This is a genomic window from Arthrobacter sp. ATA002, assembly GCF_026898095.1.
In the GTDB taxonomy this organism is placed as follows: domain Bacteria; phylum Actinomycetota; class Actinomycetes; order Actinomycetales; family Micrococcaceae; genus Arthrobacter_B.
Window position 1 is genome coordinate 227,953 of sequence record NZ_CP114015.1, and the last position, 114,152, is coordinate 342,104.

Below are 114,152 nucleotides of genomic sequence, written 5' to 3' on the forward strand. Positions count from 1 at the left end.
GGAGAGCACGACACGCTGACCCCGGGCACGGACGGTCCTGATGTCGGCGTCGATGTCGTTCATGCCCCACCCGATCCCCCCTGCGTCACCCGACCGGCCGGCGGCGAACAGGTAGAGCACGTTGTACGACTGCGGGACCTGTGTGAGTCGGATGTCAGCGTTCCAGCGCGTCCAGTAGACGGCGTTGACCTTGCTGGGCAGCTTGGTCACAAGAGATTCCTTCGCGTTCCGGTTCGGACGGGCACCGGGATCTCTTCAGCCGTACATCTCGAGCACGCCACCCGTAGTATCCTCGCGCATCTCCGTGGTGGCACACAGGCTCCTCTCGTTCATCGCATCCACGATGGGTTGGAGTGCGTCGACCGAGTTGAGCGTCGCCTGTCCTTGGCCGTCATGCATCGTGATGATCGAGTCGGCCCGCATCCTTTGGACCGTGGCATCGATGATCTCCTGGGTGGTCGCGCCCTCGTAGTCTTGGGTATCCACGATGTTGTCCTCTTCGTGGTACCCCCAGGGCATCACGAGACGCAGGTCGAGCTCTTGTGCCACCTCGTCCACCTGCTTGTTGATCGCACCGTAGGGCGGGCGGTAGAGCGTCGGGCGAGGGGCGCCAGCAGCGATCAGGGCCTCGTTCGTCCGCTCCAACTCACTACGCACCCACGCGGGACTCCAGGTCTGCTTGGTGCCGTCGGGCAATTCTCCGGTCATCATGTTGGCGTGGTCCCAGGAGTGGTTGCCGATGACATGGCCCTCGGCAAGGGCACGGGTAACAGTGTGCTCGCGCCCCTTGATTCTTTGACCGTTCCAGAAGAAGACGGCGTCGATGCGGAAGCCATCGAGCGCGTCGAGCACCCTCTCGGTGTTCTCGCGCGGGCCGTCATCGAAGGTGAAGGTGACGTGGCCGCCCGAGCAGTCGTTGTCCAGCGGGCGCTCCGTGATCGGATCGCTCCGGGTTGTGGCGGTGGTGGCGGCAAACGCTGAGCCGGAGTGATCCTGGATGACCACCTGGAACGTCCCGGCGAGGGCGACGGCAGCAGCCGCCGAAGCGGCTACTGCAGTTATCCCGCGGCGTGTCAGAGTCACTCTGCTCCCTTCTTGGTGAAGACGAGCCACATGTCAGCGTCTGAATGAGCACCGGCAGGCATGGTGGCGGTGAGCTCGTAGTATGCGCTGTCCCGGAGAGCTTGAAGCAGTACGGCCTGTCCTGCGTCCTGATCGGGTTCCCCGGTGCTGGCAGAGCGAAGGATGACGGACTGGAAGCTTTGATTCTCCACAGCCACCCTGATGGCTCCCTCGCCCTGGGGATAGAGGGAGAAGGTCGTCTCCCAGGTGATCTCGGGGCGATCGCGCAGATGGTACTTCAGGGAGTCCGACGCCGAGGAGATGTAGACACCCGGCCTGGCATCGTCCTCGATAACATCCACGACGGGCTGGACGCTGACCCAGGAGTTGTACATGGTATCCGAGCGGGAGACCCCGAACAGCAGCGTCGTAGATAGCAGCACCACCACCGGGAGCAGCTTCCATGTGCGCCTGGACAGCTTCGCCAGTGCGTAGCCGGCCAGGGGTGCCAGGAAGAGCGCGGCGTACGCCAGGTGCTTGTCGAAGGAGAAACCCTCGCCCAGGACCAGTTGCGCGGCGGGTAGCGCCAGGCCGCCGCCGAACAGCACCAGCGCCACCAGTGCGTGCCGCGGCCCTCGGCGGGCCAGCAGCAGTCCTCCCACCAGTGCGATGAGGATGAGGATGCCGATGTCGAGCACCAGCCATGCCACCAACTCGTCCGTCGAGTGTGGGCTGAACACGCTTCGATCGGTCAGGGATGTGACACCCGCGCCGATCTGATCCGACCAGGCGAGCCAGGCGGCACCAGGGACGGCCACGGCGATGACGCCCGCGAGCGCTGCGCGCCAGCGTGGCGAGGCCAAGAACACCACGACGAGCACGACCGGGATGAAGATCGCGCCCGAGTACTTCATGACAGGGACCAGGCCGAGGATGATTCCGGTGGCCACGGCTGACATCCAGCCCGTCTGGACGCCTGTCCAGACGGCGGCAGCGAGCATGGCGATGACCAGGGCGTCGAAGGTGGCCAGGGCACCCGCGAACACCACGGGACCCGTCAGCGCGAAGACGGTAGCCGCGAGTATGCCCTCACTCCGGTACCCCAGGTAGGCCAGCGTCCGGTAGACGAGGATGGTCGCCGCCAGCACGCAGAGCAGGCTGAAGCCCCGGACCAGCAGGAGCCCTCCGATGGTGTCCAGCACGGCAGCGAACACGGGGTAGACGAACGGCACGCCGGGAAACGAGTCGCCGTACGTCTCGACGCCGTCGCCCGTCAACCAGTGCTTGAGGTAGTCGTGCCCTGCGTTGATGTAGAGCGCTTCATCGATGAAGGCGGTGTTGGACAGCCGCAGGCTGAGTACGGACAACAGTGCCAGCAGCACGATCAGCGGGGTGCGGCCCACCCAGCGTCGTGTGCTCTCGACCTGCAGCTTGGGCGGCAGGGCCTGACTGACGGCCTCGTTCCACGTCGGCCGATGGTACCCGTCGGCCGGACGGTTGAGGGTGTCTGTCATGAGCGCTTCCTCCTCGGAGGCAGAGTGGCATCGTGTTCGTGCTTGGGCAGGATGCGGCGCACGGCGATGCCGAGGACCGCCAGTGTGAGAACCGTCAGCGCGGCCACGCCGGCCATGAAGCCGTTGTGGGTGACCTCCTCGAGGAGGCCCAGGAATGTGTCCATCAGGTCAACCACTCTTTCTCGCCGCCGCGCAGTGCAAGGCGAAGTGCCTTCCAGTACGCGATCGACTGGTAGGCCTCGTAGATCCACAGCGGGATGATGAGAGTGGCGTAGATTCGCGCCCTCCACCCTGCGTCCCAGGTGGCCACCAACTGGTCGAGCATGAACACCGGAATGATGAGCAGCCAGAACGGATGGAAAGCCACCTCCTCGAAGATCAGGGCATAGCTCCAGATCATCAGCATCAGCACCGGGATGATGGTGCGGAAGTAGGTCCATGCCTGTACCGCCCACGCCTTGCGGGTGTGTTCCACGAATCCATAGGTGAACAGGGTCTCCAGCGTCCCCCGCTGCCACCGCAGTCGTTGGATTCTCCAATCGCGCCACGTCGGCATCACGTCGGTGTCGACGATGCAATCTGCGGCGCACCGCGGGTCGTAGCCCACACGCTTCAGTGCCACGGTCAGCTCGTAATCCTCCGTGAGGGAGGACTCGTCATACACCAGTCCCTTCACTCCGGGAATGACGCTGCTGCCGCGCATCTGGGCCACCTTGCGCAGTGCTTCCACTGTGAAGATGGTGGCTGCGCCCGACAGCACGTGGATGCGCCCAGCACGGCGGTGCACCGAGCGCAGGCCCTGGGTGTATTCGATCTTCTGCAGCAGGGCCACGCGCGACGGGTGGTCGGCGGCCAGGTAGGAGCCGCTGATCCCACCCCGTAGCGGCCAGTGCTCGAAGTAGGCCATGCCGGCAGCGACGAAGTCGCGATTGAGACGGCTGTCCGCATCCATCATCAGCACGACATCATGAGGCTGGAGACCAGGGAGGACCATGGCGAGCCCCTGATTGAGCGCCCCCGCCTTCTTGGCGGTGTTGTCCCAGGTTTCCAGAACTTCCACCCCCATGGCTTTGGCGATGTCCACGGTGCCGTCGGTGCAGTTGTCTGCCGCCACGAGGATCTGGTCGGGGGCCTGAGTCTGGCGACGCAGGCTGTCGATCGTCTGTGCGATCCCGATCTCCTCGTTGTGGGCAGGGATGATCGCAATCACTCGTACAGGCGACCGGGGCTCCTCGACTGCCTGCGCGAGCGGCTTCCGGCGGAGGTCGTTGCTCAGTTTCACGACGGACCCCCGTGCTGGACTTCCGCGCAACGGCGACAGGTTCCCCTGGACAGCTCGTGCTCCGTCTGGGACTGCTCCTGCGGCTCGGGGGACGACAGGGCAGGGGGCGCCTCTGGTGGCAGTCATGACTGCTGCTCCTCCTGAAGTGGAGCCAGAAGCACGCGGCTGGTGGTGTGGTGGATGTGATGGATGATCAGCAGCGTTGGAAGCGCCATAGCTTTTGGCTCGTGCTCCTGCGGTGACAGCCCGTCGGTCGGTTCTGAACCGTTGACGAAGTTCGATGATAACGGCTACATCGAAGTCAAAATCGGCTTCTGCAATCGGTGCGGCTTGCGGACCGTCGCCGTGAACGGTCCCGGTGATTTCCCCGGCGGCTTCCAGCAGATGGAAACGCAATTCTTGCAGAGTCACGGCCGCACCCCCCTTGTCTGGTCAAAGAAAACTGGTCATCCTCCGTGTGGATGATCCGCACGAAGGCGTCGACCGGGGCCCTGCCGTGGGCAGGGCATATGCCGCTGGTTAACGCAGTGGCGGGAATTCGAACCTGCGGCCCGGAGCACTGCAGGTGATTGCTGCTCTGAATGCTCCGCAGCCTCTGGCTAGACTTTGGTGTCCGAATCGACCAGTTCAGGCTAGGAAAACGGTCGCCGCCCGGCACGCGTAACAGCTACTGGTTCCACTCCCGGTAACTCTCGGCAGGACACCTAGCGCCGGCGTCAGCGGCTTCTAAAGACAAGTAGTCCGGTGCCGTGACCGGATTCCGGATTGGTGTTCGGGGGAACAAATCACGCGCACGTGAAACAGCGGCGGCACCTCCCGTGGGAGATGCCGCCGCCGCTGCGTGTTCGGTGGGGCCTGGCCTAGAGTCCGGCTACGCGCCGTTCCTCCGGCTCCTCAGCGGGGTTGAACCGGATCACGTCGTCTAGGGCCAGTGTGCCGGTGGGCTGGTCTTCTTCCTCGAGCAGGTAGAGCCGCTGGATGCCGATCACGATGGCATCGGCCACCGTCTGGCGGAAAACGGGATCGGCGAGCCGTTCCGCATCGCCGCGGTTACTCAGGTACCCCAGGTCCAAGCCGACGGAGGGAATGCCGGACAGCTTCAGGGTGTCCCAGGTCCGTCCGTGGACGCCCAGGCTGTCCATTCCCGTGCGTGCTCCCAGCTCCTTCATCAGGAGGATGGCGGCCCGGTGGCCAATGGGGGAACGCGGCTCACCGGTTCCGGGCAGGCCCCAGTAGAAGGCGGCGATGCCGGAGGCGGCTTCCTGGTTCAGCCAGTCGCAGTGAAGGTCCAGGCTGAGGCTGGGCACCCGTTCGCCGTCGGGCTCGATCCCGGTGGCTGCGGACGTGCGGGTGACGACCCGGGCACCGAATTCCCGAAGGATGCGTTCCACCCGCCGGCAGATGTCCGCGGCGACCAGCGCCTCGGTCAGCGGCTCGGAGGTCAGCCGTTCGACGGCGTGGGGGGAGGCCAGCTCCGACGTGCCGCCGCTGAGCGCGATCAGCCGGCCGCGCAGGGCGGTGGTGGAGCGGTCCAGCCGCTCGTAGTCGCGCAGGGCAAACGCCTGGCTTGGCGTAATGGCACGGTTGACCCGAGCCATGGCCCGCATGGTGGCTTCGTCACAGACACCGCTGCCGGGGATGCCCAGGTTCTGCTGGAGCTCGGCGACGGCGTAGCGGGTGCGGACGTTGAACTCACCGTCAATGTGGCCGTAGTAGAACCCGAGGTGCGAAAGGTGGCGCTGGAGTTCGGCGACATCGTCGCCGCGGGCCGGCGGTTCACCTTCGACGAAAGCCAGGGTGCGGTCTCCGAACCGGAACTGTGCGTCGGCCAGGGCCCGCAGGGTGTCGGGGCCTGCGACGCCGTCGACAATCAGGCCGCGGCTCTGCTGGAAGGAGCGGACGGCGGCGTCGACGTGGTCGTCGAAAAGGGTGGGATTGGTGACGGAGTCCGGAGCCAGGTAGGACATGGAGATGCCGGCACGCAGCAACGCTTCACGAAGCGAGACTACGGGCCGGCCGGCGTCCGTTCTCCGCAGGGTTTCTCCTGCCGAGTGCATGGTCTTGTCTTTACTTCAGGAACGCCGCGAATTCCTGCTCCAGGACCTGCTTCGGCTTCGCGCCGATGGATGTGGCAGCCACCTCGCCGCCCTGGAAAACGTAAACGGCGGGGATGGACGTGATCCCGTACTTGGCTGCGATGGCCGGGTTGTCATCCACATTTACCTTCACGACGTCCACCTTGTCGGCATACTGTGCCGCGATGTCGTCGAGGATGGGGAGAGCATACGGCACGGGCCGCACCATTCAGCCCAAAAATCGACAATGACCGGCTTGTCTGCCGTGAGGACATCCGCTCCAAAGGAAGCGTCGGTTACATCTTTCGCGTTGCTCATATTGTTGCTCCTAAGAGGTTTTGGATCTTAAAGGGCTGCGTGTTCGGAGACAGCTTCGGCCGTCGGGGTCGGAACTTCCGCAGCCGTGTCGACGGCGTCGCCCAGATCGGCCAGGTAGTGTTCGACGTCGATGGCCGCCACGCACCCCGAACCTGAGGCGGTGATCGCCTGGCGGTAGGTGGGATCGATGACATCGCCGGCGGCGAAGACACCGGGCAGCGAGGTCTTGGACGTGCGGCCGGCGACCGCGATGGTGCCCTCCGTGGTCAGCTCCAGCTGGTCCTTGACCAGCTCGGTGCGCGGGTCATTGCCGATGGCCACAAAGACGCCGGTGACGGGAAGGTCCGACTCGGATCCGTCGACAGTGCTGCGCAGGCGCAGGCCGGTGACTTTATCCTCACCGTGGATTCCCGCGACCTCGGAATCCCAGATGAAGCGGATCTTCTCGTGGGACAGGGCCCGGTCCTGCATGATCTTGGAGGCACGCAGGGTGTTGCGGCGGTGGACTACGGTGACACTGGCGGCGAACTTGGTCAGGAACAGGGCCTCTTCGAGGGCGGAGTCGCCGCCGCCGATGACGGCGATGTCCTGGCCCTTGAAGAAGAAGCCGTCGCACGTGGCACACCAGCTGACGCCGCGGCCGGAGAGACGCTTTTCGTCCTCCAGGCCGAGCTCGCGGTAGGCGGAGCCGGTGGAGATGATCACTGAGCGCGCCAGGAATGTTTCGCCCGTTCCAATGGTGACCTTCTTGATGTCACCCTCAAGGTCGACACTGGTTACGTCTTCAAAGAGGATTTCGGTCCCGAAGCGCGCCGCCTGCTTTTCGAACTGGGCCATGAGGTCCGGCCCCATGACGCCTTCGGGGAAACCTGGGAAGTTCTCCACATCGGTGGTGTTCATCAGTTCGCCGCCGGCTGTGACGGAGCTGGCGATCAGCAGCGGCTTGAGGTTCGCGCGGGCGGTGTAAACGGCCGCGGTGTAACCGGACGGACCGGAACCGACAATAATGACGTCGCGTACGCCGTCGGCGGCTGCGGGGGTTTCGATGCTCACGGTTGGGTGTTCCTCTTCTCGGTTGAAAACTCTCTCGATCCGGCGTGATCCTGCTTGCTTGTGATGCCCTTTGCGTACTCCGGGATCACTGGGCACAACGGTTACAGCCTTCAGCTTATTCCGGGCAGGGCCCCGTGACACGGCAGTGCCCGGCTCGTGGGCCGCCCGTGCCCAATCCCTCCGGCTCCCCGGTGCCCTAGGAGACGCTGATCTCCGCGATCCTCAGGCCCCAGGGATAAGCGGCTTGGAGACCTCCGCTGAGGCGCGGCAGCTGGGTGAAGTTCACGATCACGTACTTGGCCGTGGCGGCCTCGCCGTCCACCCTGGGTACGGGGAAGCTGGTGCTCGGCCCGGTGAAGCCGCTCTCGGCCACCGGGGTGGCGCCGTCGAGGGTGGGGGTGTCATTGAGCAGTACAGAGAAGCTGCCGCCAGTGCCGTTGAGCTGGCTGATATCGATCTTGTTGACCGCCGACTCTTCCTCCAGTTCGACGACGAGCGCGAGGTTCGGTGCTAAACCGCCGAAGGTGTCGTTGGCGTAGACATAGCTGGACCAGTACGTGGCCGCATTGCCGTCCAGGATCTGCGGCAGCGCGCCGTCATTTTCTGCGTCGAGGCCGGGGTTCCCGGGCACCAGGCGGCTGATTCCCACGGGCACCGGTGCCGCGGCGGCCTGCTCCGGAGCGTCCGATGACGGAGTATCGGCGGGCGCGGGGGCCGTGGCCGTCGGCTCTGCCCCCGGACCTGCCTCCGGAGTGTTCTCGACCCTGCCCAGTGTGCTGACAGACAGCACGACGGCGGCAACCAGGACGAGCGTCAGGACGGCACCCACCAGCACCCGGCCCATGGTGCGGCGTCCGCTGGAGGAATCGTCATCTTCGCCGTCGTCATACTCCTCATAGTTTTCACCGCCGCCGGAACCGCCGGACACGGCACCGCCGGACACGGCACCGGAGGCAACAGCGGCTTTCGGGAAGCTGGCGGGGCGCCGCTCGCCGGTGTCGCCGGAAGAAGCATCACGGGCGGCAGAGGGGACAGTGCCGTTCCCGGCCGGGCTCTCGTCCGCCGCGTAATCGGTCTCCGTCCAGCGTGAAACTTTGGGGGTTTGGCCGGTGGCCGGCGCCTTTGCCTGGCCGGACACGGGCCGGGCGGCGGGGGAGGGGGCATGTTCGCCGCTCCGGTGGCTGCTTCGGCGGGTGCATCGTCGGCACCGCCGAACTCCAGGTCGCGGGCGGCGGCAGCCTCTTCGGCGGCGGTAAGGGCACTGCCCGTGCCTGCTGCCGCGCCGGCCCGGCCGAACTTGGGAAGTTTGGGGAGCGGGCGGCCGGAAATCAACGGTTTGCGGGGAGCGCGCTCCGCGGGTTCGTCAACGTACCGGTCCTCATCCTCAGTTTCCGGTTCCCGGGAGCGGGGCATTCCGAAAATCTCGGAACCGAGGGTGTCGGTGAAAAAGGGTTCGACATACGGAGCGTCGCGTTCAATGACCAGGTCCAGCAGGTCCGCCGCGTTGGCGTTGTTGGTGACCAGGTAGGTGCGGCCGTCGCTGACGCCAAGATCCAGGATCTGCACGTTGCTGGCCCGTTCGCCGGTGGCGATTTCCCTGGCGCTGGCACTGACCTGGGCGGTGTTCTCGGGTGCCGCCAGGAGGATGCTTACGGCACGGTTCAGCACCTGGTCCACGCCGTCGAGGACCAGGTCGTTCTCCGCTGAGGCCAGGACCTGGGCGGTGACCTTGTAGCGGCCTCCCAGAGTTGAGCCTGCATCTACCGGCTGTGGCACGTGTTCCTCCCATGGAAACGGCAATTACTGCATTCAATATGCTGCGGACAGATCTGCTGTTTGGTTGATGGCTGTTTAAACGACGAGACTCCATCGCATACCTTATTACCCATGCTACCCGCGCGCGTTGCCAAACCCTGAGTCGGCACACTGGGGCCGCCGGGCGGGGCCCCAGGGAGTAAAGCTCCGCAGCAGCCGCTGTTTAGCGGCGGATCTTTGCCATAACCGGGGCGAGGAAAGCATCCAGCTCCCGGACCTTGAGGACGCGGAGCATGAAGTAATAGGACACGGCCATGAGCGAACCGCAGACCAGCAGGGAGACCAGTGAGCCGGTCAGCGACTGCCAGGCGAACCCGTCGGCCGAGTAACCGCCAAACATGCTTAGGGCCGCCGAACCGAGGATCGCGCTGCCCAGGGCCGCCAGCGTCAAGCGGACATGGACATCGAAGATCCTGCCCGCACCGTAATGTCCCAGTTTCCGGGTGAGGAAGAAGTGGCTGATCACCACGCCCGCGACGTTTCCCAGTGAATAGGCAATGGCCAGCCCGAAGACAATCCGGTTGGCCGGCAGCGCCGCGGCCCCGACGGCCAGCAGGATGCCGAAAACGGACAGGAGGATCTGCATGACCATGGGCGTCTTGCCGTCTTCGTCGGCATAAAACGCGCGGTTCATCAGGAAAGTGGCGCTGAGGAACGGGGCGCTGATGGCCAGCAGGACCAGGACCTGCGCCTGGACGGCGGCGGAGGCCGTGGAGCCGCCGCTGAACCACACGCTGATGGGTCCGGCCAGCACCACCAGTACGGCGGAACAGAACACCGTTGCCACGCCGATGGCCCGCAGCCCGGAGGAGATGGTGCTCGGACCTCGGCCAGATTGCCCTCGGTAAACGCGTGGGACAGCTGGTTGAACAGCACGGTGGCCAGGGACAGCGTGATCACGGAGTGCGGAATCATGTAGAACATGGAGGCAATCTCGAGGTTCACGTGGCCGGCAATGACCTCCGGCGGGTTCATCGCCGCGTAGGCCGGACGTGCGGCCGTGGCGAGGGTGGCGACATTGTTGTACACGAGGTAGGCGCCGTTGCCCACCAGCATCGTGATGATGGTCCATTTAGCCACCCTGCCGGTTTGCCGCAGGCCCATGCCGCGCACACGGAAATTCGGGCGCAGCCCCAGTCCCAGCTTTTTGAGCGGGATGAGCAGCACCAGGGCCTGGACGGCGATGCCCAGGGTGGTGCTTCCAGCCAGTATCAGCGTCGCTGAGGAGGTCCAGTTTTCCGGTGAGAAGCTGTTGGTCTCCTGGTTGCCAATCAGTGCAATGAACAGCAGGATTCCCGCGATGGAAACCAAGTTGTTGACCACCGGAGCCCACATGTACGCTCCGAAGCGCCCGTTGGCGTTGAGTGTCTGTCCGATCACCGCGTAGGCGCCGTAGAAAAAGATCTGCGGAAACAGCCAGTAGGCGAAGGTGGTGGCCAGCGGGAGCTGCTCCCCGCTCAGCTGCGTCACCAACGGAAGGATCCAGGGTGCGGCAAGGGTCGCCGCCAGCGCCAGGACGCCAAGCGCGGCCAGGCTCAGGGTCATCATCGCGGAGACATACTCCCTGCCCCGGTCCGGGCGCTTGCTGGCTTTGATGATCTGCGGCACGAGCACGGCGTTGAATACGCCGCCGGCCAGCAGCAGGTAGATGAAGTTGGGCAGCACGTTCGCAGCGCTGAAGATGTCACTCACCAGGCCGGTGGTGCCAATGGCGACGGCCAGCAGCGCCGTCCGGACAAGGCCAAGGACACGGGACAACAGGGTTCCAGCTGCCATGACCGCACTGGAGCGCGCGGTACTGGGAGCAATATTCTTTTCGGCCATCGTGACCCTATGCTCTCACTTCACCGGGGCAGCACTTAAACCGGCACGGTGCCGGTAAGCCGGAGCGCGGCAGGACGAACGGTGAAATCAGAGGTAGCGGGGGAGGATCTCCCGGGCGAGGTCCGCGATGCGCCGCTCGTTCGGAAAGGACAGCCGCTTGCCGAGGTCTGCAAGCGGGACCCAGGCTACGTCCACGGCTTCGTGGTCCGGATCGTTGTCGATGGTCAGGTGTCCGCCGGTGGCTGCCAGCAGGAAGTGGTGCACCGTTTTGTGCACCCGGTGGCCGCTGACCGTAAACCAGTAGTCAATGCTGCCCAGGGCGGTCAGGATGCGCCCGTCAATTCCGGTTTCCTCGGCAATTTCCCGGACGGCTGCCTCACGGCTGTCTTCCTCGTTCTCGGGGTGGCCCTTCGGAAGGCACCATTCGAGCCTGCCGCCGCGGTTGAGCCGGGCAATGATTGCCACCGGCAGCTCCGGTGAGGAGGAGTCCACCACGATTCCGCCGGCGGAGACCTCTTCCACCGTGGGCAGCGCGGCGTGTACCGGATGCGCGCCGGCTCCGCCCATTGACGCCGTCAATGGGGTTCGCTTGGGTGCGCTGGGTACGGGATGGGCCATATGACCACTCTAACGATCTTTGTCCGGGGATGATGACTGTCACGGGGAGGCCCGGAGCGGACGCGGGAAGCTGCGGCGTGTCCGGGCCCCGGCGGGGGCCGTCTGTGCGTCCGCGGACCTTTTATCTGGCAGGCTTAAAGGACTATGGCGCACCTTTTTGATAGTTCGGCCCTGAAGACTCCCCTTCCGTCCGTTGTCGGCGAGCTCGGCACCCTGTTCCGGGACGCAGGCTTTGAGCTGTCGCTCGTCGGCGGACCCGTGCGTGACCTCTTTCTGGGACGGGTTTCTCCGGACCTGGATTTCACGACGAATGCTCGGCCGGACGACATCATCACCGTTATCCGCGGCTGGTGCGACACCTACTGGGAAATCGGACGCGCCTTCGGCACCATCGGCATGCGCAAGGCCGGCTTCCAGATAGAAATCACGACCTACCGCGCCGACGCCTACGACCCGGAGTCACGGAAGCCTGCAGTGGCGTTCGGCGACAGGCTCGAGGACGACCTGTTCCGCCGCGACTTCACCATGAATGCCATGGCGCTGCGGCTGCCCTCCCTGGAACTGGTGGACCCCTTCGGCGGGCTGGAGGACCTGCGGACGGGGTTCGTCCGCACCCCGGGTGCGCCGTCGACGTCGTTCTCCGACGACCCGCTGCGGATGATGCGCGCTGCCCGTTTTGCCTCCCAGCTCCAGGTGCAGGTGGCGCCCGATGTGTTCGCGGCCATGAAGGACATGGCCGGCCGGATCGCCATCATCTCCGCCGAGCGGGTCCGCGATGAGCTGGTGAAGCTGATCAACGGCAAAGCGCCCTGGGCCGGCGTCGATTTGCTGGTGGAAAGCGGCCTCGCCGATCAGGTGCTTCCGGAGGTGTCCGCGCTGAAGCTGGAAATCGACGAGCACCACCGGCATAAGGACGTCTACCAGCATTCGCTGACGGTGCTGCGCCAGGCCTGCGGCCACGAAACCGCAGCCGGCGGCGATGTGCCCGCCCCGGACTTCGTCCTGCGGTTCGCGGCGCTGATGCACGACGTCGGCAAGCCCGCCACCCGGCGCTTCGAGTCCAATGGGTCCGTGAGCTTCCTGCATCACGACGCCGTCGGAGCCAAGCTCACAGCCAAGCGGATGAAGGCGCTGCGCTTTGACAACGACACCGTCAAGGCGGTGTCGCGCCTGGTGGAACTGCACATGCGCTTCTACGGGTACGGGGACGCCGGCTGGACCGACTCCGCGGTCCGCCGCTACGTCAACGACGCCGGCCCCCTGCTGCAGCGGCTGCACCGGCTGACCCGGTCCGACGTCACCACGCGGAACCGGCGCAAGGCCGACCGCCTGGCGTTTGCGTACGACGACCTGGAAGCCCGGATCAGCGCGCTGGCCGAGCAGGAGGAACTGGCCGCCATCCGTCCGGACCTGGACGGGGAAGCCATCATGGCGCTGCTGGGCATTCGGCCCGGTCCGGTGGTGGGCCGCGCGTACCGGTTCCTGCTGGAAGAACGCATGGAGAACGGCCCTTCCTCCGAGGCGGAAGCAGCGGCACTGCTGCGCAGCTGGTGGGCCGGGCAGCCCGAAAGCGGCGAGAACCCCGGGCTCCCCGGCTCCGCCGTACCGTCCAGCGAACCCGCCCGTGGCGGCAGTGACAAAACAGGGACGGACGAGAACCCGTCCACACCAGCGGAAGGCAGTAAATGAGCGACACTGAGGACTTCGGTCCGGCGGTTCCGGACACGACCCCGGCGGGAACCCGGCTGCCGCGCCTGTGGCTGCTGCGCCACGGTGAAACGGAGTGGTCCCGCGAGGGGAACTACACCGGTCTGACGGACATTCCCCTGACCGCCGACGGTGAAGCGCAGGCAGCCGCCGCCAGGGAAAAGATCGGGGCGGTCGACTTTGACCTCGTGCTGTCCTCACCGCTGATCCGCGCCCGGCGAACCGCCGAACTGGTGGGCCACCCCAATCCGCGGATCCTGCCCCACGCGCATGAGTGGGACTACGGGGACAACGAGGGGCGCAAGAGCACTCAGGTCCGAGCGGAAAACCCCGGGTACATCATCTGGAACGACGGCGTTCCCAACGGTGAAACCCTGGACCAGGTGGCCGAACGGGCCGACCGGATCATCTCGCTGGTGCAGGCCGGCTGCGGAACGCCGATGGACCGCGACCCGGACGCAGAGCCGGTGGAGAAAGTCCTCCTCGTGGCGCACGGCCACTTCCTGCGGATTCTTGCTGCCCGCTGGCTCGGCCTTCCGGCGGAAAAGGGACGGCATTTCGTGCTCGGCACAGCTGCGGTCTGCACACTCGGCTGGGACAAGCACACACCGGCGATAGTGCGCTGGAACTATTAACAGGGAAAGAATTAAAAGAATTTGCGGAAAAGTCCTTGGCAGGGAACTGAAACCTGTTGTATGTTTCTAGGACGGCCGGGTTTCCCGCCCGCATATCCGCAAAGTCTACGCACTCAAGAAAGGGAGGTGGGGTAATGATCAATCATGTATCCGCCCCTGCCACGACGGTTTCCTGCCCGCAGGTCCGCGCGTCCATCCCTTCGACTGCACGGCCGGCACTCCGGCCAACCGGACGGCGGATGGCCGGGACGACGCATACGCCGGGCGAACCGGTGTGGCGGCCGGGCACCGTGCCTGCCTCCGGCGGCGGCGCCTAAACGCGCCACCCTCCCGGGCCGGCCGCATTCCGGCGGCCCTGCTTTCCGGTAAGCCTGCCGCTTGGCAGGCTTCCGTTTGGCTCTGCCCGTCCCCTCTGTTCATCCTCCGACGGCGTTAAAGCCCCCGGCATCAGTTAGCGATCCCCGGGGCGGACTTCGTGCACGGGTTCGGCACAGGGGCAGGCATGGGCATCGGGCCGTGCGGCATGGCGGGCCGGCCTTCGGCCGCCACCCGGCATTCTCTTCCCCAGACATGTACCGCAGAACCTGCACGCGAATTCCATGTGCTAATTGGCCTGCGCCGCGCTCCGGGGAAAAGAATTATGCAGCCGCGGTAGTTGCCGGCTGCCGCCCGCGGGACATTCCCATTTATTCCCCTTATTTTACTTTCGCGCACCCAAAAACAGGTGTGATTATCTTTTGGAGTTTATTGTGCCTTCTTTCAGCATGCCCGCATCCCCTGTCCGTGAAGCACCCAAGTTTCCGGAACCCACGGTTTCTCCGCGGCCGCCCGCCCCGGCGGACCACCCGCCGCCGGACGGCCCCGAAAACCGGGCCCCTGCCCGGACGAAAGTCCTTACCGCACTCATCCGCCTGCACGGCTCCTTCCTCCGCTCCGAAGCGGTCCACCAGGCCCGCCTGGACGCAGCTTGGGCAGGTCCGGAACGGCACTTGCTGGCCCGCTACACCGGTTAGGCCAAATAACTGCCGGGCTGTGGAACAAAACCGGGGAGTCCGCGCTGTACAGTGCGGACTCCCTTGTGTGCCGCAGCAGAAGTGATCAGGACGACCGCGCCCGGAAACCATGCTCTGCCCACCGGCGTTATAAAGTCTTAAGGGACCGAAGACTGCGGCCGGCCAGGAAGGGAGTGCTGTTGCTTCAGGTAAAGCGTGTGGCTATGCTCTCGCTGCATACGTCACCCCTGGAGCAGCCGGGCTCCGGCGACGCCGGCGGCATGAACGTCTATGTCCGTTCCGTGGCAGTCGAGCTGGCCCGGGCAGGTGTCGAGGTGGACATCTTCACCCGCGCCTCAGACCCCCTGCAGCAGCCCGCAGTGGAAGTCGTTCCCGGCGTCACGGTTCGCCACGTCACCGCGGGACCGCGCCGCGCGATCGCCAAGGAAGCACTGCCGGGCCTGGCCACGGACCTGGCCCGGGGGATCACCGGGCTCCGTCCGTTTTCCGCCGGCCGCCGCTTTGACGTTATCCACTCGCACTACTGGGTGTCCGGAACGGCGGGACTGGCCGTGGCCAGGGCCTGGAACGTGCCGCTGGTGCACACGATGCACACGATGGCGCGGGTCAAGAACCTCCGGCTCCAGCCGGGCGAGAAACCCGAACCCCGGGTGCGGATTGACGGGGAACAGGAGATCGTGGACGGTGCGACCCGGCTCATTGCCAATACGAGCACCGAGGCGGGGGAACTGGAAACGCTGTATGGAGCGGATCTGCGCGACGTTGACGTGGTGGCTCCGGGCGTTGACCTGCAGGTTTTCTCGAGTAGGAACCACGGGGCTTTCCGTGCCCGTCTGGGCGTGCCCGACGATGTCTTCCACGTAGTGTTCGCGGGCCGGATTCAGCGGATGAAGGGCCCCCAGGTGCTGGTCCGGGCGGCAGCGGAACTGCATGCCCGCCGGCCGGACATTCCGCTGAGGATCAGCATCCTCGGCGCCGGCAGCGGATCCGAGGTGCTCGACCTGCAGCCGCTGATCGATTCGGTGGGCCTGCACGCCCAGGTGTCGCTGCATCCGCCGGTGGATGCCCCCGAACTGGCGGAATGGTTCCGTGCAGCAGATGTCGTCGCGGTGCCATCCTTCAGCGAGTCCTTCGGGCTGGTTGCCCTGGAGGCGCAGGCATGCGGAACGCCCGTGCTGGCCGCCAACGTCGGCGGGCTGCCGAAGGCCGTGGAGCACGGCCGCACCGGGCTGCTGGTGGACGGACACGACGCCGGCCGGTGGTCCGCCGAACTGGAAAAACTGTACGACGACGCCGGGCTGCGGCGGGCGCTGGGTTACGGCGCCGCTGAGCACGCTGCGGCGTTCGGATGGAAGCGCACCGCTTCGCTTACCGCCCGCAGCTATCTGCAGGCCGCACGGGAGTTCTCCGCGCACTCCGTCCGCTGATAGCTTGGACCGTGTTCCACCAGTGCCGGTGGAGCGCCGGCAACGGGTACCGGAAGGATCGCATAGATGCGCTCTGCCGCTGACATGTCCAGTGATTTGGAAATCTCCCGCCGGGCGGTGATGCGGCCCGTGACTGACGTTGCACGTGCCGCCGGCATTCCCGAAGAGGCCCTGGAACTGTACGGGCGGTACAAAGCCAAGATTGACCCGCTGCTGGTGCCGCCGCGGAGCACCCGCGGGCAGGTGGTGCTCGTGACCGCCATGAGCCCCACTCCGGCCGGCGAGGGGAAATCCACCGTCACCGTGGGGCTGGGGGACGCGCTCGCGAAGGCGGGAGCCAGCACTGTCGTCGCCCTGCGCGAACCGTCCCTGGGGCCGGTGCTGGGACTGAAGGGCGGGGCAACCGGCGGCGGCTACTCCCAGGTGGTGCCGATGGAGGACATCAACCTGCACTTCACCGGAGACTTTCACGCCATCACCACGGCCAACAACGCACTGACCGCCCTGCTGGACAACCATATCCACCAGGGCAACGAGCTGGGCATCGACCCGCGCCGGATTATCTTCCGCCGGGTCATGGATATGAATGACCGCTCGCTGCGCAACATCGTGATTGGCCTGGGCGGACCCGCCGAGGGCACACCGCGCCAGGACGGCTTCGACATCACGGTGGCATCCGAAATCATGGCCGTGTTCTGCCTGGCCCGGGACCTGGATGACTTGAAGGAGCGGCTGGCCCGGATCACCGTGGGGTACACCTACGACCGGCATCCCGTGACGGTGCGCGACCTCGGCGTGGAGGGCGCCCTGACGCTGCTGCTGAAGGACGCCGTCAAGCCGAACCTTGTGCAGACCCTTGCCGGCACGCCCGCCCTGATCCACGGCGGCCCGTTTGCCAACATCGCGCACGGCTGCAACTCCGTCATCGCCACCGAACTGGCACGCACTGTTGCCGATGTGGTGGTGACCGAAGCAGGTTTTGGTGCTGACCTGGGCGCCGAAAAGTACATGGACATCACGTCCCGGGCAGCTGACGTGGCACCGGACGCCGTGGTGCTGGTCGCCACGATCCGTGCCCTCAAAATGCACGGCGGGGTGCCCGGAACGAGCTGGACCTGGCCAACCCGGCGGCGCTGGAGGCGGGAACCGCGAACCTGCGCCGGCACATCGCGAACATCCGCAAGTTCGGCCTGAATCCGGTGGTGGCCGTCAACGTGTTCAGCACTGACACACCGCAGGAAATCCAGTGGCTGCTGAACTGGTGTGGGGCCGAGGGCGTGGCGGCGGCTGCTGCCGACGTGTGGGCGCAGGGCGGCGGGGGACCGGGCGGCGATGCGCTGGCGGCCGCTGTCCTGGCTGCCCTGGAGAGCCCCGGAGACTTCAGGTTCCTGTATCCGCTGGAACTGCCGGTGGAGGAAAAAATCCGCACCGTGGTCCGGGAAATCTACGGTGCCGACGACGTCGAATTCTCCCTGCCGGCGCTGCGCCGGCTGGAGGAGATCAGGGCCGGCGGCTGGGACGGCCTGCCGGTGTGCATGGCCAAGACCCAGTACTCGTTCTCCGACAACGCGTCGCTGCTCGGCGCGCCGACGGGTTTCACGGTGCACGTGAGGGACCTGATTCTCAAAACCGGTGCAGGTTTCGTCGTCGCGCTCACCGGGACGGTGATGACCATGCCCGGGCTGCCGAAAGCTCCCGCGGCACTGCGCATGGATGTTGCGGCGGACGGCACTCCGCGGGGCCTGTCGTGAGGCCCCGCGGAGTGCGGCGGGGTGTTGTTAGCGCTCGACCACGCCGCGGATGAACTGCTCCACCTTTTCCTTGGCGATGTCGTCGTTGTACTGCTCGGGCGGGGACTTCATGAAGTAGCTCGACGCCGAGAGGATGGGCCCGCCGATACCGCGGTCCAGGGCGATCTTGGCGGCACGCACGGCGTCGATGATGACACCGGCGGAGTTGGGGGAGTCCCAGACTTCGAGCTTGTACTCCAGCGACACCGGGGCGTCACCGAAGTTGCGCCCCTCCAGCCGGACGAAGGCCCACTTGCGGTCGTCCAGCCAGGCGACGTAGTCCGAGGGGCCGATATGGACGTCGTCGGCCTGCAGATCAGCCGAAGTATTCGACGTGACAGCCTGGGTCTTGGAAATTTTCTTGGATTCCAGCCGCTCCCGCTCGAGCATGTTCTTGAAGTCCATGTTCCCGCCGACATTGAGCTGGTAGGTGCGGTCCAGGATGACGCCGCGGTCCTCGAACAGCTTGGCCATCACGCGGTGCGTGATGGTGGCGCCGATCTGGCTCTTGATGTCGTCGCCGATGATGGGAACTCCGGCGGCCGTGAACTTGTCGGCCCATTCCTTGGTGCCGGCAATAAAGACGGGCAGTGCGTTAACGAATGCCACACCCGCGTCAATCGCGCACTGGGCGTAGAACTTGGCAGCCTGCTCCGAGCCGACCGGCAGGTAGCAGACCATCACGTCAACCTTGCTGTCCCGGAGCGCAGCGACAATGTCCACCGGCTCGGCATCGGATTCCACGATGGTTTCCCGGTAGTACTTGCCCAGACCGTCCAGGGTGTGGCCCCGCTGGACCCTGACGCCGGTTTCCGGAACGTCGGCAATCTTGATGGTGTTGTTCTCGCTCGCTCCGATGGCCTCGGAAAGGTCGAGCCCGACCTTCTTGCCGTCGACGTCGAAGGCGGCCACGAACTGCACGTCATTGACGTGGTAATCGCCGAACTTCACGTGCATCAGGCCGGGAACGGTCAGGTCCGCGTCGGCGTCGCGGTAGTACTGGACGCCCTGCACCAGCGACGCTGCGCAGTTACCAACGCCAACGATTGCGACCCGAATGGGGTTCTTTGCCACGGTTCTCCTTTGAAGACAAACATCTTTCCATTGCCGCACCGGACGCGGCGGGACCGGCTCAGTCTACGGCCTGAACCTGCTGTCTTTCTGCGCGCGCGCACCGGCATCCCCCGCCGCCCGGCGAATACGGCCGCGCGGCGGGCTGCGGCGGCCCGCCGGATCCCGGGGTCATACTGGTAACCATGGAGTCCAAGCCCCGGCGCCGGCCACTGCGCATAGTGGTTCCCAGCCGCAATGATCCGCTGCTCAGGACCCTGACCGAAGGAATCGGCGGCCCGCTGGGCCGCCATACCGCCCCGGGGATCGTCACGCCGGGTTTCTTTACCGTGGAGCGGGTGCTGATCCTGTTAACCACGGCGGCGGCGCTGCTGGCCGTGCTGGTGAAGAATCCTTGCCGCAGCACCGGCTGGAGCACGCCGGGCCACTTCTACCAGGCATGCTATTCGGACTGGCCCGTGCTGTTTGAGGACCGCGGACTGGCCGATGGCGTGTTTCCCTTCCTGACCCCGGGGCACGGGTTCGAGTACCCGGTGCTGCTGGGGCTGCTTGCCGGAGCCGTGGCCCTGCTCGTTCCGGGTGACGGCGCGGCGCCGGAGCGTGCGCTGGCATACTTCGACATCAACGCCGCCCTCGCGGTGCTGGCCTGGATCGCGACCGTCGCCGCCACGCTGCGCATGACCAACCGGCGGCCGTGGGATGCGGCCATGGTGGCGCTGGCCCCGGCCATGATCCTCTCCGTGTTCATCAACTGGGACATTTGGGCCGTACTGCTCGCGGCGCTGGGCATGCTGGCCTTCGCCCGCAGCCGTCCCGTCCTGGCCGGAGTCCTCCTGGGACTGGGCACGGCGCTGAAGCTGTATCCGGTGCTGATCCTGGGTGCCGTGCTGGTCCTGGCACTGCGCACGCTGCGGCTGCGCCCGGCAGTCCAGGCGTTCGGCGGAGCCGCGGGCGCGTGGCTGGCGGTGAACCTTCCGTTCATGGTTTCCGACTTCACCGGATGGAAGTTCTTCCTGAGCTTCACCGAAGAGCGTCCGGCCGGTTATTCCTCGGTGTGGTTTGCCTGGAACCTCCTGGCCGCGCGGCTCGGACGCGCCGAAGCCGGACCGGAACTCATCAACTTCTGGGCGTACCTTCTCTTCGCCGCCGCGTGCGCCGGCATAGCCGTGCTGGCTCTGGCCGCGCCGCGCCGTCCCCGGCTGGCGCAGCTGGCCTTCCTGATCGTGGCGGCGTTTGTCCTCACCAACAAGGTCTATTCGCCCCAGTTTGTCCTGTGGCTGATCCCGCTGGCGGCCCTCGCCCGGCCCCGGTGGGCCGGCTTCCTGGTCTGGCAGTTTTTCGAGGTAATGCACTGGTGGGCGGTGTGGATGTACCTGGGGGCGCTGACCTCCGGGGAGACCCCCGGAACAACATCGACGCGGCATACTACGTCTGGGCGGTGGCCGGGCACGTGGCGGCCACAGCCTGGCTGATGATCCGGGTGATCACCGACATTATTTCCCCGCGGGGCGATCCGGTGCGCCGGCTCGACATCGATGACCCGCAGGGCGGGCCCTTCGACCATGCCCCGGACCGGTTCCGCCTGGGGCGCAGGACGCGGCGGCCGGCTACCGGCCCGCCCGCCGCACCTACCGTTCCGGAAACCGTTCCAGAAAGCAGGCATCCATGAGTGACGTTTCGGTGGTCGGAGCAGGACCCAACGGGCTGGCGGCCGCGGTCATTATGGCCCGTGCCGGATTGTCAGTCCGGGTCTTTGAGGCCGGGCCCACGGCCGGCGGGGGCAGCCGGACCAAGGAGCTGCTGGAACCGGGCTACCGCTACGACGTCTGCTCGGCCGTGCATCCCATGGCGCTCGCATCACCCTTTTTCCGGGAGTTTGGCCTGGCGGAGCGGATCCGGGTCCTGGCGCCGGACGTGTCCTACGCCCATCCCCTTGACGGCGGAGACGCCGGCCTGGCCTACCGGGAGCTCGAACGCACAGTCGAGGGACTGGGGCCCGACGGCGCGGCCTTCCGCCGCCTGATGCTGCCCCTGACGGAGCGCGGCGAAGCGGTCACGAAGCTGCTCATGTCGCCGCTGGTCCGCGGGTACCGCGAACCAGCGGCAGCCCTCGCGTTCGGACGGGCGGCCCTGGAACAGGGCACCCGGCTGTGGAACCGGCGGTTCACCGGTGAAAAAGCTCCGGCCCTCCTGACCGGCGTCGCCGCGCACCCGGTGGGGCGGATGCCGTCGCTGCCCTCGGCCGGCGGAGGCCTGCTGCTCTCACTGCTGGCGCATACCGTGGGCTGGCCCATCCCCGAGGGAGGATCCCAGGCCATCGCCGAGGCCATGGTCCGGGATTTGCAGGCCCACGGCGGCGAACTCATTACCGGACACCGGGTGGCATCCCTCAAGGAGCTGCGCGGCTCACGGACCGTACTGCTTGATGTTGCGCCGGCCACCCTGCTGGAGCTGGCCGGCGAGGAACTGCCGCGCCCGTATGCGAAGGCGCTGGAGCGCTTCCGCTACGGCAACGCCGCCTGCAAGGTGGATTTCATCCTGTCCGGGCCGGTGCCCTGGGCGAACGGGGAGGTGCACCGGGCCGGCACGGTCCATTTGGGCGGCACCCGTGCCGAGCTGGCGCGGGCCGCGGCCCGGGTGGCTGCCGGGCAGCACCCGGACCGGCCCTACGTCCTGCTGTCGCAGCCCAGCAGCTTTGACTCTTCCCGGGCGCCTGCGGGCCGTCACGTCCTCTGGACCTACTGCCATGTCCCCGCCGGCTCCACCGCAGACATGACCGGTGCCGTCACCGCGCAGATCGAACGTTTCGCTCCCGGCTTCCGGGACGTCGTCGTGCGCTCACAGGTTACGACGGCGGCGGACCTGGAGCGGTACAACGAAAACTACGTGGGCGGAGACTTCGGCGGCGGAGCCGTAACCCTGCGGCAAATGGCCGCCCGCCCCGTGCCCGCCGTGAACCCCTGGCGGACGCCGCTTCCCGGGGTTTACCTTTGTTCCGCGTCCACCCCGCCCGGGCCCGGCGTTCACGGCATGGGCGGCCGGCACGCGGCCGCGCTGGCGCTGCGCCGGGACTACGGGACCGGCGTGCCGGACCTTGGCCCGGAGGCCTGACGCACTGCCGGGCGGTTCAAGCGCTCCGTGCTTCCTCGCGGAGACGGGAGCCGGAACCTTGTATCTTTAAGTCCAGCGCACAGCAGCTTACGCTCTGCAGGGGGAATGGACACATGGAGAACCAGGACACAGGGATTCCGGCGAACCCGGGCACCCTTCCCCTGCCGGCCGGGCCTGAGCGCCGGCACCCGCAGTGGTGGCTGGCGGTGCAGTCGGCACTGATTGCCTACGGCCTGACGTTGGGAGCCGCGCTGGTGACAATGGCGCTGCTGGTTCTGGGCTTTTTCCTGGGCGGCACCGGCGCGCTGAACGGCATGAATGATTCCGCCGGAACCATGGGTGCCAGGCTCGACGGCCCGTCGGCGCTGCTGATCTATCCGTTTTTCCTGGCCGCAATGGCGCTGGGCGGAACCCCGGTCCTCACCGTATCCTCCGCCGGATTCGCAAGCCTTCCCGCCCCGCTCGTCAGCCTCTGGGCCGGTGCCATGCCCCTGCTCCTGACCGGGGTTGCGGGCGCTTCCCTGTGGCGGCTGGGCCGCCGGGCCGAGCGGCGCCGGCCGCTGGACTCCGAGTGGCACCGGTGGTTGTATTCGGCACTGACCGGCCTGGTCCTGGCCGCCGTGTCAGTCCTGTTGAGCCTGCTGGTCTCGCTGCGGGAGAACACCGAAGCCGGGGCCATGTTCCTGACCGCCGCTTCACCGGGCCTCGTGGCCGGGGCGGTACTGCTCGGCACCGCCGCCAGCTGGGCGGGCCGGAAACACGGAACCGGATCGGCTCCGCGCTGGGCGGCATGGACGGAACGGACCCTGCCCGGCGTCAGGGCGGCGCTGCGGGTGACCGGAAGCCACTACCTCGCCTACACGGCAGCGGCAGGAACAGTGCTGGTGGTCACGGCCCTGGTCAAGGGCGGGGCCGCCGTGGCGTTTGCGTCGCCACTGTGGTTGCCCACCGCTTCCGCCTGGGCCTACAGCCTGGGCCATCTCTCCGCCGTGACGGAACGGGGGCTGCCCGCAGCCGCCGGCCTTCCCGGGTCGATCGGCGATTTGCCCGTGTGGGCCAGTGCGGCAACGGGCGTGCTGAGCCTCCTGCTGGCCGCCGCGGCCTCCGTGGCCTGGTTCCTTGCACGGGACGGGGATCCGGACTGGCTCGGACGCCGCTCCTCGTGGCTGACCCTGCCGGTGGTTTTCGGGTTCGCCGGGGCGGCGGTATCCCTGCTCGCCGTCGTAGCGGCCGGGCAGACATCCGCCGGCGCCGGGGGAAGTTTCGGCACCGCCGGTCCCGCTCCGTGGACGTTCCTGGTGATGGCGGCGTGGGGGCTGCTGATCGAGGCCGGAGCGCGCATCATGGCCGGACACGTGGAACACCTGGTGCCGGCATGGGCCGCAGCGTTCTTCCGCAAGGCCGGCAACTGAGCGCTCCCGGAAGAGCGCAGCGCTCCGGTCCTCTGCGCTTACGAAGCCACCCCGGCCGGCCGGGACCTACTCGACGGTCAGCTCGCCCATCCGCGACCAGTCTTCACCATCGATTGTCGTGTTGATGATTTTCGGGGTTTCCACCAGGGCCTGCACCATGTCCTTCATGGCCTGCTGGAAGTGGCCGCTCTGGACGTGGGCGGCAGCGGCGTCGTCCTTGAAGGCCTCAACCAGGACAAACTCGTTGGGGTTCTCCAGGCTGCGGGACCAGTCGAACCACAGGTTGCCGGGCTCGGCACGGGTGGCGGCGGTGAAGCCGGCGGTCAGCTCCGGCCAGCGGTCTGTCCATTCCGGCTTGACGTTGAATTTCACGGTGATGAAGATCATTTGTGCTCCTGATGGTTGGATGCGCATTTGCGGATCTTCATCGTAGGCAGACGGGCGCGTCCCGTGTCCATGCGGACGAACGCAGCCGCAGCGCTGCGGATGGGAGGATGGGAGTGTGGCTCACCTCGACGTATCCAACATTGACTATTTCCTTTCCGACGGCCGGCAGCTGCTCAACGGCGTCAGCTTCAAGGTGGGGGAAGGGCACAAGACAGCCCTGATCGGTCCCAACGGCACCGGAAAAACCACGCTGCTGCGCATCATTGCCGAGGACATCAAGGCAGATGAGGGCACCGTCTCGAAATCGGGGTCCATGGGCATCATGCGCCAGTTCGTCGGCCAGGTCCGCGATGACAGCACCGTGCGGGACCTGCTAGTCTCGGCCGCCCCGCCCGCGCTCGCCGCCGCAGCCAAGGCCGTGGACGATGCGGAGCTGGCCATGATGGAGCACGACGACGAGCCCACCCAGATGCGCTACGCCACCGCGATTGCCGACTGGGGAGACGCGGGCGGCTATGAACAGGAAACCGTCTGGGACGAGGTCACCATGGCAGCGCTGGGGATGCCCTTTGACCGGGCGCAGTATCGGAAGGCGTCCACCCTGTCCGGCGGTGAGCAGAAGCGGCTGGTCCTGGAGGCCCTGTTCTCCGGCCCCGACGAACTGCTGCTGCTGGATGAGCCGGACAACTACTTGGACGTGCCCGGCAAACGCTGGCTGGAGGCCAAACTGGCCGAGTCCAGGAAGTCCGTCCTCTTTGTCAGCCACGACCGCGAGCTGCTGGACAACGCCGCCACCCGCATCGTCACCCTGGAACCGGGCATCAACGGCGCCTCGGCCTGGATCCACGGCGGCGGGTTCAGCAGCTACGTCACCGCGCGTGAAGACCGCAACGCCCGGTTCGAGGAACTTCGCCGGCGCTGGGACGAGGAGCACCTGAAGCTTAAGGAACTCGTGAACATGTACAAAAACAAGGCCGCGTTCCGCTCCGACATGGCTAACCGGTACCAGGCAGCCCAAACCCGGCTGGCCAAGTTCCTCGAAGCCGGCCCGCCCGAGGCCCTGCCGATCGAGCAAAACGTAAAAATGCGCCTGCGCGGCGGACGCACGGCCAAACGCGCCGTCGTCGCTCAGAAGCTGGAACTGACCGGGCTCATGAAACCCTTCAGCACGGAAATCTGGTTCGGGGACCGGGTGGGCGTGCTGGGATCCAACGGGTCCGGGAAATCCCACTTCCTGCGCCTGCTGGCCGCGGGCGGCACCGATCCGGAAAAGGAACACGAGCCCGTGTCCGAGGTGGAGATCGCCCCGGTTCCGCATGATGGCACGGTGAAACTGGGCGCCAGGATCCGCCCGGGCTTCTTCGCGCAGACCATGATGCGCCCGGACCTGCTCGGCAAGACCCTGCTGGACATCCTGCACCGCGGCGACGAGCACCGCTCCGGCCTGGGCCGGGAAGCAGCAGCCGGGGCCTTGGACCGCTACGGGCTGGCAGCGTCCTCGGAGCAGAAATACGATTCGCTCTCGGGCGGGCAGCAGGCCCGGCTGCAGATCCTGCTGCTCGAGCTCTCCGGCGCCACCCTGCTGCTGCTCGATGAACCGACGGACAACCTGGACCTGCACTCGGCCGAAGCCCTGGAAAAGGCCATCGACGCGTTCGAGGGGACCGTCCTGGCCGTCACCCACGACCGCTGGTTTGCCCGCAGCTTCGACAGGTTCCTGGTCTTCGGCGCGGACGGCAAAGTCTATGAATCCGAGACCCCGGTCTGGGACGAGAAACGGGTTGTCCGGGCCCGATAGGCGACAATGGTGCCGTGAACGAAACCAACGAAATCACCGAAACAGCCCTTCACCGGGCTCTCATCGCCGTCTTCGTGTGCTTCGGCCTTAACGGCCTGGTCTTCGCCAGCTGGGCGGCCCGAATCCCCGCCGCCGCCCAGGACCTCGGGATCGGCGCCGCCGGCGTGGGACTGCTGCTGCTGTTCTCCGCCGTTGGCTCGGTCATGGCCCTTCCGCTCGCCGGGTCGGTGGCGCAGCGCATCGGGACTGCCGGGACGGTGCGGGCGGGGGGCATCACGACGTCGGCCGCCTCCTGATAATTGCCGCCGGACTGTTCCTCGGCTCGATTCCGCTGACCGGCGCCGGCCTGCTGATTTTCGGCGTGGGCATCGCCGGCTGGGACGTCGCGATGAACCTGGAAGGCGCTGACGTGGAGCGGCGCCTGGGCCGGAACATCATGCCCCGGTTCCACGGGGCCTTCAGCGGCGGATCGTTCGTGGGAGCCCTGATCGGAGCCCTGCTGTCCTCGCTGGGTGTCTCGCTGTCGCTGCACCTGCTGGCCATCCTCACCGTTGTCTGCGTCATTGTCCTCATCGTGCCGCGGAACTTCCTGCCGCTTTCCGCGGTCGTCCACAACACCGGCGACGGCGGCCAGCCCGGCCCGGTATCGCGCTTCGGAGCCTGGAAGGAAGGGCGCACCCTGCTGATCGGCGTCGTCGTGCTGGGCGCCGCCCTGACCGAGGGGGCCGCGAACGACTGGGTGGCCAAGGCCACGGTGGACGGCCTGGGGGCAAGCGAGTCCGCCGGCGCGGTGATGTTTGCCGTCTTTGTCGCTGCGATGACCCTGACGCGCTGGTTCGGCGCGCGGCTGATCGACCGGATGGGCCGCGTTCCCGCGCTGCGGATCTGCATGAGCGCATCCCTGGTGGGACTGCTGCTCTTCGTCCTGGCACCCAATCTCGTGCTGGCAGCCCTGGGCGCCGTTCTGTGGGGCATCGGTGCGGCGCTGGGCTTCCCCATGGGAATGTCCGCCGCCGGCGAAGATCCCGCGCACGCTGCCGCCCGCGTTTCGGTGGTCTCCACCATCGGATACTCCGCGTTCTTCCTGGGCCCGCCGGTGCTCGGGTTCCTGGGTGAACACTGGGGCATCCGGAACTCACTGCTGGTGGTTGGCGCGGCCATGCTGGTTTCCATCATCTTTGCCCCGGCTGCTGCGGAGCGGGAGAAAGTGCCGGTCAAAGCACCCTAACAACGGCCGGGCAGACCAGCGGACCGCATCTGTCCGCAATGGGGGTACCGGAGCAGAACCGCCGGGTCTATCTTCGAGCAATGTTCAATTCCCCAACTCCTCCTGCCCGCAGCCGCGGTTCCGGCTCACCGCTGATTGAGGCACACGGAGTCAGCAAAGTCTACAAGTCAAAATCCGGGCCGGTACATGCACTGGACGGGCTGGACATCGGAGTTCCGGAAGGCACGGTCATGGCCCTGCTGGGACCGAACGGCGCCGGGAAAACCACTGCGGTCAAGGTCCTGACCACGCTGATCCGGCCCGATGCCGGCGTTCTGCGCATTGACGGCATCGACGTCCTGGACAACCCGAAGGAGGTTCGCCGGATTATTGGCGTGTCCGGCCAGTACGCGGCGGTGGACGAGAACCTGACCGGCACGGAAAACCTGCGGATGGTCGGCCGGCTGTACCATCTGCCGGACCGGCAGGCCCGGGAGCGGGCCGCCGAACTCATCGACATGTTCGAGCTGACCGAGGCCGGGAACCGTCCGGTCAAGGGCTACTCCGGCGGCATGCGGCGGCGCCTGGACCTGGCCGGGGCGCTGGTCAACAGCCCCCGGGTCCTGTTCCTGGACGAACCGACCACCGGGCTGGACCCGCGCAGCCGCCTGGCCCTGTGGCAGGTCATCAAGGACCTCGTCGCTGCCGGCACCACGCTGCTGCTGACCACGCAGTATCTGGAGGAGGCCGACCAGCTGGCGGACACCGTGGCTGTGATCGACCGCGGCACCGTGATCGCCGAGGGCACGTCGGACCAGCTCAAGTCCCTGATCGGCGGCCACAGTGTTGCCGTGGCACTGGTGGACGGAAACGACGCGGGGGCGGCGGGGACCATCCTGGCCCGCCACGGCGCGGGCCCGCCGCACACCGCCGCCGACGGCCGCACCTTGGAGGTGTCCGTCCAGAACGGGCCGGCGTCGCTGCAGTTCATCCTCGCGGATTTGCAGGCGCAGGACATCGCACTGCACGACGCCGGCATCCGCCGCCCCACGCTTGATGACGTCTTCCTGCAGATCACCGGCCGTCCGGCCGAAGAGGAGCCGGCATCCGGCGCCGCGGATGGCGCCGCTGACAGGGAAGGAGCCCGCCAATGAGTGCCGCAGCAACCCGGCTTCCCGCCGTCCGGACCGGCGGTAAGGCAGCCGCCGCCAACTGGGCCGCCGACGGATGGACCGTGACCTGGCGAAACCTGATCAAGATCAAGCGTTCCCCGGACATGATCATTTTCGCCGTGCTGCAGCCGATCATGTTTGTGCTGCTGTTCAGCCAGGTGTACGGGGGATCGATTTCGGTGGCCGGCACCGACTACACGCAGTACCTCATGGCCGGGATTTTCGCCCAGACCGTGGTGTTCGGTTCGACCTTCTCCGGCGCCGCCATGGCACAGGACCTCAAGGAAGGCATCGTGGACCGGTTCCGCACCCTGCCGATGAGCCCGTCTGCAGTGCTGATCGGGCGGACCAACTCGGACCTGGTGCTCAACGGCATTTCCATGCTCATCATGATGGCCACCGGGCTGCTGGTGGGCTGGCGGGTCAACACCTCCTTCGCGTCCTTCGCAGCGGCAGTGGGGCTGCTGCTGCTCTTCTCCTACGCCTTCAGCTGGGTCATGGCCCTGCTGGGAATGACCGTCCGGACACCGGAAACGATCAACAATGCCTCCTTCATGATCCTGTTTCCCCTCACCTTCATCTCCAACGCATTTGTGCAGAGCTCCACGCTGCCGGCGCCGCTGCGCGTCTTCGCCGAATGGAACCCCGTCTCTGCCCTCGTCCAGGCGGCGCGGGAACTGTTCGGCAACCTCGGCACCACCGCCGTTCCGGACACCTGGCCCATGCAGCACGCCGTGGCAACCGTGGTGATCGGATCCGCGGTGATGCTGCTCGTGTTCGTTCCGCTGGCCGTGCGGAAATTCGAGTCGGTGAGCTCGCGGTAATCCTCAGGATTTCCACCGGGAGGACTCCAGGCCCGCAAATTCCGCAAACCGCCCGTTCCACGGAAGGACCCACCATGATCGAGGCACATCAGCTGGCCAAGCGTTTCGGGAACAAACCGCCGTCGACGGCATCACGTTTACGGTCCGGCCCGGAAAGGTGACTGGCTTCCTCGGCCCCAACGGCGCGGGCAAGTCCACGACGATGCGCATGATCCTCGCCCTGGACAGTCCCACCGGCGGAAACGTCAAGGTCAACGGCCGCCCCTATGCAAGCCACAAGGCACCACTGCACGAGGTCGGCGCCCTGCTCGAGGCCAAGGCGGTGCACCCCAAACGCACCGCGTACAACCATCTGAGGGCCCTGGCCGCCACCCACGGGATTTCCTCCGCCCGGATCAACGACGTCATTGAACTCACCGGCCTCGGCCCCGTGGCCCGCCGGCGCGTGGGCGGCTTTTCCCTGGGCATGGGACAGCGGCTTGGCATCGCCGCGGCCCTGCTGGGAGACCCGCAAACCCTGATCTTCGACGAACCGGTCAACGGCCTGGACCCCGAGGGTGTGCAGTGGGTCCGCCACCTGGCCAGGGGGCTCGCGGCGGAGGGCCGCACCGTGTTCATATCCTCGCACCTGATGAGCGAGATGGCCGTGACCGCCGACCACCTGATCGTGATCGGCCGGGGCAGGATCCTCGCGGATGCGCCCATGGACGAGGTGCTTGCCGGCAGCAGCCGGCAGCGCACGTTCGTGCGCACCGACGACGCCGGGGCCCTGGCCTCCACCCTCACCGGCGCCGAGGTCCGCCGCACAGCTCCGGACCAGCTCGAAGTGCTCGACGTTCCCGCCCGCCGCATTGCCGAAGCCGCACTGGCCGCACGCATCCTGGTCACCGAACTGATCCCGCAGCAAACGTCCCTGGAGGATGCCTACATGGAGCTGACCCGCGGTGAGGCCGAGTATCAGTCGCGGGACATCGGACAGCCGCCGGCTGCCGGTCCCGGCGCAAGCGGGGTCCCGGCCGTGTGACCCGACATCCCGGTGCCCGGGACAAACCAGGGGAAACCCTGAGTCATCCCTAAGGGGGACCCCGGGTTCCCGCCGAATCATCCCTCGGAACGGTTCGTTTCCTCCCCGCTGTCGCCTACGGTTGAGGGAGCCCCCCCGCACCAGCACCCGTCCAACGTGAGGATCACCATGATCGAGGCATCCGGCCTCTCGAAACGCTACGGCCCCAAGACCGCCGTTAGCGACGTTTCCTTTACCGTCCATCCGGGCAAGGTCACGGGCTTCCTTGGCCCGAACGGCGCCGGTAAATCCACCACCATGCGCATGATCGTGGGTCTGGACAACCCGACGTCGGGCCGTGTCCTGGTCAACGGCAGGCCGTACGCGCAGCACAGGGCTCCGCTGCGCGAGGTGGGGGCACTGCTGGACGCCAAGGCCGTGCATACCAAGCGCAGCGCCTACAACCATTTGCGGGCAATGGCGGCCACTCACGGGATTCCCACGAAGCGGGTCAACGACGTCATAGAGCTGACCGGCCTGGCTCCGGTGGCGAAGAAGCGGGTGGGCGGCTTCTCCCTGGGCATGGGACAGCGCCTCGGCATTGCCGTGGCACTGCTGGGCGACCCGCACACCGTCATCCTGGACGAACCGGTCAACGGTCTTGACCCCGAGGGTGTCCTCTGGGTCCGCCACCTGGCCCGGGGGCTGGCTTCCGAGGGGCGCACGGTCTTCCTTTCCTCCCACCTGATGAGCGAAATGGCCCAGACCGCCGACCACCTGATCGTCATTGGACGCGGCCGGATCATCGCCGATGCTCCGATCACCGAGGTCATAGCCGGCCAGGACAAGGTCCGTACGCTCGTGCGGACCGACAGCCCGCGCGAACTGCTGCAGGCCCTGGCGGGACCGCAGGTCAGCGGCATTGAAAAGGAAGCCGGGCTGCTGGAAATCACCGGAGCCGAACCGCGCGTAATTGCCGAAGCGGCGCTGGAGCGCCGGATCCTGGTGTACGAGCTGACGCCGCAGCAGGTGTCCCTCGAGGACGCGTACATGGAGCTGACCCGGGACGACGTCGAATACCGGTCCCAGGACCTGCCGCAGGAACCGGTTGCTGCCGGATCCGCCTCCGGAGAGGGGAAATAGAACCGTGAGCACTGCTACAACATCCAAGCATTCCGCCGCATCCGGGCCGGGCGCCCCCGCCAAATCCGGGGTGAACTTCCTGCGCGTCCTGAGGTCCGAGTGGATCAAGGTCACCACCGTGCCCTCCACGGTGATCCTGCTGGCCATCACCGTGGCGGTCATGGTCGGTCTGGCTGCCCTGGGCGCCTGGCAGATCGTCGTCGTCCTGGACCAAATCGCTTCCGCCACCAATGCCGAAGAGGCCGTGATCTTCGGCGACCCGCAGATGTACCGCGACATCGTCCCTGAAATCCCGTCCAGCGGAATTTTCTTCGGACAGCTGCTGATCGCATCCCTCGCCGTGGTGCTTATTGCCTCGGAGTGGGGGACCGGAATGATCCGCTCCACCTTCAGTGCCGTCCCCAAGCGCATACCGGCACTGCTGGCCAAGAACCTCATTATGGCCCTGATTGCCTTTCTGGTCGGAGCGGCGGCCGCTTTCATCAGTCTGCTGGCCGCCCAGCCGATCCTGTCCGGAGGCGATTTGTCCCTGTCCGTGAACGACGACGGCGTCCTCGCCAGCATTCTTAACACCGGCACCTGCCTGGCCCTGATTGCCGTGTTCTCCATGGCCATTGGAACACTGCTGCGCAACACCGCCGGCGGCGTGGTGACCGCTATTGGCATCATCTTTGTCCTGCCCATGGTCGTGGGCCTGGTCGAGGGAATCGCCGACTGGATTCCCGACGCTGCCCGGTTCCTGCCAAGCAACGCCGGAACCCAGCTGGTCATGGCCGGCGCCACTGCCGAGGGGGACCTGACCCAGCTTCAGGGCGGTCTCGTCCTGGCGGCCTGGGCTGCGGTGCTGCTCCTCATCTCCCTGATCGTCACCAAGCGGCGCGACGTCTAGGGACCCCATTCTTCGGTGAAGGAGGCGGCGGAAGAACGGCCGCAGCCTCCTTTGCCGGACACCCGTTACGGGCCGGAAACTCCTCCACAGCGGGGAGTTTCCGCGTTTATAGCCGCCGTTGTCCCGGGTGCCGGTCCGCTATTACGCGCCCGGAGCAGGCTCTGGTTGAATCGGAGTATGTCTGATGCAACGGATCACATTCACGACCTCGGGGCTTTCGTCAGCGCCTCGCCCTCCAGTTTTCACGCGGCCCGCGAGGGTGCGCGCCGCCTCACCGCCGCGGGATTCACCGAGCTCGACGAACGCCGGGACTGGCCGGCAGCGCCCGGCAAGTACCACGTGGTGCGGGACGGAGCCCTCATCGCGTGGATCGTTCCGCCGGGCGCGGCACCCGGAACCGGTTTCTCAATTCTTGGCACGCACACCGATTCGCCGTCCTTCAAGCTCAAGCCGCGGCCCACCACCGGCCGGCTGGGCTGGCTGCAGGCCGGCGTCGAAGTCTACGGCGGGCCCCTGCTGAACTCCTGGCTGGACCGCGAGCTGCAGCTGGCAGGGCGCCTCGTCACGCTCGACGGTACCGAACACCTGGTGGAAACCGGCCCGCTGCTGCGCTTCCCGCAGCTTGCCATCCACCTGGACCGGGCCGTGAACGAGGGGCTGAAACTGGACAAGCAGCAGCACATGAACCCGGTATGGGGGCTCGGAGATCCCTCCGCCGCTGATCTGCTGGAGCTGCTGGCCGCACGCGCCGGATTGTCGGCGAAGGAAATCGGCGGGTACGACATCGTGGCCGCCGACACCCAGGAGCCGCGCACGTTCGGTGCCGACAACGAGTTCTTCGCCTCCGGACGGCTGGACAACCTGTCCTCGGTCCACGCCGGACTCGCTGCCCTGACCGCGGCGGCGGAAACCAAGACGGACGGCTCCATCGCCGTGCTGGCCGCCTTCGACCACGAGGAAGTTGGCAGCGCCAGCCGCTCCGGAGCCGCCGGACCCTTTCTGGAAGACGTGCTGCACCGGATCACCGGCGGGCTGGGCGGCTCCGAGGCGGACCGCCAGCGCGCGTTTGCGCGGTCGTTCTGCATTTCGGCTGATGCCGGCCACGCCGTGCATCCGAACTACGCCGAACGCCACGACCCGGCCAATCATCCGGTGCTCAACGGCGGACCCCTGCTGAAGATCAACGCCAACCAGCGGTACACCACCGACGCCCCCGGTGCGGCGCGCTGGGCCGGGCTGTGCCGCCGGGCCGGGATCCCGTACCAGGAGTTCGTCTCGCACAATTCCGTGCCGTGCGGCTCAACGATCGGGCCGCTGACGGCCACCAGGCTGGGCATCCGCACCGTCGACGTCGGGATCCCCCTGCTGTCGATGCATTCGGCCCGCGAAATGGCCGGTGTGCAGGATCCGTACCATCTGGCCAGGGTGAGCGAAGTGTTTTTTGCCGGGTAGCCCCGGTCCGAAGCACCTTCGTCCGTCCGGTAGACTAGCTAAGTCTGTGCCGTCGGCAATGCTGACGGCTTTCCCGCTCCCTGGTCACCCAGGTCCGGCGGGACGACAACGCAAAAGAACCTCCTGTTACGGAAATGCCGTGACCGTATAGCCCAAAGGAGGTGGGTTCACAAATGCGTGCTTATGAACTGATGGTTATCATCGACCCCGAGGTAGAAGAGCGTACAGTCGAGCCTTCGCTCGACAAGTTCCTCAATGTTGTCCGTAACGACGGCGGAACCGTCGATAAGGTCGACATCTGGGGCCGCCGCCGCCTCGCCTACGAAATCCAGAAGAAGGCTGAAGGCATCTACGCAGTGGTTAACTTCACCGCGACGCCTGCAGCTGCCGCTGAGCTTGACCGCCAGCTGAGCCTGAACGAAACCATCATGCGCACCAAGATCATCCGCCCGGAAGAGCAGAAGATCTCGAAGAAGGATGCCAAGAAGGCTGCAAAGGCTGACGCTGCAAAGGTTTCCGCAGAGTAATTTCTGCAAACCAAACCGAAATCAGGAGGCAACATGGCAGGCGAGACAACTATTACCGTCGTCGGCAACCTAACGAATGATCCGGAACTCCGGTTCACCCCGTCAGGTTCGGCAGTGGCGAACTTCACCATTGCCTCGACTCCGCGGACCTTCGACCGGCAGTCAAATGACTGGAAGGACGGCGAAACGCTGTTCCTCCGGGCCTCTGTCTGGCGCGAAGCTGCTGAGAACGTGGCCGAATCCCTGACCAAGGGGACGCGTGTTGTTTGCCAGGGCCGCCTGAAGTCGCGTTCGTACGAAACCAAAGAGGGCGAAAAGCGCACTGTTATGGAGCTTGAGGTCGATGAGATCGGCCCCTCGCTTCGGTACGCTTCCGCGAAGGTCACCCGCACCCAGCGCTCCGGCGGCGGTGGCGGCGGCTTTGGCGGCAACAGCGGAAACTCCGGAAACAGCGGCTTCGGCGGCAATTCCAACCCCGCATGGGGCGGAGGCCAGCAGCAGCCGCAGGCTGCGCCGGCCGATCCCTGGGGTGCACCGGCAGGCGGCGGCAACGCCGGCGGCTGGGGCAACGGACCGGATTCCAACGATCCGCCCTTCTAAATCTCGACCGGAGAGCGGCACCTCCCCCGGGGGAACGTCCTTCTCTTCACCCCTGCGCCTCCGGGCGCAACCTCGAGACGGCATTCGCCGTCGAGCCCATCCCGTGGAATGATCCACGGGCTCCACTAGACATAAGGAGCTCCACGATGGCTAAGGCTGAACTTCGCAAGCCCAAACCAAAGTCCAATCCCTTGAAGGCCGCTGACATCACTGTCATCGACTACAAGGACGTAGCATTGCTGCGCAAGTTCATTTCCGACCGCGGAAAGATCCGCGCCCGTCGCGTAACTGGCGTAACCGTGCAGGAACAGCGCAAAATTGCACAGGCGATCAAGAATGCCCGTGAAGTTGCTCTCCTGCCGTACTCCGGCGCTGGCCGCGGCTAAGGAAAGGAACCCTAACTCATGGCAAAGCTCATTCTGACCCACGAAGTAACCGGTCTCGGCGCTGCCGGCGACGTCATCGAGGTAAAGGACGGTTACGCACGTAACTTCCTGCTGCCCCGCGGCTTCGCTCTGACCTGGACCAAGGGTGGCGAGAAGCAGGTTGAGTCCATCAAGACTGCCCGCGCCGCCCGCGAGCACGCTTCCTCGAAGATGCTCAGAAGCAGGCTGCTGCGCTCTCCGCCAAGCCGGTCACGCTGACCGTCAAGGCAGGCGAGTCCGGACGCCTCTTCGGTACCGTCAAGCCCGCCGACGTTGCCGCTGCTGTCGAAGCTGCCGGTCTCGGCGCCATCGACAAGCGCAAGGTCGAATTGCCGACGCACATCAAGTCGGTTGGTTCCTTCCAGGCCAACGTTCGTCTGCACGACGACGTAGCTGCTGTCATCGACCTCAACGTCGTAGCCAGCTAGCACGGTCATTTGTGCGCCTCCGGGCGTGCACGAAGCGCCCTCCGCCTGTTGGCGGGGGCGCTTTTGCGTGCCTGCGGCACTATCCACAGCCGCCGTGCACCTGCTGTGGATATCGGCTGTGGAAATCGGGGATAACCGAGCCCCATAGGTGGGATTCCACCATCTGTCAACCTGCAGGTAGGGGGTGAACGTTGAGAAAAAATAGTCGCTATACACAGGTGTGTATCAACGTTTGCCCTAGTCAGAGCTATGTTCGGCCGGAAATTAATAGTTTATCCACACCCTTATGCCCAACCTGTGCACAAGACACGCCCAGTTATGAACATCTTGTCCACAAGGTCTGTGGATAACTCGTTTGGGGGCGGGGGATTTGACGGCTACGGTTGCGGGTGAATCCCATCTAATCAACTCTCTGCCCGTCACCGGGCCGGCACCGGACGTCCACGGCGGCCGCCGCACCCGAAAGTGTCACCGGGGCGGGATAGACCTGAATCAGCTGCCACCGGGCAGGGATCGCACCACAGCAGTACCTTGGGAAAGGGTTACACAGTGTCGCTCACGCATGCTGACGCACCGGCATCGAGCTCCGGCTCCGACTTCGCCCGCACACCGCCGCAGGATCTGGTTGCCGAACAGTCAGTCCTGGGCGGCATGATGCTCTCCAAGGACGCGATCGCAGACGTGGTCGAGGTTCTCCGCGGCGTGGACTTTTACCGCCCCGCGCATGAATCGATTTTCGAAGCAATCATCGACCTGTACGGCCGGGGGGAGCCGGCCGACGCCGTCACCATCTCGGACGAACTCACGAAGCGCGGCGAGATTGGCCGCATCGGCGGGCCCGCCTACCTCCATACCCTGATCCAGTCGGTCCCCACGGCAGCCAACGCCGGCTTCTACGCGGAGATCGTGCGTGAGCGGGCCGTGCTGCGCCGCCTGGTGGACGCGGGAACAAAGATTGTCCAGCTCGGGTACTCCGGCGACGGCATGGAGGTCGACGACATCGTCAACGCCGCCCAGGCCGAGGTGTTCGCTGTCGCGGAGCGGCGCACCGCCGAGGACTACGTTCCCCTGAAGGACATCATCGAAGGCACCGTCGATGAAATCGAAGCCGCCCAGCATAAGGGCGAGGGAATGACCGGTGTGCCCACCGGCTTCTACGAGCTCGATGAGCTGACCCAGGGACTCCATCCGGGGCAGATGATCGTGATTGCCGCCCGGCCGGCCGTGGGTAAGTCCACCTTTGCCCTCGACTTTGCCCGCTCCGCCGCGATCAAGAGCAACATGACCACGGTGTTTTTCTCGCTGGAAATGGGCCGCAACGAGATCGCGATGCGCCTGCTCTCGGCCGAGGCCACGATTGCCCTCCAGGACCTGCGCAAGGGAACCATCAAGGATGAGCAGTGGGGCAAGATCGCCACCACCATGGGACGGATGAACGAGGCGCCGCTGTTCATCGACGACAGCCCCAACATGTCGCTGATGGAAATCCGCGCCAAGTGCCGGCGGCTGAAGCAGCGGCATGACCTGAAGCTCGTGGTCCTTGACTACCTTCAGCTGATGTCCTCCGGCAAGAAAGTGGAATCACGCCAGCAGGAAGTGTCCGAGTTCTCCCGTGCCCTGAAGCTGCTGGCCAAGGAACTTGAAGTCCCCGTCATCGCCCTGTCCCAGCTGAACCGCGGTTCCGAACAGCGCACCGACAAGAAACCGATGATTTCGGACCTTCGTGAATCGGGGTCCATCGAGCAGGACGCCGACATGGTCATCCTGCTCCACCGCGAGGACATCTACGACAAGGAGTCCCCGCGTGCCGGCGAAGCCGACGTGATCGTCGCCAAGCACCGTAACGGCCCCACCAAGACCATCACCGTGGGCTTCCAGGGCCACTACTCCCGGTTCTCCAACATGGCAGTCGAAGGCGGCTCGGGCTTCTAGCCCAACAGGGGCCGCGGGGTCCCGCGGACTAGAATCGTTACTGCCGGCCGGCGGCTGTTCCCTGCCCGACTTTCCCCGTCCGGCTGTTTCCTGCCCCAACCGCTTCAAGGAGATTTCCGTGCCCAAGTCCAAACCCCGCAAGAAGGCCGCCGCCAAGAAGAAGCTGGCCCGCCGCACGGAGCACGAGACGAACCTGCTCTTTGGAAACACACCGGCCTTCGTCAGCGACGAAGGCGAAGCACTGCTCACGGCCCGCGGCTGGATCAGCGAACGAAGCCAGCCCGGCGGCGCCGACCAGGGCGACGCCTGGTACTGGATGCCTTCGCAGCTGCCCGCCTACCTGGAGGAGGGCGAGCCGGTGCCCACCTCCGTCTTCCCCCTGGAGACCGGATTCGTCAGCCAGCTTGCGACGCCGGACGGGTCGGTTCCGCCCGAGGCGCAGACCGAGTACGCCTCCCTCGAAGAGCTGGAAGCCGACCTTGGCCGGCTCGAGGCCTACCGTGTTCCCAGCGGCTCCTGGACCGTGCTGGGCGGAGGTCCGGGCCGGGACGAAACCCCCGGTGAGCTCATAGACACCATTGCCGAGGAATGGGAACTGGTGGCCGAGCTGATCCACTTCCCCTACAGCACCGGGCCCGGACCGCGCTCCTTTGACGCTGTCGGGCAGGCCCGCAGCGAAGGCCGCCTCACCGAGTACGCCTACCGCTCCGTCCTTGCCGGGCGCGGCTTGCCGGCTCCGGAATAGTCCGGGCCCCGGACCGGGCCCCCGGACCCGGACCACGGACCCGGACCGGCGGGATCAGAGGCCGGAGCCCGGTGTCGGGGCGGCGCCGCGGCCGCGGCTGGAAGCGAGCTGCCACGGCACACTGGCCACCATGATGCCGGGTTCGAAGTGCAGCCGGGCCTTAATGCGCAGCGCGGTTTGGTTGTGCACCAGCTGTTCCCACCAGCGTCCGACGACGTACTCGGGAATGTAGACCACGAAGAGTTCGCGCGGGGCGGCCCGCCGCGCCTCGCGCAGATAGTCCAGGACCGGGGAAATGGTTTCCCGGTAGGGCGAGGACAGGACGGTCAGCGGCACCGGGATCCGCATCCGCTCCCACTCCCCGAGGACGCGCTCGGTGTCCTCGGGATCAATGTCCACAATGATGGCGTTCAGGCTGGACGGCCGGGAAGCCCGGGCATAGGCCAGCGCGCGGAGGGCTGGTTTGTGGACCTTCGACACCAGGATCACGGCGTTTACCCGCGACGGGAGGGCCAGCCCCCCTGGGCTGTCCTCGACGGAGAGTTCCCGGCCACGGCGTCGTAATGCGCCCGAATACTGAACATCAGCAGGTACAGCCCGCCCATTGCCAGCAGGGCTATCCATGCTCCGTGCGTGAACTTGGTGACGAGGACGATCAGAAGCACCAGCGCGGTCATACCGAATCCGACGGCGTTGATGGCCCGGGAACGCTTCATCCGGTGTCTGGCCTCGCGGCTGCGTTCGGTCCGCAGCTTTGCGGTCCAGTGCCGGATCATGCCCAGCTGGCTGGCCGTGAATGACACGAAGACCCCGACGATGTAGAGCTGGATCAGGCGGGTCACGTCGGCGTCGAAGACGATAATCAAGGCCAGGGCTCCCAGCCCCAGGGCAATGATGCCGTTGCTGAACGCCAGGCGGTCTCCGCGGGTCCGCATTTGCCGGGGCAGGAAACCGTCCTTTGCCAGGATGGAGGCCAGCACCGGGAACCCGTTGAACGCGGTGTTGGATGCGAACACCAGGATCAGCCCGGTGGCGGCCACCACAATAAAGAAGGGAATGCTGCCGTCGCCGAAGACGGTTTCCGCGAGTTGGCTGATAACCGGGTGCTGCACGTATTCGGGCCCCACCGGGCTGCCGTTCAGCGTCAGCTGGGTTTCCGGGTCCTGGACCACCCGGACGTCGGTGGCGCTGGCCAGGGCCAGGATTCCAGCGAGCATGGAAGCTGACACCACACCCAGCAGCAGCAGCGTAGTGGCCGCGTTGGTGCTCTTCGGTTTGCGGAACGTGGGCACGCCGTTGCTGATGGCCTCCACGCCGGTCAGGGCTGCGGCGCCCGAGGAGAAGGCGCGCAGCAGCAGGAACGCTCCGGCCAGCCCCACCAGTCCGCTGTCCAGCCCGGACTCCGGAACAAGGTCAAACGCGGCGGACGGCGAAGCGTCCAGGGTTCCCGTGGCCGCCTGGAAGGCACCGAAAGCGCACATGCCGAGCACCGATGCCATGAACAAATAGGTGGGGACGGCAAAAGCGCGCCTGCCTCGCGGATGCCCCGCAGATTCACCAGGACCAGCACTGCCACCCCGGCGGCAGCGATGGGTGCCTGCAGGCCGTTAAGCCCCGGCACCGCCGTGACCAGGTAGTGGGAGGCCGAGGACATGGACACCGCAACCGTGAGGACATAGTCCACCAGCAGGGCGGATGCCACTGTCAGCCCCGCCGGCTTCCCCAGATTGGCGCTGGCGATTTCATAGTCTCCGCCGCCGGAAGGATACGCATACACATTCTGCCGGTAGGAGGCCACCACCGTCAGCAGGACCACCACGACTGCCAGCCCAACCCAGGGTGAAAGTGTCACGGCGGTCACGCCGGCCAGTGCGAGGGTCAGCAGGATTTCATCGGGCGCGTACGCCGCTGACGACAGGGCGTCGGACGCATATACGGGGAGGGCGATGCGCTTGGGCAAAAGAGTCCGTGAGAGCCGCTCGTTGCCGTACGGACGCCCGACAAGAATGCGCTTTAACGCATTGAAGAATGTGAGCACGTGGACAAACCCTAGACCCGGCACCCGCGGCTGTCCACAAGACGCCGGTGCTCGGAATATGAGCTTTCGCACAGCCTGTCCGCCGGCTTATAGCAGATCAGCGTATTCAAGCGGATCTCGGAAGGATAACGATTGAGTGTGACCGATACCAATTTGGACTCGGCCATGGGTTGTTTTAACGTGGTTAATGGTTCGGGAAAGCCCGGACCCCGAGCCGGGCCAGTAGATGTCCGGCGACCAGGCTGGCACCACTAGGGTGCAGCCGCACGCTCGGTGCCGCGAGCCACCAGATGCCGCCACTTCGTCAGGCACCGTAACCATGCCCTCTATTCGTCATGGGTTGGCGGCAGCGTAGGGAAGCCCTGGGAAGGGTGGAACGCCGGTGGGCCCTTGGAGCAGCCAACACTAATGACCAAGTCTAAGATCAGCCGAAACGTGCGCCGGGGACTCGCTGTTGCAGCCATCTCAGGTGCAGGCCTCGCCCTGACCGCGGTACCTTCCCAGGCTGCCGACACGAGTACGTGGGATGCACTGGCGCAGTGCGAAAGCGGCGGTAACTGGAGCATCAACACCGGCAACGGGTTCTCCGGCGGACTGCAGTTCCTCCCGAGCACCTGGGCCGCTTACGGCGGCACCGGCGATCCGTCCTCCGCTAGCCGGGAAGAGCAGATTGCCGTGGCCGAACGCGTTCTTGCCGGGCAGGGCTGGGGTGCCTGGCCCGCCTGCTCCGCCAAGCTGGGCCTGTCCGGCGGTGCCACCGGTTCGGTAAGCACCCAGAGCCAGACCGTGGCCCCGCAGGAGTCCGCCGTCCCGCAGACCACGCAGGAATATGTGGCACCGGAAACTCCGCAGCAGTATGTTGCCGAAGCACCGGTCCAGGAAACTGTTCCCGCCGAGACTTACACCGCACCTGAAACTCCGGTGGCACCGGAGGCCGTAGTGCCGCAGACCCCGGTGCAGGTCCTGCCCGAGGCCCAGGCCCCTGCGGCCGCCCCGGTTCAGACCCCGGCTCCGGCCCTGAGCGGTGAAACCTACACCATCCAGTCCGGTGACACGCTGTCCAGCATCGCCGAGCGGCTGGGGATCGAGGGTGGCTGGGAGGCGCTGTACAACGCCAACACCGGCACGATCATCCACCCGGACCTGATCTTCACCGGCCAGGTGCTGCAGCTGCCGGCCTAACACCGGCCCCGGAAACGGAACAACCCGGGAACGGGACAATTAGGAAGAGCCGCGAACCGCGGCTCTTCCAACCAGCAGGCGCCCCGCCAACAGGCGGGGTGCCTGCCCTGTTAATACTCCCCGGCAGTTCTCCGGGCAGCCGGAACCCGGCGTTACCCGCCGGCAACGGACTGCAGGATCAGGACCTCGGCTCCCGGCGGCACCGGGCTGGCCAGACCGTCGAGGGCCCGCAGCTCCTCACCGTCAATGTAGACGTTGACGTAGCGGCGGAGCCTGCCGGCCTCATCCCGGATCCGGCGCTCCAACCGGGGATAGTCCACGGCCAGCCCGTCGAGCAGCCGGGCTGCCGTAAGTCCCGCCCCGGCTGCGCATTCCAGCTCACGCCGCCCGCCGGCGGCGGCGGACAGGGCCGCCGGAAGGAGCAGGCGCACCGGTTCCGCAGTCATCAGCCCGGTTCCGCCGAAACCATCCCGGCGCGGACACAGAGCACGTCGGGCAGGTTTCCGGCCACCAGCGAGAAGGTGTCCCCCTCGTCGGCGCTCGCGAAGACCTGGCCGCCGCGGGTGCCGAAGTACACCCCCGCCGGTTCGGCAGTATCCACGGCGGCCGCATCGCGGAGTACGGCGTTATAGTCCGTTTCGGGCAGGCCACGGTCCAGCCGGGTCCAGCTGCCGCCGGCATCGGTGCTGCGGTACACGGCCGGATGGCCGTCCGGCGGAATCCGCTCGCCGTCCGCCTTCAGGGGAATGGTCCAGATGGTCCCGGGCCGGGTGGGATGGGCCAGCATGACAAAACCGAAATCCGCGGGCAGCCCGTCAGCGATCGAGATCCAGGAGTCACCGCCGTCGTCCGTCCGGTACACGCCGTGGTGGTTTTGCGCGTACAACCGGCGGGGGTCGCCGGCGTCGCGGGCAGCCTTGTGCACGCATTGGCCGAACTCCGGGTTCGGGTCGGGCAGGAAATAAGCGCTGATGCCGTGGTTGCGCGGGGTCCAGGAGCCGCCGCCGTCGTCGGTCCTGTACACCCCCGCCGCGCTGATCGCCACGAGCATGCTGTCGTCCGCCGGGCTGGGCAGGACCGTGTGCGCTGCCGCACCGCCGAAACCGGCACCCCACTCACTGCGGTGCGGGTGGTCCCAGAAGGGGCGGTTCAGTTCAAAGTGCCCGCCGCCGTCGGTGGACCTCCACACCGAGATGGGTTCGGCCCCGGCCCACACCACCCCCGGCCGTGCTTCGCTGTCCGGCTGCAGCTGCCAGACCCGGGCCAGCGCCTCGCCGGTGTCTTCCGGAAACCGGACGGCGCCGTCTGCAGGTTCGCTCCAGGTGGCACCGAGGTCGTCCGAGTGCACAACGCAGGGACCCCAGTGCCAGTTCATGATGCCCGCGAGAATTCGTGGCCTGCCGCCGCGCGTATCAATCGCAACGGAGGCCACTTCATCCATCAGGAAATGCGGACCGGTCACATTCCAGGTCCGCCGGTCCGGGCTGTCCGCCAGCCACAGGCCCTTCTTGGTGCCGATGGCCAGGACCGCGCTGTCCCCGTTGCTCATGCGAATATTCGACCACGCACCGCACCTCCGGACAAGGCCCAGCTGCGGAAGCCCGCATGGAAATACTTCCTTCTCTCCGGTAGGTATGAGGGATGTCTTTCCTGTACCCGGGCGGTGCCCGGTGATCTACATTGACCCGCCGCTGTGGCCGGCACACAATACCGTGTTCTCCCATCTGGTGTCCGATGCCTCAGTGGCGGAACTGCATGCCTTCGCCGCGGACGCCGGTATTGCCTTCCGCGCCTTCGACCTGGACCACTACGATGTTCCGGCCAGCCGCTACCGGGATCTGGTGGCCCGCGGAGCGGTGGAGGTCGACGGCGGAACCCTGGTGCGCCTGCTGATCCGCAGCGGACTGCGGATCAAGGCGCGGGAGCGCAGCGCCTCCCTGGTGCATCCGCTGCTCGCGCGGTGGGAGGCGCTGCTGCCGGAAGCCGGGAGCTGGGCGCGGAACTGCTGAACCGGTGGGGCGAGCCGCACCGCCGGTACCACGACCGGCGGCATCTGCTCGCGGTCCTGGAAGCGGCGGAGCTGCTCTGGAGCGGCCCGCCGCCGCGTCCGGTCCTCCTGGCCGGATGGTTCCACGATGCCGTGTACCGCGGGCGCGCCGACGACGAGGAACAGTCGGCGCTGCTGGCCGGAGCCCTGCTGGCCGAGGCGGACATTCCGGGACAGGAAATCAGTGAGGTGCAGCGGCTCGTCCTGCTGACGGCGGGGCACGCTCCTGCGGCCGGTGACGAGGCCGGCCAGGTGCTGTGCGATGCGGACCTGTCCGTGCTGGGCCGGGAACCGGCGGCCTATGCCCGCTACCTGTCGGACGTGCGGCATGAGTACCGGAACCTGGACGATGCGGCGTTTGCCGCCGGACGGACCCGGGTGGTCCGCGGGCTGCTCGCCCTGCAGCCCCTTTTTCCACGGCGGCGGCCCGGGAGCTGTGGGAGGAACCGGCCCGGCGGAACCTGGCCGCCGAACTCCTCCCGGCCGGCGGAACCAGCGGCCGGCCCGAACCCGGGGCCGGCCCCGGGAGCTCCACTGCGCATCAGGGGCCGCCGGCATGAGCAGCGGCGGGCAGCCCTGGGCCGGACACGTGAAGGGCAGCCGGGGATACCGCGGCGTCCTCATCGGCCTGGCCGCAGCCGGCATGGCCACCTTCGCCCAGCTGTATTCACTGCAGGGGGTGCTGCCGGGACTGGCTGCTGATCTGGACATTTCGGCCGCTTCGGCGGCGCTGACGGTTTCCGCCGCCACGCTGGGGCTGGCCGCGGCCGTCATTCCCTGGTCTGCGGCCGCTGACCGCTTCGGCCGGCTGCCGGTGATGCGGCTGGCCATCCTTGCGGCCGTCGTGCTGGGCCTGGCGGTTCCCCTGAGCCCCAACCTGCCCGTCCTGCTGGTGCTGCGCTTCGTCGAGGGCGCGGCCATGGGCGGAATCCCCGCCGTCGCGCTGGCCTACCTCAGCGAGGAAGTATCCCGGGTGCATGCCGCCGTCGCGGCGGGCAGCTACGTTTCGGGCACCACCATCGGCGGGCTGGCCGGCCGCATCGTGGCCGCACCGCTCAGCGAGGCCGCCTCCTGGCGGGTCGGCGTCGGCACCGTGAGCCTCCTGGCCGCGGCGGCCGCCGTGGTCTTTCTGCTGACGGCGCCCAAGCAGCAGGGGTTTTCGCCGCTGCGGCGGTCGGACCCCGGTCCGGGCCTGGGCGGACGGCTGCTGGCCCAACTGCGCGATCCGCGGCAGGTCAGCCTGTACCTGCAGGCATTCCTGCTGATGGGCGGATTCGTCGCCGTGTACAACTATTTGGGCTTCCGGCTGGGCGGGGCACCGTTTTCGCTGCCGCAGAGCGTCATCAGTCTCCTGTTCCTGGCCTACCTGGCCGGAACCTGGTCCTCCCGCGCCGCCGGAAGCCTGGCCGGCCGGCTGTCAGCACACGGCGGCCGCCGGACGGTCCTGCTGGGTGCCATAGCAGTGATGGCCGGCGGGCTGGCCCTGACGCTGGCCGAGTGGCTTCCGGCCATGGTCGCGGGGCTGGTGGCCTTCACCGCCGGTTTCTTCGCCGCGCACTCCATCGCCTCCGGCTGGGCGCCGTTCCTGGCCACAGAGGGCCGGGCGCAGGCCTCCTCCCTGTATAACCTGTGCTACTACGCCGGCTCCAGCGTGCTCGGCTGGACCGGAGGCTTTTTCTTCCAGGCCTGGGGCTGGGGCGGGCTGAGCGCCTTTGTGGGAGTGCTGCTGGCAGCGGCCGCCGCGGCAGCCGCCGTCGTGCTCGCCCCGGAAGCGGGGGCAGCACCGGCGCGGCCCGCCTCCGAAAAACCGTAGGCTGGTTTCGTGGGCAACACTTCGTCGCAGACTTCCAGCCCGGCCCTGAGCCGGCGCATCCTCGCACTGGCCGTTCCGGCGCTGGGTGCCCTCATCGCCGAACCACTGTTCCTGATCGCCGATTCCGCCATCGTGGGGCACCTGGGCGTCAACCAGCTCGCCGGAGTGGGGCTGGCGTCCACTGTGCTGCAAACCGCCGTCGGCCTCATGGTGTTCCTGGCGTACTCGACCACCGGAACCGTGGCGCGCTACCTGGGCGGCGACCGGCACCGCGAGGCCGTGGCGGCGGGCCGCGACGGCATCGGCCTGGCGCTGATCCTGGGCGTGCTGCTCTCCGCCGCCGGCATCCTGGCCGCACCGTGGCTGGCCTCCGCACTGGGAGCCACCGGAGAGGTCCACCGGTACGCGGTGGACTACCTGCAGTATTCCATGCCGGGGCTGACCGCCATGCTGGTGGTGCTGGCCGCCACCGGCGTGCTGCGCGGACTGCAGGACACCCGCACCCCGCTGGCGGTGGCCGGCGTCGGCTTCGGTGTGAACATTGGGCTGAACTATCTGCTGGTGTACGGCTTTAACCTGTCAGTGGCCGGTTCCGCGCTGGGGACAAGCATCACGCAGTGGGGAATGGCCGGGGTGTATCTGGTGCTGGTGGGCCGGATGGCACGGCGGGCAGGAGTTCCACTGCGCCCCACGGCCGCGGGCATCCGGGCCACCGCCCACGTGGGGTCCTGGCTGATGCTGCGGACGCTGAGCCTGCGGCTGGCCGTGCTCGCCGCAGTATTCGTGGCCACGGCCCAGGGCCCGCAGTCCCTGGCGGCCCATCAGCTGGTGATGACCGTCTTCACCTTCCTGGCCTTCGCCCTGGATGCCCTGGCCATCGCTGCGCAGGCACTCATCGGCAAGGAACTGGGCGCCGGCAACCGGGCCCTGGCGCGGGAGCTGACCCGGAGAATGATCCGCTGGGGTGTCGGATTCGGGGTGGGAACCGGCGCGCTGCTGGCGGCGGCGGCGCCCTTTGCCGGCTGGATCTTCACGCCCGACGCCGGTGTCCAGTCCGCGCTGACCGCCGGACTGTGGGTGCTCGCAGCATCCCAGCCGATATGCGGGCTGGTGTTTGTGCTGGACGGCGTGCTCATCGGCGCCGGCGACGCCCGCTACCTGGCGCTGACCGGAGTGCTGAACCTGCTGGCCTACCTGCCGCTGCTGTGGTGGGTGCAGGCCGCCGGCCTGGCCGGGCCCGGCGGCATCGCCTGGCTGTGGGCTGCCTTCGCCCTTGGTTACATGAGCGCGCGGGCGGTGACCCTGACCTGGCGGATCCGGCAGGATGCGTGGATGGTCACCGGGGCGGCGCCGGGCGCGGCAAGCGACTAAGCTTGTGGGTGGCCAACCGGCCATGCGCTCGTTATTTGAAAGTGGAGGCTCAGCAGTGGCAGATTCGAACCACGGCACCCCGTGGGCGCCGATCCTGCTGCGCGCGGCCGCAGCGGCAGCCTTTGGCATCCTGACCATCTTCTGGCAGTCACCCGGCGTGGGCGTCCTGTCGGTCGCCGGCGGACTGTACCTGCTGTTCACCGCGGGCGCCGTCTGGCGGATGGCAGCGCTGGCAGGTGCCCGTGCCGAAACCCGGATCCGCAGCCTGCAGCTCCTGGAAGCCGGCGTGTACGCGGTGGCCGGCCTCGCCGTCGCCGCGTTCCGTTCCGCCGAGGCTTTCTGCGCGGCAGCGGGCGCCGCACTGCTGGTTGGAGGTGCGGTGGAACTCTACCTTGGGCCAAGGCCCGCGGCACGTTCCTTCCGGCCCGGGACTGGCTGATCACGGGAGTGGTGAGCCTGGGGACGGCCGCCATCCTTGTCGCCGTTCAAATCATGGGACTGGGCGCCCACGCGATGCTGGGGGTCACCGGCGGCTCCGCCATCATCATCGCGGTGGTCCTGGCCACCTCGGGACTGGGGGCCCGCTGGGACGCCCGGACCCCGTCGGCACCGAAGCCGGCTGCAGCCGCCCGGGAAAAGCCGTAAACTGAACAACTCTGGGTTCTACGCACTGTAGAACCCACGGACATCAACGCAGCAGGAGGAAAAACAGTGGCGAACAGCTCATCCGGTGGACCGCAGAAGCGGAACTCCGTGAAGGCCCCGCTCATTTTCTCGGCCGTGCTGGCCCTGGTCGCGGGCATCGCCACCATGATCTTCGCCACGGGCGGTGCGGACAAGGAACTGCGCCTGGACCTGGCCGTTACCGCTGCCGGCATTGCGTTTATTGTTTCGCTGCTGATTTGCTCGCTGCTGCTGATGACGGAAAAGCCGAACCCGGACCACCTGAGCGAGGGCTCCGGCGTGCACCGCAGCTCGGCCAAGATCCCCGGCGGCGCCGGCAGCGTGGGCGGCCCCGGGGCCCCGGTTCAGCCGGGCACCGCGCCCAACGCAGCCGACGGCGGCTCCCGCCCCGCCGACCCCACGGCTTAAGTCCGCGGTCCGCGGGGCAGCAGCTGCCGCGGCCTCAGTCGAAGATCTCCTTGCTGATGTCGGTCGGGGCGTCATACCGGCGTTCGGGCAGGTTCTGCAGCGCGTCCAGTACCGACGAATCCGCCTTGGCTCCCTGGGCTTTTTTCACGATGTCGTCCCTGGACGCGGGATAGTCCAACCCGCCCAGCGCCTTCTGAATGTCGATGGGGCTCGGTTTGTCCGCCATGGTGCTCCTTCGATTGGTGGTAGCTGTGCTCACTGTCCGAACACCTGCTCGGCAGCGTCTGTGGAACGGTCCGGGACCGTTGTGGGTGATTCCAAATGCACGGCACCGGACGGGAGCAGGCCTGCTCCGCCGTACTTCTCCATAACCCGCCACTGTGCCGCAACATCCTCGCCGGCGTGACCCGGCGGCAGGTCCTGCCAGAAACCAAATCCGCCGCAGTCCACGAGTTTGGCGCGGTCAAAGAGCACGCACGCCCCCACCCAGGCCACTTTGTACAGCTGCCAGGCCCCGGCGGGAAGGCCCAGGCCCGCGGCAAGGTGGGTGAGGTTCGCGGCGTTGTGCAGCGGCCAGCGGCCGAAGCCCGGCCCGCCCCGGCGGATCCGTTCCGGACGCACGGGTCCGGACCACGGTTCGAAGGACTCCTGCTCACCGGGCCGCCGGTCCTGCAGGTAGGACAGACCCTGCACCGCAGCACCGACAAATCCGCAGCCGGCCTCCGCCAGCGCACCGGCCATCCGCCGGAGCATGTCCGGCTCCAGCCAAACATCGTTGTCCAGATAGAGCACCAGCGGGGCGTCGGCCAAATCCAGCAGGTGCTGGCGCTGCTGGGCGAGGCCGCGCACCGGCAGGTTCCGCTCCAGCCGTACCGGCCGGCCCTGGGCGCGGAGCACCCGGACCATGGCGGCCGCCGCCGGATGGTTCCACGACGGCTCCGCGGAACTTTGGTCGCTGACCACCACGCCAAAGTCCGGGCCGTCCTGCGCGGCCAGCCCGGCCAGGGTCACACCGAATTCGGCCGCGCGGTTCCGGGTGGGAATCAGGACCTGCAGGAAACCGGCCGGCCGTTGCCCGCGGCGCCGGCGCCCTCCAGCCCCCATTCGCCGGACCATCTCCGGTTCATGGCCCGGCCCCTGCTTCCTCCCGGCTTCCATCCCCGCCGGCCTCCACCGGGTCCGCTGCCGGCCGCGCCTGCTCCTCCACCGGCCGGCCGGCTGCGGGACGCCGGCGCACCGCCGATGCCTGGATCCGCTCCACTACGGCACTGGTGGAATGGTCCGCCACATAGTCCAGGATCCGCACCTGGCCGCCGGCGGCCAGCACCACCGGCGTTTCCTGCAGCATTTCGGGGGAGTAATCCCCGCCCTTGGCATAAACGTCCGGGCGCAGCGCTTCAATCAGCGGAATCGGCGTATCGGTGTCAAAGACGGTGACGTAGTCCACGCAGCTCAGCGCGGCGATCACTGCCGCACGGTCGTGGACCGGGTTGATCGGGCGGCCTGGTCCCTTCAGGCGTGCCACCGAGCCGTCGCTGTTCAGCGCCACCACGAGGATGTCGCCCAGGGCCTTCGCCTGCTGCAGATAGCGGGTATGGCCGCGGTGCAGTACATCAAAGCAGCCGTTGGTGAGCACTATCCGCTTGCCCGCCGCCCGGTCCGCGGCCACGCGGGCGCGCAGCTCCCCATGGGGCAGCGCCGTGTCGGCCAGCGCCGTCAGATGCAGTGCCAGGTCCGCCGACGTGCAGACGGAAGTTCCGGCGCGCTGCACCACGATATCGGCGGCGTTCTGGGCCAAATCCGCCGCGGTACTCAGCGGAAGGCCGGCAACGCGGGCCAGGGTCAGGCACGCCACAAACGTGTCACCGGCCCCGGAGGCGTGCTTCTCCGCGGCGGGGCGGGCCCAGGTCCGGTGCACCCCACCGTCTCCGGCGACCAGGACGGTGCCCTCCCGGTCCAGGGTGACGACGGCGGATGCGGCGCCCGCGGCGCGGAGCAGGTCCCGGCCGCGGCTGATAATGTGACCGGCGCGGTCGGTCTGCGGTTCCAGGACCTCACCCAGCAGACGGGCGGTTTCCTGCGCGTTGGGCGTGACGACGTCGGGCTCCAGCCCGGCCCAGAGCGCCGGATCATGGGCGTCGACCACGGTAAACCTGCTGCCGCGGGCGGCGGCCAGCGCCTCCCGCAGCAGTCCGTGCAGCAGCCCGCTCCCGTAATCGCAGACCACCACCGCGTCCGTGCCCTGCAGCCAGGCCTCCAGCGCCGCAGCAATGCGTTCCTCCGCATCGGCCGGCACCGGGCTCCCGCCGTCGTCCATTCGCAGCAGCACCTGATCCCCGGCCTGCACCCGGTACTTGGTTGCCGTCCGGGCGGCCGGATGGGAGTGCATCTGCCGCAGGTCGATGCCCGCGGCCGCCAAAGGCCGCGCAGACGGCGGCCTGGCCCGTCCTCGCCCACCAGCCCCGCCAGTTGTACCCGGGCGCCGAGGGACTGAAGATTCATGGCGGTGTTGGCGGCGCCGCCCGGCGAGTAGTCCCGCCGCCCAATGTCCACCACGGGGGCTGGAGCTTCCCGGCAGAACCGGTCCGTGGTGCCGGAGAACCAGCCGTCCAGCATGACATCGCCAATGACGGCAATGCGGGGTGCCAGCCCGGCCAGGCGGGCGGGCAGCCACGGAGCCAGGCTGCGCAGCCCGGCCAGGTCCTGCGGCCCGCTCACTCCAGCCTTCCCGCCTGCGGCAGGCCCACATGGACGACTTTGACCAGGCTGAACTCGTCCAACAGTTCGGGCCCGTAGCCGAAACCACTGCCGCTGTCTCCGCGGGGCTGGGCCGAACCGCCGGGAGCACCGCCGAAGACCGCGTTGATTTTCACGGTTCCCACGGGCAGGGCGGCCACGGCGCGGTGCGCGGAGTCGATGCGGGGCGTGAGCACGGTGGCGGCCAGGCCGAACCGGTCCGCGGCCGCCAGGGCGAGCCCCTCCTCGAAGCTGTCCACCACCTGCACGGGAGCAACCGGGCCGAAGGTTTCCTCCGTGAACACCGCCATTGGGTGCGAGCAGTTCAACAGCACGGTGGCCGGATAGAAGGCGCCCGGCCCGGGCGGGACCGTGCCTCCTTCGGCCAGCTCCGCGCCGCCGCGCACGGCCCCGGTGACCTGGGCATGTACTTCGGCCCGCAGCCGTTCATCCACCAGCGGGGCCCGCACCGCGTTCCGGTTGCGGCGCCGGGCTTCCCGGATCAAGGCCTCGCAGAACGGCCCGGCAACGGCGCGGTGGACATAGATGCGTTCGGCGGCGGTGCACATCTGTCCGTTGTTGCTGAAGGCTCCGAGGGCTGCCTGCTCCGCTGCCCAGTCCGGGTCCACTCCGGCGTCAATGAGCAGCGGATCATTGCCGCCATTCTCCCGGATGACGTGGGCACCGGTCAGGGCGCCGGCCCGGGCGATCCGTGCCCCGGTGACACTGGAGCCCACGTGGGCCAGCAGGTCGACCCCGCCCTCCAGGCTTAGCAGCGCCCCGGTTTCGGCGCCCCCGGGCAGGGTGGTGAAGATCCCGTCCGGGAAGAAGGGTGCGAGCAGTTCCCCGAGCAGCGCCCCGGTGTGCGGGGACCGTTCACTGGGTTTGTGGATGACGGCGTTGCCGGCCACCAGCGCCGCACCGATCAGGCCGGACGCCACCGCCACCGGATCATTCCACGGTGTGAGCAGCACGGCGACGCCGCGCGGTTCGGTGACGGTGTAGTCCGCCGCCAGCACCGGTCCGCGCAGGCTTCGTCCGCGGTGCACCGGTCCCAGTTCGGCGTATTGCTCCAGCGCGGCGACCCCGGCGGCCACGCCTTCCAGTGCCTCGTTCAGGGGCTTTCCGGTTTCCCGGGTGTTCAGGTCCGCCAGCTCCCGCGCATGTTCAGCCACCGCCGCTGCCGCCGCGCGGACCGCCCTGCCCCGCGCACTGGGATCCGTGGCCGCCCAGCCAAGACGGGCAGCCCGTGCGGCCCGGACAGCCGTTTCGACCTGGTCCCGGCCGGCGGCGTCCAGTTCGCCCACAAGGGTGCCGTCGGCCGGATTATGCACTGCCAGGCGTCCGGCCGGTAAATCCTTGCCGGGGGAGGCCTGGGTGGAAGCGGCGCTGGCGGACATGGAACTCCTCCGGATCGACGGTGCAGGGCAACTTCGTGTGTAGGGTTCCTACCCGTTTGGCCGCGCTTTACACGGATTTCCGGCGGAAGATTTTTTCTCCCTCCTGCGGTTGGGATCGACAGTGCGAGGACCTAGGGTGGGGCCAGGCAACAGCCAGGCTGCCAGCCGGAGAGCCGGTCCGGTGACGGGCGGACGGCACCGCAGCGGCACGTGTAACGGGGACGGGAACCGGGAAGGGGACGGCGCATGGCGGAAAAAGGGGCAGCTGATGAAGCCGGGCAGGCGGGGGCGCAGCACGGGGGAGAGCAGACTGCCGCGCGGCCGGGGGTGCGCCGCGGGGTCGGTCCGGTCCTGGCGCCGTTTCCGGAGGTGGGCCGGATCGCCGTCCTGCGCGGCGGCGGCCTGGGTGACCTGATGTTTGCCATGCCTGCCCTGGACGCCCTCGCGGCGGCCTATCCGGACGCGGAGATCACGCTGCTGGGCACCCCGCTGCATGCGGCCCTGCTGGCAGGCCGGCCCGGACCGGTGCACCGGGTGGAGGTGCTGCCGCCGGCTCCGGGCATCCGTCCCGGCCGGGAGAACCCGCCCGCCCTGGCCGGTTTCCTGGCGTCCATGCGCGCCCGGCGCTTCGATGTGGCGGTGCAGGTGCACGGCGGCGGGCGTAATTCCAATCCTTTCCTCCTGCGGCTGGAGGCACGGCATACGGTTGGCACCCGGACTCCCGACGCGGCCCTCCTGGAACGCACCATTCCCTACGTTTACTACCAGCATGAGGTGCTGCGGGCCCTGGAAGTGGCGGGCCTGGCCGGTGCCGCTCCGCTCTCCCTGGAGCCGCAGCTGGAGGTCCTCCCGGCGGAGGAGGAGGAAGCGGCCGCGTATCTGGTCCCGGGCCGGGACCTGGTGACCCTGCATCCCGGGGCCACGGATCCGCGGCGCCGCTGGCCGGCGTCGGCCTTTGCCGCCGTGGCCGCGCAGGCCGCCGCCGACGGCTGCCGGGTCCTGGTCGTCGGTGACGACGGCGACCGGGACCTCGCCGAGCAGGTCACGGCTCTGGGCCTCGCGGCGGCCGGGCCCAGAGCGGACATCGATTCCGTGGCCGGCAAGCTGGAGATCGGCACCCTTGCGGCACTGCTCAGGGCCAGCGCCGTGATGGTCGGAAACGACAGCGGCCCCCGGCATCTGGCCCAGGCGGTGGGAACGCCCACGGTGGGCGTGTACTGGTTCGGAAACGTGATCAACGCCGGCGCCATGGGACGGACCCGGCATCGGGTGCACATGTCCTGGGTGTCCGCCTGTCCGGTCTGCGGCGCCGATGTCACCCAGGTCGGCTGGACGGCTGAACGCTGCCCCCATGATGATTCCTTCGTGGCTTCGGTGGACCCGGCGGCTGTGTACGCCGACGTCGCCGATCTGCGGTCCGCGCCGCCGGCTTGACCGCCGCGCCCCCGCAGCGGCGGACGGTCAGGGCCAGGAATCCTCCTCCTCATGGCAGATGACCATCTCCCGGATTTCGCAGCCTCGGGGCTGGTGCAGCGCAAAGAGGATCGCCTCGGCCACCCGCACCGGGTCGTTGAGCCGGGAGTCGTCCTGCGGCTTGTACTGCTCGGTGCGGTCCTCGAAGAAGTTGGTCTTCATCCCGGAGGGGATCATGGTGGTCACGCCCATGCGGCCGCGGGTTTCGGCGGCGAGGGCACGGCTGAAACCCACCACGCCGAACTTCGAGGCGCAGTACGCCGTGGCGTCGGAAACAGCCTTGATGCCCAGGCTGGAGGCAATGGTTACGGCCCGGCCGTGGCTCTCGAGCAGATAGGGGAGGGCGGCGCGCACCACGGATACGGTGCCGAGGAGGTTCACTCCGATCACCTTTTCCCATTCTTCGGCCGCGACGTCCTCCAGGCGCCCGCAGCGGTCAATCCCCGCTGCGGTTACCACGGCGTCCAGCCCGCCCAGCGATTCGGCGGCGTCCCGCACTGCCGCCTCAACGGCAGTCCGGTCCGCGACGTCCACTTCCACGGCCTTCGCCGCGCTGACCGTGCTGATGTTCCGGTCCAGCACGACGGCGGTTCCGCCGGCGCCGGTCACGGCCCGGACGACGGCGGCCCCCAGGCCGGACCCGCCGCCGGTCACGAGGACCCGGCCGGGATTGGAGAGCTGCAAAGTCATGGATAGTCCTTTCCTAGGTGTTCCGGTCCGCGGTGTTCCGGGACCGAAGCGGATGAGTTGCCGGCCGCTGCCTAACCCACCCGGGCCAGGGCGGCGGCCAGCGCGGTGGTGGAACGGGCCGGGTGATAGGGGACGGTGACGGTTTCCCCGCCCCACGCCCTGATCAGCCGGGCTTCAGGCAGCTGGTCCTCGCGGTAGTCCCCGCCCTTGACCCAGATGTCCGGCCGCAGCCGCTCCAGGGCCGCCTCGGGGGTGTCTTCCTCGAAGATCAGCACCCCGTCCACGCAGCCGAGGGACAGCAGCAGCTCGGCCCGGTCCTCCTGTCCAATAATCGGGCGCTGGTTCCCCTTGAGCCGGCGGACCGACGCGTCGGAATTCAGGACCACGATCAGGCAGTCGCCCAGCCGGCGGGCCGCGGACAGGGTCCGGGCATGTCCGGCGTGGAGCAGGTCGAAGCACCCGCCGGTGGCAACCACGGTGCCGCCGCGGCCCCGCACCGCCCCGGCGGCGGCCATGGCGTCGAGGCTGCCGCTGTGCAGCTGTACGGGTGCTTTTCCCCGGTGCAGGGCGGCCACTCCGCCGGCCGCAAGGAAACCGGCGGCTGCCTGCACTGCCTGTTCCGCGGCAGGTTCCAGGGCGGTTCCGCGGGCCAGGGCCAGGGCGAGGGTGGCGGCGAACCGGTCACCGGCGCCGCAGGTGTCGGCGGCCTGGACGTCCGGGGCGGGAATCACCTGCGGCAGTCCTGCGGCAGGGTGCACCAGCGCCCCCAGGGCTCCCAGGGTCACCACCACCGAACGGCTCTTCCACCGCTCCAGCAGCACTGCCGCGGCATGCAGGGCTGCCGCAATTCCTCCGGTGCCGGCCCCTGCGCCCACGCCGCCCGGCCCGGACGCGCTTTGCCGCGCTTCGGACAGATTGGGGGTCACCGCGGCCACGCCGGGCACCGGGCCGGCTCCGGCCGGATGCGGATCCCAGATGACCGGCACCCGCCCGGCCGCGGCTTCCAGGGCGTGGCGCAGCTGCGGCACAGCGGTCAGTCCGCGGCCGTAGTCGGCCACCACCACCGCATCGGCGCCGGCTATGACGGACAGCATCTCGCGGGTTACTGCGGGAACCGGCGGCGGTGAGCAGCCCTCGTCAAAACGGACGACGGCCTGCGTGCCGGCGCGGATGCGGGTCTTTACCGGCGTCGGCGCTCCCGACGGGCCGGCGGTGACGGCAATCCCGGCGAGGGCGGCACGCAGCTCTGCCGAAGCGCCGTCGTCGGACAGCACCGTCACCAGGGCCACATCGTGGCCGTCGCGGGCGAGCATCCGGGCCACCAGGCCGGCTCCGCCGGCACGCCTGCGGATACTGTCCACATCCACCACCGGAACCGGGGCATCCGGCGACAACCGCTGCGCGCTGCCGGTGATATCGGTGTCCAGCAGGACGTCGCCCACCACCACGGTCTTCACAGCTGCTCCTTTCCGCCACGGCGGAGAACTTCGGCGTCAAAGGCCCGGCACACGGCGTGCAGGGCAATCAGGTGGGCCTCCTGCGCGTTGGCGGCCTGCGCGTTGATGCTCACGGCTTCGTCGCAGGCCGTACTCAGCGGATTCGGGCCGCGCCCGGTCAGGGCCCATGTGGTGATCCCCGCGGTGCGGGCGGTTTCGGCGGCGCGCAGCAGGTTGGGGCTGCGGCCGCTGGTGGACAGCAGAATCAGTACATCCCCGGTCCGCCCGTGGCCCAGCACCTGCCGGGCGTACAGCTGGTCGAACCCGTAATCATTGGCAATGGCCGTCACCGCGGACGTCTCGGCATGCAGTGCGATGGCGGAGAACGGCCGCCGGTCGGCGTCGAACCTGCCCACCAGCTCCGCCGTCAGGTGCTGGGCCTCGGCCGCCGATCCGCCGTTGCCGGCGGCGAGCAGCCGCTGCCCGGCCAGGAGCCGCACGGCGAGTTCCGCGCCCCAGCCGGTGAGCCGGGCGGCCTGCGCTTCGAGCGAGGCGACCGCCGGCCGCAGATCAGACAGGTGCTGCAGGACCGCGCGGTGGGCGGCAGACGGTATCGGCCGGGCAGCAGGGGCGGGCTGCGCGTCGGCCAGCAGGGTTCCGGCCGCGTCCGGGGTTGTCGGTTTCACAGGGCCTTCCCTCCCAGCGGCTGCAGGCGGTTCCGGCGGGCAGCGGCCGTACCGCCCACTGCCACTTGGTAGGCTTTCTCGGTATCGGCAGCCACCCGGTCCCATGAGTAGCGTGCCCGGGCCCGCTGCCGGCCGGCAGCACCGAGACGGCGGGCATACCCCGGATTGTGCAGCAGCTCGGCCAGCGCTGCGGCCAGGGCCTGCGGATCCCTGGGCGGCACATGCAGGCCCGTTTTACCGTGTACCACGGTGTCGATCAGCCCGCCGACGGCTGATGCCACGACCGGAACACTGCAGGCCATGGCCTCCAGCGGCACAATCCCGAACGGCTCGTACCAGGGGGCGCAGACCACGGCGTCGGCGCTGCGCAGCACCGCGGGCATTTGTTCCCGCGGAACCTGTCCCCGCAGCAGCACGCGGTCCACCACGCCGAGGATGCGGGCCAGGGCCAGCAGCCGCTGGGCTTCCGGATCGGAGGCCAGCCCGGCGGAGTCGGAGGCGCCGCCCACGATCAGGAGTTCGACGTCGTCGTGCCCGCTTTCCGCGAGCAGCGCCAGCGCCTGCACCGCCAGGTCCACGCCTTTGCGCGGAACCAGGCGGCCGACGACGGCGATCCGGAACCGCTGCCCCTTGCGTTCCGCCGGCCCGCCGGACCCGAAGAGCTCCAGGTCCACGCCGCAGGGGGCCACGGAAATCCGGCCTCCCGGAACACCCATGGCCTTGAGTTCAAACACCTCGTCGGAGCAGGTGGCGATCACCCGGTCCGCCGTCCGCCCGACGGACGGCTCCAGCCAGGTGCGCTGCGGCGGGCTGGTGTCTTCGGCTCCCTGATGGCGTTTTTTCACGGTGCCCAGGGCGTGGAAGGTCTGCAGCACTGGAACGGGATACCCCGGGGCCTCAACGTGCCGCGCGGCTTCAAGCGCGGCCACGCCGGACATCCAAAAGTGGGCGTGCACCACGTCCGGCGGTGCGGCGCCCCAGTCTGCCGAGATGCCCTCGGCCAGCTCGTGCATGTACGGCAGCAGAACGTCCTTGGGCAGGGCCCGGGGCGGTCCTGCCTCCACGTGCACCACCTCGAGTCCGTCGCGGACCGGAACCACCGCCGGTAAACCGGGATCATCACGGCGGGTGTAGACGCGGACGGAGTGGCCGCGGCGGGCCAGCGCCACCGACAGGGCGGCGACATGCACGTTCTGCCCGCCCGCGTCCACGCCGCCCAGGGCGGCCAGCGGGCTGGCGTGCTCGGACACCATTGAAATTTTCACTGCGTTCCCCCTCCGGCAGCTGACAGTTCCGTATTCCGCTGCAGCGGCAGCTCCCCGGCGGCAGCCGGATCCCTCATATCGGGGCTGCTGCCACCCCGGGTCATGATGTCCGAAAGCGTGTTGTCCCAGGCCGCCAGGAAAGCGGCCAGGCCGTACTGCTGCAGGGCAAAGTCCCGGGCGGCCCGGCCCCGCTGCCGTGCCTCCCCGGGGTCGCCAAGCAGGTCCGCTGCCGCCTGCACCAGCTCATCGACGTCGGTTGAGACGGCCCCGGCCTCCGGGGAACGGCGCGGACAGCTTCGGTGGTGGCCAGGGCCAGCACGGGCAAGCCCAGATGCATTGCTTCGAGCAGGGACAGCCCGAGGGAGGTCCAGCGCATGGGATGAACATAGGCCCGGCATCCGCTCAGCTCCGAATGCAGGGCATCGGCCGGCAGGTCACCCCGGACTGTTAGCTCATCCGGGCCAAGACCGGTGGCGGCGGCCAGGCCTCCGGTCCCCATGCCGAACACTTCCAGCCGGGCGGCGCGGGCAAAGCGGGGCAGCAGGTCCGTTCCGGTGACCCGCCAGCGGCGCACCGGTTCATTGATGACTACGCCCAGATGGCCGCGTTCGCCGGTGTACCGGTAGCCGGGGTCCGGGATGCCGTGCTCGATGACCCGCACCAGCGCGCGCCCGTTATCCCAGAACACCGCATTGAAATGGCTGACGTGCACGATGGGAATGCTGCTTTGGCCGGCGAGCGGATGGCTGGTGGACGGAACTGCGCCGCGCGGAGTGTTGTGCTCCAGGTACACGGCCGGAAGGTCCCGGCCCGGGCGCCGTCCCAGCAGGCGCTCGCAGGCGGCGAGCTCCTCCGGACGCTGGAGCACGACGGCATCGATCCCGGCGTCACGCAGGTCCCCGGGAGCGCATTCAACGGCCGATGCCGGCCACTCCCGCCCGCCCCGGCCCAGCCCCCAGGGGCCGCCTTCGGGCGTAGCCGGCAGGATGTACTCATGCGGCCCGCGGACAAAGGCTTCCATCCAGCCTCCGTGCACATGCCAAAGCAGGATCCTCATGCAGTCCTCGTTTCTCTGCGCGTTCCCAGGGACGTAACGCCGGTGGTCAAGCGGTGCACGGCCTCCACGACCTGTTCCGGTGTCACCCCGGAAAGGCAGGGTGCCCCGGCTCCGGGCACTGACGGGCCCGGCTGAGCCGGCACGGCGCGTTTTGGTCGCCCAGCAGTTCCAGCGGCACGCGGTACGGTGCCCACCGCACGGCCGGAACCACAGGGGCGAACAGGCTGACCACGGGGGTTCCGACCGCCGCCGCCAGGTGGGCCGGTCCGGTGTTCCCGACGACGACGGCGGAGGCTCCGGCCAGCACGCCGGCCAGGGCACGCAAGTCGGTGCGGCCGCCCAGATCTCCGCCGGCCACGCCCGCGACGGTGGCGGTCAGCCGGGTTTCGCCCGGGCCGCCGGTGACCAGGACCCGGTGTCCGGCGGCAGCGAGCAGCTCCACTGCGGCGGCGTGGTGCAGGGGCGGCCAGGCGCGGGCCGGCACCGCGGCGCCGGGGTGGACCACCACATAGGGCCCGTTCCCCACCAGGTGCCGGACATCGCCGGGACCGGTCACGCGCAGGCGGCCGTCGTCCTCGTCGGGCAGCCGGTAACCGGCCCCGGCGGCGATCTGCAGGGCGCGCTCGGCCTCGGGCTGATCCTCGGGAAAATCCTCACCGGGCCGCAGGCGGGTATCCAGCAGCGACCCGGCATAGTCCACGGAGGCACCGGCGATCCGCTGCACACCCGCCAGGCGCAGCACCAGGGCCAGCGGCAGCGGGGACTGGTGAAAGGAGGTCAGGATCACGGCTTCCTCAATGCCGGCGCTGCGCACCTCCTGCTCCAGGCGGGCCAGGGAAGCGGCGGTGACCGGCGGCGCCGGATCGGTAATCCAGGGCGCGGTCCAGGTCAGGACCGTGTCGGCACCGGGCAGCAGGCGGCCGGCGTCGGCGCCCTGCGGCCCGCAAAGCAGGGTGACCCTGGTCTGCGGGTCCGCCGCGACGGCGCGGACCGCGGGCCCGGCGAGCAGGACGTCTCCCGCACTGTCCAGGCGCGCGACCAGGACGCCGCGGGTCACGGACCCTCCAGCAGGAGTGCGACGGCGCCGGCCAGATCCCGGGCCACCAGCGGCGCGGCTGCGGTTTCCGCCGGGAGGGTGACCGGCGTGGGCACCAGGACAGCCCGTGCACCGGCCGCTTCCGCTGCCGCCATGTCTGCCCCAATGTCCCCAATGACGGCTACGTCGGCCGGCCGCAGGCCTGGCCGGGCACAGGCGCTGTGGATCATGCCGGGCTGCGGTTTGCGGCAGGTGCATCCGTCACCGGGACCGTGCGGGCACATTTCCCAGACGTCGAACGGGCCGAGCAGGTCCTGGATCCGCGAGTTAACGGCGGCCACCTGGGAACGCGTGAGCAGGCCGCGGGCCACACCGGACTGGTTAGTGACCACTCCGGTCCGGATGCCGGCCCGGCGCAGCTTCCGCAGGATGCCGGCGGCCTGCGGAAACGGATCCACCAGGCCGGGGTTCCCGTTGTACGGGACGTCGCGGACCAGCGTGCCGTCCCGGTCAAAGAGCACCGCGCGCGGCGGCTTCCAGTCCACATGTCCCATACCGAACTTCTTCCCCATCCGTACCAGGCTCAAACACTTCCGCGTGCACTTCTTCTCCGCGCCGCCGCTGCGCTCAGCCTGCCGCCGTCTGTCTGGCAGGATGAGGTCCATTCGTTCCGGACGGCGGGACGGCGCGTCGGCAGGAGGGCCGGAATGCAGCAGACCAGCGCACATCGAGGGCAGCCGGAACTCCTGGCCCTGCGCGCCCTGAAACTGGGGGACCTGCTCGTGGCGGTACCCGCGCTGCGGGCACTCCGCCGGGCCTTTCCGGAGCATTTCATCTCCTACGCGGCGCAGGAGTGGCTGCTGCCGGTCCTGAAACTGGTGGGAAGCGTGGATGCACTGCTGCCGCTGCACGGGCTGGATGTTCCCATTCCGCTGGAGCCGGGGCGGATTGACGTGGCCGTGAACCTGCACGGCAGCGGTCCGGAAAGCACCGGCCGGCTGGAGGCGCTGAAGCCGCGCCGCCTGCTCGGACATGCCGCCCCGGGACTGCCCGGACCCGCCTGGCGGGACGGCGTCCATGAGCGGGAGCGCTGGGCTGACCTCATGACCTGGCACGGGGTTCCGGCCGATCCGCTGGACTACCTGCTGCTGCCACCGGCATCGCCAAGCCCGGCACCGGGTGCAGCGGTCATCCATGTGGGAGCCGCCTACGGCAGCCGGCTCTGGCCGGTGGAACGGTTCGCTGCGGTCGCCGCCGAGCTGCACCGGGCCGGACTCCGCGTGCTGTTCACCGGCAGCACCGGTGAACGCCCCGGGCACTGGCCGCTGCGGAACTGGCAGGACTTCCGGCTGCTGCTGTTGCCGCCGGGCAACTGGACCTGGACGGGTTCGCGGCCGCCGTCGCAGGAGCCGCCCTGGTGGTTTCCGCCGACACCGGCGCCGCGCATTTGGCCTCGGCGTACGCCCGGCCGTCGGTGGTGATCTTCGGTCCGGCCCCCGTCGCGGAGTGGGGTCCCCCGGACGGCCCGCACATTGCGCTGACGGATGAGAGCCGCCGCCGGGGGGATACGTTCGCCGTCGACCCGGATCCGGCGCTGCTGGCGGTGTCGGTGCAGGATGTGCTGGCGGCCGTCGAAAAACTGGATGTTCCGTAGGTCGTCCGGGGCGGCCAATTAAGCGCTCGCTGTCTGGGCCCCGACTGCTGCCCCCGCCTGGGCCCTGGCCACTGCCGCGGCCTTGGCCGGTGCGGGACGGCCCAAAATCTCATGCTGGAGTTTGACCAGGATCTTGGCCAGCCGGCGTGACACCTGCATTTGGGTCATCCCCAGGCGCTCGCCGATGACCTGCTGCGGCTCCTCGTGAAAGTACCGGCGGCAGAGCAGGTCCTTCTCGCCGTCGTCCAGGGTGCGGATAGCTTCCGCGAGGACCACGAGATTCTCCGCCTGCTCGAGCCGGCCGTCGATGCTTCCGTGGACGTCGGCCAGGAAACCGCCCTGGAAGGGCGCATCGAGGGAGTCCGGCTGGAGGCTGCTGTGACACGTCAACGCCTCCGACACGATTTTTTCGGTCTGCCCCAGCTCCCGGGCCAGTTCCGGCAGGGACGGCTCACGGGCCAGCCGCTGGGTCAGGGACGGATACACCTTGGCGACGGTGGTGCGCAGGTCCTGGACCTCACGCGGCGGGCGCACCATCCAGGACAGGTCCCGCAGATAGCGTTTAATTTCACCGTGGATGGTGGGCACGGCAAACGCGGGAAAGCGCCGGCCGATGGCCGGATCAAACCGCCGGACAGCTTTGATGAGCCCGATGTAGGCCACCTGGCGGAGGTCGGCGCGGTCGCGGCCCTGGCCGGCATAGGCTGCGGCCACGCTGTCCGCGAGATCCCGGTGCTGCAGGATCAGTTCGTTGTGCAGGGCCTGCTGCAGGTCACCGTGGGCACCGCGTGCCTTGGTGAAGTGGTCGAGGGCATCGGACTCAGGAAGCGTCATGGGCAGCATTTCGTCGTTCCTACCTAGCCCCCTGCTGGACCGCTACCTTAGGAAATCAGAAGCCCCCTTAGTTATCAAGACTTCCCGCGGAAACCCTGCAGTGAGGGCTTTACTTCCCGGCTGAGCAGAAGGTATACGGAGAAGCAGCAGTCGTATGCTGCCGGTGCAGTACCCGGGGAAGCTATCGTCCTTTGCGGCGTTTGCGCTGTCCGCCGGTGCTCTTCCGGGCCCCCGCGGAGACGGTCCGGGCTCCCGGGATGAGTGCCCGCTGCTACCCGGAACGTGTAAGGGTGGACCGTCCAGCATGCTGCCCAGACCGGCGAACTGGTCCAGTGCTGCCGGCGCCTGGCCGGTGCTGCCGCTCCGTCTCCCGCGCTTTGCCAGCAGGACGGCGGCGGCGCCGATGACAGCAAGGCCGGAGGCCAGTATCAGCATCAGCATGGCGTAGAACCAAAAGAGGGTGAGGTTGGGCGGGGCCGAGACCGGAGGGGTCAGTACGCCCGTCAGGCAAATGAGCCAGAACGCCGCGCAGCTGCCGATGATGATCCAGGCTGTCCGGGTGGGGAGGGAGTACAGGAGGTTCTGCAGCTTCTGTTCCATGTGGGGGTCCTGGGAAGAGGCAGTGGTGCCGTGTGCTCGACGCCCCCAAGTCTAGGCAGCACCCCCGGGGCCCGGACAGTCCCTGACGGGTTGCGGGGCGCTTAGGGGGCGTTTGTGGCGAGGGGGTTGCCGGACCGCTGGACTCCTCCACAATGACCTGGACGGCACCGGCCGGCTGCTGCAGCGCCACGGCGTCGGCCAGCGGCTGAACCTGCTCGCCCGGCACCCGGACGTTGATGCTGCCGGTGCGCCCGCTCGTGCTCAGCCAGTGCAACTGCACCCGGGGAGCACTGTCAGTGCCGAGCCAGGCCTTGAAAGCATCTGCGGCCTCGCGCAGCTGTTGTTCCGTAAATTCCGCCCTGAACGGGATAGCTCCGGCCTCCGAGACTGCCGTTTCGGCTTCCGGCGCGGTCACTGCGACGTGGAGCCGGCCGCCCTCGATCCACGCGTCGGAGTAGGCGCCGCCAAGGTCCGTTTTCAACTGGGCATGAAGTTGCAGGAGATCTGTCATTTGCTCTTCCGATAGGGGTCCGGGATCCGCGGCCGACGGCGTTGCTGCCGTCTCGTCCGCAGGTTGACTGCCGGGGGCGGCCGGTGCCATCCCGGGACCGCTTGTCCCGGGGGCGTCCGGGGCTGCGGCCGCGGTCAGGGGCGCCGTGGCCGGCGGGGCCTCCTGCCCGCAGCCGGTGAGGGCCAGCAGTGCCGTCAGCGAAAGTGCGGTGAGTGCCGGGCCGGCGGTGCGGCCGATGGGTCGGAGTGTCGGTGACATGGTGCCTCCTGCTGTCGGTCCAGTATGCACGTAATACCAAAGCGGGCCCCGGCACAAGACCGGGACCCGTTTCAGTGTTCTTCCGCTAGGTGCAGATTAGGCATCCTGCAGCTGGCGGCGGCGGTTGATCAGCAGGGCGCTGATTCCACCGGCGGTGAGCAGGGCACCTGCTCCGGCGAACAGACCCATGCCGGCAGCACCGGTGTCGGGCAGGCCGTCACCGTTGTTGTCCGGAGCCGGGGCGGGATCGCCCGGGGCCGGAGTCGGGCCGGGTACTACCGGAGCGGGAGCCTCGGGTGCAATGACAACCGCGGTCACGGTGAAGGTGACGGCTGTTGCTGCGGAGGTCGCGCCTTCGAGAGTCTGCACGGCCGAGACCGTGTAGCTGCCCGGAACCAGGGCCGGGAAGCCGTTGACGCTCCAGCTGCCGTTGTCGGCAACCGTGGCGCTCAGGGTGTCTTTCCCGATGGTGACATTCACCTTGGCACCGGCGGTGCCGGTGCCGGAGATCTCGCTGGGGTTCTCGCCCTCAACGAAGTCCTGTCCATCGGTGACGGACGTGATGACAGCCTCTTCGAGGATGACGGAGAACTTCGAGGTTGCGGTGTCGGAGGTTTCCTTGCCAGCGAGATCCTGGACAGCAGTCACGGAGTACTCGCCGTAGGTGAGCGCCTCGTCAAGCTTCCATTCCCAGTTGCCGTCCGCGTCGACAGTGGCGGTGTCGCTTTCTTCAACGGCGGCCAGGCTGTTTGCGGTCTCGGTGTCTTCGCGGGTGTCGGTGCCGGTGAGCTTCAGGGTTACCTCGGCACCCTTGGCACCGGTGCCGGTGATCGCTTCGACGGAATCAGCAATGGCTGCACCATCTGCCGGGTTGGTGATGACCGGAGCTGCCAGCGGAGCTTCCTTGACCTCGAGCTCGTAAGATACGGTCTTGGACTTGTTGTAGCCGTTGACGGCCTGGACGGTGAATTCGAGCGTTCCGCCTTCGGGAACGGTGGACGGAGCCGTGAAGCTCCAGGTGCCGTTCTCAACCGTAACGGGCTCGGTCTCACCGTTGACGGTGAGCTTTACCTCGGTGCCGGTGGTGGTTCCGCTGATGGTCTCGTCCGTGAGGACGGTTCCCTTGTCCTCATGCGAGGTCAGCTTCGGAGCTTCAACGAAGACCGCAACCGTGTAGCCGGGCAGGTACTTGGTCAGGCCGTCGACCAGGGAGGTGGAGGACAGGCGCTCGATGCCGTCCCGGACGACGCCGGCGCTGGTGATGCCCATGGCGTTGGTACCGGAGATAACGGATCCGCCGGAGTCGCCGGGAGCTGCGTTTTCCTCAAGAGTGGATTCGAAGCCCCACACGCCGCGAATGTCGTCGGAACCGTTGTGGCCCAGGACGTAGAATTCGCCGAGGCCGGTGACCTCGCCGCAGCTCCAGCCCGTGGTGCGGCCGGACTTGCATACGGGTGCGCCGTTGACGGCTTCGACAACCCCGGTGATGGCGACTGTATCTGCCGTGAGATCCGTGGCGTCCTGCCACTTCGTGGTTTCGGGGAGCAAATCGAGTTCGCTGTTGATGTCATCAATAACAGCAATGTCGGTGCCAATGTTTCCGCCGGTCACCGGGTCAGCAATGGGCGAGTTGCCCTCCCCGCCGAACTGCGAGAAGCCGAATGTTCCGAGATCTGATCCGAGGCTGGGCTGTGTTCCCCGCTTGCATCATCATTCGTGGGGTCGGTGAGTGCCGCTTCTTTGCCGTTGCCGTCGTCGTTGCAGTGACCCGCAGTGATGACGGCGGGCTTGCCGCCCGGGGCAAAGCCGTTGAAGCCGATGGAGCAGAGGAAGGATTCGTCGATCGCATAGCCCTGACCGTTGACAACCTCTTCAAGCGGCGTGGCCGGGCCTGAGGAGTCGGAAATGGTGACGTTGGTGAATCGCTCCGCGAAGGCGTCCGCAGGAGAGCCCGTTACGTCTGCCATGCTCCTGGCAAGGACCGAATCGCCGACAACAGCGGACTTATCAACGCTGATGACGTAACCGTTGTCGGTCAGGAGGATGGACTGCAGTCCCTCCACGCCAACGCTGGAGATGTACTCTGACCGGATTTTGGAAATTTCAGTGCGGTAGTCGCCTGACAGGCTGATCTTCGCAGCGGGGGTTTCCTCGGCGGCCTCGGTTGCCTCGGCGCTCGGAGCTTCGGAGGCTTCCTCAGCGGGGGCATCTTCAGCAGGGCCTCGACAACCTCAGCCTCTTCAGCCGGCGCCACGAGAGTGGCGTCCAGCTCAAGTGCGAGGGCTTCAAGGGCGTCACCGGAACCGGTAATGACAATCTTGCCGTCTTCGATGGCAATGCCTACGAAGCCTTCGGTGGCCTGGAGCCCGGGAAGGGCATCCGCTGCCTTCTTGCCGAGCTCGCCGGCTGCCTCGAACTCTTCAACCGTCATGCCCAGGTCTCGGAGGAGGGCCTCGGCCAGGCCGGGATCGACCGTTCCTGCTTCTTCAGTGGCTTCAGCCTCGTCGGTGACGGCTTCTTCCGGAGCTTCCTCGGTGACGGTTTCGTCAACGGCGGGTTCGCTGGCCGGGGCCTCAGTGGCTGTAGTGACGGGAGCATCGGTGGACGCAGTGTCCGGCTCCCCTGTCGGTGAAGCAATGGCCGGGGAAGCAATGAATGCTCCGCTCACCGCCAGTGCTGTTGCGGCGCCCAAGGCGCCAACGCGTTTGTAAAACGCGCTCGTATGGTCCTGCATTGAAACCCCCATTTATGTACTGGCACAGACTCCACCGCCGCACAGGGCACAGGTGTAGACCTGGACCGGTAAATGCAGAGCCGAGACTGAGTGGAATTGGCCGTCCGCCAAGAAGGCAGACGAAGCTCATCCAGAGCATAGCGGCAGGTGAGGAAACTAACAAGGGCACTTGGCACTTCTGGGCACGGGCGCCGGAGAAAGGTCCACGGACGCCTCCGCCGCCTCCGCCGCTTCAGCCGGCGGGCTTCTGCCGGGTTGCCTGCCGGGTGCGGTAGGAGCGCACGTGCTCCCGGTTTGCGCAGTTTCCGGTGTCGCAGTACCGCTTGGAACGGTTCCGGGTCAGATCCAGCAGAACCGCGCTGCAGTCCGGCGACGCACAGGCCCGCAGCCGGTCAAGTTCTCCGCCGCGCAGGGCATCGGCAAGGGCCATTGCTGCTTCGGTGGCCATTCGGTCCTCGAGCGGAGCCGCGGCGGAGGTGCAGTGCAGATGCCAGCTCCATCCGTCGTGGCGGACGACCCGGGGAAGGGCCCGTGCGTTCCGCAGGAGCTGATTCACTCCGTCAGCCACCTGTTCCTCGTCAGCCGTCCAGAGTCGCTGCAGGCGGGTGCGCAGGTGCCGGACGGCCCGCAGCTCGCCGGCAGTGCGGGTGCGCGGGCCGCTGAAACGCTGTTCGGCCAGGAAATCATCGAGGTCCCCGGTTGTAAGCAGCCCGTCCGCCCGGTCCGGCCGGGTGCCGATCCCGGTATTGATGAAGGCCGCCAGTGTCTTCAGCGCCACCTCAGTGTCATGTGTAAAAGTCATAGTGACCCCTGACATCTTTCCGCATGGTCTTCCCAGTGTAAGGTCCAACCGCGCACAATGAAGCTGACAGGTCCCGCCGGGACAAGGAAACTGCTCCCATCGGAGGCCGTCATGAAACGCTCCACCTCTCACCAGCCTCTTCTCAGGGGACGCGGGACAGGGCATCACGGACATGTCGGCGGTGGGACCCCGGCGCTGACGGTGGCCCTCCTGTCCTCGGCGGTCTTCGGCCTCTCGGGCTCCTTTGCCAAGTCCCTGCTGGAAACCGGCTGGACTTCCACCACGGCAGTTGCGGTGCGCATGGGGGGAGCTGCCCTGGTTCTGCTGGTGCCCGCCATAATCTCTCCACGGCCGGTGGCATCAGGTGTGGGATAACTGGAAAACGCTGCTGGCTTTCGGCTTTATCGGTGTGGCCGGCTGCCAGTTCTTCTATTTCAATGCAGTCCAGCGACTGTCCGTAGGGGTGGCCCTGCTGCTGGAATTCCTGGCACCGGTGTTGATGGTGCTGTGGGTCTGGGCCTCCACCCGGCGCCGGCCGGGGGAAGGACCATCGGCGGTGCGCTGGCTGCCGTTGCCGGACTTGTTCTCGTTCTGGATGTTGCCGGTGACGTGCGGGTGGACCCGATCGGGGTGTTGTGGGGACTCGCCGCCGCGGTTTGCCTGGCGATCTATTTTTTCATCACGGCCCGGCAAAATGATTCCCTGCCGCCGCTGGTGCTCGCCACCGGCGGCATGCTGGTGGGGGCGGCCACCATGCTGGTGCTGGGAGCCACCGGGATCCTGCCGACCGGTTTCAGCACCGAAAACGTCATGCTGGGCGGCAGGGTTACCCCTTGGTGGGTGCCGCTTGCCGGACTCGTCCTGTTGTCCACCGTGCTCGCCTATGTCACGGGAATTGTGGCAGCCCGACGCCTGGGCTCACGGATTGCTTCCTTTGTCTCCCTGACCGAGGTGCTCTTCGCCGTCCTGTGGGCCTGGGTGCTGCTGTCCGAGCTGCCCCGCCCGATTCAGCTGGCCGGCGGCGCACTGATCATCCTGGGTGTGGTCCTCGTGCGGGCAGATAAACGGGCGGGCCTGCCAGGCGAAGGTGCGGACGATATTTCTCCGGCAGCCTGAGTTCCGGCGGGCTGCCCGGGCGGTGTCCCGCCCGGGCGGGGCTTTACCCTGCGGCTCGGCCTGTTCCACCCGGTCCCCGCCGGCAGCTTCTCCGGCATTTGTTCCGACGCGAATTTCACGCTTCAGGATTTTACCGGTGGGCCCTTTGGGAAGGGCGTCGGTCAGGATTACCCGGCGCGGGTACTTATAGGCCGCGAGCCGGTCCTTGGCGAAGTCGCGGATCTCCTGCAGCAGCGACTCGCGGCCGGCGTCACCGCCCGGCAGGGCGTCCTCCTTCAGACCCACCACGGCAACAATTTCCTCGCCGTGAAGCTCGTCAGGAACTCCGACCACCGCAGCTTCGGCCACAGCGGGATGCTCGTACAGGACTTCTTCGACCTCGCGCGGATACACGTTGTAGCCGCCGCGCAGGATGACATCCTTTTTGCGGTCCACGATGTACAGGTTCCCCGCCTCGTCGGCGCGGGCCAGGTCTCCGCTGCGGAACCAGCCGTCCGGAATGGCTGCCTGCGTGGCCTCGGGGTTGTTCCAGTACCCCTTCATGACGCCCGTGCCGCGCACCGCCAGCTCACCGACGTCGCCCACCGGGACGTCGGCACCTTCCGGGTCCACGATCCGCACCTCCATGCCCTGCACCGGCTTGCCGATGGAACCGGCCATGCGCTCCGGGCCCGGCAGGTTGAAGGACACCACCGGGGAGGTTTCCGAAAGCCCGTAGCCTTCCAGCAGCTGCGTACCAAACACACGTTCAAACTCATGCAGCACTTCCAGCGGCATCGCGGAGCCGCCGGTGATGGCACCGCGGAGAGTGGACACGTCGGTGGAGGCCAGGTCCGGATGGCGCAGCATGCCCACATACATGGTCGGCACACCCTCGAAAATCGTCACGCCGTCACGTTCAATGATTTCCAGGGCCTTGCCGGCGTCGAACCGCGGCAGCAGGCTGATCGAGGCTCCCACCATCACGGCCGAATTCAGGGCGGATGTTTGCCCGAACACGTGGAAAAAGGGCAGTCCGCCAAAAATCACGTCCGATTCCAGGGTGTGCAGCAGGTTGCGGGAGATGTCGGCATTGCTGCGCAGGTTGTCGTGGGTGAGCGCGGCGCCCTTGGGGCGTCCGGTGGTGCCGGAGGTGTACAGGATGACGGCAACGTCGTCGCCGCTGACGTCCGCCACGGCCGAAACCGGGTCAGCATCGGCCAACAGCTTGAGGAAAGCGCCGGAATCCACTGAGATGACCGGAACACCGCCGGCCTCCTCGGCACCGCCCAGGGCTTCGGCCAGAACACCTTCCCAGGCGAACACAAGCCCGGCACCGGAATCGGACAGGTGGTAGGCCACCTCACGTGCCTTCAGCAGCGGATTCATCGGCACCACCACAGCGCCGGCCCGGAGTGCGCCGTAGTACGCAAATGCCATTTGCGGGATATTCGGCATGATCAGCGCTACCCGGTCGCCGGGGCCGATGCCGTGCTCCGCCAGGACTCCGGCCACTTTGGCGCTCATGGCATCGAGCACCGCATAGGAGACGGTGGTGTCGTCCAGTTTCAAAACGGGCCGGTCCGGAACCCGGGCTGCGGTCTCGGTGAGAATGCCGGCGAGGTTGTGCATGAAGATCTCCTTTGATCAGACATGGAACGTGGAGCAGCGGCGGGCAGTCAATGCCAACTGGCAGGGTGATGAGCATCACATACTGCGCGGTATGTGAGCAGTCTAGCCCCAGACGGGCCCGGACGGGCAAGGCCGTCCGGCAATTTTGTTTGGCCAGGGGCCGGCGCAACCGGCCCCTGCTGCTGTGCGTGGCCCTGAGTGAAAATTCCCTGGCCGGCGCAAAGTGGAATTCTACCTTTTCGCGTCAACGACAATCCGTGTTTTTATTATTTGCCCGCCCAGATGGCCGGGCTTTCACAAAAATAGATCAAGGGACACCATGGTTGACCTGCTGATATTGCTGTTGCTGGTGGCCGGCATCGTTGCCGTCACAGCCAAGTTCAAGATTTCGCCGTTCCTGGCTCTCCTCGGCGCCGCGTTTATCGGTGCCTTTGCCTTCCGCCTGCCGGTCGGAGACATTATTCCGACCATTACGACGGCGTTCGGCAACACGATGGGAAACATAGGCCTGGTGATCCTTTTTGGCACCATGATCGGCGTTATTCTGGAGCGGTCCGGCGGCGCTATCTCCATGGCCGATGCCCTGATTAAAGTCCTGGGGACACGTTTTCCCACCCTGACGATGAGCATTATCGGCTACATCGTCTCCATCCCCGTGTTCTGCGATTCCGGGTACATCATCCTGAATTCACTCAAAAAAGCGATGGCCGAACGGGCCAGGGTTTCCCTGGTGGCCATGTCAATAGCGCTGATGACCGGCCTGTACGCCACGCACACGATGGTCCCGCCCACGCCCGGACCGCTGGCTGCCGCCTCCAACCTCAATGTCGTGAACGACCTCGGGCTCCTGATCGGCCTGGGCCTCGTGGTGGCAGCGGTTTCGGCGGGCGCAGCGCTGCTTTACGCCAACCGCTTCCTGAAAAAGGACATTGAGCTGTTGCCGGTGCCGGCTGAAGAAGCCGAGGTCAGCTACGAAGAGTTGAGGGCGACGTACGGCAAGCTGCCCAGCGGTTTCATGGCCTTCCTGCCGATCCTGCTGCCGATTGCGCTTATCTGCCTGTCCTCGATCGCCAAGCTCCCCGGCAGCCCGCTGGGAGATAGCGGCCTTGCTGCGACGGTCACGTTCGTCGGAACGCCCGTCGTCGCGCTTGCGCTGGGCCTCATGGCCGCGGTGTTCCTGCTGCGCGGCAAGGGCAAGCTCGCCTCGTTCAACTCCCAGATCTCCGATTCCATTCTCCTTGCCGCACCAATCCTCCTGATCACGAGCGCGGGAGCGGCTTTCGGCGGCGTCCTGGGCGAGAGCGCCATCACCGGGTTTTTGTCCGATAACCTCGCCACACTGGGGCTGGGCATCGCGGTGCCGTTCCTGATTTCCGCGGCGCTGAAAACGGCCCAGGGGTCCTCCACCGTGGCGATGGTAACGACGTCGGCCATGCTGCTGCCGCTGCTGGAACCGCTTGGCCTGGCCTCCGGCGCGGGCCCGGTGCTGGCGGTGCTCGCTATTGGTGCCGGCGCCATGGTTGTTTCCCATGCCAATGACTCGTATTTCTGGGTGGTGTCCCAGTTCAGCCGGATTCCAACGGCGACCGCCTACCGCACGCTTACTCCGGCCACGGCGGTGCAGGGTGTTGCCGGTTTCGCTGCGGTGTGGGTCCTGAGCCTTTTCCTGGTCTAGGGAAAGCGCCGGGGCAGGCAGGCCAGGACTCCGGCCCGGCCCGCCGGCTTCCGGCCGGGGCCGGGGCGGAGGGGTAATCTGGAACCGGATTCGATGAGCAGCCCCGGGTTCCCGCCGCTGCCGGGTCCAACACTCCCAAAAGCCTAAGGAACTCCCTCATGCCATCCTCCGCGGCACCTGTTCTCACGCCTGCCGCCCGGCAGTCCGTGCTGGGCACCCTGAAGTCTCCGCGGCTGCTTAAGACTGAGGTGCTGGCGGGTTTGGTTGTAGCCCTGGCGCTGATTCCGGAAGCAATCGCGTTTTCCGTCATCGCCGGTGTCGATCCCCGGATGGGCCTCTTTGCCTCGTTCACGATGGCCGTCACCATTGCGTTTGTGGGCGGACGCCCCGCCATGATTTCCGCAGCCACCGGCGCCGTCGCCCTGGTGATCGCCCCGGTGGTGGCCGAACACGGCGCCCACTACCTTGTCCCCACCGTCATCCTCGCCGGAATTTTCCAGATCCTGCTGGCCGTGGCCGGCGTCGCGAAACTGATGCGCTTCATCCCGCGTTCGGTCATGGTCGGCTTCGTCAACGCGCTGGCCATCCTGGTGTTCTCCTCCCAGGTCCCCGAGCTGCTGGGTGTGCCCTGGCTGGTGTACCCGATCACCGCCGCCGGGCTGTTCATTGTCTTCGGCCTGCCCCGGCTGACGGCGGCGGTGCCCGCTCCGCTGGCGGCCATCGTCATCCTGACCGCAGCGGCCGTCCTCATGGGCTGGGACGTGCCGACGGTCGGGGATAAGGGAGAGCTGCCCGCCTCGCTTCCGTCACTGCTGTTTCCGGATATTCCGCTGACCCTGGAGACCCTGCGGATCATCGCTCCGTACGCGGTGGCGATGGCCTTTGTGGGCCTGCTGGAATCGCTGCTCACCGCCAAGCTGGTGGACGACATCACCGACACCCGGTCCTCCAAGGTGCGGGAGTCCTGGGGGCAGGGCGTGGCGAACATCGTCACCGGCTTCTTCGGCGGCATGGGCGGCTGCGCCGTCGTGGGCCAAACCATGATGAACGTGAAGGCCTCCGGCGCCCGCACCCGGATCTCCACCTTCCTGGCCGGGGTGTTCCTGCTGCTGCTCGTGGTGGTGCTTGGCGACGTCGTGGCGCTGATACCGATGGCGGCCCTCGTGGCTGTGATGATTTATGTGTCAGTGGCGACCTTCGACTGGCACAGCATCCGTCCCTCGACCCTTCGCCGGATGCCGAAATCTGAAACCGCCGTCATGGTCATCACCGTTGCCGTGGTGGTATTCACCCACAACCTGGCGATCGGCGTCGCGGTGGGTGTGCTGGCCGCAATGGTGCTCTTCGCGCGCCGGGTGGCGCATTTTGTCACCGTCCGCCGCACCCTGGGCGACGACGGCGCCGCCGTCACCTACGCGGTCCAGGGCGAGCTGTTCTTCGCGTCCTCCAACGACCTGTACACCCAGTTCGAGTACGCGCTGGATCCGGACCGGGTGCTGATTGACATGAGCGCTTCCCATGTGTGGGATGCCTCCACCGTGGCGGCGCTGGACGCAATCACGGAGAAGTACCGCACCCACGGCAAGACGGTGCGGATCACCGGACTGGACGACTCCTCCGACGCCATCCGCTCCCGGCTCAGCGGCCGGTTCGGCGGCTGACCCGTCCCGCGGCGGCGGTCCCGTGCGGAAGCGGGACGGCAGGCGGATTCGGATGAGAGCATGGTGTCATAAACCGGGGGCTCACGAATCCGTTCCCGCAAACGTCTACCGGGTGTGGAAGTGAAACCGTTCGAAGCCATTGTCAGGGAACACGGGCCCGCCGTGCTGCGGGTGTGCCGCGCCGTGCTGGGACCGCAGGACGCGGAAGACGCCTGGTCCGAAACCTTCCTGGCGGCACTGCGCGCTTATCCCGGCCTTGCCCCCGGTGCCAACGTCCAAGCCTGGCTGGTCACCATTGCCAAGCACAAGGCAATCGATTCGCACCGCGCAGCAGCCCGCCGCCCGGTTCCGGTCGCCGAACTGCCGGCGGATGACCGGGACACGCCCTCCGGTGCCGCCGGGCGGGACGTTCCGGGCGTCGACGGCGGCAGGGGTGACAACGACGCGCTCTGGGCGGCGCTGAAAACCCTGCCCCGGCGCCAGCGTGAAGCTCTTGCCTACCACCACCTTGGCGGGCTGCCCTATGCAGAGGTGGCTCTGCTGCTGGGCGGTACCGAGGCGGCCTGCCGCCGGTCGGCGGCGGACGGAATGAAGAAACTGCGGGCTCTGACTTTGGAGGAATCCCCATGACCATGCCACTGCCGCAGTCCCTGGTGCAGTCCCCGACGCAAGGGCTGCTGCTTCCGGATGCAGCCGGCGACGACGCACTGCCGCGGCTGCAGTCCCGGCTGGCCGCCGCGGCGGCGGACGCCGGAATGCTCGACGTGGCGTACACGGTGGTCGACACCCCGGTGGGCGGACTGCTCCTGGCCGCTACGCCGGAAGGCCTGGTCCGGGTCGCCTTTGCGTGTGAGGACCACGACGCCGTACTGGAGGTCCTGGCGGCACGGATCAGCCCGCGGATCCTCAACGCTCCCGGCCGGCTGCAGAATGCGGCGGACCAGATCGGGGAGTATTTCGCCGGCGCCCGCCGTGCCTTCGACCTGCCGCTGGACCTGCGCCTGACCGCCGGGTTCCGCCGCTCCGTCGTCGAGCACCTGCCGACCATTGGCTACGGCTCAACCGCGAGCTACGCGGCGGTCGCCGCGCTGACGGGGAGCCCCGGTGCTGTGCGGGCCGTTGGAACCGCGTGCGCACTGAACCCGCTGCCCGTCGTCGTGCCCTGCCACCGTGTGGTGCGCTCGGACGGAAGCACCGGCAACTACCGCGGCGGCCCCGCCGCAAAACGCCTGCTCCTCAAGCTGGAGGCCGCATGACCGGCACGCTTTTCCCGCCCGACCGGGCTGAACTGGCTCCCGGAGCCGTTCACATTCCCGGATGGCTTGACCCTGCCGCGCAGCGGGACATCGTGGCCGCATGCCGGCAGTGGGCCATCGGACCGGTGCCGATGCGTGCGGCGGTCCTGCCGGGCGGACACCAGATGTCGGTGCAAACGGTATGCCTGGGCTGGCACTGGCAGCCCTATAAATACACGCGCACAGCGGACGACGCCGGCGGCGGGCAGGTTGCCGGCGTTCCGGACTGGCTGATCCGCCTGGGCCGCCGTGCGGTGGAGGAAGCATATGACCGGCCCGGGGAGGCGGGCTACGCTCCGGACATCTGGAAGCCCGGGGACTACACGCCGGACACGGCGCTGATCAACTACTACGCGCACGGCGCCCACATGGGGATGCACCAGGACAAGGATGAGAAGTCCAGCGCCCCCGTCGTCTCGCTGAGCATCGGAGACACGTGCGTATTCCGATTCGGGAATACATCGACGCGGACCCGGCCCTACACTGACATTGAGCTGGCCTCCGGAGACTTGTTCGTCTTTGGGGGACCGTCCCGCTTCGCCTATCACGGCGTTCCCAAAACCCGGCCCGGGACCGCTGATCCGGACTGCGGGCTGGCCGGCGGCCGGATTAACATCACGCTGCGGATGACCGGACTGGCGTAACATGCAACGCCGCACCCTCGGGCGCCGCGCCTCGGGCGACCGGGCCTCAGGCGCCGAGCAGCGTGAAGGCGAGGCAAACCGCGGGCGGGCCGCCTTGAATCAGCGCGGGCCGGATCATGCTGCGGTTGCTGACAACCAGGACCAGTGCGGCCAGCACCATGGAGGCCGACGCAAAACTCATCAGGGTCAGCCCCGCGACTCTGCTGCCGGCCCCCAGCAGGGCGACGCCCAGAAGGATTCCAACGGCCAGGAACAGGTTGTAGAAGCCCTGGTTGTAGGCCAGCGTCTGGGTGGCTGCGGCATCCTGCGGGGTTGCCACCCGAAACACGGCCATGGTTGCCGGGGCGGTCCAGCGCAGGGATTCCAGGACGAAGATGTACAGATGGACGGCCGCCGCAATGACGGCGAAGACGGCTGCAGTGACGAGCATGGTTACTCCTTATGCACCGGGTGACCCCCATCCTTCCACCTGCCCTGCGGGCGGCCAAGGCTGCGCCGGCCTTTGAGTTGGCGGAGGACAGGGAACGGCGGCTAGCCTTGAAGGGGCGACCGGTGTTCCTCCGGAGCCCCTCGGGCAGCCAGCAGAGCCCACAGCCACAGTCCCCGGAAGGACCGCCTCCGTGCACAAACCCCGTCCCGCCCGCGCCCTTGCCCTGGCCGCTGCCGCCGCCCTGGCACTGACCGCCTGCGGCTCCGACTATCCGCTGGGGGATGAGCAGCGCGAGGCTGCGGAGAACAGCGACTCCACCCTCTCCGGCATCCTGTCCGGGTCCGGTTCCAGCGCGCAGGGCCCCGCCATGGATGCCTGGATTGCCGGGTTCGGAACGCTGCATCCGAACGTTCAGCTTCAGTATTCCCCTGACGGCTCCGGCGCCGGGCGCAGCGCCCTGCTGGCCGGGGCAGTGGACTTCGCCGGCTCCGACGCCTACCTGCAGGATTCGGAAATCGCCGAAGCCAAGGAAGTGTGCGGTCCCGGCGGAGCCCTGGATATTCCGGCCTATGTTTCGCCGATTGCGGTGGCTTTCAACCTTCCGGGCATCGATTCCCTGAACCTGGACGCAGCAACCATTGCCGCTGTCTTCCGCGGCGAGATCACCGCGTGGAATGATCCGGCCATCGCCGCCCAGAACCCCGGGGTGGAACTGCCGGATACGCCGGTCACACCGGTCAGCCGCGCAGATGATTCCGGCACCACCGAGAACTTCACCGAATACCTGCATGAAACGGCCCCGGACGCCTGGCCGGACAGCCCCTCGGGGACCTGGCCCGGCGGGCTCGCCGGCGAAAACGCGCAGGGTAATTCCGGCGTCGTCAGCACCGTGACCCGCACCGAAGGCGCCGTCACCTATGCCGACGATTCGGTCATTGACGACTCCATGGGCACCGTGAACCTGCTGGTGGGCGACGAGTATGTTCCGATCAGCGCCGAAGGTGCCTCGATTGCCGTCGAGCAGTCACAGCGCGTCCCGGACCGCGCACCCAATGACATTGCCCTCCACCTGGACCGCACCACCACGGTCCCCGGGGCCTATCCGCTGGTTCTGGTTTCCTACCAGATTTTCTGCAGTGCGTACGAGGATCCGGAGACAGTTGAGCTGGTCAAAACCTTCGGGGAATATGTCGTCAGCGACGAGGGGCAGGCAGCTTCGGAGGAGGCCGCCAAGAGTGCGCCGATCCCGGCAAGTCTCGCGGAACAGGCCCGTACGGCGATCGAGAGCATTACCACGATGCCCTGACAGCGGGCGCGGCTGGTACTTCCGGGCCCCCTTGCGCCGCCCGGACTGCGGTGGCACCGTTGATCTACCGCAGATTAAAGGGGGCGTTATGCAACCCATCCAGATTGAGCGCTGGTGGCCGTATCTCGACGGTTCAGCCAAGGCATGGCTACGGGAGAATCTCCGCGACGAGGGGATTCCGGGAAAAATCCAGGACCGGATCGCCGAAGCGGGCGGGCCGGTGATGGAACCCATCCTCGAGGAGCGGGACTGGGTGTTTATCGAAGGGCAGCCGCAGTTCGCTGAGTAGTTGTGCCTTCCGTTGAGGCAAGATGGAACGGTGAACACGACCGAATCCGCACCCTCACCGGCAGCAGCCGGCGCCCCTGACCGATCACCCGCCGGGGCTGATGGCTCCGGCCGGAACGCCGGCCTGAAACCCCGCGGAACATTTGCGCGGGGCTTGACTGCATCTTCCGTCTGGGTGGCCCGCAGCCTGGTGGTTCTGGCAGGTTTGGTGGTTCTGTGGTTCACCGTCCGGTCGCTGTGGTCGATTGCCCTTCCAGGCCTTTTGGCTCTGCTTCTCTCCTCCATCCTGTGGCCGGTGAACCGGGTCCTGCGCAAAGTACTTCCCAAGGCGCTTGCCGCCTTGCTTTCGCTCGCGGGCCTGCTCTCAGCCGTTGCAGCGGTGGCCATGCTGGTGCTGCCGTCCATATCCTCGGGATCCAAGGACCTGGTGGGGTCGGCCGGGCGGAACCTGGCGGATCTTACGGAGTTTGTGGCCGGGCTGCCCTTCGCAGTTCAGGCCATCGACTTTAATGAGCTGCTCGATGCCGGCATCGCCCAGCTCCGGGAGCACAGCAGTGATATTGTCTCGGGCATCACCGCAGGGCTGGGAACGGTCACCTCACTCACCGTGGTGTTCCTGCTGACCATGGTGTTCACCTTCTTCTGCCTCAAGGACGGGGACAAATTCCTGCCCTGGGCCAGTCGCTGGACCAACAACCGGGCCTTTGTCCACGCGGTCCGGGTATCCGAGCAGGCGTGGCAGACCCTGTCGGCCTATATCCTGGCGCAGGCCACGGTGGCGCTGGCCGATGCGGTACTCATCGGGCTGGCTTTGCTGCTGCTGGACGTTCCGCTGGCACTGGCGCTGATGGTCCTGATTTTCTTCGCCAGTTTCATTCCCATTGTCGGGGCGGTCGCAACCGGAATCCTGGCCACGCTGGTGACGCTGGTGGCCCACGGCTGGGTGACTGCCCTCGTTGTCCTGGGCATTGTGCTGGTGGTCCAGCAGCTCGAGTCAAACATCCTGCAGCCTTTCCTGGTGGGCAAGACTCTCAAACTCCATCCCGCCGTCGTTCTGGGCTCGGTCACGGTGGGCAGCACCCTGTTCGGGATCGTGGGTGCCTTTCTCGCCGTCCCCGCCACTGCCGTTGGCATAGTGGTGCTGCGGTACCTGCGGGAGCAGTCGCTGACCTCGGCCAACGCCGCCGTTTCCGGGGAGGAGCCCGAAGCCGACGACGGAATCACGCCGTCCGGGGAGGACCGGGGGCTGCCGCAGCCTGTTCCCGCCGCGGGCCCGGGGCATGCGGCCGGCGAGTAGTCCAGCAGCGGTGCCGGGCGTTACCTGCTGATGCTGCAGCCGGACTCGTACTTGGTGGACCCGGCAAGGCGGTGTGCCCGCACCCCACAGAACGGATCGTAGACCTGAATGACCAGCCGGGCAGTAGCCGGGTCTGGATGGAGGATGCAGGTGCAGGAGAACTGCATGCCGGAGCCGCCTTTCTGAATCTTGCGGGAAACAGGCTGCCACGGTGCGGCCGGGCTGCCGTACCGGCAGCGGCGCGCTCGTGCAACCATATTTTCCCAAAGAAGGGCGGCAGGCAAAAACCGCAGTCGGGGACCGGCGCGCAACGAAACGGGGCGCTTCCGGTGGTCTCACTTCCGGAAGCGCCCCTCGCGTTGCACTATTAGTATCACCATTGGAGCTGAAAGGGTGCTGAGAGGCGGCTTGCCGCGCTAGGGCGCCATCTTGAGGAAGTCCGCCTCCCGTTCCTTGCTCCAGGACCGCGCATACAGGCCGAGGCCGGCCTCGTCACGAACCGAAATTCCCAAGCGGTTCAGCATCAGGCGGCTTTGGTAAACCGTGAGCTGCTGGGCACTGCGGCTCGCCCGGACCTTATCCGCCCGGTACAAATACGTGTCGATGGCCCGGGACCAGCGCTTACGCCAGTTATCCACGGCGGGTTCCGACGCGGTGGCGGCCATCAACCGGTGCGCCGGGAGGATCCGGGGTGCGAGCTGTGACGTCAGTGCGTTGCGCATATGGGCTGCCTGGGGGCCGGAGGCCGCAGTGCAGCTGCGAAGGTGGCTGTCCCAGTAATAGTCCCACGAGATGGCCCTGCGGTCCGCCCACACAGGGGAGCGGGGCCCGCGCATCATTGCATAGCTCGCATCGAAGAGAAGCAGCGCGGCCAGGGACGAGCGGCTGTTGGCCTTGGGAAACCGGGACGTGGCCCACGCCGCCAGATCCGAGGACAGCTCAAAGACCTCCTCGGCCAGAGCCAGTCCGTCCGCGCCGCCGTACTTCGCGAGGTCGGATTCGGCCCGCGCGGACACCTGCCCGTAATCCCACCGGCTGGGAATGGGTTCCTCCCGGTACTCCGAGGTCTGCAGCTCTCCTACGTTGGGGGCGGCCTGGTCCACCAGGGCGCGCATCAGGGATTCCAGGCGGTCCAGGACCCGGGGCGAGCCGAGGATCCGTACCTGAAGGTAGGGATGGGACGGGTCCATGCAGCGGGTGTGAAACCATCGTTGTGCTCCCCAGGACCGGGCCTGTGCTGCCAGAGGAGTGACGACTTCTCCGATGACGGCGTCGCAGACGTCCTTTTCAGCAGGCTGAATGGTCAAGGACCACCATTCGACTCCCGTGGTTAGCGGCTTGGTGGGGTGTGCCGCAGCTAACTGGCTCATAGAGAGGTCCCTCTCGTTGGTGTCATGCCGGCCAATGACATCCGGCAATGCAGAATGAAAAACCGAAGTGTTGTGCGGTGCTGCCCCGCTGCCGCGTACTGCGAAAGCGGGTCGTGGGGGGAGGAATGTCATGGTTTCGTCGGCCTCTGCAGCGTGGGGTTGCCACCCGGCGACAGCGCGGAGTTCACGCTCCGCCGTCATGAGGATCGAGACTGTGGAAGGTGCGCGGTGTGTTGCTGACTCTCTTCCGGCGTCTGGGTGATGCCGTCAGGGTCATATACTTCCAGCAGACACGCCGCGATTACCAGAGGTATCCGTAAAACCCCTAGAAAACCGAGTTACTAGTTGCACCCGAAGGGATCGCGCTGTAAAACTTTCGGACAGGTGCCGGAACTACTTGGAGCGAACCAAAAGAATTCCGCCATCTTCGCCCGTACTCTGGCGGAGGCGATCGCGGGGGCACTAGAGTCTTATTCGTTGCCGACGGCGACAATCCTTGGCCCAGGCGGAGCAGACCGACCCGGGCAGCACCTGTCCCAATGGCCGCCAGCGGTCAGGGAAGTGTAAATGACAGACCACCCGTGGCCGACCGAAGTATCGGACAGCCTCCGTACGTTCCTGACGGAGGCCTTTCCCGGCGTGCAGTTTCATGCAGTGCCACTTGTCGCCTACGACGTGGCGACCATCGACCTCGCATGGACGGACGGGCCGTCCCTGCATGAAGTGGACCTGTTGGCGCTGGACTTTGTGCTGAGGATCCATTTGGATGTTTGGGGCACCCGGACATCCACGAGCATAGACCGCGTGTCCAGCCGGCGAACCATGAGCCCAGCGGCCGAACAAATGCTGCTGAACATGCTGGCCGAAGACATGGCACTGAGTGTGCCGGCGCTCGACATGAACCGGGTCTACTCGCTGCCTCCGCTCCTGAGCTCCTCGCGCTACCGTGTCGAGAAGGGGACCATCGCCGAGTTCCTGGACCTCCTCTTCGAAGCGACCAGCTTCAGCTTTGGGAGAGCCGTTGGCAATCCTCCCGCGGCGCTGTGCAGCTGCACTCTATGTGCCTGAACCGCTGTGGAAGCGGCTGCCGGGGCGCTGCAGGCACTCAACGCCGCGCTGCGCTCCGGGCAGGGCGGTGGACCGGAGACGGACAGTTAGCGGGGGTCCGGTTCGGCGCCGAAGGAGCGGTTGCTGCCGCTCCGGAATTTTCGGCAGCTGTAAACAATCAGCCCCAGGGCTAATAGGCCGGATGCGATCAGGCTGATTCCGGTGCCCCAGCCGCCGGGCAGCCAGAGCGCGTCACTGTAGGGCCACCATCCCGGTGTCCGGGTCCAAACGCCCCAGGCAACTCCGGCTGCCATAATGCAGAGAGTGCCGGTGACGCTGGCACCAATGCGCGGCCATGTTTTCACCCCCTGCCGCGCTGTTGCAAAGGCCCTTGCCTTAACCGGGCGCAGGAAACGGTTGGCCCACCGGTAGCGCAGCGAGAGGACGGCTAGTCCGGCGACGAGGGCGAGCAGCCCGGGACCCGGCAGGACGAGGGCGGCCAGCCCGAGCACAATCAGTATCCATCCGGCAACTTCGATGCCGGTCCGCCGCAGCCATGCCGGGAGCGGAGGGCGCTTCACTGGTGACTCCCCGGATGTGTGTGCATACCGATTAGCTGCCGAGTCCGGCCTTATCCACGCGCCGGTGGAACCGCATGCCCGCGAGTCCGCCCAGAATCGCACCGCCGAGGGCAACCAGGGCTGCGATCACGGCGGAAATGACGGCGGCCGCAGTGTTGTCCCCGGAAAGCTGCGGGTAGGTGTTGAGCTGGGCATTGATGTCCAGCTGGCTTCCGGCGATCGCGCCGATGAGGGCCAGGGCAACGGCGATGACGATGCCCCAGGCCCATACTGCGACGCCCTGCTTGATTCCGTTGAACCGGGCCATCCGTCCTGCGACGTAACCACCGCAGAAGTAGGCCACAAATTGGACCACCATCAGGATGATGACCCCGGCAATGCCGGCCCCTTCGGGGTTGCTGGTGGCCTCGCCGGCGGCGTCGACATTATTCGCGAGCAACGCCGCGCCAAAGGCCGTGGCAATGGCGCTGAGGAGAACCGTGGTCCCCGCCGCGGCGAGCCAGCCAAAGAAGGCAGAACCGATCTTGACTCCGCCGAACTGTTCCCGTTCCCGTCCGACGATCTGTTCGCGGCTTTCCGTTCCGCCGCGGCCGCCGGGGTTATCGGCCCCCGGTGTCTCCTGGCCTGTACTGCTTCGATTGGGCCGGCGGGCTGGCTGGCCAGCCGCTCCTGCGCTGGTGCTCATGGGAGTCTCCTTCGCTTCGGTTAACCCGCTTCGTTAACCTCAGAATAGGAAGCCGGAGCCCAAAAAGACAGTGTGCTTAGTACTTTTCCAAAAGCCTCTTCGGGAGGGTTAGGACGAAGCTTCGGCATCCGAGGCCGGACTGTCGTCATCCTCTGTCAGGGCCGGTTGCTCCTCGCGTTCTTCCCGGCTCTCCTCGGATTTTGCCTCTTCCCCGCGTTTTTCGGACTTTGCCTCCTCGGTGAGGCGGGCAGTCACCTCATCGTTGAACTCATCGCGTGTCCCGGCAAGGTTGTTCGTCGTTGCATCTGAACCGGGGTTGAAGCTCGGATCCTGGTCATTCATGTGCTGCTCCTGTCGTCGGTGCGCATTGACGGGTGCCGGCGGGGCGCCGGCACCTTCCCACCCTTGCACAGTATGACGCGTACGGAAAAGGGGTGCTATTAGTCACATATAGTCCGCTGCCGGTCATTGTTTCCGGTGGCGCCCAGCTCGGGTTTTCGGTGTGTTGCTCCCAGTCGGACCGCTGACCGGCGGGCTTTCAATGGAAAGTTCATTGAGTCCCGGCTTCCGCCGGAATGTTCCGGCACAGTAATACGGTCATCACCTTTGTTTCTTATCTGTAAGATTTCGACTGAAGTCCCACACTGTCGTAGCCTTCGTTCCGCCGAAATGGGTAGCGCCCTTCGGATTCTAAGAGTCAAAGGTCTTCGTTATGGTTTACTCTGTCTTTCCCCGGATACCGTCCCGTTCGTTCCTCAAGGGTACGGTTCCTGTCCCCGGCTGCCGGGGCACGGCAGCCGTCCTCCGGGCTGAGGCCGCAGTGGAACACGGCACCGTTCTGGCCCGCAACAACGTTCGCCTCATCGGTCCCTCCGGTGGTCAGGTGGTGATGCTGGCGCAGGGGTTCGGCTGCGACCAAGTGATTTGGCACCGGCTGCTGCCCTTTCTGAAGGATTGCAGAATCGTCCTGTTCGACCATGCAGGCACGGGCGGCGCAGATTTAGCGGCGTATTCAGCCGAAAGGCATTCCTCCCTGCACGGTTATCTGGATGATATGACGGAGATTCTGGATTTCCTCGATGTCCGGAATGTGACGATGATTGGCCACACCGTGGCTGGAATGATGGGCATTGCCGCCGCTGCTGCCGGCAATCCCAGGATTACCCGGCTGGTGCTGATGGGAACTTCCGCCTGCTACCGGAACATCCCGGCCGAGGGGTACGCGGGGGCCTGACTGCGGCGGATATCGAGAGAATCCTGGACGCCGTTACCCTTAATTATCCCCTGTGGGCCACGGCTGCGGCGCCGGCCATGACCGGGCAGCCTGCCGGCTCGGTCCTGGCCGACGAACTCACCGCTGCGCTATGCCGGCTGCATCCGGAGTACGTCCGGGATTTCCTGCAGCTGTCCCTCGAAACCGATGTCCGTCACCTGTTGCCCAGGGTGGAGCTTCCCGTTCTGGTGCTGCAGACACCGGCTGATCCGCTGACCCCGCCGGGATCCTCCCGTTATCTCCATGGGCACCTGCCCAGCAGTGTCCTCGTTCATCTCAATGCCAAAGGCAACATGCCCCACGTCAGTGCACCCCGGGAAACCTCCGAGGCCATTCTTCAGTTCCTGTCCAGCTCCACTTATGTCTCTTCCTGAAACGCCCGGCAACGACTCCGCGGGCGGCGCTGCCCGGCAAGCCGCCGTCGACTATGAGGCGCACTTCCATGCGGCGCCTTCGGGATATCTGATGACCGGAACGGACGGCACCGTGCTGGACGTAAACCGGACCCTTTCCCGTTGGCTCGGTCTGGACCGCGGCCGGATTATTGGTGCCAGCGTGCTCGAGCTGATGCCGATGCCTGACCGGGTGCTTTACGCGTCGTTCGCGATGGTCCAGCTGGGAGTGTCCGGCGGTTTTGAGGAAATGGCGCTGGCTCTCACCGGTGCCGGCGGTGATCCGCTTCCCATGCTGGTGTCCGGGGTTCGCGACAGTGCCGCGGGTCACGCCGGCGCCGGTGACGGTGGCGTGGACCGGCTGACGTTCTTCAGTGCTCCCAAGCGCACGCAGTTTGAGCGCGACCTGGCCGCGGCACTGCGGAAGGCAGGAGCAGCTGAAGCAGCCCGGGCCGCAGCGGAGGAGCTGCTGCTCGAGAAACAGCGCGCACTGGAGGCCAAGGATCTGATCCTGCAGGAAAACCTCGCCCTGAGCCGGGAGCGGGAGGCCCTGCTGGACACGGTGCTTAACACTGCCGACGTCGGTCTGTTGGTGGTGGACGGGGATGGCGGCACCGTTCTCCTCAATTCGCATCTGGCCGGCAGCATGCGGAGGGTCGCCGGCGGACCGGGAGAGCCGGATGCGGTGGCAGTATTCGGTGCGGACCGCGTCACGCCCCTGCCGCCGGAGATGCGTCCGATCACCCGGGCGGCTGCCGGGGAAACCTTCACCGACGAAGTGCTGTGGTTCGGAACGGGCGGGGAGCAGATGGCCGCGAGTGTTTCGGCGCGTCCGGTGGGGGGAGTGCGCGGAGCCTCCGGTTCGGTCCTGTCATTTTCCGATGTCACCCGGCTGATGCGCGCCGTGGCGGCCCAGGATGACTTTGTTGCCAATGTGTCGCACGAGCTGCGCACCCCGCTGACGTCCATTTTGGGCTACCTTGACCTGGCCCTGGATGCCGAAGAACTTCCGGACCACGTGAGCGGAGCACTGTCCGTGGCGATGCGGAACGCCGAACGGCTGCTGGGACTGGTGTCGGACCTGCTGTCGGTGGCGTCGGGAACGAAAAAGCTGGCGCGGAGGAAGGTGGATGTGGCTGCCATCGTCCGCGCCGGCGTCGTCTCCGCCGCTCCGCGCGCGGCCGCAGGCGGTGTCGACATTACCGTTGATATCCCCGATTCAGCGCCCGGAGAGGTCGATCCCCGGCGGATGGCGGAGGTGGTCGACAATCTGCTGTCCAACGCCGTGAAGTATTCGCCCGGCGGCGGGACCATCGTGGTCCGGCTGCGGCGCGACGGGCTGTCGCTTCTGCTGGAAGTGGAGGATACGGGCATGGGAATGTCTCCGGACGAGCAGCAGCAGGTCTTCACCAAGTTCTTCCGCTCCCGCAGGGCCCTCACCGCCGCAGTGCCGGGGGCGGGCCTGGGTCTGGCCATTACCAAGAACATCGTTGAGCTGCACGGCGGGAACCTCACCTTCCGCAGCAGCTTGGGTGAGGGGTCCGTCTTTACGGTTGTGCTTCCGGACGGGCCGGGCCTCTCCTAGCAGCGTGCCGGCGTCCTCTTGACTTCCGGATTCCAGCCTCCCGCGGGTCGGACCCGAACAAATTGCACCAAGTGCATCGGTGCACGTAGTGTAGCAATGTGCTCACGACGACCCCGGACCGCCGCCAGGCGCTCAAGGACCGCCACCGGCAGGCGATTGTAGCTGCCGCGGAGGCGCTGATGCACGAGCGGCAGACCACGGATTTCACCGTTGATGAACTGGCGCAGCGCGCCGATGTCTCCCGCCGTACGGTGTTCAACCATTTCGGTTCCGTGCGTGACATAGTCTCCGAGGTGTGCAGCGGTGTCCTCAGCACGGCGGTGGAGAGCCTGACCTCGGTGCCGCCGGCCGGCGATGACCGCCCAGGCATGTTTGAGGAGATTGCTGAGGCATTCCGCACTGCGGATCTGGTGGCGCCCATGGCCTACCTGAACCGCCTGCTCGGTCCGGAGTTGCCGGCGTCCACACAGGCGCAGGCCCATCCCATCGCCGTCCGCGCCTTTACCGAATTGAACGAACGCCTCTCTGCATCGATGCTCAGCCGCTATCCGGAAACGGGCAGGTTGGGCGTGGACCTCCTCGTGGGGTCCCTGACCAGCGGGATGGGCGTGCTGTACCACCACTGGCACTGTGCCACCGGTGCTGCGGACACTCCCGAATCCCGGCGGGTTTGGGCCGAGCTGCTGGACACACTCCTTGAAAAGGTGCGGAGCGGCCACGCTGCGGATCCTTCATCCCCTAAATCACTCCACCCGTAGTCCCACCACCCATCCCCATAAAAGGACAGACCCTCAAATGGCTGAATTCCTCTACCGCCTCGGAGCCGGGGCCGCGCGCCGCGCGAAAACCGTGCTCGCGGCATGGATCGGAGTGCTGGTGCTTGCCGGAGCGGCCTTCGCGCTCTTCGGCGGCACGCTTGCCACCGGTTTCTCGATCCCGAATACCCCCACCACGCAGGTCACTGACCACCTGCAGGACAAACTCCCCGAAGCGTCCGGCGGCTCCGGCTCCGTGGTCATCCAGACCGAGGACGGTTCTGCCTTTACCGACGCCCAGCGCGAGGATATTTCCGCGCTGGTCACCAAGGCCGCTGAGGTGGACGGCGTGGAAAACGTCGTTGACCCGTTCGCCACAGAAGCGGATCGCGCCGCCCAGGCCCAGCAGCTTCAGGACGGCCAGGCACAGGTCGACGCCGGCCGTGCGCAGATCGAGGACGGCCGGGAACAGCTGGAGGCCGGACAGGCCCAGCTTGACGCCGCCCGGCAGCAGGCCGAAGCGGCCGGCGCCCCGGCGGAAATGCTGGCGCAGCTGGACGCCCAGCAGGAAGTCCTGGATGCCAACCGCGCCGAGCTTGACGCCGGCAGCGCCGAGCTGGAAGCTGGCGCCGTGCAGGCCGAGCAGGGTGCTGCCCTGCTGGAAATGGCCACCGAAATCCGCACTGTGTCCGAGGACGGCAGCGCGGCAGTGGTCAACGTGATCTTCAGCGAAACCCAGATGGAGGTTGAGCAGAGCACCAAGGACGCCCTGGTCGCGGCCTTTGAAGAGCCGGTCGACGGCGTGAAGGTGGACTTCTCCTCCGAGGTTTCCGCCGGCGTCCCCAGCATCCTGGGTGTCGGTGAGGTCGTAGGCCTCGCGGTTGCCGCCGTCGTGCTGGTCGTTATGCTGGGCACCTTCATCGGTGCCGGCCTGCCGCTGGTCACCGCGCTGATTGGTGTGGGTATTGGTGCCGCCGGCGCGCTGGCCTTCTCCGGCGTCGTCGAAATGGCCTCCGTCACCCCCATCCTGGGTGTGATGCTCGGCCTGGCTGTGGGCATCGACTACGCCCTGTTTATCGTCAACCGGCACCGCCGCCAGCTGAAGGCGGGCTTTGCCCTGGAGGAGTCCATCGCCCTGGCAAACGGCACCTCCGGCAATGCCGTGGTGTTTGCCGGTGCCACGGTGTTCATCGCCCTGCTGGCGCTGAACATTACCGGCATTCCGTTCCTGGGCCTGATGGGCACCGTGGGCGCGGCCTGCGTGGCCATTGCCGTGCTGATCGCCACCAGCCTGACCCCGGCGCTGCTCAAGCTGGCCGGCATGAAGATCCTCAGCCGCAAGGAGCGGGCAGCGGTGGACAAGGACCACGGGGCCTCCGCCCCGGCCGGCAAGCCGGAAACCATCCCGGCGAAGCCGATGTCCACCATGCGCGCCGTGCTCACCGTGGTGCTGTCCATTGCGGGGCTGCTGGTCATCGCCATTCCGTCGATGGACCTGCGCACCAACCTGCCGGACGGGTCCTCCGAGGCCCACGACACCACCCAGTACCAGGCCTATGAAGCCGTCTCGCAGAAGTTCGGCGAGGGGCAGAACGGCTCGCTGCTGGTGGTCGCTGACCTGCCCGGCAACCCCACCGAGGAAGAAGCCCTGGTGGCCCAGGGCGATATTGCCCGCACGCTCTTCGACCAGGAAGACGTGGTGGCCGTGGCTCCCATCGGCACCTCCGAGGACCGTACGGTCGCCGCCTTCCAGGTGATCCCGGACGAGGGGCCCACCAGCGAATCCACCCAGGAACTGGTGCACACCCTGCGGGACCTGTCCCCGATCGACACCGAAAACGGAAACGTGGAGCTGGGCGTGGCCGGCACTGCCAGCGGCAACATTGACATTTCCGAGAAGCTCTCCGAAGCGCTGCCCATCTACCTGGGCGTAGTGGTGGGCCTGTCCTTGCTGATCCTGATCCTGGTTTTCCGGTCCATTTACGTACCGGTCATCGCGACGCTGGGCTTCATCCTGTCCTACTTCGCGGCCATCGGCGGCGTGGTGGCCATCTATCAGTGGGGCTGGCTCTCCGGTATCTTCGGCGTGGAGACCCCGGGCCCGGTACTGAACTTCCTGCCGACCATCCTGGTGGGCATCCTGTTCGGCCTGGCCATGGACTACATGCTCTTCCTGGGCTCCGGCATGCGCGAAGCCTTCGTCCATGGATCCCCGGCACGCGTGGCCGTGATGCAGGGCTTCCGGGCCGGCCGGTCGGTGGTTACCGCCGCTGCGATCATCATGGTGTCCGTGTTCGGCGGCTTCATCTTCTCGCACAGCACCATGATCCGGCCCATCGGCTTCGCCCTGGCCTTCGGTGTCCTGGTGGATGCGTTTGTGGTGCGGATGCTGCTGATTCCGGCCCTGATGCACCTGGCCGGCGACAAGGCCTGGTGGCTGCCGAAGTGGCTGGATAAGATTCTGCCGGATGTCGACGTCGAGGGTGCGTCCCTGGAACGCCGCCACCCGCACGAAACCGGGGAGACGGCAGAGGGCTCCGCGGGAATGCCCGGGCCATCCGCTGACGCGGGAGCGTCCGACGGCGTGAGCGCCCGCCGCTGACCGGCTTACCGGCGCACAACTGACGGTGCCGTCCCGCTCCGCGAGGAGGAGGGCGGCACCGTTTGTTATGGCACCGTCCGTTAATGGCACCGTCCGTTAACAGTGGCGGCCCCGCCGGCCGGGATGCAGCTAGCTCCGGACCGGCAGCCGCGGTACGACGGCGGCGAGCAGCCGGTCCGGCTCCCCGCAGGACACCAGCACGTCACCGCCGGCGCATTCGATCCGGACCGAGGGTCCGCCCACGAGGTAGCCAGTGCCTTCCGGGAGGACCCGCAGTCCCATTCCGTAGCGCAGGCCCGTGACCGGGCCTGCCGAGATGGCCCTGATCTCCCGGTACTTAACCTCGGTCGAGATGATGCCGGCGACGCGGATGTGCAGCCCTTCCCCGCCAACCCTGACCCGTGCCGTCATCATCACGATCGGTGCCATGATGACCGCCACGAAGACGCCGGTCAGCAGTGCCGGGGGCCCGCTTCGAGGACGGCCACGGCGGTCCCGGCCAAAGCGGCGAGCAGCACCAGGCCCAGGATCAGCCGGTAGCGGGCCGGCATCCGTGTGTGGAACGTCAGAATCTGCATGTTTTCCCCCACTGTCATGCCGCCAGTCTGCCGCATTTCCGGCGGTCCGGCATGCTGGAGGCGGCCGTCCTTTCCCCGGAGCGTCCCCGGTGCTTACTGCGCCTGGAACACGCCAGTGCGCAGGTACCGGCTGTAAAGCCGCAACACCTCGAGTGTCGGTTGATGGGTGGGGGACGGGGCCCGGGTCAGCGGAAAGAAGCCGATTTCCGTAACTTCGGACTCTTCCGGCGCTACTGTTCCTTCCCAATCCCATTTCTGCTCCTGACTGGCTGACTGGCTGACGGGTTGACTGGACGGCGCTGGCTGGCTGGACTGCCGCCGGCGCCGCGGCCGGGTTCGGTTCTGTTGCTCTCGGCCAGCATGGCGGACCGCGCCGGCCGCACCGGTCCCGCTGCCCGGCAGGCCCCGTGTTGGCAGCAGTAGAGGCTTCCACTGTGGTGCTGCTTCGGCGCCGTGGCTACTCTGATGGGCATCAGCAGCCCCTTTAAGGAGAGCGCCATGCCACGTCTGCCTTTGGTCACCGTCGCCGACAAGCTGGAAGGGGCGGCCTGGCTGGATCCGGCCGCCGGAACGGTGTCCCGCCTGGTCCGCAGGGTGCTGCCGTGGCCGCGGGTGACGGATACGCTGCACGGCGTTCCCCTGGGGCATCCGCTGCATCCCCTGCTGGTGATTGTCCCCCTCGGCGCCTGGGTTTCGGCTGCCGTGCTGGATGTGCTGCCCGGCAACCAAGGGCAGCCCAGACACTAGTGGGGCTGGGAGTGGTGACGGCAGTGCCCACCGCCCTGACCGGGGTGACGGACTATTCGCAGCTCGACACACCGCAGCAGCGGACCGGCATCGTGCACCAGGGAGCCAACGCGATTGCCGCGGGCCTGTATGCGGCTTCCTGGTTCAGCCGAAGCCGCGGACACCACGGCCGCGGAAGGGTTTTGGCTTTCGCTGGACTGGGCATCGCGGGCGTTGGCGGGTTTCTGGGCGGCCACCTCTCCTACCGCCAGGGCGCCGGCGTGAACCGCAATGAGGACCTGCCCGAGGAGGTTCCGGCGGGCTGGCATTCGCTGGGGCCGGCCGACGGCTTTCCGCCCGGCCGGCTGAGCCCGGCGTCGCTGGGCCGCGTTCCGCTGCTGGTGCTGCGGCGGGAGCAGAAGGCCGGCGCCGGACCGGACGTCTCCGTGCTGGCGGATACGTGTTCACACCTGGGCGGGCCGCTGCACGAGGGCCATTTGCAGGAAGCCCGGGGAGAGCTGTGCGTGGTGTGTCCCTGGCATGGCAGCACGTTCTCGGTTCGAAGCGGCGAAGTGGTGCATGGCCCGGCCACCGCCCCGCAGCCGGCCTTCCGCACCCGGGTCCTGGACGGACGGCTTGAGGTGAGCCTGACCGGAGCCGGGGAGTAGCCCGCAGCCATGAACGTCTGGACCAGCCTGGAGTCCGCGTGGCCGGACCTGGACTGGCATGGGGTGAAGTTCCGCAGCGGGGCGTTTCACCGCGTTGCCGTGCTGGGGGAGACGGCCGTTGTGCGTGTGTCGTTCGGGCCGGGCCACGCGGAGCGAACCCGCACTGAAACAGCTAATTTGGCGGTTTTCGCCGCAGCGGCACTGCCGTTCCGGGTGCCGGCTGTGCTGCGCGGGCCGGTCCATGGGGACGGCTGGTCGGCACAGCTCAACGGCTTTGTTCCGGGGGAGCACCGGCCCTTTGAGCGGTGGGAAGCGGTGCGTGCACCCCTGCACCTGGTGCTGGCAGCCCTGGCCGCCATGGTTCCGCCTCCCGGGGCACTCCGGCCGGTGCGGCAGTGGTGCGGTGCCGGGGAGTGGCCCGCCGTCGTCGCCGGGATCACGGCGGGACTGGCGCCCGGGAAACCCGGGCCGCGATCCGGGTGGTCGCGGCGGTTCTGGCAGCTGAGGAACTGGTGCCGCCCGCGGTCGTGCACGGCGACTTTGGCCTGCACAACGTCTTCTGGGCCGGGCCGCAGATTTCCGGGCTGCTGGATTTCGATAATGCCTGCCTCGGGGATCCGGCCATGGACCTGGCGCCGCTGGTCGGTGCGTTCGGTGCGGCGGCTGTAACCGACATCGCCGGCGCTGAGGTGGTGGCGCGTGCCCAGCTGCACCGGGCATCCCTCTCGCTGCAGGTGGCGGCTGCGGCCCACCTGGCCGGAGATCACGGGCTCCGGGAGTTTGCGCTGGGTAATTTCAGTGACAGGTTCCGCCGCGGCACCCTCTATGATCCGGGGCCGCGCCCGGGCGCACCGGAGCCCTGACCCCGGGGGGCCGCAGGATAAGCTCGGCCGGGACGAGGGGGGACCTGATGCAGGAACAGCGAAACGGACCGGGCGGGAACGAACGGGTTGTGCTGGGTAATTACGGCCTCATCAAAGGAATAGCCGTTTCTGCAGGTCTGTGGCTGGCGGCCGCAACGGTGCTGTACGTCTGGCTGCTTTTCCTGGAACCGCAACCGCCGGGATCGGATTTCAATCCCTTCGGCATGTGGCTGTTTCTGATGGCAGTGTTCGGCGGGCTCTCACTGCTGGTGGGTGTGCCCGTGGGTCTGGTGCTGGGACTGCTGCTGCGTCCGGTCCGCCGACAGTGGATTCACGTGGCGGCGTTTTTCGCGGTCCCGGCAGGTTTGCTGTGGGCGGTGTTCGGATTCGACCCGTTCGGGGGAATTATCGGTATCAGCGTCGGACTGGCAGCTGCCGCGGGGCGGTGGTCAGTGTGCCGTGATGTTGAGGTGGTGTTCTCCGCCGGCCCCGGCGCGGGCTCCGCTGCCGTGGGGCCATGAAGAACCCCAGGTGCGCATGAACATCACACTGAGGACGCCAACGGCCGCCGATGTACCGGCGCTCGCAGCGGTGCACCACCGCTGCTGGGTCGAAACGTACACCGGAATGGTGCGGGACGCCTTCTGGGAAGGCTTTACCGTCGCCTCGCTCGTTCCGATGTGGGAACGCCTTGCAGCCGGTGACACGCCGTTGCGCCGCACCGCCCTGGCCGAGTCGGGCGGGGAGCTGGTCGGCCTGGCCATGGCGGGGCCTTCATCCCTGCGTGAATACCCCGCGTTCCCTCCGGTCCGCGAGCGGCAGCTGTTCATGCTCTACGTGCTCGCATCCCATCACGGAACAGGCGCCGGGCAGTCGCTGCTGGAAGCAGTGGTGGAAGCGGGACCGGCGCAGCTGTGGGTGGCGGCGGATAATCTGCGGGCGCAGGCTTTTTACCGCCGCAAGGGGTTTCACCCCGACGGCGCCCGGGTGGCGGCCACCCCGATGTCGGATGACATTCCGGTTCTCCGGATGGTCCGCTAGGCCGTGGACCGCAGGGAGCATTTTAGGGACAGCCGACTATTGTTATATTTAATATATAACAATAGAATCAGGTACATGCTGATCCGCCTCATCCCTGATCCCGGTTCGCCCCTTCACGAGCAGATTGCCGCTGCCGTCCGGGCGGGCATCCTGGACGGATCCCTGGCCGACGGGGAGCGTCTTCCCGCGGCAAAGGCTCTCGGGGAATCCCTGGGGGTAAGTCTGCATACCGTCCTTCACGCTTATCAGGACCTCCGGGATCAGGGCCTTATTGAACTGCGGCGCGGACGCGGCGCAGTGGTGATTGCCCCGGCCCCCGCCACCCGGGAAAACGCACTGCGGATTCTTGACGATGCCGCATCGCAGCTGGCCGTGCTGGGGCTTTCCGCCGAAACGATCCTTGCACTCTTCCGCCAACGCCTCGACAGGAGCTCTCCGCATGACGACTAACCTTCCGGCCCCCCGCACTTCCGAAGATCCGGATCCCCGCTTCTGGCTGGGCGTCTTCCTGCCGGCCGCAGCGGTCCTGGCGGGATGCCTCGCACTGGTTGCCGGATGGAGCCCGCGGCTTCCCGCGGAGGTTGCCCAGCAGTGGAACTGGTCAACCCGGGCGGTCACCACCGTGGGACCGTTGTGGCTGAATGTGCTGTCCCTGGCTCTGCCGGCCGCGGCCGTGCTGTGCGCCTTGGCCATCATGAAGTGGACCGGCAGGCTCACCGGATGGGGGCGCCGGCTGTCAGTTGTCCTGCTGTCCGGCCTCGCCTTCTTTCTGGCCGCGGCCCTCCCCGCAATGCTCCGTGGGCAGATGGGGCTCGAGGATCCTTGGCAAGCCCCGGATCCCCGTTCTGCGACGGCGCTTGTTGCTGTCCTGAGTTTGGCATACGGAGTGCTCGCCGCCGCGGTTGCCGGCGGTCGTCCGCTGGCCGCGGACGACGACCCCGGTGTCCCGGTTTCCGCACTGGACCTGGCACCGGAGGAGCGGGCCGTCTGGACCACACACCTGACGGCGTGGGTGTGCCTGCTTGGCGGCGGAATCCCGGGGCTGGTCCTGGTGGCCCTTGGCCTGCTGACTCCGCTCTGGGGGCTCAGTGTGGCGGGGGTCGTCCTGCTCGTGTTCGCTGGTGTTACCGGCCGCTGGAGCGTCACGGTCGATCACCGCGGACTGACCTGCACCACGCTGCTCGGACTGGGCCGGTTTCACGTCCCGGCAAACCAGGGGGCGAGGGCAGAAGTGGTTGCGGTGCGCGGTCTTGCGGAATTTCTCGGGTGGGGAATCCGGGTTGGTTCAGCGGGGTCCGTGGGGCTGGTCTTCCGCAACGGCGAGGCACTGCGGGTTCATGGCCGCGGCGGCAGGAGCCTGACCGTCACGGTCCGTAACGCTGCGACGGCGGCGTCCCTCTTCAACGCCCAGGCCGCCCGAAACACTGTCAGTTTCTAACCCGGCGACCCGGAGACCCGGAGACCCGGACACCCGAACCGTGCGCTGCTCAGGGCAGCCGCAGCTCGATCCTCCGCAGGCCCGGGACCGGATCAGTGGCCAGCCGGGCATGGATTTCCACGTCGAAGCGGTCAGTGCCGTAGCGGAGCTTGGCCCGCTGAACGCCTTCCACCGCAAACCCGGCGGAGCCTGCCACCTTGCAGGACGCCGGGTTGTTGGTCCGGTGGCCGAGCTCCAGCCGGTGCAGCTGCAGGTCCCCGAACGCCAGGTTCGCCAGGGAGGCTACCGCCCGCACCGCAAGACCCCTGCCGCGTGCCGGTGCGGCCAGCCAGTAGTGCAGCCAGGCCGTGCCATGGCGGACGTCGACGCTGCTGATTCCGACATTGCCCACGGCCGACCCGTTCCACAGGATGGCTCATGCGCCGTAGCCGCTACACGCCGTCGGGCGTGTGCCGGCCGGGGTCACTGGTTGCCCTCGGCTGCCAGGAGGGCCACCGCATCCTGTGCGGGGCCAAAAAAGACCGCGGGGTTTGCCACATCCTCTGGTGAGCGGGACGCTCCCTGCTGCACCACGACAAACCGCTCGCCGTCGCTGCGTTCCAAATACCAGGACCCGGCCATCACACCCGGGGCACTGCCGCCCTTGAACGCGACATACTTCCAGTCACCCCCGACTTCCAGGCCCAGGCCGTTGTTGGTGCCCAGAATCGCCCGCAGCGGTGCCCCGGCTTCCGTTGCCGCCCGTTCCTGCAGAGCAAGATGCACCCGCATCAGGTCATCAGCTGTGCCGAACCAGTCCAGGCCGTGGGTCCATACGGCCGTGTCCACCGACTCGGCCGGGATGTCCAGCACTCCCTTCGGCAGGCCTGCCAGCATTGCCCGGCGGGCGTCGCCGTCGGCCTCCAACCACTGTTCGCGCACGGCTTCCTCCACGCCCCACCCCAGCGAGAAGAGTTCACGGGTGGTCAGGAACGGCTGGTTAAGGGCCGGGTCCGAGTGGCCGGTGTCATGGAGCGCCTGCTCGACCGCGTCCCGGCCAACGGCGTCCATCAGCAGGTCCGTGGCCGTGTTGTCGCTGATGGAAATCATCTTCAGGGCTGCTTCCCGGACCGTGACCGTACTGCCGGCCGGAACGTCCTGGAGTTCACCGGATGGCAGGCTGCGCAGGTCATCGGTGACCGTCAGCGGGGTGTCCCAGGCCAGGGTGTCCGCAGCCACGGCATCAGTGACCGCTGTCAGGACGTAGAGCTTGAAGATCGAGCCCAGCGGTTTGGCTGCCTCGGAGCCGATATCGACGACGGCGGCACCGTCCGCGACGCGGAACACTGACAGTCCGGTGCCCTCCGGCATGGCGGCGACTTCAGCCTCCAGCTCCTTCCAGCTTGCGGCGGGAACCCGGTCCGGGGTGGCCGGGCCGAAGAAAATGCCGTTGATCATGCCCGCCTCATCCACGGACAGCTGCAGGTCCACCGGCTGCCCGGTGCTGCTGCTCAGCGTGAAGATGCCCTGCGCCGCGGCCGCGTCCACTTTGGTGGGAGTCCACGGTCCCTGAGTGCGCATTTGTTCCAGGACTTCCGCCAGCTGTTCCGCGGACAACTCCTGCAGGATCACCGGGGCGAACCGCGCGTCGAAACCGTCACCGTCCACTGTCGTCTGCGCGTTTACCTGCTGCAGGATCCACTGCGCCTGGCCGCCCACCGGGGTGCCGGGCAGCGGCAGGGCCGAGGACGCCGGCGGGGCCGTGTCTGCGGAAGCGGCGGTACCTGCGGCGCCGGTCGGCCCGGCTTCGACCCCGCTCTGGGAGGTTCCGCTGCACGCGGCCAGCGCGAGCATCAGGGCGGCAGCAAGCGAAGCGGCGAGCTCCGGCCCGCCGGGCCGCTCCCATCGGGTGCGGGGCCGGCCTCGGCGTGGGGCCCGGCCGGTCCGGTCAGGACGGGGGCGGCGGTGCCCTGCCTGCATGCTGATCCTTTCGCTGTGCTGGAACGGCGGCGGGAACAGGCTTCCTGCAGCCCCCAACTGCCGGTTTTGACAGGGTAGCAGGCGTTGCCGGGACGGGTGTTGCGGTGTTGAGGTGCTTCATGCGCGCCCACGGGCAGTGCAGCGTTCCCCGCCGGTCCCGGCACGCGTAGTCTCCTTCAGATGAACCCCGTTACGGTTTGCCTGTGGATTGCTGCCGCACTCGTTTCCGGAACGTGGGTGCTTTCGCTCATCACCCGGGAATACTCCTGGACCGACCGTATCTGGTCGCTGGCTCCCGTCATTTATGTGTGGGTTTTTGCGGCGGCTTCGGGGTTCGACGGACGCTTGCTGATCATGGCCGTGCTGGTGACGCTGTGGGGAGCGCGGTTGACCTTTAACTTTGCGCGCAAGGGCGGTTACGCGCCCGGCGGGGAGGACTACCGGTGGGGCATCCTGAAGGGCCGGCTGAAACCGTGGCAGTTTTCCGTCTTCAACTTTGCCTTCATCAGCTTCTACCAGAACGCCATTATCTTCCTGATGACACTTCCCGCCCTCACGGTGTACCAGGCGCCCGGGCCACTGCACACGGGCGACTGGGTCCTGGCCGCCCTGTTCACCGCCGCGCTGGCAGGGGAGACGGTCGCCGACCAGCAGCAGTGGAATTTTCACCGGTGGAAGGCCGCCGAACTCAGGGCCGGACGCACTCCGCGTCCCGATTTCCTGGAAACCGGCCTTTTCCGCTTTTCCCGCCACCCCAACTTTTTCTTCGAGCAGGCGCAGTGGTGGCTGTTTTACGGCTTTGCCGTCACCGCCACCGGGAGCTGGTTCCACTGGACCGTCCTGGGAGCCGTGCTGCTGACCCTGCTTTTTGCCGGATCTACGGTTTTCACCGAAAGCATTTCCCGCTCCCGGCATCCGGACTATGTGCAGTACCAGCGCCGTACCTCGCCCATCATTCCGCTGCCTCCGCGGCACCGGGCGCGGCCCGCTGCCGCAGCGTAGCGGACCATGCGACACACCCCCCCGGTTCGGGTGTGACCTTGGGGTCTATCTCCGCTAAAGTCTTTTCTACAGGTGTTGAATAACCAAGGACACCATCCCCGCGGCGTCCCCCAGCGCCGCGGCATGGAAGGGCTTCGCTTCGGCGGAGTCCTTTCGTGTATCTGCGAAGATGGACCCTATGCCGGCACCGCAAACTCCACAGATAACGGGTCATCCTGCCGCGGCGGAGCCTCGGACTGCACGCACCCGGGAGGCACTCGAAGCCGGACTGTGGGAGCTGCTGCGGGACCATGAGCTGTCCGAGATCAGCGTTGCTGCACTGTGCCGGCGGGCGGGCGTGCACCGCACCACGTTTTACGGCCATCACCACAGCATCTTCGAGTTTGCTGCCTCGTTGTATGCGGACGCTGTGGACAAGCTGGGTGCCGTGAATGTTGATCTGAACGGCGCGGGGCTTACCCGCGAAGAGGTGAGCGTCCTTTACGTGGACGCCGTCCGGCAGATCCTGTTGCATATCCGGTCGGAACGCCGGGTCTACCGGGCGCTTTTTTCCACCGGATCGTTTCCGGGAGTGCTTGCGGACGGACTCAAATGCCGCTTCCGCCTCGCGCTGAATGTCTGGGACGCGCATGGCCTGGTGCCGGGCCTTGATCTGGATGTGGTGGCGGCCTTTTTGGGCGGCGCCTACGCATCCTGGTTTGAAGAGTGGGCGGCGGAGGAGGACGGCGACGTCGAGGCCCGGCTGGCCTCGCTGACGCACTTGCTGCCGCAATGGTGGCCGCGGGAGGGCTTTTCCCGGGCCTGAGGCGGTATCTGCTTTGTCACATTCTCCGCCCGGAGGGAATGCGGTCTTCTTCTACAGGTGTTGATTAGGCGGAAAGCAAACAGCCTGAAGGAGAACGGTATGGAACGCGTAAGCGGCAAGGTGGCCCTGATCAGCGGCGGAGCCCGGGGTATGGGTGCCTCGCACGCCCGGCTTTTGGTGGCCGAGGGGGCGAAGGTCGTCATCGGCGACATCCTCGACGAGGACGGACGGAAGACCGCGGCGGAACTCGGCGACAGCGCCCGCTACGTGCACCTTGACGTCACCAGCGCCGGGGACTGGATCACGGCAGTGCAGACGGCGGTCACCGAGTTCGGCGGCCTGGACGTGCTGGTGAACAATGCCGGTATCGCCAACTTCGGGCACATTGAGGACTACACGTTCGAGCAGTGGAACACCATTGTGAACATCAACCTCAACGGTGTTTTCCTGGGCATCAAGGCCGTTATCCCGGCGCTGAAAGAATCCAAGGGCGGTTCGATCATCAACATCTCCTCCACCGCCGGCCTGCAGGGTTTTGTGGAGCTTCCCGGCTACACCGCCACCAAGTACGCTGTACGCGGCCTGACGAAATCCGTTGCCCTTGACCTGGGCAAGTACGGGATCCGGTTAACTCGGTGCACCCGGGAGTCATCAGGACGCCGATGACCGAGGGCATGGAAAACCCGATGTCCCATGTTGCCCTCCACCGCATGGGCGAGGCGCAGGAAGTCTCGCAGACGGTGCTTTTCCTGGCCAGCGATGACTCCAGCTTCTCCAGCGGCGCGGAGTTCGTGGTGGACGGCGGCGAAACCGCAGGCCTGGCCAACCACTAGCCCGGATGCCGTCCGGGCGCGTGCCCGGACGGCAGTTACAGCCGGTGCGGGCTTCCCGGATCCGGATAGCCGCTGGCCGCGTGCAGGTGTCCGGCTGATAATCGCCGTAGCTCATGGGTACAGGCTGCACGGGGAGCGGGCCGGCAGCGGGGTGCGGCACGTCCCGCATACAAAAAATCCCGGTCCGGTGACCCGGATCGGGATTCTTTCTTGAGTTGCGGGGGCAAGATTTGAACTTGCGACCTCTGGGTTATGAGCCCAGCGAGCTACCGAACTGCTCCACCCCGCGTCGTACTTACAACTGTACCCCCATGTGAGCCCGGATGAAGAATCCAGTGACAGCCATCACCATGCGGAGCCGATATTAATCGGTAGGGTGGCCCTGTGACTCTGCCTACTGAACATACAACAGTGACCTATCCCTCCGGTGCCGTGGAGTCTGCCGGCTCCGTCCAGGACGTCCGGGACCTGCCCGGCGGCGCCCGGGCGGTTCTGCTGGACGTCACGGCTGTCCATCCGGTGGACGCCGGCTGGCCCGACCAGGGCGCCGACCGCGCCATGCTCGAAACCGCAGCCGGCAGGACCTACGAAGTGCAGGACGCCGTCGTCGCAGCTTCGGACGGCACATCTCTGTACCTGGGCGCTGACATTCCGGTGAAGAAGGGGACGGAGGGATGGGTTTTCGCCGTCGCGCATCTGCTGCCGGCCGGTGCCGAAGTGCAGGAGGGCGAGGCAGTGCGGATCAAAGTGGACCCGGCATACCGGGCAGCCCTCTCCGCCGGGCACACCGCATGCCACCTGGCGTCCCTTGCCTTGAACCGGCAGCTGGCCGGAGCCTGGAAAAAGGAGGTCCTGCCGGACGCGGCCGGCAACCCGAACTTCGACGCACTGGCCATCGAAACCTCCACCATCAAAGAGCACGGCTCCACGGACGTGTACCGGCTGGGTAAATCGTTGCGCCGGAAGGGTTTCCGGCCCGAGGTCCTGCTGGAGGACCTGCCGGCAGTGGAAGCAGGAATCAACGCGATCCTGGCGGAGTGGACCGCCGCCGGGGCCGATGTCCGGATTGAGTGTGAGGGTGAGCGGCTGACCGATCTGCGGCGTTGGAGTGTGGACCTGCCCGAGGGGACGGTGAGTATTCCCTGCGGCGGCACCCACGCCGCCTCCCTGCTGGAAACCGGCGGCATTCAGGTCACGCTGACGGCTTCAGAGGGCGACGGTGCGGTGACCGTGGTCATGGACACCATCTGCGTTTCTCCCGCCGGATAGCCGGGCCGGCCGCAGTACGCCCGGTCGCGGCCACTTGGCCTGCTTGCGGCGGCTAACCGGCCACATACGCGGCGAGGTGCTTGCCCGTCAGGGTGGAGCGCCCGGCCGCCAGGTCGGCGGGAGTGCCCTCGAAAACAATCCTGCCGCCGTCGCGCCCGGCGCCCGGACCCAGGTCGATAATCCAGTCCGCATGCGCCATCACCGCCTGGTGGTGCTCAATGACGATCACCGACTTGCCGGAGTCCACCAGCCGGTCCAGCAGGCCAAGCAGCTGCGCCACGTCGGCCAGGTGCAGCCCGGTGGTGGGCTCGTCCAGGACATAGACGCCGCCCTTGTCCGCCATTTGGGTGGCCAGTTTGAGGCGCTGCCGCTCACCTCCGGAGAGGGTGGTGAGCGGCTGGCCAAGGTGAAGATAGCCGAGCCCGACGTCGGCCAGCCGGCCCAGGATCTTGTGTGCCGCCGGCAGGGGAGCGCCGCCGCCGTCGCCGGCGTTGTCCGCGCCGAAGAATGACTCCGCCTCCGTAACGGACATCCCCAGCACCTCGGCAATGTTCCTGCCGCCCAGGGTGTACTCCAGCACTGCCGCCTGAAAACGTTTGCCGCCGCATTCTTCGCAGGTGGACTCCACCGTGGCCATGACGCCCAGGTCGGTGAAGATCACCCCGGCACCGTTGCATGCCGGGCAGGCGCCTTCGGAATTGGAGCTGAACAGCGCCGGTTTCACGCCGTTGGCCTTGGCGAACGCCTTGCGGATCGGCTCCAGCAGGCCGGTGTAGGTCGCGGGATTGCTGCGGCGGGAGCCCTTGATTCCGCTTTGGTCAATGACCACCACGCCGTCCCGCCGGGCCACCGAGCCGTTGATCAGGGAACTTTTGCCGGATCCGGCCACACCGGTCAGCACGCAGAAAATCCCCAGCGGGATGTCGGCGTCGACGTCCTGAAGATTGTTGGCGGAGGCACCCCGGACCTCCAGCGTGCCGGAGGGCGTGCGCACCGTGTCCTTCAGGCGCGCCCGGTCGTCAAGGTGCTGTCCGGTGACGGTGCCGCTGGCACGCAGGCCCTCCACCGTGCCCTCGAAGCAAACGGCACCGCCGGCGGAACCGGCGCCGGGCCCCAAATCGACCACGTGGTCGGCAATGGCGATGGTTTCAGGCTTGTGCTCGACAACGAGCACCGTGTTGCCCTTGTCCCGCAGCTGGAGGAGCAGTCCGTTCATCCGTTCGATGTCGTGCGGGTGCAGGCCAATGGTTGGTTCGTCAAAAACGTAGGTGACATCTGTCAGCGACGAGCCGAGGTGGCGGATCATCTTGGTCCGCTGGGACTCCCCGCCGGAGAGCGTGCCGGCGGGCCGGTCGAGGCTGAGGTAGCCCAGCCCAATGGCGTCAAAGGCATCCAGCAGGTGCTGGAGCCCGGCCAGCAGCGGCGCCACCGAGGGCTCCTGCAGTCCGCGGATCCATTCCGCCAGGTCGGTGATCTGCAGGGAGCAGGCATCGGCGATGCTCTTGCCGTTGATTTTGGAGGAGCGGGCTTCCGGGCTGAGCCGGGTGCCCCCGCATTCCGGGCAGGTGGTGAACGTGATGGCGCGGTCCACGAAGGCGCGGATGTGCGGCTGCATCGCTTCCGGATCCTTGGACAGCATCGATTTGGAGATCTTGGGGATCAGGCCTTCATACGTCAGGTTGATGCCGTCAACCTTGATCTTGGTGGGCTCCTTGTAGAGCAGGTCGTGCAGTTCCCGCTTGGTGAACGCGGCGATGGGCTTGTCCGGGTCGAAGAAGCCGGTGCCGCTGTAAATACGCCCGTACCAGCCGTCCATGCTGTAGCCGGGGATGGTGAGGGCACCCTCGTTCAGGGACTTGCTGTCATCGTAAAGGGCAGTCAGGTCGAAATCGGTCACTGAGCCCATGCCCTCGCAGCGCGGGCACATGCCGCCCAGCCGGTTATAGGTCGCCTTTTCGGCTTTGGTCCTGCCACCGCGTTCCACGGTGATGGCGCCGCTGGCTTTCACGGAGGGAACATTGAAGGAATAGGCGTTGGGCGAGCCGATGGACGGGTTCCCGAGCCGGCTGAAGAGGATGCGCAGCATGGCGTTGGCGTCGGTGGCGGTTCCAACGGTGGAGCGGGGGTTTGCCCCCATCCGTTCCTGGTCCACAATGATCGCCGTGGTCAGCCCCTCCAGCCGGTCCACGTCCGGCCGGGCCAGGTTCGGCATGAACCCCTGCACGAACGCGCTGTAGGTCTCGTTGATCAGCCGCTGCGATTCGGCGGCAATGGTTCCGAAAACCAGAGAGCTCTTGCCGGAACCGGATACGCCGGTGAAGGCTGTCAGCCGGCGTTTGGGAATCTCAACGCTGATGTCCTTGAGGTTGTTCTCGCGGGCTCCCTGCACCCGGATGGCGTCCTGCCGGTCCGCAGCGCGGGGCGCCGCCGAAGTGTCGGTTGTTGTCGTGGCCATGCTCTGTCCGTCTCCATCCGCTCGTACTGCCCCGCCGCGCAGTACGTCCGATTCTCCGCGGCTGCCGCAGTTCGCACAACGCCCGTCCGGCAACGGCTCCCACCGTTGTCGGGCGGGAAAGGCCGGGCGTACCCTGAAGGCGCTCAATCCCCATCCATCCGGAGGTGCACCATGGCAACAGGAGAGACCGGTTTCGACGACGTTTCCTTCGACCTCATTTCCGTGCAGTACCACTGCCTGAAAGCAGGCCATGACTACGGGCAGTATGTGCGGGATGCCCGCAACGCGGGAAAGGAGGACATTGCCGCCTTTTTTGAACAGATCATGGCCCAGGACGCAGACCGGGCCAAGCAGTGCCATGAGTTCCTGAGGGACCTTTCCGGTGCCCCGGAGTCCGGGCCGGCAATGTCATAGGCAGCGGTGTGGGCTGCGGCGGTTCGGCGGGGCCCGGTCCGCGCAGCCCGCCCGTCACCGGGTCCCTCAGGTTTCGTTGTCCAGGCACAAAAACTCCCAGCGGTGGCCGTCCGGGTCTCTTGCCGCCCCTACCGGGAACAACCGGTCCTCTTGTCCCTTGGCGACTATTGCGGGATGCCCGGATTCAGCAGCACCACAATGCTGTCAGAGACAGCCACTGCCGGGCAGCCCGTGTTGCTGAATTGCAGGGATTCCCCCTGCCGCCGGTGCTAGCCTTGTGCCGGCGGCGGCGGGCACTGCACGGTGCCATCTGCCCCTCAGGTCCGGCAGCAGCATCCGGCCATCCGCACGCAAGGAGAGACGAATGACCAGTGACGCCCAATATCTTGCCCGGGCCCTCGATCTGGCCACCGCCAATGTCGCCGACGGCGGGGGCCCCTTGGTGCCGTCGTCGTCACGGCGGACGGCCGGGCATATGACGGGGTGAACCGGGTAACCGCGTCGAATGACCCCACTGCGCACGCCGAGGTGAGCGCCATCCGCGCGGCCTGTGCAGCGCTGGGCACGTTCGATCTTCACGGAGGGGTCTTGTACACCAGCTGCGAACCGTGCCCGATGTGCCTTTCAGCGTCGCTGTGGGCTCGAGTGAAGCGCGTGGTCTTTGCCGCAGACCGGAACGATGCCGCAGCCGCAGGTTTTGATGATGCGGCCTTTTACGAGTACTTCGAGGTGCCGGCCAGCCGCAGCATGCTTCCCGTGGAGCAGCTGGGCCTGGACGGGGGCAGGGCCAGATCGCCTTTCGACGCCTGGACCGCCGCGGAGGACCGCACGGACTACTGAAGCCGGCGGGCGGCAGCGCCCCGCGGCGGAGGCCCGGCCGGCGTCCCGGATTCGGCGCCGATCCGCTTGGCGAAGCACGCGGAGTCCTCCTCCCGGCGTAGGGACCGAAGTTCGGCACCACCGTATAACCGCCGTGTTCATAGAAGCGGCGTCCGTCCGGCTGTGCCGACCCGGCTTCGGCCGTGAGCACATCGTAGCCTGCGGCACGTGCCCGGTACTCGAGGGCGGTGAGGATGGCCGTGGCAACGCCGGAGCCCCTGGCATAGGGCAGTACGTAGATGCGCTTGATTTCCGCAGTGGCCGCATCAAGGCGCCTCAGCCCGCCGCAGCCCAGCGGCTGCCCGGAACTTCTTTCATAGGCGATCAGGAAGACTGCCGTGTCATCGGCGGTGGGCGGGGACGGCTCGTGGTCGATGCTGCCGAACCGGACGTCCAGTTCAGACTGCTGGGCTGCCCGCAGATCCGCTCCCACCGGGTTGCTCCAGGGCACTTCACGGATGGTGAGGTTCGGCGGCTGGTCGGCAAGCATGGAGGACCTCCTGTGCGGATACCCGGAGCGGGTTTTCCCATCAATCTAGGAGCGGGCGGTTTCAACGGTGTTTCGGCATCATGGCGAGCCGGCTAACAGAAAGCAGGGAAACCGGATGCGTGCAAAAATGGAAGGGATGACTTCCCTCGATACTTCCTCCGCAACCCCGTCCAAGCCGGTTGGCACCTCCAAGGCGCAGCTGCAGGCGCGGAAGGCACAGGTGCGTCCTGCCACGGAGGGCTGGGAGCAGGCCAAGGAGCCGGACGGCCGCCCGCTGCTGCAGTTCAAGTCCCCCCGGGTGTCGCAGCCTCCGGTGCATCTGGCGGACCTGACCCTGCCCGAGCGCCAGGCCAAGCTGAAGGAGCTGGGCCTGCCGGCGTTCCGCGCCAAGCAGCTGTCGGTGCACTACTTCCAGCACTACACCACGGATCCCGAGGCGATGAGCGACCTCCCGAAGGAGCGCCGCGATGAGCTGGTGAAGGAAATGTTCCCGACGCTGCTCACCGAGGTCAAACGCCTGACCACGGACAACGGCGACACCATCAAGTTCCTCTGGCGCCTCTTTGACGGCTCCCTGGTGGAGTCGGTGCTGATGCGCTACCCCGGCCGGATCACGCTGTGCGTGTCCAGCCAGTGCGGCTGCGGCATGAACTGTCCGTTCTGCGCCACCGGCCAGGCCGGCCTGACCCGGAACATGTCCACCGCGGAGATCCTGGACCAGATTGTCCAGGCCAACCGGGTGATCAAGGAAGGCGGCCTCGGCGGCAAGCGCCGCGACGGCGGCCACGACGCCGAGCGCGTCACCAACATCGTCTTCATGGGGATGGGTGAGCCGCTGGCCAACTACAAGCGCGTCATGAACGCCGTGCACCGGATGGCCGCCGACGTTCCGGAGGGCCTGGGCATGAGTGCCCGCAACATCACGGTCTCCACGGTGGGGCTGGTTCCGGCGATCAACAAGCTGGCCGGGGAAAACATCCCGGTCACGTTCGCGCTGAGCCTGCACGCTCCGGACGACGAGCTGCGCGATGAACTCATCCCGGTCAACAGCCGCTGGAAGGTGGACGAGGCGCTGGATGCCGCCTACAACTACTACCGCGTCACCGGCCGCCGCGTGTCGATTGAATATGCCCTGATCAAGGACATGAACGACCACCCGTGGCGCGCGGACCTGCTGGCCAAAAAGCTCAACGCCCGCGGCCGCGGCTGGGTGCACGTGAATCCGATTCCGCTGAACCCCACCCCGGGTTCCATCTGGACGTCCCCGGAGCCGCACGTGACCCGCGAGTTCATCAACCGCCTGATCGACGCCGGCATCCCCACCACCCTGCGCGACACCCGCGGCAAAGAAATCGACGGCGCCTGCGGCCAGCTGGCTGCTGCGGACTAAGGCTCCTGCGCCTGCGGAGAAGCACCGGCGCGGCAACGAAGACTGAACAACGACGACGGCGGGAGGCCGGGTACCAGACCCGGTCTCCCGCCGTCGTTATCTGCGTCCATGGTGCTTATTCCCGGTCGGATGTCCCCGCCGGTTCTTCGCCGGCAAGGATCAGGTAGAGGGACCTTTGGTCTCCGCCAACAGTGCGGCCGCTGCCCTCACCTGTTCAGGCGTCCCGGCCATGCCAACCTGACGGGTGGCACCGGTCAGCTCGTGCAGCAGGGCGCGGAGATCCGGCCCGCTGTCCCTGTCCGTGGTATCCGTAAACGGGTTGCCGGCTCCGGAGCCGGCCAGGTTCCCGGCCTCCTGCCGGCCTGCTTCGGTGAGGGTGGCGAGCTTGCGTCCGCCGGCGGCCTCGATGGTGACGAGTCCCTCGTCTTCAAGCTGTGCCAGCGTGGGATAGATGGCTCCCGGGCTCGGCTGCCAGCGCCCGTTGGTTCGCCCGCTGATGGCCTGGATGAGCTGATAGCCGTGCATCGGCTCTTCGGACAGCAGTTGCAGCACGGCAGCGCGGACATCGCCGCGTCCGGCCCTGCGTCCGCCGGGCCCTCCGTGGTGGCCGCGGCCGCGGCCACGGCCCCGTCCGGGCACGGGCCCCATGCTGACGGGTCCCAGGGGACCTGGTCCCATTCCTCCGGGCCCCATGGGGGAGTGGTGGCGCCGGGGGTGCGCGGGTCCGGGGGCTGTTTCGTCGAGAGGTTCAGGGGCAGCTTCGGCAAAGTCATGGTGCTTGTGTGGATGACGCATAAGGGTCTCCTGTCGTGCAACTTCCAATACTATCACGATATATCGTGATCCTCCGTTAGCTCAAGAGGGGGTGGCCGACCCGGAAGGGGTGGTTTACCCGGGAAGGGCCAGGGTGCTTCGGGCCAACCCGGCAAAAAAGGGCGGGAGGCCGGGTATCGAAACCCGGCCTCCCGCCGTCGTCATTTCCGGCCCGGAACACTCCGGGCCCCGGTTACTTCCGCAGGTGGTCCACCAGCGAGTCGGCAATGCCAATGTACGTGCCGGGCGTAAGGTCCTGCAGGCGGGCCTCGGCGTCGGCGGGCAGGCCCAGGCCGGAGACAAATTCGCGCATCCGCGCCGCGTCCACGCGGTGGCCGCGGGTGAGTTCCTTCAGGCGCTCGTACGGGTTTTCCATGCCCGGGGCACCGGCGATGGCTTCGGCGCGCATGACCATCTGGATGGCCTCGCCAAGCACCTCCCAGTTCGTGTCCAGGTCCGCGGCCAGGACGTCCCCGGCCACATCCAGGCGTTCAAGGCCCTTGACCACATTGGAGATGGCGAGCACGGAGTGGCCGAACGCCACGCCGATGTTGCGCTGCGAGGAGGAATCGGTAAGGTCGCGCTGCCAGCGGGAGGTCACCAGCGTGGAGGCCAGCGTGTCCAGCAGGCCGTTGGAGATTTCCAGGTTCGCCTCGGCGTTTTCAAAGCGGATGGGGTTCACCTTGTGCGGCATGGTGGAGGAACCGGTGGCTCCGGCCACGGGAACCTGCTTGAAGTAGCCGATGGAAATGTAGCTCCACACATCAGTGCAGAAGTTGTGCAGGATTCGGTTGAAGCGGGCCATGTCCGCATAGAGCTCGGCCTGCCAGTCGTGGGACTCAATCTGGGTGGTGAGCGGGTTCCAAGTCAGGCCCAGTCCCTCCACGAAGCTGCGGGCCACCTGCTCCCAGTCCGCTGTGGGAACCGAGGCGTAGTGCGCGGCGTAGGTTCCGGTGGCGCCGTTGATCTTGCCCAGGTAGTCGGTCTTTTCGATCCGGTTCAGCTGGCGGGTGAGGCGGTGCGCCGTGACGGCCAGCTCCTTGCCCAGGGTGGTGGGCGTGGCGGGCTGGCCGTGGGTGCGGGAGAGCATCGGCACGGCGCGGGTTTCCTCCGCCATGGCGGTGATCCGCTCGACCAGGTTCCGCGCTGCGGGCATCCACACGTTCTCAACAGCGCCCTTGACGCCCAGTGCGTAGGAGAGGTTGTTGACATCTTCGGAGGTGCAGCCGAAGTGCACCAGGGACGTCAGGTTTTCGATGCCGATCGCTGCCAGCCTGCGGCCGATGTAGTACTCCACGGCTTTGACGTCGTGGACGGTGACCTTTTCGATTTCCGCCAGCTCGGCGACGGAATCTCCGTCGAAGCCGGAAACGATGTCGCGCAGCTGCCCCTGCTGCTCAGCGCTGAGCGGGGAAGCGCCCGGAAGCACTGAGTTGGAGGTGAGATGGATCAGCCATTCCACTTCCACATGAGTGCGGTCGCGGTTCAGGGCGGCTTCGGACAGGTAGTCCACCAGCGGGGCGGTAGCGCCGCGGTAGCGGCCGTCCAGCGGGCCCAAGGCAATGGCGGGGGTGACGGAGGCAAGCGGGACGCGGGGAGCAGCGGATTCAGCCATGCGGCAATTCTTTCATGTTCCGGCGGTACGGCCTGCTGTGTGACTTCTCCTCCACAACGTGACTTGTCCTCCACAACGTGCAGGTTTGGCACCGGTTGGCACTCGCTGTCCCCGCGGGCCCGATGATCCGGGCGAGTGCTGGTCCGCCGTGACATAACGGAAGCGGAAGTGGAAGTTGCCGGACGGGCGACGGTGGGCGAGCAAACGGGGGAGGATCCATGAGCACGGAAGTGGAGGTGATGCCGGTCAATCCGGCTGACGTCTACGCGGCAGGGCAGGCGGCCGCCTGCGTCCGCAGGGCGGTGGATGAACTGGAGGACATCGAGCAGGACCTGCCGGCCCTGATTCGAATGGACTGGTATTCCCCGGCGGCTCTCGAGTTTGCTGAGCTCCTGGGCGGGCACATCCAAAACGTCGCGGCTACCCTGGAGGACCTGCGGCTGTGCGCTGACGCGGTCGAACGTCATGTGGCGGAAATCCGCGCCCACGGTCATGAGGTGCCCTAGATGCCGTCGCAGTGGTCTGCGGAAGACCGGCCCGGGCCCGGAATTCACGTTAGGGGCGGCGCACGGCCTGACGGTGGAGTACCGGGAACTGGAGTCGGTGGCCGGTGTCCTGGAGGGATCGGTTGCCCGGCTAACAACCCTGCGGTCCCGGTGCATGGAACTGTACCTGCTGCTCAGTGGAACGAGCGCGGTGCACGCCCACGCCCGATCCGCAGCCGGTGCTGCTGAGCTCGTCATTCAGGGCCTGAAGCGGAACACGGAACAGCTGGAGGAAGCGGCCGGGGATCTTCGCCGGGCCGCCGGAAACTATCTGGATACCGAGGGGCGGCTGGCGGAGGCGATCAAATGGGCGGCCGTGGGTGTTCCGATGGGAATCGATGTGTGGCGCAGCGGCGGCGGCGGTTTTCCGGACCGCACGGTGAGTGAAATGATCGTTCCGCCGTTCGACGGGTTCCTCATCCGGAAGCTGCTGGAACAGCTGGCGAAGGGAGACTTTGGCGAGCTTCGGCCAATCGAGGTCACGATGCTTGAGGGGGACCACGGGACGGTTCCGCTGGATGGCTCAGTGAAGGCACTGCTGGAGCGTTCCAAGGGCCTGCTGGACAGTCCGGACCGCGGCGTCGTGGAGATCCTCACCTTGGACGAAGGCGGCAGGCGCGTTCGGATTGTCACCCTGCCCGGCAATCAGGACAGCGGAAGCCTGTTGGTGGGGTCGAACCCTTTGACAACTATGGAAATGCGGAAGGCCGCGCGGAGGACAGCCGGTACGTTGCCGCCGCTGTTGCTGACGCCCTGCGGCAGGCCGGGGCCTCGGCGGACGACGCAGTCATTCTGGTGGGCTACAGCCAGGGCGGAATCCACGCAGTGAACACAGGGGCGCGGTTGGCGGAGGCGGAGGAGTTCGATGTGGAGATGATCGTGACGGCGGGCGCCCCGGCGGGGGACAGGGATACCCCCGACGGGGTGAAAGTGCTCCACTTTGAACACGCCCGCGACTGGGTGGCAGGCCTCGACGGAGCGGCCAATCCGGACACGCCAGACAGGGTGACGGTCACCGGAGCGGCGCCGGTGGAAGGTGTGCCCAGCGGGGGCTGGGCCCGGCCCACGACCTTGACCTGTACCTGGAGCTGGCCGGACGGGCTGACAGCAGCGAAAACCCCTCCCTGGAGGATTCGCGGGGACACCTGGCGGACATCATCCTGCCCTCGGCGATTGCCACCCGAGGCCTGTTCAGGTTCTCGCGGAAACCGGCGGCCAAGCCGCCGGCCCGGCCGCCCGTGGGGCCGGTTTCTCCCGGCAACGGAATGTCGCCGCTGCCACTCCCCGGGCATGCACCGCCTGTACTGGTGAACCCCGTTGCGCCAATCAAGGTCCCGCCCGTTGTTCCGCCGATTCCGGTTCCGCCCGTTGTGCCCCCGGGGCGGTAGCTACCTCCGGGTCCCGGTCAGTGAACCCGCAACCAGGGATACCAGGCTGATGACGATCGAGGCGAGGACACCGGTCCAGAAGAAGGAATCCACGACCAGCTCCACCGGTGTGTAACTGCTCAGCCAGGAGGTGAGCATGAGCATCCCCGCGTTGATAATGATCGTAAAGAGGCCCAGCGTCAGGACGGTCAGGGGCAGCGACAGCAGCTTGACGACCGGACGGATCAGGGCGTTAACAAGACCAAAAATCAGTCCGATAAACAGGTAGGCGAGCACCAGATCAACGGTGGGGTTGCCGGTGACGGCGGTGCCGCTTTCGGTGACCGCAATGCCGGGCAGCAGCAGCCCTGCAACCCACACGGCCAGGGCGTTGATTAGGATTCGGATCAGGAAGCGCATGCCTCCATGCTGGCACACGCCTCTGCCGGAAGCCCTCCTGCGGGCGTGCGCGCGTCCCTGCCGGAAGGGTGGATGGTGGCGCGGGTCACGACTGCTGCTGAGCCGTTTAGGGTTAAGCACATGACGACTACCGAGAATGACACCAGCACAGCAGGCGTTCCCGAGCCGGAGATCCGTCCCCGCAGCGTACTGGGCAAGTTGCCCCGCTACACCGCCGGGAAGCCGCCGGTGGTCATCGACGGACTGCAAAGCTACAAGCTCTCCTCGAACGAGAATCCGTTTCCCCCGCTGCAGGCCGTCCTCGAGGCGATCAGCGGACGGCAGGACATCAACCGCTACCCTGATCCGCTGTCCACGGCGCTGCGTACGGAGCTGGCCTCCTTCCTTGACGTTCCGGCGGAGGACATCGTCACCGGCGGCGGAAGCCTGGGCGCCCTGAATCAACTCCTGGCCACCTTCGCCGGCCAGGATAAAAACGGTGTTCCGGACCAGGTTATTTATCCCTGGCGGTCCTTCGAGGCATATCCGATCAGCGTCGGTCTTTCCGGCGCCGAGAGCGTCCAGGTGCCGCTGCGCGGAGACGGCACGCATGATCTCGACGCCATGGCGGCGGCCGTCACCGAGAGGACACGTGTCATCCTGCTCTGCACGCCCAACAATCCCACCGGTCCCGCTCTGACAGCCGTCCAAGTCGAGGACTTCCTGACCCGGGTGCCCTCCAATGTGATTGTCGTCATCGATGAGGCTTATGAGGACTTCGTCCGCGACCCGGAGGCAGTGAACGGCATCGAGATGTACCGCCGGCACCCCAACGTAGTGGTCCTGCGCACCTTTTCGAAGGAGCCGGGCTGGCTGGCCTGCGCGTGGGATACTCCGTATCCCATCCACCCGTCACCCAGTATCTGCGCGTGGCGGCCGTGCCGTTTGCTGTATCGCAGCTCGCTGAAACGGCCGCCGTGGCCTCCCTGCGGCACCACGGGGAACTTGTGGAAAGAATACAAGGACTGGTGCGGGAACGTACCCGCGTCGTTGACGGCCTCCGGAAGCTGGGCTGGCGCATTCCGGAGGCCCAGGGCAACTTTGTGTGGTTGGCGCTGGGGGACGATACCCCTGAGTTCGCGGCGTTGGCGGAGCAGCAGGCCCTCGCCGTGCGGGCCTTCGGCACCGAAGGTGTGCGGGTCACTATCGGCGAGGAGGAGGCAAACACCCGCTTCCTCGCCCTCTGTGCAACCTATACAAAGGCACCCCGGGTTTCCTAGCGTGTCCTAAGTGCGGTCCGGGCCCGGACGCTGGTTAGGCTGAGGGAAGTAAGTTCCACATATATTCTTCCGGTGTGATCCATTACCGGAAGGGAATATATCTAGCGCGGGTCGGTCAAACGGCTGCCCGGCGAGGAGTAAGCATGGACCTCAAGCACATGCCCGCCAGGACGGCGGGCGCTGATGGCGCGCGCGTGCCCGGCGGCGACGGCGGCGCAGCTCAGGGCAGCCCCGGCGACAGCGGCACCAGTGGCGTCCGGCAGGAGAATACCGGCATGGTGCAGTTGCTGACTCCGGACGGACAGCTTCTGGAGGACAGCGTCTACGGTGCTTACGCCGCCGAGCTGGGCGGCAGCGAACTGCGGGGACTGTACCGGGAGATGTTCACCATCCGCCGGTTTGACCAGGAAGCCACGGCGCTGCAGCGGCAGGGCGAACTGGTGATGTGGGTGCCCATGTCCGGGCAGGAGGGCGCCCAAATTGGCTCCGGCCGCGCGCTGCAGCCCCAGGACTACGTCTTCCCGACCTACCGGGAGCACGGCGTCGCACTGACCCGGGGCCTGGAACTTTCCCATTTGCTGCGGCGGTTCCGCGGCATTTCCCACGGCGGCTGGGATCCCGCCGACGCCAACTTCCACCTCTACACGCTGGTCCTGGCCGCTCAGGTTCCGCACGCCGTCGGGTACGCCATGGGCATGGCACGGGACAGGGCCGCGGACCCGCAGCTCCCCGAAGCCGCCACCGTGGCCTACTTTGGCGACGGCGCCAGCTCGGAGGGTGATGTCCACGAGGCCATGGTCTTCGCCGCTTCCTATGATGCGCCCGTCGTGTTCTTCTGCCAGAACAACCACTGGGCCATCTCTGTTCCCACCGAAGTGCAGTCCCGGATTCCACTCGCCAACCGCGCCAAGGGCTACGGCTTCCCCGGCATCCGTGTGGACGGCAACGACGTGGTCGCGGTCCACGCGGTGACCCGGTGGGCCCTGGAACGAGCGCGTTCAGGCGGGGGCCGGTGCTGATCGAAGCCTTCACATACCGCATGAGCGCCCACACCACGGCGGATGATCCCACCAAATACCGGCTCAGCGCTGACGAAGAGGCATGGGTTTCCCGGGATCCGCTGACCCGGCTGGAAAAGTACCTGCGCGCCTCGGGCCTGGCCGATGACGCTTTCTTCGAAGGCCTGGCCAAAGACGGTCAGGTGATGGCGGACAAGCTGCGCGCGGATGTGCTGGCGATGCAGGCCCCGGGATTCGAGGACGCCTTCACCGACGTGTACGCCGGGGCACATCCGCTGATCCAGGAGGAACTGGACTTCCACCGCCGGTACGAGGCCGGCTTTGCCGACTCCCAGGAGCCCACTGCATGAGCACCATGACCATGGCGAAAGCCATCAACGCCGGACTGCGGGCCGGACTCGAAAACAATCCAAAATCACTTCTCATGGGCGAGGACATTGGCGATCTGGGCGGCGTCTACCGCGTCACTGAAGGGTTGAAGGCCGATTTCGGCGCCAGCCGGGTCATGGATACCCCGCTGGCCGAATCGGGCATCATCGGGACCGCCATCGGCCTCGCGCTCCGCGGCTACCGGCCCGTCTGTGAAATCCAGTTCGACGGGTTCGTGTTCCCCGGGTTCAACCAGATCACCACTCAGCTGGCCAAGATGCACTCGCGCAGCGAAGGCACCCTGAGCGCACCGGTGGTTATCCGGATCCCCTACGGCGGCGGCATCGGGTCCATCGAGCACCACTCCGAATCCCCCGAAGCGCTGTTTGCCCATACCGCGGGACTGCGGATCCTGACGCCGTCGAACCCGCAGGACGCCTACTGGATGATCCAGCAGGCCATGACGTGCCAGGACCCGGTCATCGTGTTTGAGCCCAAGCGCCGCTACTGGCTCAAAGGCGACGTGGACACGGAACGCCCGACGGGTGATCCCTTCTCCGCCCACGTGCTGCGGGAGGGGGCCGACGCCACCATCGTCGCCTACGGGCCGCTGGTGCCGGTCGCCCTGGCTGCGGCGAAGGCGGCAGAGGAGGACGGCCGCAGCATCGAAGTCGTGGACCTGCGCTCGATCTCACCGATTGACTTTGACACCGTGACCGAGTCCGTCCGCAAGACCGGCCGGCTGATCGTCACCCACGAAGCACCCACCTTCGGCGGCATCGGCGGCGAGATTGCCGCGCGGGTGACCGAGCGTGCTTTTCTGTCGCTGGAGGCTCCCGTCATCCGCGTGGGCGGTTTCCACATGCCCTACCCGGTGGCGAAGGTCGAGGAACACTACCTGCCGGACATTGACAAGCTGATGGACGCGCTGGACCGCTCGTTCGCCTACTAACCCGTTCCCCGGCGGAAAACCGGCTTCGCGCCGGGACCCCGCCGCCGAAGCCTGCCGGACACGAAGATTGAGAAGCCATGACTGAGAGAACGTTCCACCTTCCCGACGTGGGAGAAGGCTTGACCGAAGCCGACATCGTCGAGTGGAAGGTCCAGGCCGGAGACACCGTTGCCGTCAATGATGTGCTGGTGGAAATCGAAACTGCAAAGTCGCTGGTGGAACTTCCCTCGCCGTACGCCGGAACGGTCTCACAGCTGCTGGTGCAGGAAGGCCAGACAGTCGACGTCGGCTCGCCGATTATTAGCGTCACCGCCGCTTCCCCGGCGGACGACGGCGGGCAGCAGCCGGGTGCTCCGATGACCCCGGCGCCGGTTCCGGCAGCAGCGGACGACAACG

At 67.1% G+C, this 114,152-nt stretch carries 98 protein-coding genes, 1 tRNA gene and 18 pseudogenes (2 of these 117 only partly in view); 67 read left to right on the forward strand and 50 right to left on the reverse strand.

Translation table 11 applies throughout. The features are described from left to right. The 12 genes and pseudogenes from OL239_RS01205 to OL239_RS01265 all read right to left on the reverse strand — a co-directional run. Nucleotides 1-210 carry the 5' portion of a hypothetical protein gene (locus OL239_RS01205; RefSeq protein WP_268910388.1) on the reverse strand. It extends 45 nt beyond the left edge of the window, so 210 of the gene's 255 nt are visible here — the first part of the coding sequence; the start codon lies at nt 208-210; its stop codon lies beyond the left edge, outside the window. 45 nt (nt 211-255) lie between these two features. Then, complete coding sequence (locus OL239_RS01210; protein WP_268910389.1) at nt 256-1,083, reverse strand: polysaccharide deacetylase family protein; 828 nt, start codon at nt 1,081-1,083, stop codon at nt 256-258. Further along, nucleotides 1,080-2,576 carry an ArnT family glycosyltransferase gene (locus OL239_RS01215; RefSeq protein ID WP_268910390.1) on the reverse strand — a complete coding sequence of 499 codons (1,497 nt, stop codon included), beginning with the start codon at nt 2,574-2,576 and terminating at the stop codon, nt 1,080-1,082. The genes OL239_RS01210 and OL239_RS01215 overlap by 4 nt, the downstream gene beginning before the upstream one ends. Then, a complete protein-coding gene (locus tag OL239_RS01220; protein ID WP_268910391.1) occupies nt 2,573-2,740 on the reverse strand; it encodes a hypothetical protein in 168 nt (55 codons plus the stop codon). The genes OL239_RS01215 and OL239_RS01220 overlap by 4 nt, the downstream gene beginning before the upstream one ends. Next, nucleotides 2,740-3,858 (reverse strand): glycosyltransferase, encoded by a 1,119-nt coding sequence (locus OL239_RS01225; RefSeq protein WP_268910392.1) that lies wholly within the window; start codon nt 3,856-3,858, stop codon nt 2,740-2,742. Before OL239_RS01225 ends, OL239_RS01220 begins: the two co-directional genes overlap by 1 nt. An 860-nt stretch (nt 3,859-4,718) precedes the next feature. Beyond that, nucleotides 4,719-5,915, reverse strand: a complete 1,197-nt coding sequence (locus tag OL239_RS01230; RefSeq protein WP_268910393.1) for a peptidoglycan-binding protein — start codon at nt 5,913-5,915, stop codon at nt 4,719-4,721. 10 nt (nt 5,916-5,925) lie between these two features. Next, nucleotides 5,926-6,182, reverse strand: a pseudogene (gene trxA, locus OL239_RS01235) (thioredoxin). Between the two features lie 96 nt (nt 6,183-6,278). Next, nucleotides 6,279-7,298 carry a thioredoxin-disulfide reductase gene (trxB, locus tag OL239_RS01240; protein WP_442864271.1) on the reverse strand — a complete coding sequence of 340 codons (1,020 nt, stop codon included), beginning with the start codon at nt 7,296-7,298 and terminating at the stop codon, nt 6,279-6,281. Nucleotides 7,299-7,500: 202 nt separating this feature from the next. After that, nucleotides 7,501-8,232, reverse strand: coding sequence for a hypothetical protein (locus OL239_RS01245; RefSeq protein ID WP_268910395.1), 732 nt, complete (start codon nt 8,230-8,232; stop codon nt 7,501-7,503). A 452-nt stretch (nt 8,233-8,684) separates the two neighbouring features. Next, nucleotides 8,685-9,080, reverse strand: a pseudogene (locus OL239_RS19915) (ABC transporter substrate-binding protein); the annotation flags it as partial. Between the two features lie 202 nt (nt 9,081-9,282). Then, nucleotides 9,283-10,943, reverse strand: a pseudogene (gene murJ, locus OL239_RS19920) (murein biosynthesis integral membrane protein MurJ). Nucleotides 10,944-11,030: 87 nt separating this feature from the next. Beyond that, on the reverse strand, nt 11,031-11,561 hold the full coding sequence (locus OL239_RS01265) for an NUDIX hydrolase (protein WP_268910398.1): 531 nt from the start codon (nt 11,559-11,561) through the stop codon (nt 11,031-11,033). Between the two features lie 144 nt (nt 11,562-11,705). Here OL239_RS01265 and OL239_RS01270 point away from each other — a divergent pair, with 144 nt between their 5' ends. The 4 genes and pseudogenes from OL239_RS01270 to OL239_RS01285 all read left to right on the forward strand — a co-directional run bounded on the left by OL239_RS01270 (nt 11,706) and on the right by OL239_RS01285 (nt 18,094). After that, nucleotides 11,706-13,250 carry a CCA tRNA nucleotidyltransferase gene (locus tag OL239_RS01270; protein WP_268910399.1) on the forward strand — a complete coding sequence of 515 codons (1,545 nt, stop codon included), beginning with the start codon at nt 11,706-11,708 and terminating at the stop codon, nt 13,248-13,250. Further along, nucleotides 13,247-13,903: a histidine phosphatase family protein gene (locus tag OL239_RS01275; RefSeq protein ID WP_268910400.1), complete on the forward strand. Its 657-nt coding sequence runs from the start codon at nt 13,247-13,249 to the stop codon at nt 13,901-13,903. Before OL239_RS01270 ends, OL239_RS01275 begins: the two co-directional genes overlap by 4 nt. 1,192 nt (nt 13,904-15,095) lie before the next feature. Beyond that, the gene (gene mshA, locus OL239_RS01280; protein WP_268910401.1) at nt 15,096-16,343 is read left to right on the forward strand and encodes a D-inositol-3-phosphate glycosyltransferase; all 1,248 of its coding nucleotides are present in this window, start codon (nt 15,096-15,098) and stop codon (nt 16,341-16,343) included. A gap of 66 nt (nt 16,344-16,409) precedes the next feature. Further along, nucleotides 16,410-18,094 (forward strand): annotated as a pseudogene (locus tag OL239_RS01285) (formate--tetrahydrofolate ligase). A 27-nt stretch (nt 18,095-18,121) separates the two neighbouring features. On the opposite strand, the gene OL239_RS01290 reads toward OL239_RS01285, so the two are convergent. Continuing rightward, nucleotides 18,122-19,207 (reverse strand): inositol-3-phosphate synthase, encoded by a 1,086-nt coding sequence (locus tag OL239_RS01290; protein WP_268910402.1) that lies wholly within the window; start codon nt 19,205-19,207, stop codon nt 18,122-18,124. Nucleotides 19,208-19,389: 182 nt separating this feature from the next. Between OL239_RS01290 and OL239_RS01295 the strand changes: the two genes are divergently transcribed. From OL239_RS01295 to OL239_RS01305, 4 genes are all read left to right on the forward strand, one after another. Beyond that, complete coding sequence (locus tag OL239_RS01295) at nt 19,390-20,676, forward strand: glycosyltransferase family 87 protein (protein ID WP_329609321.1); 1,287 nt, start codon at nt 19,390-19,392, stop codon at nt 20,674-20,676. Next, nucleotides 20,655-20,873: a hypothetical protein gene (locus tag OL239_RS19245; RefSeq protein ID WP_329609322.1), complete on the forward strand. Its 219-nt coding sequence runs from the start codon at nt 20,655-20,657 to the stop codon at nt 20,871-20,873. Before OL239_RS01295 ends, OL239_RS19245 begins: the two co-directional genes overlap by 22 nt. After that, entirely contained in the window at nt 20,870-22,315 is a 1,446-nt protein-coding gene (locus tag OL239_RS01300) for a phytoene desaturase family protein (RefSeq protein WP_268910403.1), read from the forward strand. Before OL239_RS19245 ends, OL239_RS01300 begins: the two co-directional genes overlap by 4 nt. Before the next feature lie 113 nt (nt 22,316-22,428). Further along, nucleotides 22,429-23,727: a hypothetical protein gene (locus OL239_RS01305; RefSeq protein WP_268910404.1), complete on the forward strand. Its 1,299-nt coding sequence runs from the start codon at nt 22,429-22,431 to the stop codon at nt 23,725-23,727. Between the two features lie 66 nt (nt 23,728-23,793). Here the strand turns inward: OL239_RS01305 and OL239_RS01310 are convergent, their stop codons facing one another. After that, nucleotides 23,794-24,114, reverse strand: coding sequence for a putative quinol monooxygenase (locus tag OL239_RS01310; protein WP_268911635.1), 321 nt, complete (start codon nt 24,112-24,114; stop codon nt 23,794-23,796). Nucleotides 24,115-24,229: 115 nt separating this feature from the next. On the opposite strand from OL239_RS01310, the gene OL239_RS01315 reads away from it, so the two are divergent. The 15 genes and pseudogenes from OL239_RS01315 (at nt 24,230) to OL239_RS01380 (ending at nt 38,259) form a co-directional block, all read left to right on the forward strand. Next, nucleotides 24,230-25,912 (forward strand): ABC-F family ATP-binding cassette domain-containing protein, encoded by a 1,683-nt coding sequence (locus tag OL239_RS01315; protein ID WP_268910405.1) that lies wholly within the window; start codon nt 24,230-24,232, stop codon nt 25,910-25,912. Nucleotides 25,913-25,926: 14 nt separating this feature from the next. Continuing rightward, nucleotides 25,927-26,208, forward strand: coding sequence for a hypothetical protein (locus tag OL239_RS19925; RefSeq protein WP_442864189.1), 282 nt, complete (start codon nt 25,927-25,929; stop codon nt 26,206-26,208). 65 nt (nt 26,209-26,273) lie between these two features. Beyond that, a complete protein-coding gene (locus OL239_RS01320) occupies nt 26,274-27,140 on the forward strand; it encodes an MFS transporter (RefSeq protein WP_442864190.1) in 867 nt (288 codons plus the stop codon). A gap of 80 nt (nt 27,141-27,220) precedes the next feature. Beyond that, a complete protein-coding gene (locus OL239_RS01325; RefSeq protein ID WP_268910406.1) occupies nt 27,221-28,273 on the forward strand; it encodes an ATP-binding cassette domain-containing protein in 1,053 nt (350 codons plus the stop codon). After that, a complete protein-coding gene (locus OL239_RS01330; protein WP_268910407.1) occupies nt 28,270-29,115 on the forward strand; it encodes an ABC transporter permease in 846 nt (281 codons plus the stop codon). The genes OL239_RS01325 and OL239_RS01330 overlap by 4 nt, the downstream gene beginning before the upstream one ends. Nucleotides 29,116-29,272: 157 nt before the next feature. Further along, entirely contained in the window at nt 29,273-30,139 is an 867-nt protein-coding gene (locus tag OL239_RS01335) for an ATP-binding cassette domain-containing protein (protein WP_442864191.1), read from the forward strand. Nucleotides 30,140-30,307: 168 nt separating this feature from the next. Beyond that, nucleotides 30,308-31,261 carry an ABC transporter ATP-binding protein gene (locus OL239_RS01340; protein ID WP_268910408.1) on the forward strand — a complete coding sequence of 318 codons (954 nt, stop codon included), beginning with the start codon at nt 30,308-30,310 and terminating at the stop codon, nt 31,259-31,261. A gap of 4 nt (nt 31,262-31,265) precedes the next feature. Further along, nucleotides 31,266-32,150 (forward strand): ABC transporter permease, encoded by an 885-nt coding sequence (locus tag OL239_RS01345; RefSeq protein WP_268910409.1) that lies wholly within the window; start codon nt 31,266-31,268, stop codon nt 32,148-32,150. 177 nt (nt 32,151-32,327) lie between these two features. Next, nucleotides 32,328-33,602, forward strand: a complete 1,275-nt coding sequence (locus OL239_RS01350) for a M18 family aminopeptidase (RefSeq protein ID WP_268910410.1) — start codon at nt 32,328-32,330, stop codon at nt 33,600-33,602. Between the two features lie 173 nt (nt 33,603-33,775). Then, the gene (gene rpsF, locus OL239_RS01355; protein WP_268910411.1) at nt 33,776-34,129 is read left to right on the forward strand and encodes a 30S ribosomal protein S6; all 354 of its coding nucleotides are present in this window, start codon (nt 33,776-33,778) and stop codon (nt 34,127-34,129) included. 33 nt (nt 34,130-34,162) lie between these two features. Next, on the forward strand, nt 34,163-34,729 hold the full coding sequence (locus OL239_RS01360) for a single-stranded DNA-binding protein (protein ID WP_268910412.1): 567 nt from the start codon (nt 34,163-34,165) through the stop codon (nt 34,727-34,729). Between the two features lie 146 nt (nt 34,730-34,875). Further along, nucleotides 34,876-35,115 carry a 30S ribosomal protein S18 gene (gene rpsR / locus OL239_RS01365; protein ID WP_003800144.1) on the forward strand — a complete coding sequence of 80 codons (240 nt, stop codon included), beginning with the start codon at nt 34,876-34,878 and terminating at the stop codon, nt 35,113-35,115. 18 nt (nt 35,116-35,133) lie between these two features. Continuing rightward, nucleotides 35,134-35,582, forward strand: a pseudogene (gene rplI, locus OL239_RS01370) (50S ribosomal protein L9). A 549-nt stretch (nt 35,583-36,131) separates the two neighbouring features. Next, nucleotides 36,132-37,514: a replicative DNA helicase gene (dnaB, locus tag OL239_RS01375; protein ID WP_268910413.1), complete on the forward strand. Its 1,383-nt coding sequence runs from the start codon at nt 36,132-36,134 to the stop codon at nt 37,512-37,514. Between the two features lie 118 nt (nt 37,515-37,632). Next, nucleotides 37,633-38,259: a hypothetical protein gene (locus tag OL239_RS01380; RefSeq protein ID WP_268910414.1), complete on the forward strand. Its 627-nt coding sequence runs from the start codon at nt 37,633-37,635 to the stop codon at nt 38,257-38,259. 54 nt (nt 38,260-38,313) lie between these two features. Here OL239_RS01380 and OL239_RS01385 read toward each other — a convergent pair. Beyond that, nucleotides 38,314-40,297: pseudogene (locus tag OL239_RS01385) on the reverse strand (APC family permease). 408 nt (nt 40,298-40,705) lie between these two features. On the opposite strand from OL239_RS01385, the gene OL239_RS01390 reads away from it, so the two are divergent. Further along, entirely contained in the window at nt 40,706-41,479 is a 774-nt protein-coding gene (locus OL239_RS01390) for a transglycosylase family protein (RefSeq protein ID WP_268910415.1), read from the forward strand. A 152-nt stretch (nt 41,480-41,631) separates the two neighbouring features. On the opposite strand, the gene OL239_RS01395 is transcribed toward OL239_RS01390, so the two are convergent. Both OL239_RS01395 and OL239_RS01400 read right to left on the reverse strand, forming a co-directional pair. Continuing rightward, the gene (locus OL239_RS01395; RefSeq protein ID WP_268910416.1) at nt 41,632-41,925 is read right to left on the reverse strand and encodes a MoaD/ThiS family protein; all 294 of its coding nucleotides are present in this window, start codon (nt 41,923-41,925) and stop codon (nt 41,632-41,634) included. Then, entirely contained in the window at nt 41,925-43,028 is a 1,104-nt protein-coding gene (locus OL239_RS01400) for a WD40/YVTN/BNR-like repeat-containing protein (RefSeq protein ID WP_268910417.1), read from the reverse strand. Before OL239_RS01400 ends, OL239_RS01395 begins: the two co-directional genes overlap by 1 nt. 85 nt (nt 43,029-43,113) lie before the next feature. On the opposite strand from OL239_RS01400, the pseudogene OL239_RS01405 reads away from it, so the two are divergent. From OL239_RS01405 to OL239_RS01430, 6 genes and pseudogenes are all read left to right on the forward strand, one after another. Then, a pseudogene (locus tag OL239_RS01405) lies at nt 43,114-44,086 on the forward strand (DUF4031 domain-containing protein). Then, the gene (locus OL239_RS01410) at nt 44,083-45,339 is read left to right on the forward strand and encodes an MFS transporter (protein WP_268910418.1); all 1,257 of its coding nucleotides are present in this window, start codon (nt 44,083-44,085) and stop codon (nt 45,337-45,339) included. Before OL239_RS01405 ends, OL239_RS01410 begins: the two are co-directional and overlap by 4 nt. Nucleotides 45,340-45,348: 9 nt before the next feature. Continuing rightward, nucleotides 45,349-46,710 (forward strand): MATE family efflux transporter, encoded by a 1,362-nt coding sequence (locus tag OL239_RS01415; RefSeq protein WP_268910419.1) that lies wholly within the window; start codon nt 45,349-45,351, stop codon nt 46,708-46,710. 55 nt (nt 46,711-46,765) lie between these two features. Then, nucleotides 46,766-47,149 carry a hypothetical protein gene (locus OL239_RS01420; protein ID WP_268910420.1) on the forward strand — a complete coding sequence of 128 codons (384 nt, stop codon included), beginning with the start codon at nt 46,766-46,768 and terminating at the stop codon, nt 47,147-47,149. Nucleotides 47,150-47,160: 11 nt separating this feature from the next. Continuing rightward, nucleotides 47,161-47,355 carry a hypothetical protein gene (locus OL239_RS01425; RefSeq protein WP_268910421.1) on the forward strand — a complete coding sequence of 65 codons (195 nt, stop codon included), beginning with the start codon at nt 47,161-47,163 and terminating at the stop codon, nt 47,353-47,355. Nucleotides 47,356-47,421: 66 nt separating this feature from the next. Beyond that, complete coding sequence (locus OL239_RS01430) at nt 47,422-47,802, forward strand: hypothetical protein (protein WP_268910422.1); 381 nt, start codon at nt 47,422-47,424, stop codon at nt 47,800-47,802. 34 nt (nt 47,803-47,836) lie between these two features. Here the strand turns inward: OL239_RS01430 and OL239_RS01435 are convergent, their stop codons facing one another. The 4 genes and pseudogenes from OL239_RS01435 to OL239_RS01450 form a co-directional block, all read right to left on the reverse strand. Further along, nucleotides 47,837-48,028, reverse strand: coding sequence for a DUF2795 domain-containing protein (locus OL239_RS01435; RefSeq protein WP_268910423.1), 192 nt, complete (start codon nt 48,026-48,028; stop codon nt 47,837-47,839). A gap of 29 nt (nt 48,029-48,057) precedes the next feature. Continuing rightward, complete coding sequence (locus OL239_RS01440; RefSeq protein WP_268910424.1) at nt 48,058-48,906, reverse strand: glycosyltransferase family 2 protein; 849 nt, start codon at nt 48,904-48,906, stop codon at nt 48,058-48,060. A 19-nt stretch (nt 48,907-48,925) separates the two neighbouring features. Next, a pseudogene (gene rfaE2 / locus OL239_RS01445) lies at nt 48,926-50,520 on the reverse strand (D-glycero-beta-D-manno-heptose 1-phosphate adenylyltransferase). Beyond that, a complete protein-coding gene (locus tag OL239_RS01450; protein ID WP_268910425.1) occupies nt 50,517-51,938 on the reverse strand; it encodes an aldehyde dehydrogenase family protein in 1,422 nt (473 codons plus the stop codon). Before OL239_RS01450 ends, rfaE2 begins: the two are co-directional and overlap by 4 nt. A 246-nt stretch (nt 51,939-52,184) precedes the next feature. Between OL239_RS01450 and OL239_RS01455 the strand changes: the two genes are divergently transcribed. Continuing rightward, nucleotides 52,185-53,372 carry a glycosyltransferase family 9 protein gene (locus OL239_RS01455; RefSeq protein ID WP_268910426.1) on the forward strand — a complete coding sequence of 396 codons (1,188 nt, stop codon included), beginning with the start codon at nt 52,185-52,187 and terminating at the stop codon, nt 53,370-53,372. A gap of 27 nt (nt 53,373-53,399) precedes the next feature. On the opposite strand, the gene OL239_RS01460 is transcribed toward OL239_RS01455, so the two are convergent. From OL239_RS01460 to OL239_RS01490, 7 genes and pseudogenes are all read right to left on the reverse strand, one after another. After that, nucleotides 53,400-54,101, reverse strand: a complete 702-nt coding sequence (locus OL239_RS01460; RefSeq protein WP_268910427.1) for an SDR family oxidoreductase — start codon at nt 54,099-54,101, stop codon at nt 53,400-53,402. 71 nt (nt 54,102-54,172) lie between these two features. Then, nucleotides 54,173-55,558: a PfkB family carbohydrate kinase gene (locus tag OL239_RS01465; protein ID WP_268910428.1), complete on the reverse strand. Its 1,386-nt coding sequence runs from the start codon at nt 55,556-55,558 to the stop codon at nt 54,173-54,175. Further along, on the reverse strand, nt 55,555-56,223 hold the full coding sequence (locus OL239_RS01470; protein ID WP_442864192.1) for a D-sedoheptulose-7-phosphate isomerase: 669 nt from the start codon (nt 56,221-56,223) through the stop codon (nt 55,555-55,557). The genes OL239_RS01465 and OL239_RS01470 overlap by 4 nt, the downstream gene beginning before the upstream one ends. Continuing rightward, on the reverse strand, nt 56,220-57,488 hold the full coding sequence (locus OL239_RS01475; protein ID WP_268910429.1) for a glycosyltransferase: 1,269 nt from the start codon (nt 57,486-57,488) through the stop codon (nt 56,220-56,222). The genes OL239_RS01470 and OL239_RS01475 overlap by 4 nt, the downstream gene beginning before the upstream one ends. Next, a pseudogene (locus OL239_RS01480) lies at nt 57,485-58,545 on the reverse strand (glycosyltransferase). The gene OL239_RS01475 and the pseudogene OL239_RS01480 overlap by 4 nt, the downstream one beginning before the upstream one ends. Further along, a pseudogene (locus OL239_RS01485) lies at nt 58,542-59,602 on the reverse strand (glycosyltransferase family 9 protein). The pseudogenes OL239_RS01480 and OL239_RS01485 overlap by 4 nt, the downstream one beginning before the upstream one ends. Then, on the reverse strand, nt 59,599-60,135 hold the full coding sequence (locus tag OL239_RS01490) for a D-glycero-alpha-D-manno-heptose-1,7-bisphosphate 7-phosphatase (RefSeq protein WP_268910430.1): 537 nt from the start codon (nt 60,133-60,135) through the stop codon (nt 59,599-59,601). Before OL239_RS01490 ends, OL239_RS01485 begins: the two are co-directional and overlap by 4 nt. A 153-nt stretch (nt 60,136-60,288) precedes the next feature. On the opposite strand from OL239_RS01490, the pseudogene OL239_RS01495 reads away from it, so the two are divergent. Beyond that, nucleotides 60,289-61,235, forward strand: a pseudogene (locus OL239_RS01495) (glycosyltransferase family 9 protein). An 18-nt stretch (nt 61,236-61,253) separates the two neighbouring features. Here OL239_RS01495 and OL239_RS01500 read toward each other — a convergent pair. The 5 genes from OL239_RS01500 to OL239_RS01520 all read right to left on the reverse strand — a co-directional run bounded on the left by OL239_RS01500 (nt 61,254) and on the right by OL239_RS01520 (nt 66,974). Further along, on the reverse strand, nt 61,254-62,069 hold the full coding sequence (locus tag OL239_RS01500; RefSeq protein ID WP_268910431.1) for a sigma-70 family RNA polymerase sigma factor: 816 nt from the start codon (nt 62,067-62,069) through the stop codon (nt 61,254-61,256). 1,465 nt (nt 62,070-63,534) lie between these two features. Beyond that, the gene (locus OL239_RS01505) at nt 63,535-65,049 is read right to left on the reverse strand and encodes an LPXTG cell wall anchor domain-containing protein (RefSeq protein WP_268910432.1); all 1,515 of its coding nucleotides are present in this window, start codon (nt 65,047-65,049) and stop codon (nt 63,535-63,537) included. After that, nucleotides 65,046-65,501 carry a hypothetical protein gene (locus OL239_RS01510; RefSeq protein WP_268910433.1) on the reverse strand — a complete coding sequence of 152 codons (456 nt, stop codon included), beginning with the start codon at nt 65,499-65,501 and terminating at the stop codon, nt 65,046-65,048. Before OL239_RS01510 ends, OL239_RS01505 begins: the two co-directional genes overlap by 4 nt. Then, nucleotides 65,474-66,172, reverse strand: a complete 699-nt coding sequence (locus OL239_RS01515) for a hypothetical protein (RefSeq protein WP_268910434.1) — start codon at nt 66,170-66,172, stop codon at nt 65,474-65,476. The genes OL239_RS01510 and OL239_RS01515 overlap by 28 nt, the downstream gene beginning before the upstream one ends. 232 nt (nt 66,173-66,404) lie before the next feature. After that, nucleotides 66,405-66,974, reverse strand: coding sequence for a CGNR zinc finger domain-containing protein (locus OL239_RS01520; protein ID WP_268910435.1), 570 nt, complete (start codon nt 66,972-66,974; stop codon nt 66,405-66,407). A 111-nt stretch (nt 66,975-67,085) separates the two neighbouring features. Here OL239_RS01520 and OL239_RS01525 point away from each other — a divergent pair. After that, nucleotides 67,086-68,090 (forward strand): annotated as a pseudogene (locus OL239_RS01525) (EamA family transporter). A 141-nt stretch (nt 68,091-68,231) separates the two neighbouring features. Here OL239_RS01525 and OL239_RS01530 read toward each other — a convergent pair. Beyond that, nucleotides 68,232-69,701: pseudogene (locus OL239_RS01530) on the reverse strand (long-chain-fatty-acid--CoA ligase); the annotation flags it as partial. 319 nt (nt 69,702-70,020) lie between these two features. Between OL239_RS01530 and OL239_RS01535 the strand changes: the two are divergent. From OL239_RS01535 to OL239_RS01555, 5 genes are all read left to right on the forward strand, one after another. Next, nucleotides 70,021-71,376 (forward strand): GntP family permease, encoded by a 1,356-nt coding sequence (locus OL239_RS01535; protein WP_268910436.1) that lies wholly within the window; start codon nt 70,021-70,023, stop codon nt 71,374-71,376. A 158-nt stretch (nt 71,377-71,534) separates the two neighbouring features. Beyond that, the gene (locus OL239_RS01540; protein ID WP_268910437.1) at nt 71,535-73,037 is read left to right on the forward strand and encodes a SulP family inorganic anion transporter; all 1,503 of its coding nucleotides are present in this window, start codon (nt 71,535-71,537) and stop codon (nt 73,035-73,037) included. Between the two features lie 120 nt (nt 73,038-73,157). Beyond that, a complete protein-coding gene (locus OL239_RS01545; protein ID WP_268910438.1) occupies nt 73,158-73,667 on the forward strand; it encodes an RNA polymerase sigma factor in 510 nt (169 codons plus the stop codon). A 2-nt stretch (nt 73,668-73,669) separates the two neighbouring features. Then, nucleotides 73,670-74,293: a methylated-DNA--[protein]-cysteine S-methyltransferase gene (locus OL239_RS01550; protein ID WP_268911637.1), complete on the forward strand. Its 624-nt coding sequence runs from the start codon at nt 73,670-73,672 to the stop codon at nt 74,291-74,293. Then, on the forward strand, nt 74,290-74,976 hold the full coding sequence (locus tag OL239_RS01555) for an alpha-ketoglutarate-dependent dioxygenase AlkB family protein (RefSeq protein ID WP_268910439.1): 687 nt from the start codon (nt 74,290-74,292) through the stop codon (nt 74,974-74,976). The genes OL239_RS01550 and OL239_RS01555 overlap by 4 nt, the downstream gene beginning before the upstream one ends. Before the next feature lie 46 nt (nt 74,977-75,022). Here OL239_RS01555 and OL239_RS01560 read toward each other — a convergent pair whose 3' ends face one another. Next, entirely contained in the window at nt 75,023-75,406 is a 384-nt protein-coding gene (locus OL239_RS01560) for a DUF1304 domain-containing protein (protein WP_268910440.1), read from the reverse strand. 190 nt (nt 75,407-75,596) lie between these two features. Here OL239_RS01560 and pstS point away from each other — a divergent pair, with 190 nt between their 5' ends. The 3 genes from pstS (at nt 75,597) to OL239_RS01575 (ending at nt 78,297) form a co-directional block, all read left to right on the forward strand. After that, entirely contained in the window at nt 75,597-76,712 is a 1,116-nt protein-coding gene (pstS, locus tag OL239_RS01565; RefSeq protein ID WP_268910441.1) for a phosphate ABC transporter substrate-binding protein PstS, read from the forward strand. Nucleotides 76,713-76,800: 88 nt separating this feature from the next. Beyond that, nucleotides 76,801-77,001 carry a hypothetical protein gene (locus tag OL239_RS01570; RefSeq protein ID WP_268910442.1) on the forward strand — a complete coding sequence of 67 codons (201 nt, stop codon included), beginning with the start codon at nt 76,801-76,803 and terminating at the stop codon, nt 76,999-77,001. A gap of 153 nt (nt 77,002-77,154) precedes the next feature. Further along, on the forward strand, nt 77,155-78,297 hold the full coding sequence (locus tag OL239_RS01575) for an AI-2E family transporter (protein ID WP_268910443.1): 1,143 nt from the start codon (nt 77,155-77,157) through the stop codon (nt 78,295-78,297). Between the two features lie 416 nt (nt 78,298-78,713). Here the strand turns inward: OL239_RS01575 and OL239_RS01580 are convergent, their stop codons facing one another. Further along, nucleotides 78,714-79,667, reverse strand: coding sequence for a lantibiotic dehydratase C-terminal domain-containing protein (locus OL239_RS01580; RefSeq protein WP_268910444.1), 954 nt, complete (start codon nt 79,665-79,667; stop codon nt 78,714-78,716). A gap of 567 nt (nt 79,668-80,234) precedes the next feature. On the opposite strand from OL239_RS01580, the gene OL239_RS01585 reads away from it, so the two are divergent. Beyond that, nucleotides 80,235-80,735 carry a hypothetical protein gene (locus OL239_RS01585; protein ID WP_268910445.1) on the forward strand — a complete coding sequence of 167 codons (501 nt, stop codon included), beginning with the start codon at nt 80,235-80,237 and terminating at the stop codon, nt 80,733-80,735. An 86-nt stretch (nt 80,736-80,821) separates the two neighbouring features. Here the strand turns inward: OL239_RS01585 and OL239_RS01590 are convergent, their stop codons facing one another. From OL239_RS01590 to OL239_RS01600, 3 genes are all read right to left on the reverse strand, one after another. Continuing rightward, entirely contained in the window at nt 80,822-81,295 is a 474-nt protein-coding gene (locus tag OL239_RS01590; protein ID WP_268910446.1) for a PGPGW domain-containing protein, read from the reverse strand. Between the two features lie 31 nt (nt 81,296-81,326). Next, nucleotides 81,327-81,980, reverse strand: a complete 654-nt coding sequence (locus OL239_RS01595; RefSeq protein WP_268910447.1) for a hypothetical protein — start codon at nt 81,978-81,980, stop codon at nt 81,327-81,329. Between the two features lie 108 nt (nt 81,981-82,088). After that, nucleotides 82,089-82,322 (reverse strand): hypothetical protein, encoded by a 234-nt coding sequence (locus OL239_RS01600; RefSeq protein ID WP_268910448.1) that lies wholly within the window; start codon nt 82,320-82,322, stop codon nt 82,089-82,091. A 370-nt stretch (nt 82,323-82,692) separates the two neighbouring features. Here OL239_RS01600 and OL239_RS01605 point away from each other — a divergent pair, with 370 nt between their 5' ends. The 5 genes from OL239_RS01605 to OL239_RS01625 all read left to right on the forward strand — a co-directional run bounded on the left by OL239_RS01605 (nt 82,693) and on the right by OL239_RS01625 (nt 88,587). Beyond that, the gene (locus OL239_RS01605; protein ID WP_268910449.1) at nt 82,693-83,214 is read left to right on the forward strand and encodes an alpha/beta fold hydrolase; all 522 of its coding nucleotides are present in this window, start codon (nt 82,693-82,695) and stop codon (nt 83,212-83,214) included. Between the two features lie 77 nt (nt 83,215-83,291). Further along, entirely contained in the window at nt 83,292-83,627 is a 336-nt protein-coding gene (locus OL239_RS01610) for an alpha/beta fold hydrolase (RefSeq protein WP_268910450.1), read from the forward strand. Continuing rightward, entirely contained in the window at nt 83,614-85,230 is a 1,617-nt protein-coding gene (locus OL239_RS01615) for a PAS domain-containing sensor histidine kinase (RefSeq protein ID WP_268910451.1), read from the forward strand. The genes OL239_RS01610 and OL239_RS01615 overlap by 14 nt, the downstream gene beginning before the upstream one ends. A gap of 98 nt (nt 85,231-85,328) precedes the next feature. Continuing rightward, nucleotides 85,329-85,988 (forward strand): TetR/AcrR family transcriptional regulator, encoded by a 660-nt coding sequence (locus OL239_RS01620; protein WP_268910452.1) that lies wholly within the window; start codon nt 85,329-85,331, stop codon nt 85,986-85,988. A 37-nt stretch (nt 85,989-86,025) separates the two neighbouring features. Further along, nucleotides 86,026-88,587, forward strand: a complete 2,562-nt coding sequence (locus OL239_RS01625) for an MMPL family transporter (protein WP_268910453.1) — start codon at nt 86,026-86,028, stop codon at nt 88,585-88,587. A 129-nt stretch (nt 88,588-88,716) separates the two neighbouring features. Here the strand turns inward: OL239_RS01625 and OL239_RS01630 are convergent, their stop codons facing one another. Next, entirely contained in the window at nt 88,717-89,016 is a 300-nt protein-coding gene (locus tag OL239_RS01630; RefSeq protein WP_268910454.1) for a hypothetical protein, read from the reverse strand. A 23-nt stretch (nt 89,017-89,039) separates the two neighbouring features. Further along, entirely contained in the window at nt 89,040-89,165 is a 126-nt protein-coding gene (locus tag OL239_RS01635) for a hypothetical protein (protein WP_268910455.1), read from the reverse strand. 498 nt (nt 89,166-89,663) lie between these two features. Here OL239_RS01635 and OL239_RS01640 point away from each other — a divergent pair, with 498 nt between their 5' ends. From OL239_RS01640 to OL239_RS01670, 7 genes are all read left to right on the forward strand, one after another. Then, a complete protein-coding gene (locus OL239_RS01640; protein WP_268910456.1) occupies nt 89,664-89,912 on the forward strand; it encodes a hypothetical protein in 249 nt (82 codons plus the stop codon). A 23-nt stretch (nt 89,913-89,935) separates the two neighbouring features. Then, complete coding sequence (locus OL239_RS01645; RefSeq protein ID WP_268910457.1) at nt 89,936-90,559, forward strand: Rieske (2Fe-2S) protein; 624 nt, start codon at nt 89,936-89,938, stop codon at nt 90,557-90,559. 413 nt (nt 90,560-90,972) lie between these two features. Next, the gene (locus tag OL239_RS01650; RefSeq protein WP_268910458.1) at nt 90,973-91,422 is read left to right on the forward strand and encodes a phosphotransferase family protein; all 450 of its coding nucleotides are present in this window, start codon (nt 90,973-90,975) and stop codon (nt 91,420-91,422) included. A 47-nt stretch (nt 91,423-91,469) separates the two neighbouring features. After that, nucleotides 91,470-91,943, forward strand: a complete 474-nt coding sequence (locus OL239_RS01655; protein ID WP_268910459.1) for a hypothetical protein — start codon at nt 91,470-91,472, stop codon at nt 91,941-91,943. A 16-nt stretch (nt 91,944-91,959) separates the two neighbouring features. After that, nucleotides 91,960-92,463 (forward strand): GNAT family N-acetyltransferase, encoded by a 504-nt coding sequence (locus OL239_RS01660; RefSeq protein ID WP_268910460.1) that lies wholly within the window; start codon nt 91,960-91,962, stop codon nt 92,461-92,463. A gap of 75 nt (nt 92,464-92,538) precedes the next feature. Continuing rightward, nucleotides 92,539-92,913, forward strand: coding sequence for a GntR family transcriptional regulator (locus OL239_RS01665; protein ID WP_268910461.1), 375 nt, complete (start codon nt 92,539-92,541; stop codon nt 92,911-92,913). Continuing rightward, nucleotides 92,903-93,901 carry a hypothetical protein gene (locus tag OL239_RS01670; protein WP_268910462.1) on the forward strand — a complete coding sequence of 333 codons (999 nt, stop codon included), beginning with the start codon at nt 92,903-92,905 and terminating at the stop codon, nt 93,899-93,901. The genes OL239_RS01665 and OL239_RS01670 overlap by 11 nt, the downstream gene beginning before the upstream one ends. 49 nt (nt 93,902-93,950) lie before the next feature. On the opposite strand, the gene OL239_RS01675 is transcribed toward OL239_RS01670, so the two are convergent. Continuing rightward, nucleotides 93,951-94,313 carry a GNAT family N-acetyltransferase gene (locus OL239_RS01675; RefSeq protein ID WP_442864272.1) on the reverse strand — a complete coding sequence of 121 codons (363 nt, stop codon included), beginning with the start codon at nt 94,311-94,313 and terminating at the stop codon, nt 93,951-93,953. A gap of 50 nt (nt 94,314-94,363) precedes the next feature. Further along, nucleotides 94,364-95,860 carry a Cpe/LpqF family protein gene (locus tag OL239_RS01680; protein ID WP_268910464.1) on the reverse strand — a complete coding sequence of 499 codons (1,497 nt, stop codon included), beginning with the start codon at nt 95,858-95,860 and terminating at the stop codon, nt 94,364-94,366. A 180-nt stretch (nt 95,861-96,040) separates the two neighbouring features. On the opposite strand from OL239_RS01680, the gene OL239_RS01685 reads away from it, so the two are divergent. The 3 genes and pseudogenes from OL239_RS01685 (at nt 96,041) to OL239_RS01695 (ending at nt 98,500) form a co-directional block, all read left to right on the forward strand. After that, nucleotides 96,041-96,862: a DUF1295 domain-containing protein gene (locus OL239_RS01685; protein ID WP_268910465.1), complete on the forward strand. Its 822-nt coding sequence runs from the start codon at nt 96,041-96,043 to the stop codon at nt 96,860-96,862. Nucleotides 96,863-97,040: 178 nt separating this feature from the next. After that, a complete protein-coding gene (locus OL239_RS01690; protein WP_268910466.1) occupies nt 97,041-97,667 on the forward strand; it encodes a TetR/AcrR family transcriptional regulator in 627 nt (208 codons plus the stop codon). 150 nt (nt 97,668-97,817) lie between these two features. After that, nucleotides 97,818-98,500 (forward strand): annotated as a pseudogene (locus OL239_RS01695) (SDR family oxidoreductase). Between the two features lie 215 nt (nt 98,501-98,715). Here OL239_RS01695 and OL239_RS01700 read toward each other — a convergent pair. After that, nucleotides 98,716-98,789: transfer RNA gene (locus tag OL239_RS01700), tRNA-Met, on the reverse strand. Nucleotides 98,790-98,884: 95 nt separating this feature from the next. Between OL239_RS01700 and OL239_RS01705 the strand changes: the two genes are divergently transcribed. After that, a complete protein-coding gene (locus tag OL239_RS01705) occupies nt 98,885-99,769 on the forward strand; it encodes a metal-dependent hydrolase (RefSeq protein WP_268910467.1) in 885 nt (294 codons plus the stop codon). Nucleotides 99,770-99,821: 52 nt separating this feature from the next. Here OL239_RS01705 and OL239_RS01710 read toward each other — a convergent pair whose 3' ends face one another. Then, on the reverse strand, nt 99,822-102,224 hold the full coding sequence (locus OL239_RS01710) for an excinuclease ABC subunit UvrA (RefSeq protein ID WP_268910468.1): 2,403 nt from the start codon (nt 102,222-102,224) through the stop codon (nt 99,822-99,824). Between the two features lie 171 nt (nt 102,225-102,395). On the opposite strand from OL239_RS01710, the gene OL239_RS01715 reads away from it, so the two are divergent. Together OL239_RS01715 and OL239_RS01720 are read left to right on the forward strand one after the other, a co-directional pair. Further along, complete coding sequence (locus OL239_RS01715; protein WP_268910469.1) at nt 102,396-102,638, forward strand: acyl carrier protein; 243 nt, start codon at nt 102,396-102,398, stop codon at nt 102,636-102,638. 364 nt (nt 102,639-103,002) lie between these two features. After that, a pseudogene (locus OL239_RS01720) lies at nt 103,003-103,478 on the forward strand (nucleoside deaminase). On the opposite strand, the pseudogene OL239_RS01725 reads toward OL239_RS01720, so the two are convergent. Further along, nucleotides 103,472-104,007, reverse strand: a pseudogene (locus tag OL239_RS01725) (GNAT family N-acetyltransferase). The pseudogenes OL239_RS01720 and OL239_RS01725 sit on opposite strands and share 7 nt — an antisense overlap. 136 nt (nt 104,008-104,143) lie before the next feature. Between OL239_RS01725 and rlmN the strand changes: the two are divergent. Continuing rightward, nucleotides 104,144-105,397, forward strand: coding sequence for a 23S rRNA (adenine(2503)-C(2))-methyltransferase RlmN (gene rlmN / locus OL239_RS01730; RefSeq protein WP_268910470.1), 1,254 nt, complete (start codon nt 104,144-104,146; stop codon nt 105,395-105,397). A 159-nt stretch (nt 105,398-105,556) separates the two neighbouring features. On the opposite strand, the gene OL239_RS01735 is transcribed toward rlmN, so the two are convergent. Continuing rightward, nucleotides 105,557-106,075 carry a PadR family transcriptional regulator gene (locus OL239_RS01735; protein ID WP_268910471.1) on the reverse strand — a complete coding sequence of 173 codons (519 nt, stop codon included), beginning with the start codon at nt 106,073-106,075 and terminating at the stop codon, nt 105,557-105,559. A gap of 328 nt (nt 106,076-106,403) precedes the next feature. Next, on the reverse strand, nt 106,404-107,825 hold the full coding sequence (gene purB, locus OL239_RS01740; RefSeq protein ID WP_268910472.1) for an adenylosuccinate lyase: 1,422 nt from the start codon (nt 107,823-107,825) through the stop codon (nt 106,404-106,406). Nucleotides 107,826-108,043: 218 nt separating this feature from the next. Between purB and OL239_RS01745 the strand changes: the two genes are divergently transcribed. After that, complete coding sequence (locus OL239_RS01745; protein ID WP_268910473.1) at nt 108,044-108,331, forward strand: hypothetical protein; 288 nt, start codon at nt 108,044-108,046, stop codon at nt 108,329-108,331. Between the two features lie 73 nt (nt 108,332-108,404). Further along, nucleotides 108,405-109,199 (forward strand): hypothetical protein, encoded by a 795-nt coding sequence (locus tag OL239_RS01750; protein ID WP_268910474.1) that lies wholly within the window; start codon nt 108,405-108,407, stop codon nt 109,197-109,199. Here OL239_RS01750 and OL239_RS01755 read toward each other — a convergent pair. Then, nucleotides 109,171-109,515, reverse strand: a complete 345-nt coding sequence (locus OL239_RS01755) for a hypothetical protein (RefSeq protein WP_268910475.1) — start codon at nt 109,513-109,515, stop codon at nt 109,171-109,173. The genes OL239_RS01750 and OL239_RS01755 overlap by 29 nt on opposite strands. 243 nt (nt 109,516-109,758) lie before the next feature. Continuing rightward, complete coding sequence (locus tag OL239_RS01760) at nt 109,759-110,157, reverse strand: phage holin family protein (RefSeq protein WP_268910476.1); 399 nt, start codon at nt 110,155-110,157, stop codon at nt 109,759-109,761. A gap of 120 nt (nt 110,158-110,277) precedes the next feature. On the opposite strand from OL239_RS01760, the pseudogene OL239_RS01765 reads away from it, so the two are divergent. The 4 genes and pseudogenes from OL239_RS01765 to OL239_RS01780 all read left to right on the forward strand — a co-directional run. Continuing rightward, nucleotides 110,278-111,416, forward strand: a pseudogene (locus OL239_RS01765) (histidinol-phosphate transaminase). A gap of 143 nt (nt 111,417-111,559) precedes the next feature. Beyond that, a pseudogene (pdhA, locus tag OL239_RS01770) lies at nt 111,560-112,785 on the forward strand (pyruvate dehydrogenase (acetyl-transferring) E1 component subunit alpha). Then, entirely contained in the window at nt 112,782-113,756 is a 975-nt protein-coding gene (locus OL239_RS01775; RefSeq protein WP_268910477.1) for an alpha-ketoacid dehydrogenase subunit beta, read from the forward strand. The pseudogene pdhA and the gene OL239_RS01775 overlap by 4 nt, the downstream one beginning before the upstream one ends. 77 nt (nt 113,757-113,833) lie before the next feature. Further along, a protein-coding gene (locus tag OL239_RS01780) for a dihydrolipoamide acetyltransferase family protein (protein ID WP_268910478.1) crosses the window boundary here: on the forward strand, nt 113,834-114,152 show its start. Its footprint extends 1,151 nt past the window's final position; 319 of the gene's 1,470 nt are visible here — the first part of the coding sequence; it begins with the start codon at nt 113,834-113,836; its stop codon lies beyond the right edge, outside the window.

What these genes read in the sequence shown, in the direction of transcription:
- OL239_RS01215 (WP_268910390.1), bottom strand. Translation starts at nt 2,576, where the DNA reads ATGACAGACACCCTCAACCGTCCGGCCGACGGGTACCATCGGCCGACG.
- OL239_RS01220 (WP_268910391.1), bottom strand. Translation starts at nt 2,740, where the DNA reads ATGGACACATTCCTGGGCCTCCTCGAGGAGGTCACCCACAACGGCTTC.
- OL239_RS01230 (WP_268910393.1), bottom strand. Translation starts at nt 5,915, where the DNA reads ATGCACTCGGCAGGAGAAACCCTGCGGAGAACGGACGCCGGCCGGCCC.
- OL239_RS01265 (WP_268910398.1), bottom strand. Translation starts at nt 11,561, where the DNA reads ATGGCCCATCCCGTACCCAGCGCACCCAAGCGAACCCCATTGACGGCG.
- OL239_RS01270 (WP_268910399.1), top strand. Translation starts at nt 11,706, where the DNA reads ATGGCGCACCTTTTTGATAGTTCGGCCCTGAAGACTCCCCTTCCGTCC.
- OL239_RS01275 (WP_268910400.1), top strand. Translation starts at nt 13,247, where the DNA reads ATGAGCGACACTGAGGACTTCGGTCCGGCGGTTCCGGACACGACCCCG.
- OL239_RS01295 (WP_329609321.1), top strand. Translation starts at nt 19,390, where the DNA reads ATGGAGTCCAAGCCCCGGCGCCGGCCACTGCGCATAGTGGTTCCCAGC.
- OL239_RS01300 (WP_268910403.1), top strand. Translation starts at nt 20,870, where the DNA reads ATGAGTGACGTTTCGGTGGTCGGAGCAGGACCCAACGGGCTGGCGGCC.
- OL239_RS01305 (WP_268910404.1), top strand. Translation starts at nt 22,429, where the DNA reads ATGGAGAACCAGGACACAGGGATTCCGGCGAACCCGGGCACCCTTCCC.
- OL239_RS01310 (WP_268911635.1), bottom strand. Translation starts at nt 24,114, where the DNA reads ATGATCTTCATCACCGTGAAATTCAACGTCAAGCCGGAATGGACAGAC.
- OL239_RS01325 (WP_268910406.1), top strand. Translation starts at nt 27,221, where the DNA reads ATGTTCAATTCCCCAACTCCTCCTGCCCGCAGCCGCGGTTCCGGCTCA.
- OL239_RS01330 (WP_268910407.1), top strand. Translation starts at nt 28,270, where the DNA reads ATGAGTGCCGCAGCAACCCGGCTTCCCGCCGTCCGGACCGGCGGTAAG.
- OL239_RS01340 (WP_268910408.1), top strand. Translation starts at nt 30,308, where the DNA reads ATGATCGAGGCATCCGGCCTCTCGAAACGCTACGGCCCCAAGACCGCC.
- OL239_RS01350 (WP_268910410.1), top strand. Translation starts at nt 32,328, where the DNA reads ATGTCTGATGCAACGGATCACATTCACGACCTCGGGGCTTTCGTCAGC.
- rpsF (WP_268910411.1), top strand. Translation starts at nt 33,776, where the DNA reads ATGCGTGCTTATGAACTGATGGTTATCATCGACCCCGAGGTAGAAGAG.
- OL239_RS01360 (WP_268910412.1), top strand. Translation starts at nt 34,163, where the DNA reads ATGGCAGGCGAGACAACTATTACCGTCGTCGGCAACCTAACGAATGAT.
- rpsR (WP_003800144.1), top strand. Translation starts at nt 34,876, where the DNA reads ATGGCTAAGGCTGAACTTCGCAAGCCCAAACCAAAGTCCAATCCCTTG.
- OL239_RS01390 (WP_268910415.1), top strand. Translation starts at nt 40,706, where the DNA reads ATGACCAAGTCTAAGATCAGCCGAAACGTGCGCCGGGGACTCGCTGTT.
- OL239_RS01395 (WP_268910416.1), bottom strand. Translation starts at nt 41,925, where the DNA reads ATGACTGCGGAACCGGTGCGCCTGCTCCTTCCGGCGGCCCTGTCCGCC.
- OL239_RS01400 (WP_268910417.1), bottom strand. Translation starts at nt 43,028, where the DNA reads ATGAGCAACGGGGACAGCGCGGTCCTGGCCATCGGCACCAAGAAGGGC.
- OL239_RS01410 (WP_268910418.1), top strand. Translation starts at nt 44,083, where the DNA reads ATGAGCAGCGGCGGGCAGCCCTGGGCCGGACACGTGAAGGGCAGCCGG.
- OL239_RS01435 (WP_268910423.1), bottom strand. Translation starts at nt 48,028, where the DNA reads ATGGCGGACAAACCGAGCCCCATCGACATTCAGAAGGCGCTGGGCGGG.
- OL239_RS01440 (WP_268910424.1), bottom strand. Translation starts at nt 48,906, where the DNA reads ATGGGGGCTGGAGGGCGCCGGCGCCGCGGGCAACGGCCGGCCGGTTTC.
- OL239_RS01450 (WP_268910425.1), bottom strand. Translation starts at nt 51,938, where the DNA reads ATGTCCGCCAGCGCCGCTTCCACCCAGGCCTCCCCCGGCAAGGATTTA.
- OL239_RS01455 (WP_268910426.1), top strand. Translation starts at nt 52,185, where the DNA reads ATGGCGGAAAAAGGGGCAGCTGATGAAGCCGGGCAGGCGGGGGCGCAG.
- OL239_RS01460 (WP_268910427.1), bottom strand. Translation starts at nt 54,101, where the DNA reads ATGACTTTGCAGCTCTCCAATCCCGGCCGGGTCCTCGTGACCGGCGGC.
- OL239_RS01490 (WP_268910430.1), bottom strand. Translation starts at nt 60,135, where the DNA reads ATGGGACATGTGGACTGGAAGCCGCCGCGCGCGGTGCTCTTTGACCGG.
- OL239_RS01500 (WP_268910431.1), bottom strand. Translation starts at nt 62,069, where the DNA reads ATGACGCTTCCTGAGTCCGATGCCCTCGACCACTTCACCAAGGCACGC.
- OL239_RS01515 (WP_268910434.1), bottom strand. Translation starts at nt 66,172, where the DNA reads ATGCAGGACCATACGAGCGCGTTTTACAAACGCGTTGGCGCCTTGGGC.
- OL239_RS01520 (WP_268910435.1), bottom strand. Translation starts at nt 66,974, where the DNA reads ATGACTTTTACACATGACACTGAGGTGGCGCTGAAGACACTGGCGGCC.
- OL239_RS01535 (WP_268910436.1), top strand. Translation starts at nt 70,021, where the DNA reads ATGGTTGACCTGCTGATATTGCTGTTGCTGGTGGCCGGCATCGTTGCC.
- OL239_RS01540 (WP_268910437.1), top strand. Translation starts at nt 71,535, where the DNA reads ATGCCATCCTCCGCGGCACCTGTTCTCACGCCTGCCGCCCGGCAGTCC.
- OL239_RS01550 (WP_268911637.1), top strand. Translation starts at nt 73,670, where the DNA reads ATGCCACTGCCGCAGTCCCTGGTGCAGTCCCCGACGCAAGGGCTGCTG.
- OL239_RS01555 (WP_268910439.1), top strand. Translation starts at nt 74,290, where the DNA reads ATGACCGGCACGCTTTTCCCGCCCGACCGGGCTGAACTGGCTCCCGGA.
- OL239_RS01560 (WP_268910440.1), bottom strand. Translation starts at nt 75,406, where the DNA reads ATGCTCGTCACTGCAGCCGTCTTCGCCGTCATTGCGGCGGCCGTCCAT.
- OL239_RS01570 (WP_268910442.1), top strand. Translation starts at nt 76,801, where the DNA reads ATGCAACCCATCCAGATTGAGCGCTGGTGGCCGTATCTCGACGGTTCA.
- OL239_RS01580 (WP_268910444.1), bottom strand. Translation starts at nt 79,667, where the DNA reads ATGAGCCAGTTAGCTGCGGCACACCCCACCAAGCCGCTAACCACGGGA.
- OL239_RS01585 (WP_268910445.1), top strand. Translation starts at nt 80,235, where the DNA reads ATGACAGACCACCCGTGGCCGACCGAAGTATCGGACAGCCTCCGTACG.
- OL239_RS01595 (WP_268910447.1), bottom strand. Translation starts at nt 81,980, where the DNA reads ATGAGCACCAGCGCAGGAGCGGCTGGCCAGCCAGCCCGCCGGCCCAAT.
- OL239_RS01600 (WP_268910448.1), bottom strand. Translation starts at nt 82,322, where the DNA reads ATGAATGACCAGGATCCGAGCTTCAACCCCGGTTCAGATGCAACGACG.
- OL239_RS01605 (WP_268910449.1), top strand. Translation starts at nt 82,693, where the DNA reads ATGGTTTACTCTGTCTTTCCCCGGATACCGTCCCGTTCGTTCCTCAAG.
- OL239_RS01610 (WP_268910450.1), top strand. Translation starts at nt 83,292, where the DNA reads ATGACCGGGCAGCCTGCCGGCTCGGTCCTGGCCGACGAACTCACCGCT.
- OL239_RS01615 (WP_268910451.1), top strand. Translation starts at nt 83,614, where the DNA reads ATGTCTCTTCCTGAAACGCCCGGCAACGACTCCGCGGGCGGCGCTGCC.
- OL239_RS01625 (WP_268910453.1), top strand. Translation starts at nt 86,026, where the DNA reads ATGGCTGAATTCCTCTACCGCCTCGGAGCCGGGGCCGCGCGCCGCGCG.
- OL239_RS01630 (WP_268910454.1), bottom strand. Translation starts at nt 89,016, where the DNA reads ATGGCACCGATCGTGATGATGACGGCACGGGTCAGGGTTGGCGGGGAA.
- OL239_RS01635 (WP_268910455.1), bottom strand. Translation starts at nt 89,165, where the DNA reads ATGCAGATTCTGACGTTCCACACACGGATGCCGGCCCGCTACCGGCTG.
- OL239_RS01640 (WP_268910456.1), top strand. Translation starts at nt 89,664, where the DNA reads ATGCCACGTCTGCCTTTGGTCACCGTCGCCGACAAGCTGGAAGGGGCG.
- OL239_RS01655 (WP_268910459.1), top strand. Translation starts at nt 91,470, where the DNA reads ATGCAGGAACAGCGAAACGGACCGGGCGGGAACGAACGGGTTGTGCTG.
- OL239_RS01660 (WP_268910460.1), top strand. Translation starts at nt 91,960, where the DNA reads ATGAACATCACACTGAGGACGCCAACGGCCGCCGATGTACCGGCGCTC.
- OL239_RS01665 (WP_268910461.1), top strand. Translation starts at nt 92,539, where the DNA reads ATGCTGATCCGCCTCATCCCTGATCCCGGTTCGCCCCTTCACGAGCAG.
- OL239_RS01670 (WP_268910462.1), top strand. Translation starts at nt 92,903, where the DNA reads ATGACGACTAACCTTCCGGCCCCCCGCACTTCCGAAGATCCGGATCCC.
- OL239_RS01680 (WP_268910464.1), bottom strand. Translation starts at nt 95,860, where the DNA reads ATGCAGGCAGGGCACCGCCGCCCCCGTCCTGACCGGACCGGCCGGGCC.
- OL239_RS01685 (WP_268910465.1), top strand. Translation starts at nt 96,041, where the DNA reads ATGAACCCCGTTACGGTTTGCCTGTGGATTGCTGCCGCACTCGTTTCC.
- OL239_RS01690 (WP_268910466.1), top strand. Translation starts at nt 97,041, where the DNA reads ATGCCGGCACCGCAAACTCCACAGATAACGGGTCATCCTGCCGCGGCG.
- OL239_RS01710 (WP_268910468.1), bottom strand. Translation starts at nt 102,224, where the DNA reads ATGGCCACGACAACAACCGACACTTCGGCGGCGCCCCGCGCTGCGGAC.
- OL239_RS01715 (WP_268910469.1), top strand. Translation starts at nt 102,396, where the DNA reads ATGGCAACAGGAGAGACCGGTTTCGACGACGTTTCCTTCGACCTCATT.
- rlmN (WP_268910470.1), top strand. Translation starts at nt 104,144, where the DNA reads ATGACTTCCCTCGATACTTCCTCCGCAACCCCGTCCAAGCCGGTTGGC.
- OL239_RS01735 (WP_268910471.1), bottom strand. Translation starts at nt 106,075, where the DNA reads ATGGGACCAGGTCCCCTGGGACCCGTCAGCATGGGGCCCGTGCCCGGA.
- purB (WP_268910472.1), bottom strand. Translation starts at nt 107,825, where the DNA reads ATGGCTGAATCCGCTGCTCCCCGCGTCCCGCTTGCCTCCGTCACCCCC.
- OL239_RS01745 (WP_268910473.1), top strand. Translation starts at nt 108,044, where the DNA reads ATGAGCACGGAAGTGGAGGTGATGCCGGTCAATCCGGCTGACGTCTAC.
- OL239_RS01760 (WP_268910476.1), bottom strand. Translation starts at nt 110,157, where the DNA reads ATGCGCTTCCTGATCCGAATCCTAATCAACGCCCTGGCCGTGTGGGTT.
- OL239_RS01775 (WP_268910477.1), top strand. Translation starts at nt 112,782, where the DNA reads ATGAGCACCATGACCATGGCGAAAGCCATCAACGCCGGACTGCGGGCC.